The following is a 115,343-nucleotide window of genomic DNA, read 5'->3' on the forward strand; positions in this document are numbered from 1 at the left end:
GGACTCGGGACTCGGGACTCGGGACTCGGGACTCGGGACTCGGGACTCGGGACTCGGGACTCGGGACTCGGGACTCGGGACTCGGGACTCGGGACTCGGGACTCGGGACTCAAGTAGGGTGCGCCGTGCGCACCACCGGGGTCAACGGTGCGCACGGCGCACCCTACAACTCGGAGCTCGGGAAAATCGTAGGGTGGATAAGCGCTAAGCGCATCCACCAACTCAAAACGGCGGATGCGCCCGGCGTGGACTCACGTGGCGCTTATCCGCCCTGCGGACTCAAACAATCCATGAACAAAGCAATACGCCGTACCCTGATCCTACTCACGGCAATCGCCACCGCCAGCTGCGGCTGGCACCTGCGCGGCGCACCGAAAAACTTCCCGCCGGGCAGCCAGCTGTATATCTCCGCAGAGGATCCGCGCAGCGATATCGCCGAAGAGCTGACCCGGCTGCTGCAGAATGCCGGCCTGCCGATGGCCGAATCCCCGCTGGAGGCGGACTACGCCCTGACCATCCACGAGGAAACCGAACGCAAGCGCACCGTATCCGTGGACGCCAGGGGCCGCGCCTCGGAATACGAGCTGATCACCAGCGCCCTCTACAGCGTCCGCGACAGCGGCGGCCGCATCCTGCTCAACAACGCCGTGGCGGATGTCTACCGCACCCTCGAGTGGGACGACAACGAAGTGGTCAGCAAGGGTGAGGAAGAGCTGCTGCTGCGCGAGGAGATGCGCCGCGAACTGATCAGCCGCATCATCGACCGCCTGCGCCGCATCGATATCGACGCACCCGCAGAAGACAGAAGTTACTGATGCGCATCAATCCGCGGCAATTATCACAGAGCCTGAACAAGGGCCTGATGCCGGTCTACGTCATCACCGGTGACGAACCGCTGATCGTGCAGGAATGCAGCGACAGCATCCGCACCGCCGCCAAAAGAAGCGGCTTCAGGGAGCGCGAACTGCTGCACGCCGAGCACAATTTCGACTGGGGCCAGCTGCTCGCCTCCGCGGGCAGCATGTCGCTGTTCGCGGAAAAGAAAATCGTTGAACTGCGCCTGCCCGGCGGCAAACCCGGCGACAAGGGCAGCAAGGCCCTGCAGGAATTCGCTGCCCTCGCCGGTGACGACCTGCTGCTATTGCTGGTGCTCCCCAAGCTGGACAGGTCCCAGCTGAACAGCAAGTGGATCAAGGCCCTGGACCAGAAGGGCGTGCTGATCCAGGTGTGGCCGGTGGAGGCCGGGGAAATGCCGCGCTGGATCCACCAGCGCCTGCGCGCCGCGGGTCTGGACGCGGAGCCGGAGGCGATCCAGATCCTCGCCGAGCGGGTCGAGGGCAACCTGCTCGCCGCCAGCCAGGAAATCGAGAAACTCAGGCTGCTGAGCGCGGACAACCTGATCACCGCCGAGATGATGAACGACGCCGTGGCCAGTTCCGCCCGCTACGACGTCTTCGGGTTGATCGACAGGGCCCTGGCCGGCGACGCCGAGGGCGCCATCAAGACCCTGCACGGCCTGCGCGCCGAGGGCGTCGAGGCGCCGGTGGTGCTCTGGGCCCTGGCGCGGGAAATCCGCAGCCTGCTGGAAATCGGCGAAAAGCTGGACCAGGGCCAGCCGATGGCGCGCCTGGTGCGCATCCAGAAGCGCCAGCCGCTGATCCAGTCCGCCCTCGCCCGCCTGCGCCCGCGCCAACTGGAAAGCCTGCTGCTGCGCGCCCGCGCGGTGGATACGGCCATCAAGGGCGGCAAGGACCAGGATCCCTGGACCGGGCTGCTGGAACTCACGCTGAACCTGTCCGGCAAGCGCAGTATCTGACGGGACTCGGGACTCGGGACTCGGGACTCGGGACTCGGGACTCGGGACTCGGGACTCGGGACTCGGGACTCGGGACTCGGGACTCGGGACTCGGGACTCGGGACTCGGGACTCGGGCGATCGTGACCTGTAGGAGCTTGCCTTGCAAGCGAACAGCTACGGAGCTCCGCCCCCATCGCCTGCAAGCAGACTCCTACAAAAGCTGTTTGCCGAGCCTGGTCGCGTAAATCGATTCCCCTCCCGCCGCTATCTCCCGAAACTTCCTGCGATCGCTGCCATATCCATCATTTTCAAAACACGCCAAACCATTGCACCCGCGCCGCTGGGCGGCGTGGCATATAACACCGTCACAAATGGGCAAGACCGCCGGCCGGAATGGAACTAGGATAGTCGGCAAAACCGGAGTTGCGAACTAACCTTTCCCACACCGGAGCCGCGCGATGATGTCGGAGACAATATCAATGAGTAAAACACCCTCCCCGTCCAGATTGTCCAGTACCCACGAGGTCTTCAACCAGACGCCGCCCCTGGCCGGCCACAACCTCTACGCCGGCGACGCGGCGCTGCGCGAGGCGGTGCAGCACAACGGCGGCCACTGGGCCGAGGACGACCTGCAGCGCTACGGCGAGGTCTGCGGCCGCCCGGAGATGATCCAGCGCGGCTTCGACGCCAATGAGTTCAAACCCATCTTCGAGCCCCATGATCGCGTCGGCAATCGCGTCGACCTGGTGCGCTATCACCCTGCCTATCACCAGCTGATGCAGCTGGCACTCTCCGAAGGGCTGCACAGCGCGCCCTGGACCGATCCCAAGCCCGGCGCGCATGTGGTACGGGCCGCCAAATACTACCTGCACTGCCAGTTGGAGGCCGGCCACGGCTGCCCGGTGACCATGACCTTTGCGTCGGTGCCCTCCATCCGCCTCACGCCGGAACTGGCGCAGGAGTGGCTGCCGAAGGTCACCGCGCGTGGCTACGATCCCAGCAACCGCCCGCACACGGAAAAAAACCACCTGACCATCGGCATGGGCATGACCGAGAAACAGGGCGGCTCCGACGTGCGCGCCAACACCACCACCGCCACACCGCTCGGCGACGGCACTTACGAGCTGGTGGGCCACAAGTGGTTTACCTCGGCCCCCATGTGCGACGCCTTCCTGATGCTGGCACAGACCGATGCCGGCCTCTCCTGCTTCCTGGTACCCCGCTGGCGTCCCGACCGCAGCAAGAACCCGATCCAGGTACAACGCCTGAAGAACAAGTCCGGCAACGTCTCCAATGCCTCCTCCGAGATCGAACTGCGCGGCGCACTCGGCTGGCTGGTTGGCGAAGAGGGCCGTGGCGTCAACGCGATTATCGAGATGGTTTCCACCACCCGTTTCGACTGCATGATCGGCTCCGCCGGCGGCCAGCGCCAGGCGGTGGTGCAGGCCATCTACCACGCTGCCAATCGCAGCGCCTTCGGCAAGACCCTGATCGACCAGCCGCTGATGCAGAATGTGCTCGCCGACCTGCAGTTGGAGGTGGAAGGCTCCGTCGCCATGACCATGCGTATGGCGCGCGCCTTCGACCATCTGGAAAAAGAGCACGAGAAAATGCTGATGCGCCTCGGCACCGCGGTGGGCAAGTACTGGATCTGCAAGCGCACCCCGCACCACGCCTACGAGGCCATGGAGTGCCTGGGCGGCAACGGCGTGATCGAGAATTTCATCACCGCGCGCCTCTACCGCGACGCGCCCATCAATGCGATCTGGGAGGGCTCCGGCAATATCCAGGCGCTGGACGTGCTGCGCGCGATCACCAAGACGCCGGCGGTGATCAACCACTGGTTCGACGAACTGGCTGACAGCGCCGGCGCCGATCCACTGCTGGACAAGACGGTTGTCAGCCTCAAGAAGCAGCTGGCGGATATGGACCAGATCGAGTACCGCGCCCGCCACCTGGTAGACCAGATGGCGCTGGCAATGCAGGCGCACCTGCTGGTACAGGGCGGCAACAGCGCGGTGGCCGAGGCCTTTATCGCCTCGCGTCTCGGCAGCAGCGGCGCGCACAACACCGGCTGTCTCCCCACCGGACTGGATGTGAAAACCCTGATCGAGCGTGGCAATCCGCTGGCTGTTTAGCCTTGCCGATCGTTTGTAGAGACAGGCGCGTAGGGTGCAATGGGCTCAGCGCATTGCACCTTACTCCGGCAAATCAGACCGGCTTCAGCACCGCCATCAATACCACTCCCCCCACCAGGCACAGGGCCAGCAACCCGTAAAGCATACGGTGAGTGGCATCGGCCGCTTTCATCGCGCCGATGCCGGCGCAGATGTAACCGACAATCAGAAACAGCTTGATCATCAGCCAGGGCGCCTGCAGCGGTGACAGCCGGTAGAGGGCGGCGAGACTGATGCCCGACAGCAGCAGCAGTGTGTCTATCAGGTGCGGCGCCGTCTTAATCCATTTGGTCCCGATAAACCCCGCCTCCACCTGCCGACCCAGGAAGCGCACAACAAAAAAACTGATGGAAATCGCCACCAGGGTGACGTGCAGTTGTTTGAGCAGGAGAATGTTTACCATCCGTCAACCCTCAAGAGCCATCGGCCACCCTCAAGAGTCGCACCATGTGCTTCGCTTTTCCCTGCGGTAACAGGTCCGCCAGGGTGTATTGATCCAGCACCGTGAAAAAGGCTTCCAGCGCTTCGGCAAACATTTTCTTGAGTTCGCAGGCCGGAGTGATCACACACTTGTCTCCGCCACTGAAACATTCCACCAGCGCCATGTCCTGCTCGGTGTCCCGCACCAGGTGGCCGATATTGATGTCCCCGGGCGGGTCCGCCAGGCGCACGCCGCCGTTTTTGCCGCGTATGGCCGTAACGTACCCTTTGTTATTCAGGTCCTGCACCACCTTCATCAAGTGGTTCCTGGAAATATCGTAACTCTCGGCGATCTCGCGAATAGTGGCGAGCCCCTCGCCCTTGAGGGCCAGGTACATCAACACGCGTAGGGAGTAATCGGTATAGCGGGTGATATGCATGCTTCAATCAATCTCGTTATCCGGGGCGGCCATCCGCCCGCGGACGGCTCAATATCGGCCAGTAGAGCACCACAAACAGGCCAAAGGCCAGAATCCAGGCCTGCGCCGCCAGGGACAGCCCCGGGCGGAAATCGATGGCCTGCGCGGCCACCAGCAGGCGGAGCAGCGCGGCGGCGGTGATCGCCAGGTATATCCCCAGGCCGAAAGGGACCAGCCTGAGCGGGCGGCCGGTGTGCCCCACCGCCACGCGGGTCATGACGCCCAGCAGCAGCGTGCCGATGCCCCCCACCCCCAGGGAGTGCTGCCAGACGCTGTCCGGCAGGAACCCGGCGAGAATCGCCAGTGCCCGCAGTAACAGGCTCAACACTATCCAGGCATAGGCCAGGTGCAGAATCCACAACAGAGGCTCCCTGCGTACGCGCCAGCCCGCCCACTGCCACAGGCGCAGGCCGTTGCCCAGTGCCGCCGTCAGGGCAACCAGACCAATCAACGTCTCCGGCGCATCCAGCGCATCCAGCGGAATCAGCAGGGCAATCGAAACCAGCGCAACGCGGTCGGTCCACACCGAGCGGGTCACCCAATCCAGGGAACCGCCCTGCATGCGCAGCCAGCTGGCGGAGAAAGCCGGAACAATGCGCCCGGCAATCACCGCCATCAGCAGCAGGATCAGGTCAAAGCCCAGCTGTTCGCCGGTGTCGAGCAGGCCGGTACGACCGCTGGCAAAGCCCAGGTGCATCAGCAGGTTGCCGATAAAAAGCAGGGTGAGTACCGCCACCAGGACCAGGTTGCGGCGGTTATTGTGCCGAACCAGCACCCACAACAGGTAGAGCGCCAACACCGGCAGAAATGCCAGGTCCACCAACGCCACCAGCCAGGCCGGAATCCAGGAGGCCAGCCACATGAACACCCGCCCCGCCAGCCACAGCAGCACCAGCGCCAGCAGTCGCCGGCCCCTGAGGGGCGGCGCCCCCGTCCAGTTGGTGACGGCGGTCAGCAGAAAGCCGGCGATAGCGGCGGATACCAGCCCGTACAGCATCTCGTGGCTGTGCCACTTGAAGGGCGACCACCCCAGGGGCAGCGACCAGCCGCCAAAGAGGAACCCTATCCAGCCCAGTACCACTGCGACCGCGTAGATGCCGGTCAGCAGGAAAAAAGGCCGGAATCCGTAGGCCAGCAACACGGTGGGTTGGGCGCCTTGCATCGACGAACTTACCTGTACCTTAATGATGCATTTAATTTATATCTTTGCTTATGACTCTTCAAGGCGATTAACAAGGGAAAATTGATCCAGATCAAGAGCCCGCCCCTTTAAAGTGCAAACATAATGCATCTTAAAGGAGCGGCCGACGGCGCGCCCCTGTTATCGGACAGACCACATTCACCTGAAAAAATCGACGGACAAGGGGGACTCTGAACATGGGCCAGTATCGCAAACTCTGGTGGACGCTGATCGGCATTCTGGCCGTCACTTTCGCCCTGCTGGGATACGTCGGAGCGGAAGTGTACCGCAAGGCACCGCCCATCCCGGAGCAGGTAGTCACGGAAGCAGGTCAACTGTTGATGACCCGCGACAGCATCCTCGACGGCCAGACCGCCTGGCAGTCCGTGGGCGGCATGCAGCTGGGCTCCATCTGGGGCCACGGCGCCTACCAGGCGCCGGACTGGACCGCCGACTGGCTGCACCGGGAACTCACCGCCTGGCTCGACTTGGCCGCCCGGGATGAATACGGTGTGGGCTATGCGGAACTCGGCGGACAACAGCAGAACGCGCTCCGGTACGCGCTGAAAACCGCCTATCGCGCCAATGCCTATGACGCCCGGACCGGCACCCTGGTGCTCTCCGAGCGGCGCGCACAGGCAATCGCACAAACGGCGGACTACTACAGCCGGCTGTTCAGCGATGCCCCGGAGTTGCAGGGCACGCGGCAGAGCTATGCGATGAAGGAAAACACCCTGCCCGATGGCGGGCGGCGCGAGAAGATGACCCACTTTTTCTTCTGGACCACCTGGGCCGCAGCCACCGAGCGCACGCCCGGCGGTGCCACCTACACCAACAACTGGCCCCACGAGCCGCTGATCGACAACAAGCCGACCGCGGAAAACATCGTCTGGTCCATTGCCAGTGTGGTACTGCTGATCGCCGGGGTAGGCTTCCTGGTGTGGGGCTGGGCCTTCCTGCGCAGGCAGGACGAAGAGGAGATCGCCGCGCCCGCAAGAGATCCCATCACCACCTTGGCCCTCACCCCATCGCAAAAGGCGCTGGGCAAGTACCTGTTCGTGGTGGTGGCACTCTTTACCGTCCAGGTTTTTCTCGGTGGTTTCACCGCCCACTACACGGTGGAGGGTCAGAGTTTTTACGGAATCAACCTCTCCGAATGGTTCCCCTACAGTCTGGTGCGCACCTGGCACATTCAGGCGGCCCTGTTCTGGATCGCCACCGGTTTCCTGGCGGCGGGCCTGTTCCTCGCCCCCATTGTCAACGACGGCAGGGATCCCAGATTCCAGAAACTGGGTGTGGATATCCTGTTCTGGGCGCTGATCCTTGTGGTGGTGGGTTCCTTCGCCGGCAACTACCTGGCCATTGCCCAGATCATGCCGGCCGAGTGGAATTTCTGGTTGAGGCACCAGGGTTACGAATATGTTGACCTGGGCCGCCTGTGGCAGATCGGCAAATTCCTCGGCGTGGTCTTCTGGCTGGTATTGATGTTGCGCGGCATCGGGCCTGCGCTGCGCCGGCCGGGCGACAAAAACCTGCTCGCCCTGCTGACTGCGTCGGTGGTGGCCATCGGCCTCTTCTACGGCGCTGGGCTCTTCTACGGTGAGCGCACGCACATCTCCGTGATGGAATATTGGCGCTGGTGGGTGGTGCACCTGTGGGTGGAGGGTTTCTTCGAGGTCTTCGCCACCGCGGCCCTGGCCTTTATCTTCTGCAGCATGGGGCTGGTATCCCGCAGCATGGCGACCGCGGCGAGCCTGGCGTCGGCGTCGCTATTCATGTTGGGCGGCGTTCCCGGCACCTTCCACCACCTGTATTTTTCCGGCACCACCACACCGGTGATGGCCGTCGGCGCCAGCTTCAGTGCCCTGGAAGTGGTGCCCCTGGTGGTGCTCGGTTACGAAGCCTGGGAGAACTGGCGCCTCAGGCAGGCCGCGCCCTGGATGCAGGATATCAAGTGGCCTCTGCTCTTCTTTGTCGGGGTTGCCTTCTGGAACATGCTGGGCGCTGGCGTCCTCGGTTTCATGATCAACCCGCCCATCTCGCTCTACTATGTGCAGGGCCTGAACACCTCGGCGACCCACGCCCACGGTGCGCTCTTCGGGGTCTACGGCCTGCTGGCACTGGGTTTCACGCTGCTGGTGCTGCGCTATATTCGCCCGCAGCTGGTGTTCAGTGACAAACTCATGAGTACCGGCTTCTGGTGGCTGAACATCGGCCTGGCGACGATGCTGTTTTCCAGCCTACTGCCCGTCGGCATCATCCAGTTCCTGGCCAGCGCCTCCGAAGGCATGTGGTATGCGCGCAGTGAAGCCTTTATGCAGAGCGACCTGCTGCACACCCTGCGCTGGGTGCGCACCATCGGTGACCTGGTGTTTATCGTCGGCGCCCTGGCGGTGTGCTGGCAGGTGGTTAAAGGGCTTTTCTTACCGGGAGCGCCTGAAGGGACCAGAATTGAATCCGGCACTCTGGCTTACACGCCCGCCTACGCAGGATCTGATCAGGCGACCGAAGTCCAGAACGTTGATAGCGCCTGCTGCGGAAACTGCGGGGGCAATCACCAGGCGTAAAGCTTGAACGGATCGTTAATGCGGCAAGGGGCGGGTCGCCAGCCAGGTGCCCACGGCGGCAAACAGGAGGGCGAGCATCGCCAGCAGTTTCCAGCCGGCGCCGAGCCAGAACAGCATCAGCCAGCTGAACACCATCAACCCCAGCGCTGTTATCTTGGCCGAGAGAGGTACAGCCCCCTGGATGCGCCAGGCGTGCAGAAGCGGGCCGAAACGGGGGTGTTCCTCCAGCCACAGGGCCAACCGCGGGGAGCCTTTGGCCGCGGCCCAGGCCGACAGCAACAGGAATGGTGTGGTGGGCAACAGGGGCAAGACGGCACCGGCCACCGCCAGGCCCAGGGAAGACCAGGCCAGGACCAGCCAGCCGAGGCGTTGTAACGGGCGACTGCTCATAAAGCGCCCTTCTCCCGAGGCATGTTCAATTCAAAGCCCTATTCTGAGAGACTGCATTGCTGAACGCAATGAAAGCCCCGAGGAAACCAAAATGCCGAATAAGAATAAACGGCTCTCCCCCTCTGCTGCCGCCCTGGCCATCGGCGCCCTACTGTCACCCGTCTTTGCGCAGGCCGCAGAAACCGCGGAAGAAAAACGAATCCTGGTCTTTTCCAAAACCAACGGCTGGCGCCATGAGTCGATTATCGATGGCAAAAAGGCACTGCTGGAACTGGGGCAGGACGAAGGACTGGCGGTGGACATCTCGGAAAACGCGGCGCTCTTTGACAGCAACACGCTGGCTGGCTACGACGCGGTGGTGTTTCTGAATACCACCGGCAATATTTTCAATAACAGCCAGCGCAGGGCGTTCGAGCACTATATCCGTTCCGGCGGCGGCTTTGTGGGCATTCATTCCGCCACGGATACGGAGTACGAGTGGCCCTGGTACAACAAGCTGGTGGGAGCCTATTTTGCCGGCCATCCGCAACAGCAGGAGGCGGACAAGGTGGTAATGGATTTCGAGCACCCGGCCACCGGTTTTTTAAAGGCGGAACTGGACGGCAACCGCTGGCGGCGCTTTGACGAGTGGTACAACTTCAAATCCGTGAACCCGGATATCCGGGTACTGATGAAGCTCGACGAGTCCACCTATGAGGGCGGGGAGAACGGGGAGAATCACCCCATCGCCTGGTACCACGAGTACGACGGCGGGCGCGCTTTCTATACCGCCGGCGGACACACCGGCGAGAGCTACCGGGACCCGCTGTTTCTGCGCCATATCCTCGGCGGCATCCGCTACGCGATTGGAGAGCACGACGGCTCCGATAGCGAAAACTGAAACCTAGGTTGGACTGAGCCCAGCGACCGGGGCCTGTTGAGTTCGCCGCGCTCACCCCGACCGCCGATCTCCGCGAGCGGAGCTCCGGCTCCACTGGCTCGCCATCGCGGCCGGCTTCTCGTTACCCCCATCCCAGCCACCCACGACAACGGCTCGTCGGAGCCGTGGACTTCGCAGGCGACAGTGGTTGCACATATGCGACATATGTCGCATTATAATCCCACCCGTCACAAGGCAGACCGTCATGAAACAGCAACCCTCGGCGTCGGAGCTGGCCATCCTCAAGGCCCTCTGGCAGCAGTCGCCCCTCAGCGCCCGCGAGATCCACCAGCAGATTGCAGAGCAACTGGGCTGGTCCTACTCCTCCACCCGCAAGACCCTGGACCGCATGCAGGACAAGGGCCTGTTGCAGGCCTTCGAAGTGCATGGGCTCAAGGTGTTCGAGGCCGGGGCGGACAAAGTTGAGACCCTGGCCGCCTATGCCCGGGATTTCGCCGAGCGGGTGCTGGAGATCAAGGGGCCGGTGCCGGCCTCCTTCTTTGCCGGCAGTGAGCTGCTCAGCGAAAGCGAGCTGAAGGAACTGGAAACGCTGCTGGCCCGGGGAGGTGAAGGAAAGGAAGGCGAAGATGATTGAATGGCTCGCCCAACTGGCCCTGTCCAGCCTGATCTCCCTGGCCGTCGGTGCCACAAGCATGGGCATGCTGGTACTGCTGGCCCGTCGCCTGGACTGGCTGAACGGCTGGCGCGAGCCCTGGCTGGCCGCGGCCGTGCTGACCTTCGCCAGCTTTTGCCTGGGTTTCCTGCCCGCCGTGGAAAAAGCTCCGACCATAGAGCTGAGCCTGCCGGCGTTGACGCCGCCGCAGGCTGGCCTCCATGCCGTCAAACTCGCGGCGGATGCGGATGGCGCGGCCTTCTCCTGGCAATGGGGGCTCCTGGCCTGGGGCTTGGTCTGGGCCCTGGGCGCCGCCGTCGGTCTGGGCCGTCTGGTGTTGGGCCAATGGCGGCTGACCAGGCTGGTGAGGCGGGGCAAAACCCTGCCGGCAGAGGGCGAACTGGCCCGGCACCTGGGGGTACTCAATGCGCCGAAAGGACTGAGGCTGGTGCTGGTGGAGGAACGGATCTCCCCCTTTGTCACTGCCCTGCCAAGACCGACTCTGGTGCTCAGCCGGTGGGCGCTCGATAACCTCTCCCTCGAACAGATCCGCCTGGTGGTGCGCCACGAGCTGGAGCACCTGGCGCGGCGCGATCCCCTGGCGGTACTGGGCCTGCAGTGGATGGCGGCGCTGCTGTGGTTCAACTGGCCGCTGCAGGCGCTGGCGAAACGGGCGGTGGACGCCCTGGAGCAGGGCTGTGACGAAGAGGTACTCAGAAAGGAAAACCCGAATCGGCGAAGGGCCTACGCAGAGGCAATGCTGAAGACCCTTCGCCAAACCGCGACAGCTCACGGCAATGATCCTGTCGCGGCCTTCTCAACGCAAAACCAAAGGAGCTTTACCATGAGAATCCGCCATATTCTGAACGGCCAACAGCGCGCCCGCAAGGGCTCCAACAGGGCGCTGTGGTCCCTGACCCTGGCCGGCGGCGCCCTGATGCTGAGCCTGCAACCCCAGTTGGCCCAGGCCGAAAGGGTCGCGGAAGCCTTTATCAACCCGCTGCCCGAGGCCAGGATCACCTCCGCCTTCGGCATGAGGCCCTGGCCCATCAAGGACGCGGAGCACAAGAAGAAACGCCTGCACAAGGGCATAGACCTGGGTGCACCCAGGGGCACCCGGATCCAGGTGCCCAGGGCCGGAGTGGTCACTTTCTCCGGCTCCCAGGGAGCCAGTGGCGAGGTGGTGATCATCGACCACGGCCAGGGTGTGGAAACCCTCTACGCCCACCTGGACAAGCGCCTGGTGAACAAGGGCGACAGGGTCGAACAGGGCCAGATCCTCGGCCTGGTGGGCAGCACCGGCAAGGCCACGGGCCCGCATCTGCACTGGGAGTTGCACAAGGATGGCCAGGTGGTTGACCCGGCCAGCCAGGTGCCGGCGCTGGCGAAGCCCCAGGTACTGGTGCTGGCCAAGCAGTAGAGATGATCTGGATTTCGTAGGGGCGGCCGTTGGCCGCGATCGGTGTGGAAATAAACCACCATTGATCGCGGCCAACGGCGGATGGCCGCCCCGCTCCTACAGGGGCCGCGCAATAATTTATTTCGCCGCGGACTTCCTGCCCTGTTTCTTCTTGTCCTCCTTGACCACCCGCAGCAGCGGTTCGTCAGAGCGGAAGATCAGGCCGTGGATCTCGGTGGACGTCTGGCCCTGCAGCAGCTGCTGCAGATACTGCACTATCTGCGCGGAGATCTCCTGCCCCGGCACCAGCACCGGGATACCCGGCGGATAGGGCACTATCTCGTCGGCGCTGGTGCGGCCGATCAGGTTTGTCGTCGCCACTGCGCCGTTGTCCATCAGCGGCAGCTCTTCGGTGTCGGCGAAGTAGGCGTCCGCCGGCAGGCAGTTGAAGTGGGTGAATTCCGGCAGTTTCCGCGGCGAGGCCGCGTGGGCGCGCTTGCGGGTGTTGCGGGCCAGCTGTTTGAGGGCGTGGATCAGGCGCAACAGCTTGCTCTCGGTGCTGCCCAGGGTCACCAGTACGGTCACCGTGTTATAGGTGGTCTTCTCCACCTGGATACCGTACTGGTCGAACAGCTTGATCTGCATCTCCTTGCCGGAGTAGCCGCTGGCGGAAATATCGATGGTGACCTTGGTGGGATCCAGGCGGATATTGTCGTCGGCCAGCGGCTCGGCGATCAGGTCCTCGCGGGTCAGGGCGCGGAAGACGCCGGTCTCGTCCACGGCGCGGCGCAGTGTGTCCACCATCTGCAGGCACTGTTTCAGGCGGCCGTAGCCCTCCATCGCCATCTGCTTGCGCGCCACGTCGAGGCTCGCAATCATCGCGTACTGCGGGCTGGTGGAGGCGTGCATGTTGAGGTTTTCGCGGAAGCGGTGATCGTCGAAATCCGGGTCCTGCACGTGGATCATGCTGGCCTGGGAGAAGGCGGACAGCATCTTGTGGGTGCTCTGGGTCACATAGTCGGCGCCGCACTCAAGCGCCGTCGGGCGCAGGGCCGGGTGGAAGTAGCCGTGGGCATACCAGGCCTCGTCCACCAGCACCTTGACACCGCGCTCGTGGGCGTAGTCGATGATCGGCTTGAGGTCGTAGCGCAGGCCGTCGTAGGTGCAGGAGGTGATCACCAGCAGGCGCGCATCGCTGTGCTCGTCCAGGGCCGCCTCGATGTCGGCGCGCCTGACCGGGCCGTAGATGCCGAACTCCGGGTGCAGCACCGACTTCAGGTATACCGGCTCGCAGCGGTTCATGACTATCGCGTGGTGCACCGACTTGTGGCAGGCCTGGTCGACGATGATCTTGCCGCCACCGCCGAGTATCTGCTGTATCACCACCTTGTTGGCGGTGGAGGTGCCGTTGGTCAGGAAGAAGGTGTGGCGGGCGCCGAAGGCCTGGGCCGCCAGGTCCTGGGCCTCCTGGATCACCGAGTGCGGTTCCAGCAGGCTGTCGAGTACCTGTACCGATACGGACAGGTCAGTGTTGAACACATGCTCGCCCATGAAACGGTAGAAGTCGCCGACCCAGGGGCTGTTGCGCAGGCTGTCGCCACCGGAGTGGCCGGGGGTGTGCCAGGCGTCGCGGGCGCTGAAAACATACTCCTTCAGGGTGTCGGCGAAAGGCGTGGAGGCACGGCGGGCGATAAACGCCTGCACCAGGCGGAACATGTGGTTGAAGTTGCCCTCGCGGCGATCGAACAGCTCGTCGAAGCGCTGGCGCAGGTTGGCCAGCGACTGGGGGCTGGGGGACTCCGGATCGGTACCGGCGCCGGCGAAGGCGCCGTGGGCCACCAGGAAGATATTCAGCTGCGAGCGCAGGCGGTGCACCCTGTCCGCCACTTCATCCGCGGCCGCCAGGCCCTGGGCGTCGCTGCCGCCGTCTACGATCAGTGCCTGCAGGTTGTCCTCTTCCTGTACCAGCCGCTCCACCCCGGCGGGGGTGACCGCCTCGAAGCGCAGGCCGAAGGGATTCTCGTGTTGCGCGGCGGTGGCATTCAGCGCATTGACCCATTCGCCGGCCAACTGGCGGTCGGCGCTGATCAGGGCCACGCGGCACTCCAGCGGCTGTGCGCTCTCACTCAGGTTGCCCAGATCAGGCATCTTCAGTTCCAAACCCATAGTCTTATCCATCAGCATAGCCCGAATCTTCCCTCGGGCTGCTGTCTCGTCCCGTTAACTTTTTGATTTTATTTGCTTTTTCGGCCCGTTCCGGCAGCTGCGGCGGGGTCGGGGAAAGGTGACCCGCGAGCCAGGGGGCAAAGTCTAAAGGAGGCGACGGCGGAATTCCGCGAAGTCGTGGGATTTGGCGTTATTTGCCAAAAGACGACAGGCAGACCAGATCTAATGCCAGTGAAAAGAACAAACTTAGAACTTTGCGCTCCGCACCCGGCCATCGAACGCCAGGCAGTCCCGCACCCGCTGGCGCTGCACCAGGGAAAGCTCCTGGAGCGGGAAATAGGCCACCTCCGAGTGCTCGTCGGAGAGGGTGATTACCGCCGAGTCGGCGAAGTGGGCGCGGAAGATAAACACGTGGGAGCGGTAGACCCGGTGGTAGTAGACGCCACTCAGGTAGTCGATGCGCACGTCCCGCCCCAGCTCCTCGCGGCACTCCCGCAGCAGCGCCTCGTGGATGGTTTCGCCGGGATCCAGGGCACCGCCGGGCAGGCCCCAGTTGCGATCCGCGTAGGTCGCGCGCAGCTGCAGCACCTCACCCTTCTCGTTGGTGATTACGGCGTGGGCGCTGAGGCGGTAGGTATCTTCGAAGCTCATGTTTCGGGACCCGGTCAACTGTTGCCTAGGAGCTTGCTTGCAAGCGAATGCTACGGAGCGCCTTCCTTTTCGCCTGCAAGCAGGCTCCTACAAATCACTCATCGTTCCGTATTCAATCAGAACCCCTCGGCCAGCTCGAAGCCGATACCCAACGTCTGTACCGACTCATCGTAGTCGATCAGGCTCTCGCCGTAGCCGTTGAAATATTTCAGGTAGCCGCGCACCCGGTTGCCGATGGGGAAGCCCCAGGCCAATTCCACCGCACCGCGGTTGTCGGAGCGCAGGTTGTTGCGCAGCATCAGGGATAGGCTGTGGCCGCCGTTGCGGTAGCGGCCGGTCAGTTCGAAGTGCCCCATGTAATCGTCGATATCCGGGTTGTCGTCGTCTTCGCGCTCCTCGGGAATCCGGTACCAGGGCTTGAAGCTGACGGTATAGCAGTCGCGCTCGAAAATCAGGTTGGCGTAAATCCGGTTCCAGCTGCGGGACAGGGGCTCGCTGCGGCCATTGGACTGGTGGTTGACCGCCAGTTGGTTGGCCACATTCTGCCAGCCGAACAGGCTCCAGTCATTCAGCCAGGTCATGATCAGTTCCGGCTCGTGGTTGGTCTCTCGAAAGGGCGAGGAATCGTCGGAGTTGTAGGCCTGCCAGAAGCTGCGATTGGTGTAGGCGACGCTCATAAAAGAGGCCTGGCCAAGGAAGCCGCGCCACACCGGCACCTGTACCGACAGCTGGAACTGCACCTCGATGGGATCCAGGTCGACGAACTCGCCATCGGGCAGCTCAATATCCTCCAGTCCGGCCTCGTTCGGCGAGGGGTTGTAGACCACGGGCAGCAGGTAGTTGGTCTTGTGGGACGCCAGGGTAAAGGGATTGTTGGCGGCATCGCGGATCGCCTGGGCGCGCTCGCTGACAGTGGGCTCGTCGGTGGGCGGCTGCTCCGGCTCCGGCACGGTGGCAAATAACGGCTTCGGCACCTGCTCCTCCGGGGCGAGTCGCGCCTCTTCCGCACAGAAGCGGCGCATCTCCTCCAGGGTGATATCGGCGGGCGCCACCAGCAACTGTTCGCGCAGGCAGGCCTTCTCGCGCTGTTCCGGGGTCAGCTCCGGGGCAGGTTCCCCTGCCTCCTCGGCAACGGGAGGCGGTTCAACCTCCTGCGCAACCGCCGCAATCGGAAGGGTACAAAGCAGGAATAAGGTAAAGCGGTGAAATGGCCTGCAACGCGACAAAAGGTGATCTCCCCTGCAGTGATGGATCAGTTCGCCGCAAGCTTACACCGCTGACATTAATAATGCCTGTCAGAAATTAAACTTCTGGTATTTATTACCTTCTCTATAACTTTCCCTAAAAACCCTGCGCCAATTCAATTCCCACCCCGAATGACTGCTGGTGCCTGTCGTAATTCACCAGGTTCTCGCCATAGCCGTTGAAATATTTCAGGTAACCGCGAATCCTTTGTCCGACAGGGAAGGACCAGCGCAGTTCAACCGCGCCCCGGTTGTCCGAGCGCAGGTTATTGCGCAATAAAAACGAGGCGCCGTATCCGTCGGCGCGATAGCCTCCCTCCAGTTCGAAATTCCCCATATAGAATTCGATGTCCGGATTGTCGTCCCAGGTACCGTCGGGAATGCGGTACCAGGGTTTGAACGACAGGAAATAATCCTCCCGCTCGAAAATAAAGTTCGCGTAAACCCGGTTCCAGCCGCGCGACATCTGGTCTCCGCGGCCGTTGGACTGGTGGCTGACAGCCAGTTGGCTGGCCACACACTGGAATCCGAACAGCTTCCAGTCGCTGAGCCAGGTCGCAATAAGTTCGGGTTCGTGGCTGCTTTCGCGGAAGGGCGCAGAACTCGTGTACGACTGCCAAAAGCTGCGGTTGGTATAGGCGAGGCTGACGAATGAGGCCTCGCCGAATACACCGCTCCAGACGGGCACCTGCACCGAGAGCTGGAACTCCATTTCGAGTTCATTCCAATCCGCCGGCACGGCGCCGGGTTCTCCCCCCTCACCGCGGGTATCGCTATAGGATACCGGCAGTACGTAATTGGTCTTGTGTGAAGCCAATGAGAAGCGGTTATTCGAGGCCTCGCGGACCGCCTGGATCCGGTCGCTGACGTGAGCCTTTCCACCACTGTCGGATTGACCGGTCTCGGCGGGGCTGCCGGAAGAAATAGGGCCCCCCGGACCGGGAGGCACTGCCTCCTCCCGCAGTAAGTCGCGTCCGAAGCCAGGGTTGGACTGGAAGAGCAGGCAGAGCAGACAGATCAATCGTCCCAACTGATGTGCAGAGGGCATGGCTTTTACTCCCTGTTAAAGCCAACTACCCGAAAAGCTTAGACTCGCCGGACTCGATTTGTCTATTTTTTGATCAGATAAGACTGAGAAGCTGCGGCGACCACTCCAGGTCCCGCAATCGCACCTGCCACAGGCGACCGGTGCTGGAGGGCCAGTCGTAACCGACCAGCAGACCGCGCTCGTCCACATAGCAGTGAGCGTCGCGCTCTGCCTCGTCGCCCTGATAGATATAGCCGCAGACGTTGGCGCCGAGTTCCTGCGCCCCCTGGGTGGCGGCGTCGCCGGCCATGGGCCTGGCGCTGCGGTGGCTGACCCGCGGCGCCAGCAGTTTGCCCCGCTGGGACGGATCGACGATATCCGGGGTGACCACTTCCAGCCCCTCGCGGAACTGCTCCAGCTTCAGCAGCAACGGTCCCATAAAGATGCGCATCAGCGGGAACAGCAGCCGGCCCCTGCCTTCGACAAAGGCCTGCTGGGGACCATTGGGGCCGGTCCAGTTCGCCTCTATGGTGTCGCCCAGCCCCGGCGCATCGCCCTCTGCGTAGCAGAGCCGATAATGGGCGTTCACTTCGTCCACCTGATCCCGCCAGCTCACCTGGAAATCACTCACCAGCCCTTCGCTGAACAGGGCACTGACTTCCATACCGAAGCCCTGTTCACCGACCAGGCGCTGGCTGATCAGTACGCGGCGACCCGCGCCGTCTTCACCCAGTTGCCAGCTGTCCTGTACCGGCATTTCGCGGCCGTCGCAGCTGTAGTGATAACGCCCCTGAGCAAGGGTAGAACTCAATCGCATCGCAAACTTCCTCCCTGTTCGGCATGCGCACCAAACTGATGCATTTCCTGGTACACGCACCGAACTCATTGCTGCAGAAAGTATTGCACAGGGAAGCGCTCCGCGCCGTGGTTAGAGGTCGTGGAAGAGTGGAAAGTAACGCAACATCGGCCGCTGGACACTGACCACTAGCCACTGGTCACTGGCGCCTTCAGGCCACCGCAACCCGGGGCTCGCGCCGCGTTATCCACTGAATAAAATTGCCACTCTGGTCGGTATCGTAGACGATGCGGCCGGCGAGATCGTTCACCACCTGGGCGGCGCGCCAGGCCGACAGGCTGAGTTGCGGCTCGGCAATACCGTGGCTGTAACGGCCGGCGCCGAGAAAATACAGCCGGCGGCCGGAGGCGCCCTGCAACTGCGCTCCAAAGGCATCATCCAGCAGCAGCCGCCCGTCTGCATCACGCTGCAGTCGATCCTGCAGTGGCGCCAGGCAGGCCGGCAGTGCCTCGCGCAGGCCGGTGCAGAGGATGACCAGATCGGCGCTGTGGGATTCGGCCTCTCCCTGCAGGTGATTCTGCAAGTCCATTTCGTAGGCGCTGTGGCGAGTCAGGCCCCGCAGTTCCCGGTTGGGCAGCAGCGCAAGCCGCTCGCCCTCCCCCTCCAGGTGAGTCAGCCGGTAGAAGCGCTGGTAGAGTGCCTTCAGTGTGTCCGGGGATATGCCGTCGGACGCCAGTTTCTGCTCCCCGACGACCTCCACCCGGCGCCCCTTCGGCAGGCCGCGGAACACATCCACATAGGCCGGCGTGAACCAGTCGTTGGTGAAGGGGGTTTCGTCCAGGGGCAGGAAATTGCTGCGGCGGGACACCCACGACACCTGCTGCGGCCGACCCCAGTGATCGTCCAGCAGATTGAGGACCACCTCGGCGCCCGTCTGGCCGCCGCCGATCACAGCCACGCGCTTGCCGCGCACATCCGGGTTGCGCAGTGCGATTTCCAGCGCGTGGAAACAGCGCCCGGACAGCAGCGGCTCGCAGCAGTCCGGCACCTGGGGCTTTTTGCCTGCGGCCACGCACAGGTTTCTGGCCAGCACTTTCTCGCTGCCGTTTTTCCCACTGACTTCCAGCTCGAAATGGTCGCCGCGGTCCAGCACTGCCCGCACGCGGCAGCCCATCTGCAGCGCCCGGCATTCGGCCAGTTGCGCCGCCACCCACTGCAGGTAGTCGGAGAACTCGCGGCGGCTGATGGACGCCTGTTCCGCGTGCAGGAAATCGTAGAAACGCCGCCGGGCCACCAGGTAGGCGAGAAAACTGTAGGGGTTGGTCGGGTCCACCGGCGTGACCAGGTCCTTTAAATAGGAGGTCTGCAGCGCGGAGCCCGGCAACATCAGACCCGGGTGCCAGGCGTATTCCGCCTTGGCCTCGAAGAAGCGGTGGGAGAGCGGCTGCCGGTGCAGCAGCGCGGCGACGGCGAGATTGAATGGGCCGGCACCTATGCCGGCCAGGTCGAGTGGAGCAGTCATTGTGCGGCCTCGATCGGTGAGTCGGTTGGAGTTGAAAGGTTGGGGGCAAACTGGTCTCGCCGCTCCGCCTGGCAGAGCGGATTGCGCAGCTCGCCGCCAACGATGGGCACCGGCCTCTCGGCACTGTCGTCGTAGCCCTGGCGCAGGCGCACGCGGTTGATGCAGACCCGCTCTATGGTCGGGCGGAAGAGGTCGAAGAGCTCGAAGCGCGCGCGCAGCTGCGGCATTTCCCGCAGCGCCCCCTCTTGATAGGTGCGCAGTACGCGGCCCAGCACCCCGTAGAAGCGCAACTCTTCCAGACCGATTTCAGCCTGTAGCTGTGCGGACAGATAGCGCAGCACGGTAACGAAGTGGCCGGTGAACAGGTCGTGGATAATGTAGTTGGGCGGCAGCCGGCCGATCACCTCCGCGGCAGACGGCGGCAGGCCGGCGCGCTCGGGGAAGTCCCCTTCCGCCAGGCGCAGGTCGCCCTGGAAATCCTTCAGCAGTACGCGACTGACCCTATTGTCCCGCAGCACCAGGGTCAGGTTCTGCGAATGGGCCACCAAGCCGACGCCGTAACGACACAGCAGGTGGTAGAGGGGCACTGCGGTGGCATCGAACAGCCGCTCCAGCCAGGTCTCCGCATCCAGGCCGGACTTCCCGATCAGGGCGGCCGCCACCGAACTGCCGGCGGCGTCCGTCTGCAGCAGAGATGCCATCAACAGGTGGCGCTCGCCCCCGGCGCACTTGGCCGCCGGGCTCTGCCGCCATGTAGCCCCGAGCATTTCCCGGTAGCGGTAGGGCGTGCCCTCTATCTGCTCGTGATGCAGGTGCGGCACATGCAGGCCGGCCACTTCCTGCAACACATCGGTGCCGCGTTGGCGCAGTTGGCTGTCGCTGTCGCACAACCGCTGCATCCAGGCGGAGAGATCCGGGCCGCAGCGCATATACTGGCCGGGAATACCGCGATAGCAGGAGGTGTTCAGCACCGTCAGCGGCAGCTTGATATGCAGCGCCTGCGGGCGCCCGAGATTGGACAGGGTGCGCAGGGAGACCTGCGGCAGGTATTCATCGCCGAATTCGCCCAGCAGAACGATCTTTCCGCGGACAATCTCATTCGCGAAGTGGTGGCGGATATGCCGCTGCCACTGCCAGGGATGCACCGGCAGGGGCAGGTAATCATTCCAGTTCAGCTTCCGCTGCCTACAGACTTCATCGAACTGCGCCAGATGTTCGCCGTCGAGACTCTCGCCGAGCAGTTTTTCCCAGGGCCAGTCCGCGCTGTTGCCGCTGACGGTCAGGTTGCGCTTCACCGCCAGCCACAGCAGGCGCACGCCGCGGGCGGACTCGGTGCCGTAACTGGCGAACTCCTCCGCGCCCCAACCGATGCGGCCCTTGTTGACCATAGCCTTGGGGTGGCCGTCCAGCAGGCACTGCAGCTGTTCGTCGGGCAGCTGCGCCAGCACCAGCGCATCCAGCCCCTGCCGCTTTTCCAGCAGGACCATATCCGCAGCCAGGGTATTGGCGGTTTCGTGCAGCAGGTTGCCGAGGGTGCCGGGATTCACTTCCAGGTCGGCGGCAGCGTCGATATAAAACTGCGCCGCGTCTTCCGCCGGCGCGCGCAGGCCGAGATGTTCGCGCTCGACACTGCCCGCGTCTATATGCAGCCAGTCCCAGACGGTGAGGCGCGCGCGGAAGCGATAGCGCACACCGTTCTGCAGGGAAACGCTGAACATCTCCGCGGATTCAGCGTCGGCGCGCAGTGCCTGCTCGTAGCAGAGTTCAGCCAGGGACTTGGCGATCAGCGCGCGGTTGGCGCGGCCCCAGTATTCGCTTTGCCGGCTCATAGCGCCCCCAGGCCGCGAAAAAATTCATCCCGCTCACACAGCACAAGCGCGGCGCGCTTGTGCGGGAAATCAAATTCCTTCACCTTGCGCCAGCCGGGCATGCGCTGGATATATTTGAGGATCGCGGCATTGTCGGCGCGGGGCTCGCCGGCCAGGCGCAGGGTGCGACAGTCGTCGAGGAACATAAAGTGACAGACGCATGTCAACCAGGCGTGGGCGAAGCGGCTGCCGAGAAATTCCGTCTCCCCCACCAGCAGATGCAGGCCGCGGTCGTAGGGCTGGGCATCGTAGTAGGGACCGAGGCGGTCCTCCAGGGCCCAGTAGAGTTCGAAATAGGCGAAGGGCCTATCGTCGAAACAGGCGATCAGCGGATCCTTGTGCGGATCATTCAATACGCCCTCGATATAGTTGCGCTGCTTTTCCCTGTCTCCCTGCTCCTCCCAGAATTCCGCCACCCGCGGCTGGTTCATCCAGTCGGTAAAGCGTTCCAGGTCCAGCTCGGGATCCAGGCGCCGCAGGCTGAAGTCCATCCCCAGATCAAAGATGTGCCGCCGGTAGACCTCGCCCGCCGGCACCTCCGGCCGCAGCGGATGGCGCAGGCCCTGCTCCGTCTCCACCCAGTTAAGCGGAAAACTGCCGGCATTACCGCCGCTATACCAGGGGGTGGTGCGCTGGTAGAAGTCGGCGCGCGCTAGCGCGGAGTCGTCGGGCAGAATTATCCTGTTCAGCGACAGATTCTGCTGGAATAGCCGGTCCAGATGGAGGATTTCCGGCCGACCGGAGCTGAATCGGACAGAATTGCGGCCGGGGAGAAACTCGAATTGCGGGGTGTTTTCCACTTCCGCTTCGGCCAGGGCTGCGGGGCTGGTCATAATCACTCCTGATATGAAATAAAAAATACGGAAACGAACGGGGTTACGAATTGACGAGCAGCGGGTTCGGCATGCGGTGATAGATCGACAGCGGGTCGTCACTGGTAGTCTCGTTCATGCCGATCACCGCGCAGTGGAAGTTGCCCTTGGCCCAGAGTTCCTCCGCCTGCAGCAGGTATTCCAGGCAGCTGCGATCCCGGCGCGACCCGTCGTAGAGTTGCTGCAGACGCTCGCGCAACTGCGCGAGCAGTTCCCGCTCCGGCAGCAGGCCCGCCGCACCCAGGGCGCCGATCAGGCCGAAGCCGCTGTTGACGATCAGGTAGTAGGCGAAGAGCCTGTTGGCCATCACGTCCTCGATCACGTTTTCGCTGGCCGCGGCCAGGTCCGGCAGATAGGGTTTCAACAGCGATTCCCCCAGGCGGCTGTAACCGCTGCCCTGGCAGTCGCGGAAGTAACCGGCTGCAGGCATCTCATCGTCGAAGGCCAGGATCAGGTTCTGCTGGTGGGCGCCGAACAACAGGCCGTAGTCGGCCTGGGCAATCAGCAGCGGCTCTATCACCGCGTCGAGGAAGCGGGCAAACCACTGGCGCGTCGCGTCGGCAGTGGAAATTCCACGACGCTCCGCGTGGCGGAGGATCAGCTGCGCAGCGCGGCAGGGCTCGCCGGCCGGGTGGTCCTGGGTCAGGGTGGCGAGCAGGCAAGTGTTTTCCGCGGCGCGGCCGAGGAAAGGATTTTCCCGGAACATCACCAGGCTCTCGGTGATCTGTTCGCCGCGGCTGTCCGCCAGCAGCAGGTAGGCGGGTTCCGCCAGCAAGCGGAAATCCGGGTAGCGCCGGGCAAACTCCCTGCCCACCGGCGTATTGCGCACACGGGGCACCTCCAGGCCACGGGCCATTTCCTTCGGCAGCAGCGTGCGCAGGGAATTGGTCAGCTTCAGGCTGAGGGAGAATTTCAGCATATAGGGGCTGTGCGCACCGTAGACCGCGCGTAGTGACGAGGTGGCACGCCAGGGGCTGCCCCCCTGCCCCAGCTCGACAATGTCACCGCGCTGCAACAGCTCCGCCACGCGCGCGTCGCCGCGCAGGAAATTCCACTGCCAGGGATGTGCCGGCACCGGCAGGTAGCCCCTGGGCAGTTTGCCGCGCACACAGTCGCTGCTCCACAACAGACGCGCATACTCCTCCGCCGAGACCTCGCTGCCGCTGGCACCGCGCAACTGCTTCGGTGAAACCGCCAACCACATCAGTTCGAAGGTGTTGCCGAACTCGGGCGCGTAGCGCCGTGCATCTCCGTCGGTAAAGGGCTCGCGGCTCTTCGGGGTCGGGTGGATGGAGTGGCCGCAGAAGAGCGCCTGCTCCGCCTGGGCGAAGTCCAGCGATTCGCCGAACAGCCGTCCGTAATCACCGTCGCGGGCGGCCAGCGCCTGGGCCATATTGCGAACGCTGGCCCGGACGCGCGCGGCAAACTGCCGGCGCTGCTCCGCCCCGGCCTCGGGAAAGAAGACCGGCTCCTCCGCCACCAGCAGCGCCGCTCCCGCCAGGTCGATCGCACTCGTGCGGCCATCGTCGCGCCGGTAGACGATCGGCAGCGAAAACTGGTGTCGTCCGCACTGGCTGCGGTAACTCACCGGCAGCAGCAGCTGGGCGCCGCTCCCCGGCAGCGCTATGCGCACCACCGGCGCACTGATACCGCCGGGCAGTGCGCCGGGCCCCTCCAGCCACTCGCCAGCTTCTGTCTCCCGCAGCAGCGCGTTGAAAAAACAGTTGGCCGACAGTCGCTCGGCGGCAATGCGCGCAGCCCGCTCGCGGGAGCAGGTTTCGGCTGCCGGCAATCCGTCGCCTTCCGTACCCATGCCTGTTTCCTCCCCCACTACTGCCTCCGCTGCTGTCGCCGCCGCAACTTCTGGTAATGCTTCCATAGTGCTCAAATTTTCTCGATTAATTTAAATGCGAATCATTTGCATTATTAAAAGCATGAAGGTATTTTGGTCGCCGATCAAGGGGTTGGGTGAAAAAAACATCCGGCGCGATGCAGAGCACAGAATCGATGCCGCGAATTTTCCGGTTTCGACTTGTTTTTTCAGGGTGCGGGGGGGGTTGGATGCAACAGGTGGTTTATCTTCGGCGGATCAATCTGGTGGTCGCATCCCAGGGCGCGGCCCAGGTTGTGCTGCTGACACAGGTTCCACTGATCGGCGAGCGCTGCGGCCTCGACCTGGCGAGCATCGGCAGCCTGGTGGCGCTGGGCACCCTGTGCCTGATGTTGGCGGGGCCCCTGTGGGGGGCGTTCGGCGATCGATTCGGCCGCAAGCCGGTGCTGTTGGCCGGCCTGGCGGGCGCGCTATTGGCCCAGGGGCTCTTCGTCGCGCTGCTACTGCTGATGGCTGGGGGACTGCTGGAATCCACCGCGGCGCTGGTACTGCTGGGACTGAGCCGGGTGATCTACGGCCTCAGCGCGGCGGGTATCTATCCCGGCTGCCAGGCCTGGGCGACAGAAATGAGTCCCCCGGAGCGGCGCCTGGCGACCCTGTCCGGGCTCAGCGCGGCAGCCAACCTGGGGCGCGGGTTGGGACCGCTGCTGGTCCTGCCGGCGCTCGCCGCAGGGGGACTCTGGCCGCTGGCCTGGCTGGTGCTGCTGCCGCTGGCGAGCCTGGCGCTGGTGCCGGGAATTCCCGCCGCCGGCGCCAGTGCCGGAGAAAAGTCGCCCGGGCCGGCGTTGAATCTGCGCCTCTGCGCCCTCTTCGCGACGGCCCTGCTGGGCACCGCCACCATAGGCCAACTGCAGGTGGCAATGGGCCCGGTGCTGACGGACCTCTACGGGATGAGCGCGGTGCACGCCTCGAGCACCACGGCGCTGCTGCTGGCGGCAGTGGCGATCTGCGGCTTCCTGGTGCAGTGGGGACTGGTGCGCAGGCTGCGGGCGCCGCGCCTCGGCCTGGCGATCGGGGCTCTGCTGTTCAGCGGTGGAACCGCGCTATTGTCGCTGGCCCTGGGCGGCGCCACCGCGCTGCTGGGATTGCTGGTATTTGTCGCGGGTGTGGCTTTCCTGGTGCCGGGCTACAGCGCGCTGCTCAGCGGGGAAATCGGGCGGCGGGGGCGCCTGTTCGGGCTGCTGTCGCTGATGCATACCGGGGGCTACACCCTCGGCTTTGCGCTGGGGGGCTGGATCTACACATTGACGCCGGCGCAACCGCTATCGGGGATGCTGGTTTGTGCGGGGCTGGTCGCCGCCTGTGCGCTTGTGGCGCTGGGGCGGCAGTTGGGCGAAAAAAGCGCGCAGATGGCTAGCGATCAAGCCTGAGGGTATCTGTTCCCGCTCAAGTATTTAACGGTTCGTCATACCGGCGCAGGCCGGTATCCAGTTCAGCGGCACCTGGTTTCCGGCCTCTACCGGAATGACGACAACACCAGATCTCCAGCCCGCATTTCTCCCAAATCTAGAGATATCTCTGCCAGAACTCCGCCTGCCCCATCTCCTCGTCCAGCGCATAGGGTTTGAAACCGCACTTGCGGTAGGCCATCTGCGCCGGCAGGTTTTTCTCCAGCACCTCCAGGGTCAGCTTGCAGCAGCCGCGGCTTTTCGCCTCGCGCGCCACCAGGTCCAGCATCTCGGTACAGACACCGGCACCGCGGGCCTTTTTGCTGACGACCACGTCGTGGATATTGACCAGCGGCTTGCAGACAAAGGTGGAGAATCCCATAAAGCAGTTGACCAGCCCCAGGGCTTCCCCGTCGCGGTAGGCCAGCACGCTGAAGGCGCCGGGGAATTCCGCCAGTTTCTGCAGCAGCTGCTCGCGGCAAAAATCGGACAGGGGCTCGCCGCCGCCGAAGGGATCCCGCGCGTATTCGTCCATCAGCGCCAGGATATCCCGGGCCTGTTGCGGATCGCGGTAATCGGCGATCAAGGTAGTCACTGTGGTAGCTGTTTCGTTCATGGTCACATCCATTTACTGCAAATTTTTTACTGTCCTTCTTCGGCGTGGGCAAAGCGGCGCAGGTAGTCGTGCAAGCGGGTACGCTGCGCCAGCAGCCAGCGCACCCGCTTGCGGTGCCGGCACAGGGAGCTGGCGCGGTAGGAGTTTCGCCACTGCCTGCGGGATACCCGCCCTCTTCTTTTTGCCATGATCTGCGTTCCCTTGCATTTAGGCCCTGGATTCTGCAGCAGCCTAACAGATAGTGACGCATTCCGCTTGGCCGCCACCGGCAAAGCCGCTATGCTGCAAGCCTAATGGACAAACAGTCACATTAGGAATCCCCATTGCGCCCGCTCAAGCATCTACTCCAGAACAACAAACAGTGGTCCCGCTCCACCCGCGAGGAGAAGCCGGACTTTTTCCTCAAACTCTCCGAACAGCAGTCCCCCGAATACCTGTGGATCGGCTGCGCCGACAGCCGCGTGCCCGCCAACGAAATCGTCGGCCTTCTGCCGGGCGAATTATTCGTGCACCGCAACGTGGCCAACGTGGTGGTGCATACGGACCTGAACTGCCTGTCGGTACTGCAGTATGCGGTGGAGATCCTCAAAGTGAAGCACATCATCGTCTGTGGCCACTACGGCTGCGGCGGCGTACAGGCGGCACTTCAGAACCAGCAGTTGGGCCTGATCGACAACTGGCTGCGCCATATCCAGGATGTGCGCGACAAGCACCACACACTGATCGACCTCTTCCAGCAGCAGGAACGCACCGACCTGCTGTGCGAGCTGAACGTGCTGGAACAGGTGATCCATGTGTGCCAGACCACCATCGTCAGGGACGCCTGGCGCCGCGGCCAGTCGCTGTCGGTGAACGGCTGGGTCTACGGCCTCAAGGACGGCCTGGTGCACGACCTGGGTATCTCCATCACCCACCCCGGGGAGATCGCCGAGATCTACCACAGCGCGCTGACCAACATCGCCCAGCGGGATACCGAGTAGCGACTTCCTCGATTTTTTTCCTTAATATTCCCCGTCCAGTAATTCCATGAACCCGGCCGCCGCCGGGTTTTCTGTAGATGACCGGGGGAACAATGGCCGAATACCGTGTTTGGGAATGTCAGATCTGTGGCTGGATTTACGATGAAGCCAAGGGCTGGCCGGAGGACGGTATAGCCCCGGGCACCCGCTGGGACGACATCCCCGACGACTGGTGCTGCCCCGAGTGCGGCGCGGCCAAGGAGGATTTCGCCATGGTCGAGGTGGCGGCCGCACCGCAGCCGCAGGAACAAGCCCCGGTCGCACCCGCCCCATCTGTGAGCGCCGCACCCACCGCATCCGCCAAACCGGCCGCCTATCGCATCTGGGAATGCATGGTGTGCGGCTGGACCTACGACGAGTCCAGGGGCTGGCCGGAGGACGGTATAGCCCCCGGCACCCGCTGGGAGGATATCCCCGAGGACTGGTGCTGCCCCCAGTGCGGTGTGGGCAAGGATGAATTCGATATGGTGCTGGTGGCCGAGGTGGAAGCCGAGCCGGCTCCCGCCGCGGCCATCGATAGCGGCGCCCTCGAGCAGGATAAAGAGCCGCTGGTGATCGTCGGCACCGGCCTCGCCGGCTACAACCTGGCCCGCGAATTCCGCAAGCTGGACCAGTCCACCCCACTGGTGCTGATCACCGGCGACGACGGCACCTTCTACTCCAAGCCGCTGTTGTCCGCCTCCCTGGCCCACGGCAGGACGCCCCAGCAGCTGGCCAGTGCCTCCGCCGAGGAGATGGCGCGGGAGCTGAAGGCGGAGATGCTGGTGCACACCCAGGTCACCGATATCGACGCCCGCACCAGGACCCTGACCCTGGTGCCGGACAGCGGCAGCCACAGCGCCGAACTGCGCTACGGCAAGCTGGTACTGGCCACCGGCGCTGGCTGCCGCGCCCTGCCGGCCGTCGACGGCGACGGCCAAGCGCGCCTGTTCCGCATTAACAGCCTCGGCGACTACCACCGCTTCCGCACCGCCCTCGCAGGAAATGGGGCCGACCGCAAGCGCGTGCTGCTGCTCGGCGCCGGCCTGATCGGCTGCGAGTTCGCCAACGACCTGATCCAGAGTGGCTATGGGGTGGAGATGGTGGACCCGCTGGATTGGCCCCTGGCCACACTGCTGCCGGAGGCCGCTGGCCGCGACCTGCAGCGCACGCTCGAATCCAAGGGGGTGCGCTTCCACGGCAACACCAAAGTGACCCGCCTCGACCGCAGTGGCGGCGGCATCCGGGCCCAGCTGGACAACGGCGAACACCTTGAGGCGGATGTCGCCCTGGCCGCCCTGGGCCTGCAGGCCAACACCGGCCTGGCGGAAGCCGCCGGCCTGCGGGTTGCGCGGGGCATAGAAGTGGACCGCCAGCTGCAGACCAGCGACGCCAACATCTTCGCCCTCGGCGACTGCGCCGAGGTGGACGGCCACCTGCTCTACTTCGTCGCCCCGCTGATGGCCTGCGCCCGCGCCCTGGCCAGGACCCTGGCCGGCACGCCGACGCCGGTGCACTACGGCGCCATCCCGGTGGCGGTCAAGACCACCCTGCGCCCCACCACCGTCTGCCCGCCGCGCCCCGGCGCCGAGGGCAGCTGGCATATCGACAGCAGCGAGAGCGGCGTGCAGGCGGAATTCCGCTCCGCCGACGGCCGCCTGCTCGGCTTCGCCCTGACCGGTTCCGCCATAGCTGCGCGGGACAGGCTGGCGGCGGAGTGCGAACCCCTGATGGCCGACTGACCCGCGATTCGGACTGTCTGTAGAAGCGGCCCATGGCCGCGATCGATGTTCCGGGATAAACCCCTGGGCCGCTCCTACATGGGGAATCAGCCGCGGGGGGGAGGGGGTGAGCCCCACACCGAGGCAAAACGCGCAATAGGAGCACTTTTGCCGTAGAATGGCCGCCACTACAGACATTGCACAAAAATTAACCGACGGTATGAGCACAGAAAGTCCCAAAGCCCTGTCCCACGCAGACAAGCAGAACCGCGCCCTGCGCGACACCCTGGGCCAGTTCGCCACCGGTGTCACCGTGGTCACCACCCGGGACGCGGCGGGCCAGCCCGTGGGCATGACCGTCAACAGCTTCAACTCCGTGTCCCTGGATCCGGCGCTGGTACTCTGGAGCATCGACAAGCAGTCCCTCGGCTACGACGCCTTCACCCGCCAGGAGCACTTCGCGGTGCACGTGCTGAAGGCCGACCAGCAGCATGTCTCCAACCTCTTCGCCGGCCGCGGCGCCGACAAGTTCGGCCAGGTGCACTGGCACCCGGGCCCCGACGGGGTGCCACAACTGGACGACTGCGCCGCCCATTTCCACTGCCGTCTGGCCCAGTGCATCGACGGCGGCGACCACACGATACTGCTGGGCGAGGTGCTGGAGTTCACTGCCAGCGGCGGCGAACCCCTGGTTTTCCACGGCGGCTGCTACCGCGCCCTGGCCGGCGACTGATACCACCGTTATGAGCTGCGCCCATTTCAGCGCCAGATCGTCTAAAAACATCCTTCGGGATTGGTAGCGCCGTAACCGCGGCGTCATACTTCATAGGCAGGCTGATGCTGGCATTCTTTCGAGGTCAGTGATTAATGCAGACACCCGGTACCCTCTTCTGCTTCTCCCACCGCGGCTACCGCCAGCGGGCCACCGAGAACACCCTCCAGGCCATAGCGCACGCGCTGGAATTCGATGTCGACGGTATCGAGGTGGATATCTGGAATGTCGGCGGCCAGCTGCTGATCAAGCACGACCGCCGCCTCGGCCGCCTGATCGCCGGCAGCGAACTGCTCACCGACATGTGCCCGGAAGCCCTGCGCGAAAAGCTGCTGCCCTGCGGCGGCCGGGTGCCCACCCTGCGCGAGGTGCTGGAAGTGGTGGGCAACAACGCCCAACTGAACATCGAGATGAAGGGCCCCAACTGCGCCGCGCTGGTGGCGCAGGAGCTGGAATCCTACGTCTGCGACAGCGGTGCCTCCTTCGAGCAGTACCTGGTCTCCTCCTTCGACCACCGCCAGGTCTACGAGAGCCTGCAACTGCTGCCGGAAGTGCGCCGTGGCGTGCTGCTGGACGGCGTGCCCCTGGACCTGGCCGCCTGCGCCGAACCGCTGAAGGCCTACTCCATGCACCTGAGCCTGGACTTCGCCGACCCGGATCTGATCGCCGATGCCAGGCGGCGCGGCCTGAAGAACTATGTGTACACCGTCAACAACCCCGACGACCTGGCCCTGGTCGCGGCCATGGGCGCGGACGGCGTCTTTACCGACGAGCCGCAGATGGTGATGGACTACAACGCGCGGGTAACGGCGGAGATGCTGTTGCAGCAGCAGATGCTGACGGGCGACGGGGATATGCCGCAGGTGCCTTAACGAGGCCAGCGGTAGGAGCCTGCAGGCAAACGAGCAAGGCCGGCACAGATGTGCCGGCCTTTTTCGTAGATAAAGACTGCTAAAAATTTTAGAAATCCGCACTCGCGCGCAGGTACCAGAAGCCTCCGTTAAAGCCAAACGGCGAAGTAAGGGCCTGGCGCACCCCCAGGAACTGCAGGGTGGGGTCGGCCTCGTCGTCCGGCTGCACATCGAAGATATTTTCACCGCCCAGGGCCAGCTTATAATTCTCCCGGAAGGTGAAAGTCGCCTCCAGGTCCACCAAAACCTCGCCGCTGTAGCTGGATGCATCGGAGGCATCACCAGGACCGAACAGACCGAAGGTGGACTTCCAATCGCTGTAGCGGTTGAAACGCAGGTAGCTGCTGAACATCTCCCCGGTATCGAAATCGAAAGTCAGGGTAGTGCGGTCACTGGGCACCTGGTTTTCCAGGTCGAACACCCGCGACTGGTTGATGGTATTGGCGGCCACCTTGCTCACTTCCTGCTGGTTGTGATTGTGCCGCAGGTCCACGGTCAGCAGGTTGCCGGCGATTTCGAAGTCGCTGGTGATCGCCAGGTCGATACCGGACACTTCCGAATCGTAGGCATTGACGAAGAAGTTCGCATTGCTGCCTTCCAGCAACGCCGCGTTTTCGATTCCGGCATTCTCCAGCAGCGTCACTTCCGCTGCACCGATGGTGTTGTTGCGCAGCGCCAGGCGGTCCTCGATGTCGATGTTGTAGTAATCGATGGTCACGCTGGTGTTATCGAACGGAGAGATCACCGCACCTATGGTAAAACTGGTGGACTCCTCCGGCGTCAGCGGAATGGCCCCCAGAGCCTCGGCAACCGGGTGGTTGACCGGATAGGTGCCGTTGGGAATCAGGTTGCCGCTGGAGTCAGAGGTGGTAGTCACGTTCAGGGTATTGACCTGGCCGGGTGTCGGTGCGCGGAAACCGGTGTTGGCGGTGGCGCGCAGGGCGAACTTCTCGGTGAAGTCATAGCGCGCCGACAGCTTCCAGTCAGAGGTCGAGCCAAACAGATCGTAGTCTTCGTAGCGCAGCGCAGCGCCAAGGGTCAGGCTGTCGGTAATGTCCGCTTCCAGGTCCACATAGGCCGCCATACTCTCGCTGCTATAGCTGCCTTCCGCTTCGGTCGGGAAACCCTGGAAGCCGTCGGAACCCACACCGAATACCGCCGCAGTGGGCCCCGAGATACGCGAGGCCTCATCACCGGCGCCGATGGAGTAGGTCTCCTCGCGCCACTCGGCGCCGAACGCCAGGTTCAGCGGCGATGCAAATACGCCCGTCTCGATCGGCCTGACGAAGTCGGCGTTCAGGCTGCTCTCTTCCTGGGTAAGGGTACCCGGCTTGAAGCTGGTCGGGGACAGGGAACCCAGGCTCGGGTTGATGGAATCCTTGAGTACATAGGCCACCTCGTTCTCGGCGGTGCGCGCACGCAGATCCCAGCCCAGACCGTTATCCAGCTCGCCGCGGGCTCCAAATACCACGGAAATATCCTCGATCTCGGCGCCGAACTGCGGGTTGTAGCCGCCCGGGAACAGGGAGTAGATGGGGTTGCGCAGCACGTAGCCGCTGGGACTGGAGCTGTCCGCCACCAAGTAGTCAGACGGGGTGAGACCCTGTGCCACAATGCTGTCGATCAGCGACTGGGGCGCCGGATCCGGCATAAAGTCACCATCGGCATCCTTTTGCAGCGTATCGCGTGCGGTGAATTCATGCTCCGGATCGAGCACCGGACCGCGGTAGAAGAAGTCGGAAATAGTCTCGTTGCTGGAGTAGCCGAAGTTGCCATACAGTTCGGCGCTGTCGCTGATATCGAAGCCGGCATTCACGAATAGCTTGGTGGTCTCCACCTCCGGGTCGCCCCAGCGCTGCCCCAGGCCGTCCAGCGGTACTTGGTCCACACCGACTACACTGCCGACGAACTCCGCGTCCGGACGCGCCTCGCCGCGCCAGGTCTTGTCGGCAGTGGAGTGTTCAATAGTGGCATTTACAAACCCATTGTCACCCAGACCGAAACCGGCATTGGCGGCCAGGCTGGTGCGGGTGCCGTCACCCTCGAAGTATTCGCCGGTCTGCGCGGCCAGGCTGACGCCCTCAGCGTCGTCCTTCAGGACCACGTTGACCACGCCGGCAATCGCATCAGAACCGTACTGGGCCGAGGCGCCGTCGCGCAGCACTTCCACCCGCTCGATGGCCATGGACGGAATAGCCGCAAAGTCCACCGCCTGGGCGCCCTGGTTGACCGTACCCAGCGGGGCCAGCTGCAGGTTCACCAGCGCGGAACGGTGACGGCGGGTGCCGTTGACCAGCACCAGGGTCTGGTCCGGGGACAGATTGCGCAGGGTCACCGGGCGGATAAAGGCAGTGCCGTCGGCGATCGGGAAGCGCTGGGTGTTGAACGACGGCGCTATCTTTGCCAGCGATTCGGTCAGGTCGAAGCTGGCCTGGTCCGCCAGGTCGGCACCGCCGACCAGGTCCACCGGCGATAGGGTCTCTGTAGGAGAAACACCTTCCTTACGGGTGCCGATGGTGACAACTTCCTCTATTGCACCATGATCTGTGGAAGGAGTTTGCTCGGTTTGCGCAAAGGCACTCGATACCGGCAGTGTCAGTGCGGCGGCGATGGCCAGAGACAGAGGCTTTTTAAATGAATAGGAATGCATAATATACCCGTCCTCTCTCGTTATTGTTATGTGAAACAATGCCCGTCACCCGGGCGGTTTATTGTTATGAGCTTGTCGCTTTCTTATTGCAGCTGCATAAAAGCACCCGGTCAGAATATTGGAACCATCGGGACGCTTCAATCGATTAATGCAAAGTTGAATTAAGTGCCAATAATGTCAGAAACACAAGTGTAAAAAAGTCATTTAAGTCTCAACTAGGCAATGAAAAAGGCGACCCGAAGGCCGCCTTTGGATCGATCTTTTCTTTAACTCTTAGCCGCAGAATCCTCCTCCACTTTCTCCTCCGCCGTCCGCTCCGGCTCTCCCTTTTCCTGCAGTACCAACTTCTCGTTGCGCAGATCGGCGATGCGCTCGTAATCGTAGCGGCTCAATTCGAACAGCTGCTCGCGATCGCCGCGGCGCACGAAGAAGCGGTCGTCCGCCTGCATAAACTCGTAGGCGAGTTCGCCGCTGTCGGTCGTGACCACAAGCTCAACCGCTTCCACCTCGGGCGCCTCTTCGGCCGGTTTGGTGATCCGCAGGTTTTCCAGGGCACCCGCCAGCTGGCTGGCCCTGTTTTCATCCAGCGGGCTTTCGCCGTCGGCGAAGTGCCACTTGCCGTCGCGTTTGACGAGCTTGTAGTCGGGGCCGGTGATGGCCTCCACCTCGCCCGCGGCCAGCAGTTTCCTGTCCAGCCAGCTGTCGGCCTCGGCGGGCAGCTCGTAGCTGTTCAGTGCCACCGCGTAGATGGCGTCGTCGTCCGCACGGCGCAAATGCACCCTGCGGAAGCCGGGGGAGCTGCCGATAAACAGCTCCGCGGCCGCCTCGCCGTCACCGGTGAACAGGCGCAGCCGCTTCTGGAACCTGTCCTCCGCCACCTCGAAACGCTCGCGGGCGGAACCACTGGTTGCCACAGGCCAGCCGGTTTGCAGTTCCTCCAGTTTCGCGAGCAGGGACTCGAGTTTGGTGCTGTCCACCGGCAGGTCCTGCAGCCCGGGCAGCTGCCACTGGTCGCCGTCTTTCTGCAGGGTGACGGTGTCGTCACCCGCGCTGATTTCCAGGCGCTGCAACTGCTCAGGCTCCACAGCCAGCAGCGGCTCGCGCTGTTGCTGAATATCCTGCTGGTACTGCTCGCGCCAGAAGAGGCCGGCGGCCAGCACCAGTTGCAGGGCGAGAAAGCCGCTCAGGTAAAATTGCAGTCTTTTCATATTACATTCCTCCCTTAACCCGCGAGCAGTTCGCGGTATCTGCGCTGCCGCGCGCGCTTGCGCAGCTGCTGCACCAGGGCCACCAGCCCCAGAGCCAGCAGGGCGCAGATATAGTTCAGGTATTCCCAGAACAGCTGGGCGCCGTGCTCCATCGGCGGCAGTGTGCGGTTGAAGTGGCCGCGGGAGCGGATCGACAGCAGGCCCGCGTCCTCCAGCGCCCAGTCCACACTGTTGGCCAGCAGCTGCAGCGTGTTCAGGTATTCGCTGCCGGCGGCGGAGCCGCTCATGCGCAGCACCTGGTCGCGCAGGAAGTCGTTGGAGGAGAAGAGAATGATGCGCGCGGATTCCGGCGAGCGGCTGATCTGCGCCGGCAGCGACTCCAGTTCAGCCGTGCTCTCGCTTTCGGCATCCCCCTCTTCTTCCGCAGCTTTTTCCTTCTCCGCCAGTTGCTCAGCCAGCAGCGGTGACTGCCTGTCGGCGAAATAGGAATCGAAGCGGCCGGCGCTGATCACGCCGAGCAGCCGCGCGCCCCTCTCGCCCTCCGGCGTGAAGGCACTGAGGTTGCCGTCCACCAGCCGCGGCATCACATTGGTGGAGGAAGACAGCCAGGCGCCCGCGGAACTCTTCAGCAGCTCGGTGATCTGCCGCTCCGCGGACTTATCCCTGTCGACCGCAATCGGCGAAGCCCAGCTCAGGGTCGCCTGGGGCAGGTTGGCGGTGATGGGGTTGTCGCCGTTCAGGCCGTCGCCGCGCAGGTCGACGAAATAGGGGTAGTCGAGCATGCGCAGTTCCTGCAGCTGGAAGCCGCCGATATTGCGCGTGACCGGCACCGGGAAGGCGCTGTTCTGCGGGTCCAGTACCAGCTTGTCCTCTATCTTCAGGCCCATATGCTCGAGCCATTCGTCGAGGCCGCTGTCCACGCTTGCCAGACTCAGGTTGCGGTTATTGAGGCTGGCGCTGTAGGGGGAGGTGGCCGCGATCACGGTGCCGCCCTGCATCAGGAACTGGTCCACCGCGTAGAGCTGCTTCTGGTCCAGGTTGCGCGGCGACAGCAGCAGCAGGATATCCGCGTTGCCGGACACACGGCCGTCGCCCAGGTCCTCGCGCTCGATATTCAGCTCTGCGCCGAGCAGGCTCTCCAGTTGCGAGAAGCGCGCACCGCCGCCGTGGGCGAAGTCCGGCTCCGGCGTCACCAGTGCCACCGTCTTGGTAAAGCCGCTGGCGAAGCGCTTGATGCCGGCCTCGAAATTGCGCTCCAGGCTTTCCTTCTGCAGGTCGTCGAGCGGAATCTGCACCACCTGATCGCCCTTGGCCAGGGTCAGGTAGAAATAGAAGGGCTCGCCGAAGAGGCCGGCGGCCATCGGCTGGAAACCGTAGTCGGCGGCGATCTGTTTGGCCACCGCGCCGCCGTTGGCGTCGGGATCGATGAACTCCACCGACAGGCGCTCGCCGGCTTCCTTCTGCAGTTCCCCGGCCACTTCGCGCACCGACTGCTTGAAGTCCAGCAGTTGCTGCGGCAGGCGCTGGTCCGCGGACACATAGGCGGTAAAGGCCAGTTCGCCCTTGACGGTGTCGAACAGGTTGCCGCCGGCCCGGTAGCTCTGCAGCACCTTCCTGACGGCGCGGGTCAGGTCGTGCTCCGGGTTGCGCAGCTGCACGTCCACATCCGTCTCGCTGCCGGCCTTGATCTCGATCAGGTCGCGGAAGCCGAGCACCTGGTGCTCGTCGCCGTACTGCACCAGCACGTCGAAATAGGAGCTGACGATGGAGGCCTGGTAGCGGTCCGCCACCTGGAAGGGCACCGGCGCTATGCCGTATTTCTGGTTGGCCTCCTCCTCCAGCTCCGGCTCCCTGGCCGGGTCCACGAACTCGACGCGCACGCGGCCGTCGCCGGCCACTTCGTATTCGCGCAGCAGGTCGCGCAGTTGCGGTACCAGCGGCGCCAGCAGCGGGTGCGTCTTGGAACTGAAGTAGCCGCGGATCAGCAGCGGCTCCTCCAACTGCGCCAGGTAGCCGCGGGTGGCCGGGGAGATGGAGTAGAGCCGGCCCTCGGTGACGTCCAGGCGCAGGCTGTGGATCTGTCCCAGCCACAGGTTCGCGCCCAGGGCGTTGGCCACCAGCAGTGCGGTCACCGCGCGCCAGCGGCTGCGGTTGGCACCGTCGCCGCCACTGGCCCAGCGCTCCCGCTCCAGCACCAGGGTGTTCAGGGCCAGGAAGACGGCCACCAGGCTCAGGTAGTAGTAGAGATCGCGCAGGTCGATCACGCCGCGGGCAACGGCGTCGAAGCGCGAGCCGGTGCCGAGCGCGCGCAGCCACTCGGCGACGCCGCTGCCGAACAGGTCCGTCAGCACCGGCGCGCCGAGCAGGTAGAAGAAGCCGCACAGGGCGCTGGCGACGATCAGGCTCACTATCTGGTTGTTCGCCTGCGCCGACACGAACAGGCCGATGCTCAGGTAGGCGGCGCCGAGCAGAAAGGTGGCCAGGTAGCCGGCCAGCACCGGGCCCCAGTCCAGCTCGCCGATGATCGCCACCGTCACCGGCAGCGGCAGGGTGATCGCCAGCGCAATGGCCAGCAGCGCCAGGCAGGCGAGGAACTTGCCGGCGACGAAGTGCCACAGGGGCGCGGGCATGGTCAGCACATGCTCCAGGGTGCCGCTGCGGCGCTCCTCGCTCCACAGGCGCATGGTCAGGGTGCTGCACAGGAAGATCAGCAGCAGCGGCATCCACTCGAACAGCGGGCGCACGTCGGCGATATTGCGGGCGAAGAAGGATTCGCCCCAGAAGAAGACGAACAGGCTCACCGCCGCGAAGCAGGCCAGGAACAGGTAGGCCACCGGCGAGGCGAAAAACAGCGTGATCTCCTTGCCGGCGACGCGCCCGACCAGGCTCTTGTTGGATGTGTTGGTGTCAGGCTGCATGGCTCAGTTCCTCCTTCGCGGTTGCCGCGGATTCGCTCACCCCGCGGAACAGGCTCTCCAGGTCCCGCTGCTCCGGCTGCAGCCGGTAGAGCTGGTCGCCGCCCTCGATCACGGCTTTGGCCGCGGCCGCGCTCACCGAGCGCAGGTCGGCGCCCTCCTCCAGTGTCAGGCGGTAGCCGCCCTCCAGGCGCTCCGCGGACGCTATGCCGTCGAGGGACTGCAGCCTGTTGGCGGCGTCCGCGCCGGAGGTCTCAAGCCACAGGGCGTTGCTGGAGCGCAGCCGGTCCAGCTTCTCGTCCACCGCCAGGCGGCCGGAATTGATGATCAGCACCCGGTCGCACAGCGCATCCACCTCCTGCAGGATATGGGTGGAGAGGATCACCGTGGCCTCCCGGGATATCTCGCGGATCAGTTCACGCATCTGCTGGGTCTGGGTCGGGTCCAGGCCGTTGGTGGGTTCGTCCAGGATCAGCAGCCTGGGCCGGCCGAGGATCGCCTGGGCCACACCCACCCGCTGCTTGAAGCCGCGGGACAGGGTGTTGATGGGCGCATCCAGTTTCGCCCCCAGCTCGGTGGCGCGCACCGCGCGGCGTATCTCGTCGCGTTTGTCGGTACCGGCCAATCCCTTGAGTTCGGCGGCGTAGTCCAGGTAATCCGCCACCGTCATCTCCCCGTAAAGGGGCAGGTTCTCCGGCAGGTAGCCCAGGCCGCGCTGTATCTCCTTCGCGTGCCGGGCCAGGTCCAGGCCGCCGATGCGCACAGTGCCCGCATCCGGCTCCAGGTAGCCCGACAGCATTTTCATGATGGTGGTCTTGCCGGCCCCGTTGTGACCCAGCAGGCCGACGATCTCGCCTTTACCGATGGCGAAGCAGACGTTGTCTACGGCTTTGAAAGTGCCATAGCAACGGCTCAGATGGCTGACTTCCAGCACCTTTTCCTCCTTATTTTTCAGGTTTTCTGAGGGTGTTTTACAAACGGAAATCGGGATGCGGCGGCGGGCGCGCCGTCGGGGTGCGCTGGCACCGGTGGGAATGGCGTTCGGAAATAAAGCCGAGGCCCGCCGGCGGGGTGCGGCGGGCCGGGCCAGTCCAACTGGCCTTATGCGGAAAACGGTCGGGGGCGCCCGTGAGCCGGCGCCTATCAGTCGAAAAAATCATTGTTCGCGGAGAACAGACAGGGGAATGCCCGTTTAAACAAGGTTCAGACGATTGATCGACGGTTAGATAGGGGCGGAGGGGAAAAGTTCAAGGATTGATGGCCAAACTGTACAAGCCCGATCGGAAATGGAGCATGGCGAAAAAATAGACAGTCACGTTGGTAAGCCTCTGGCCGCCCCATTGGCGATCAGCGAGGTGGGGGAAATACCGCTATCCCCACCGGGTCTATGCTAAGCCCACTTAAACGGGGCCGGACCCTGATAGACGAACCTCGGCTGTAAATTTCTGCCCGGATTTTTACCAAACTCGTCGGTGTACACCTCCACATTCGGATTGTTGCGGACAAAGATATCAATGGTGTATTTCATGCAAGTCTTGCAGCAATCTATTTCAGAGATAACCAGGGCCGTCTTGACATTCTCAATATAACCGGGCGACGCGTAGAGGAAATTGATCAGGCGAGGCTCTGTATGGTACTGCCCCATGCCGCCGCACGCATACACCCTCAAGGACTGGGCCACATCGGGGACAAGGGGAAAGCCCGCATTCTCGAGACTCGCGAGCTCCGAGTTGGATAGGGACTTTGCACTGGAGTAGCCGTACAGAAACAGTTCCGTATTATCGTGCCTGGTGATATTCAGCACACAGGCGTTGCGGCCATCGGGTTTCTTGCCCACACCGATATGAGCATTCAGGGCATTCCGGAAGGCCCGGATACAGAATTCAGACTGCTGTTCGCTTAACACGATTGCCTCTCCTTAGCATACTGTTATCCCCCTGACCGCTGGCTGAATGTATCGCGACCAGACACGGCCAATCCGGCGCATGTAAGCAACTTCCCGAAATACAGTCAAGCAAAAAACTGTTCCTGGATCAGTATTCTAATTTAATCGAACTACTGCATATTCCGCCATGTGTGCCGTACTTTCCTGTACGGGTGGTACGAGAGCGTACCGGGTGTTGGTCGACTGATGAAATACAGTCCCTCTCTCCGAGTAATGGGCGCCTGCGACGGTCCCCTCTCCCAACCCCAGTGAACCGTTGTTCGCCTGCAAGCAGGCTCCTACGGCACAAGGTTCCGTAGGGTGCGCCGTGCGCACCGCATCAAAGCTGGCAACCTGCGGAGCCTTTCGGTGCGCACGGCACACCCTACGTGGACTGCAGGGCGGGCTCCCACAGCGCAGTTCCTTAAAAGTTCACTGCGGAACACCTTAACTTAGTGCCATTCGAGTCTGCCCCCATTGATTAACCCCATTGATTACGCAGTGTCAGGCTCGACGCGGCCTCGGACCCCGGGGAGTAGCCGCATCACTCCCTCATCGCGATGCCGCTTGTTACCTGCCGGAGGGTCAAACCCGTCGGCACTCTCCAAGAAATAATTTTCGGGACTCTACACCTTCAGGGTCGGCTTCACCCGTTACCTTTGCACCTCGCCTGCTTTCGTGCCTACGCAACAACCAATCCGTTACCGCATTGGCTGCAAGGCTCGATACCAGGCCCGTGGCTAGCGGTTACCCGGGCGGGATTTCCACCCGCTAAAATGTGCGGCCTTGCCAGGCCGCTGCTGACCCTATTGATTATCATGGCCCTATTGATTACAGAATTTTGAACACCCTCTTGACGTTCATTGACGATTGATCGACCCCATTGATCCTTTGATCATGGACCAGTGAGGCAGTGTTCACTCAAATTCTGATTTCAGCCAAACAATGCCGTTCTTTGAAAAACATGCCATATCTATATAGGATTTCGCAGCAACCAGAACCGCCTTCAAATCAGGACCAACACTATAGGAAATAGGGGCCTCAACATAATAATTAAAATCCGTATCCAATTCATACAGCCTGGAAATTGAATTCCTAATATATATTTCCTCCCCGGGAAACAAGGAAAACACCGATTTCATTGGTGAAATTTGGTGAGAACCATTACCACCTCTGTACCTAGCCTTTTTCTTATAATTCTTCTTCCCGATGGGGTACTCCGGAAAAAGTGCAAATCTATCTTCTGGGTAGATTCCAAGACCTAATTCAGAGCGACTAAAATTAACCACTTCTTCTCCAAGATTGCGAAACCTTAAAATAACATCCAATTGCTCCGTTGCATGATCACAATCCACTCCCATCACTACCTCAACCTGATATTTATCAAATTTCATGTCACCCTCAGATGCGCACCCATATGAAGAAAACAGGATGATTAAACAGGCAGAATACAATTTCTCTTTAAAACAGATCATTTTACCACTCTTCCAATATCCCCTGATATGCATATGGATTGAGTAAATTTTCAGACCTGCCACTTGTAACCCTAGCATGAGCCACCCCTCCAACCGCGTTAACATTATTTTTCTGCAAATTGTACGCGAGATGATCATATTGAGGTGCAGCATAATGAATTATCTCATGTAGTAATGAATAATCGGATTTTCCTGACATAATGTTATCAAAGACAGTCTTCGAAAGACGTATGAAGATGAATCATGGATGAATCATGGACACCCATGGATGAATCATGGACACCTGAATCATGGACACCCACAAAATGAAAAGTAACAAGCGCCAACCGTGAATCATGGACGTGAATCATGGACACCCACAAAATGAAAAGTAACAAGCGCCAACACCATTGCAATCCGCACATACGTCTGCAAAATACTGGCTATCCATACAGCCATATAAGTAGCCAGCGATGGGACTGCCGCGCAAAGCCCTGATATCTCCCGACACAACACCCTACTACCACTGCGTCTCCCGTTGCGTGCGCCGCGCCTTTCTGTGCGGGCGGGACGAGCGTACCGGACAGTCTTTTGAACACCGCCGCCAGTGGATCGAAGACCGCCTGTTGATGCTGGGCGAGGTCTTCGCGCTGGATATCTGTGGCTATGCGGTGATGAGCAACCACTATCATGTGGTGCTCCATATCAACCGGGATCAGGCGAGCCGCTGGGATACCTTGGAGGTGGTAGAACGCTGGCACCAGCTGTTCAAAGGCTCGACCCTGTCCCAGCGCTTCGAGCGCGGTGAGCGGCTGGACCGGTCAGAATTGGCGCGATTGACGGAGGTGGTGGAGTGCTGGCGCGAGCGGCTGGTGGATATCAGCTGGTTTATGCGCTATCTGAATGAATCTATCGCCCGCGAGGCCAACCGGGAAGACAACTGCAATGGCCGCTTCTGGGAGTCTCGCTACAAGTCTCAGGCGCTGCTCGACGAACAGGCACTGGCCGCCTGCCTGGCCTATGTGGATCTGAATCCGATCCGCGCGAAGATGGCGGCGACACCGGAAGCATCGGAACACACCTCCATCCAGCAGCGCATTGCAGCAGCGAAAGAAGGCAAGCAGCCGGCCCGGCTCTTGCCTTTTACCGGAAATCCGCGGCAATCCATGCCTGAAGGGCTACCCTTCCGCCTGCAGGATTACCTGGAGCTGGTGGACTGGAGCGGGCGCTGCCTGCGCGAAGACAAACGCGGGGCCATTCACGAAAAGCTGCCACCGATCCTGGAGCGACTGCAAATCGATCCCCGGCACTGGCTCCATCTCAACCGAAACTTCGAAAGCCGCTTCAAGTCTCTGGTTGGAGCCGCCCATTCTGTGCGCGCAGCCTGTGAGCAACTCGGCAAACGCTGGAGCCACGGCATCCACGACTGCGAGCGCTACCTCTCGCCACCCGCAGCCTCCTAATCTTTTACTGCCACCTCTTAAAAAACGTCATCGCAGGCTTGCTGCGATAAATTGACTCACCTCAAGAATACAGTGTGGCGTCGTTATACACAGCTCTCCCAGCTCATTTAGCCAGCCACTGTGCTCGCACCCTCTTCAGACTGATCCGGCAGCCATTTCCAGTCAGCCTTCTGATTGGTGGGTGTCCTGATTTTGTGCTGATTTTGTGCTGCTGTGGCCACGCCTGCTAAAAGCCGCCTTCCCCAACATGCCCCGGCGTCTGCGCACCCGGCAGAACCTCTCTCGACGCTTCCAGCGCATCCGCCATCTGAGGAACCGGATTTTTCATCACGAACCTATCTGGCATTGGAAAGACCTGGCTCGGCAACACCGCGACACCCTGGAGGCCATCGCCTGGATTGCGCCGGCGGCGCGGGAGCTGGTGGCTGCCGTGGATCGGTTCCCCGCTGTACATGAGGCTGGGCTGGCGGAGATTGGCCGGCAGCTCAGGCGGTTTTGCTGAACGCTATAATGGCAAAGCCCCGGTAAGTTTCCTTGCCGGGGCTTATTACTCTGTTAAAAATCGATGATTAATCACTATCAACAGAGCCAAAGCCGCTTCCATCAAAGGCTGCGTACCCACTATCAGCAGCACTGAAGTTCGCATTTCCGAGAAAGAACTTGTCTGCGACTTCCTGCTTCAATTCTTCGTAGGCAGCAATATCAGCTTCATTCTGGTATGCCGCCACGAAGCGCTCCTTTTCCACAAAGATCGCGCACGCATAGGCTAGATATCGCCGATTTAGACCATAGCGCTCAATGGTCTTTGTGACTTGCCCGGCCGTATAGGGACCAACACCACCATAGTCCTTCCGGAGAAGTCCCGGCAGTTTGGAGATATAGGATTTCAACGCTCGCTTTTTTCTGAGTTCACTAAACATTACTTACTCTAAAGCTACAGAATGCATCTAACCTGACCTGGAACTACGTCCTTGAATTCATCCTTCCAAGAGATGCTTATTATCTCCGCATATCGAACAAACCTGATCCTTGCGCGCAAGAGATCGCTGGGCCCAACTACTTTTATTGATGAGATGGCCTCCCACGGAATCAAGCATACGCATATGCCGGCACTGTATATAAAAACTCCTTCACTAGAAACATCCACTGCAGCCGTAAACAAATGACCAGAAAAATACACATATCCTTTGGTCAATTGCGTACTTTCGGTAATCTCTGCTTCTCTAGCAACAGAAGCCAAGAATTTCTTTAACTTACGCCCCTTATAAATTTCACCAACATTGACAATAAGAACCCAAAGCACTAGCAAAAAAATTCCTGACAAACCTACAGCAAGCCACGACTCTGTAAACTCAGCCACGAGAAACAATACAAATACATATATCGAGAACCATGCAACTATACGTACCAAAGACCTCCAGTATATAACCATGATTAGTATATTGGCTGACTATATTCTTGCGTCGGACGCGGTGGAACCGATGGAATTCTCGGTTTAGGGTATCCGCTGGCACTTGGTAACTCTGCCCCTAGAACCTCTTCAGCCCCCCAGCTTATAGCCCTACGAAGAGTTTCTGCTGCCATCAATTTCCTGGCAGGAGGCCATGCAGCCATAGCTCTCATTCCGTAAGAAGCCCCACCAGTAACTCCGGTTACACTCCCCACCCACTTAGCATAGGTAACCACTTCATGTTGCGAGCGGATGAAGTGATGCCGCATTGCTCCATTGACAACATCTCTTGAAGTAATTGTCGCTGCCGCCAATTGTGCACGGGTGTAATGAAAGCCAAGCTCTGTTCCCGCTATGGCAAGTGAAGCCTGGTCGACAGATACATCGCCCACAAGTGAAGCCAAATGATCATCAACCAGTTGATAGTCCGCCTCGGTTTCTAACTGACTGTAATCAACTTCCACGCCACCCTCGGTAAATCCAGGGCGATTTCCACTTCCGGAAGCTGCTGCCTGTACTGCCATCGAGAACGCAGCGGTAGCCGCCCCATTTGCAAACTTTCCACCAGTAGCCTTGGAGATAGTTCCCCCAACCACTGCTCGAGTAATTAGTTGCCCGCCAAACTCTAACCCTTGGAACCAATTTGAGCCAGCAACAGCGCCCCCTAGAACAGCTCCTATTCCAGCACTTACAAAGCCATGTCCAAATTTTCCGCCTTGCAAGACTGAGGTAATACCACCAACAACACCCATCTGGAGGCCATAAACCAACAGCTCACCAAACTCCGCGCCAAGTCCTGGAAATAAGGCACCTCCTGCATAGGTTAGCGCAAATGCAGAAACCCCCGCGATAAGCGCATCACCAAGGTTACCCCCATTGATTAGTACTTCAACCCCTGCACCAATACCTGCACCAATAGCGGCGCCTTTTATAGCACAAGCTGGACCACAAGCAAAAAACCCTATAACTCCACCGATCACCCCACCCAGGAAACTACCCAGATAACCAGTCGGGTCGACAGTATTTAGGGGGTTATTGTGGACATAGCTATAGCGATTGAATCCCTGTGTAGACGTTACTCCGTCGATCAATATATCGGCCTGCAGGAACCGCCCCAACCGCGCATCGTAGATACGCCCATTCATATGGATCAGCCCTACCTGATCCAGCATCTCATGCCCGGTATAGCCGCGCGTAGTTAACCCGGTATCAAAGCCGGTCAGCTCGGTACCGATCAGAGCCTCCCAACTCTGCGCATTCCGCCGCTGGCCCCAGGCATCAAAGGACATGGCCTGCACCACGGAGCCGCTGGCATCAGTTATGACATCCACAGAGCCCAGGTGATCCTTGTGCATGTAGCGGCTGGTGCGCTGGGTCGAACCGTCGGATTCTGTGGCCAGCGTCACTACAGCACCGCCGGGAAGGTAGCGCTTGATCTCCCTTGTGCCGTCGGAGCTAGAGATCTTCTCCACATTGCCGATGTAGCGGGTCTCGGTGCGCTTGCCGCTGCTATCGATATCGACACGCAGGTAGCGGCTTCGATCCGGCCCATATTTGAAGGCGGTGGTGTGGCCATCCTTTTCGATCAGCAGCGGCTTGTCGAAGGTGCTGTACTGCAGGCTGCGGCCGCCGCTGTCGCTGGTCATATTGCCGTTGGCGTCATACTGGTATGTGACGCCATCGGAGGTGGCGCAGACCGCGTGGGGACCCGCCACCTCTTTACAATCATCCCCCGCATAGTAGTAGTCACCCACATCGGACTTGTACTCGATATTGCCGAGGCCATCGTAGTCCAACGTCTGTGCCGCGCGGCCGCTGACCTGGGCGCTCTTTAGGCGGTTCAGTCCGTCGTAATCGAATTCCTCGAACAGATCCTTGTCTCCGCTGCGGTCGCGGCGGTTGTCCAGGTTGCCGAGGTTGTCCCACTGGTAGGTGAGGTCCTGAACCTGCTTGATGCCGAGTACCGAGGCGGTCTGGTGTTCGAGGCGGCCGGTGGCGGGATCATATTCCCGCACGGTGACGACGCCATTGCCCTGGCGGAACTCGGTGACGTTGCCGCGCTCGTCCATGGCCATCACCGTGTAGTAGTTCTCGGCGCTGGCCTGGTTGATGTTTTCGCCGTCCAGCACGGCTTCCAAGTAACCGTATTGGTTGTAGATATTTTGGGTGGCGCTGGAGCGCCAGGTGCCATCACCGGCAGCATCGAACTGCTGGAAGACGCGGCCGTACTCGTCGTAGGTGGTCCTGGTCCAGTGGTCGTCGCCCTCGGCCAGGCTGGTGAGCTGGCTGGCCGGGCGGCCGAAGCGATCATAGCTGGGCACCTGGGCGTAGCCGCTCTCGATATCGATCACACCGGAGAGCGCGCCCGGAGGTACATCCTCATCCCACTCGGCGCTGTTGTTGTAGTTCCAGATGGTATCGCCTTCGATATTGCTGTCGGCATTCAACTCGTCCGGGTCCTCGATATCGCCATTGCGATAGTCGGTGCGGCGCACTTGGCGGCCGAGGCGGTCGTATTCATTGACCACCATCTGTCGCTTGGCATCTATCTGCCATTTCAGCTCGCCAAAGCCGTTGTAGCCGTAGTGCCACTCGCCCTTGTCCGGGTCCTTCATATACTCCTTGCGCCCGAGCTTGTCGTACTGCATATCGGTGACGGTGCTCAGTGCTCCATCGTCGCCGGTTCGAGTGACAAAGCGCAGATTGCCCTGAGCGTCATAGCGGTATTCCAGCTTACCGCCGAGGTTGTCGACCACCATAACCAGTTCGCCACGGGCGTTCTTGGTCTCGGTCTTGGTGTGGCCCTCGGGGTTGGTGGTAACTGTTTGGTAGCCGTTGTATTCGACGTGCACGTCATGGGCCAGGCCGTCTTCGCCCTGGTAGCCATTGTTGTTGACGGTGCCGGGCAGATCTGTGCCGGTGACGCGGCCGAGAATGTCATAGTCCATCTGCGTCCAGTAATGGGCACTTCCCGGACTGCCGCTGTAGGGCTCGGACTTGCGGCTGACGCGGCCCAGCTCATCGTACTCGGTGTCCGCATAGACCCAGCCACCATCGAAGCCACGGGTGGCACTGCGGGTTTCGCGGGCGAGAACGTCGAAGCAGGTCAGGGACTCGGCGCCGCCGGCCTGCCGCACCGTCTGCTGGTAGACACTGCCGTCCGGGCAGTGGCTGCCGGCGGCGGCGAGCAGGGTGATGCTGTGGGCGCCGGTCTGACTGTATTCGAGTACCCTGCGACCGAAGGCGTCGTACTCGAAGAAGGCGGAGACGCCGGCCATGTCCTTGACTTCCAGCGGCAAGCCCAGGTGGTTGCGCTCGATCACCTGTCGGACAACCTGCTCTTCGGCATTTTTCTCCAACTCCAGGTAGCGGCCCTGATTGTTTTTGTAGTACCACTGGCTGGAGCGGGGCTCTTCGCCGGCGGCCGTCTGGGTGGCCTTCACCTTGTTGCCAAACTCGTCATAGTCGTAGCGGGTGGTGAGCTTCAGCTGCGCCTCATCCGCTGTGGCATCCGGCTCGATGGTTTCTGTTTCCAACAGGCCCGTCTTGGCAGTGCCATCGTTGTAATAGGTGAAGGCGCTGGTGCGCGTCTCCTCATCGTATTCGCCGCTTTCGGTACGGCTGTGTATCACCGTTGTTTTGGTCAGGCGGCCCAGCTGCGGGTAGCTGGACAGCACGCGCTCCGTGCCGGCAAAGGAGAGGCGCTTGCCTTCGCCGTATTCGTTAGTGGTGTCGGTGATGAAGGTGTCGCCGTTCTCCGCCACGGTGGTGACCACTATGCGCGTGGGGTTGCCGTGGCTGTCGTACTTGTTGGCGGTGGTGACGGTCTTTAGGGGATCGTCTTCCGAACTGCCGTTCAGATCCCAACTTTCCTCGACACTCTGCGCCAGCCAGGGCTGAAGCGGACCCAGCTGGGCGCTGCCGTCGTTCTTCGCGGTCTGCGGCCAGTCATTATTCCAGTCCTGGCCCTTGGTGTTTTTCAGCTTCCAGGTGTTGACCGACCTGCTGAGCAGCTTGCCGTCCGCCGTCTTGACCTCGGTGCTCTGCGGGTAGCCGAGGAAGGGGAAGTCCTGGCGGTAGAAGGTGGTGGTCTCCACGCCGGTCTGTTCGTCCACGGTGCGCAGTTGCTCGAAGCCGAGCATGCCGCGGCCGCCGGCCTGGATCTTGGCCTGGGCGTAGTGGTAGCTGACTGCGCTTTTTGCACCGATATCGGTGGCAGTGGGTGCGCTGCCGTCCACACGGGTGACCACGTACATGGGGCCCATCAGTTCCAGGGTCGGGGACAATTTGCCCAGGCGGTCGTCGCCTTCCCAGCTGTTGTTCAGGGCGCCGTAGAAAGCCTTCGCATCCGCTACCTGATACTGACCGCACCACTCCAGATCCACTTCCGGTTCGTAGTGACAGCGCCGCTCCGGATTGGTGGTGACTTCTATGCGGGCGTAGTGGCCGCTGTTGGCCAGGGAGCCGTAGCTGATGTCAGTTTCCGCACCCAGGCCGTTGGTGATTTTATCTATCACGTTGACCGGCACCCGGAAATCTGTGGCCGGGTAAAGGTAGGCCTTGTCGTCTTCGACGCGCACATAGTCGGCGACGCCGTCGCCGTTCATATCGGCGAACAAGTGCAGGGCGTCGTCGTCTCCACTGGTTGTGCGGAAGGAATCGGCCCCGCCAAACTCGTTATCCAGACTGCGCCAGCGCCTGACCTTGAGGCGGCTGGCCTCGGGGTCGTGCCAAACCAGGTCGAGATGGCCGTCGTTGTCGTAATCGAACCACTGCAGTTGGGATTTTTCCGGCAGGATGCCGAGATCGACCGCATCCTTGAATCCCTGGCCGGTGCTCAACTGATAATGGTAGCGGGCATTCTCTTCCGAAACGCCCTCCGCTAAGCCGTCCTGCACTATCAAGTCGGTGAGGCCGTCACCGTTGATATCCGCCACGTGGAGCTTTTGCTTCAGGTCGCCGTGGCGGTCGAGGGGAGAGGCTCCATCCGTTATAGGACCACTGTTCCAGTGGAGATAGTATGCTCCTTCGCGGTTTCTCTTTTTGAAGTCCTTGGCTTTCTGCACGAAATCCAGCAATTTTTCTCGGCTGACGAGCTTCATCCCCCCCTGTTCATCTTCCTCAACCGAGACTCGGTACGCCCGGCTATGCTGCTCTACCAAGGTGGTAGTGACAGCGGACGTATCGTAAGGATCATAGTGAGGATTCTCGGTTGTTACCTTGGTGTCAAAAAGGATGAGATCGACACTGCCATCTCCATTGAAATCTCCCGCAGCTCCGGGAGCCAGGTAAGTCTCCACAAACTGGCGCTGGTACCTGGTGTCTATGTCACCATCTCCCCATGCATCCAGCCCTTCCACCGCCATCGGCTTCTTGGTGGCGAAGTGGTAGTAATGACTGGACGTGGTGGGCTCGGTGGGATCGGGCTCAAGGGGCCAGTAGCCATCGCTGCTGACCGCGTCCACCATGCCGTCGCCATTGATGTCGATAAAGCGCATGTCCTCATCGTCCAGGTTTTCCGCCACCAGGTAGGGCCCGGTGAGCGCCCAATTGCCGTTTCCTTGCGGGCGGGACAGGACGATGCGCCACTCCTTGGCTTTTTTCGCGTAATAGGCCAGGTCGGCGCGGCCGTCGCCGTTGTAGTCGATCATTTCCCAGCGGTAGGGGTTTCTTACATTGGCCCCATCGCGCAGGGCTTGTCTCTCGATGCCGAAGCCGTTTTCCGTGGCGAGCACGTACTTGAAGCTCTGGAACGCAATTTTCCCCGAACCGTCTTCGTACCAGTCCGGCTCCAGCCAGACCAGGTCCATGCGGCCGTCGCCGTTGATATCCGCCGGGCGGGTGCCTATGGCGGCGCGGTCGCGCTGGGTGCTGAGGGTGACGCTGTTGCTGTGACTGCTGGCAAAGCTGCCCGGCACCGGCAGGCGCCAGTCGAATACCGTGTCCGGCTTGCAGAGGGATCCGACGCACTGGCGCATGCGCTCCAGGCGGCTGAGGTTGTCCGCCGGGTAGTCCAGGTATTCGAGTTCGTAGCGACGCGCTTCGCTGTTGTCGTTGTAGACATGCACGGCTTCGAGGCGCTTTCTGGTTTCCAGCAATTCTCCTGCCAGGTAGCCGCTGATATGGTCGCTGCGGTCCCCGTACTCGAAGCTCACTCTGGCTCCCGGACTGCTGCTGGCGCCGGTGTAGGCGTAGCGAATTTCGCTGATGCGATGGCTGTATTTCTGCTTCGGGTTGTCCTTATCCGCATCGACAGCGTAGGAGAACTCAATCGGGTTGCCGGCGCTGTCCTCGAAGCGGCTGATGGCCCAGGTCAGGGTGTTACCGGACACGGTTTCCTGTTTGGCGTTGTTGCCATCGCCGTAGTAGCTGATGGAGCCGTCCTTGCGCTCCACGGTGAAATAGGCCGGGTGGCCAGCTTTGCCGCCGTGGGCTTTAACCAGCGCGAAGCTGTCAATCTCGGTGCGGTAGCGGCTGCCCGACGCACCATACTTGCCTTCAACCACCAGCAGGCGCTGGCCGTCCAGGCAAAAGCGGTCCTCCGCCGTCCAGGCGATGGCCTTGACTTGGCCGTCCTGTCCCAGGGTCTGGCGGCAGCGGGAAATCGCCGAGAGGCCGCCGATGGTCCAGCCGTGGCCGACCAGGCCGTTGCTGCCCTGGCTGGTGTAATTGAGGGAGATCTCCGGGGCCACGCCGGCGGTGCCGGCGGGCAGGCTGAGTGGAATGCTGTAGCTGGCCGCACCGGATTCGTTGACGCGGAACTGACCGGGCAGGCTGCCAATCTCGGCGGAGATGGCGAGCTGGCCGGGATCAACTGTCGGCATGGGCGCGGGAGCCGGCGCCTGGGTGGTGACGCCGTAGCTGCACAGGTTGGCGCAGGGATCGAGATTGGCGAGGAAGGCGTCACGGTTGCTGAGACCATCGCCGTCCGCGTCCGAATCGCCGCTCTCGATGTCGTCGCTGCCGAAGAAGAGGATTTCCCAGTAGTCTGGCAGGCCATCGCTGTCGCAGTCACGGGTGTACTCGTCACCCTCATCGCAGCTGAATACCGCCCAGCTGTAGTCCTGGGTATAGAAATAATCGAAGCTGCGGCGCAGGACCTCGTTGGTGGCGGCGGTGTACTCGATCGACTGGGCGAAGAGTGCGGCCACCTGGGCGCGGGTCGCGCCGCCGGCCATAGCGTCCAGCAGGCTGTTGCGGGTAAAGGTCTGGCCCGCGTAGGTAAACGCCGGCTGTTGCTGAGCAGGGAAGGCGCGGGCGTAGAGAGCGTCCACAAAGGCAGCGTTGCTCTGGGTGGACGGGAAGTTGGCCTTGCCGGTATCGGATTTCAGGAAGGCACTCGCCACTTCTTCCACGCTGGCGCCGTTGACCAGCGCATAGGTCCAGAAGGTGAGCACGTCGCGGCTCAGGTTCAGCGGCGGTTGCAGCAGCAGCCTATACAGGCGCGCAGCCGTCTGGTACTCGGGCAGCTGGCTCTCCGCCGGTTGCCAGTTGAGGTCTTCCAGTTGCTCCTTCAGCAGCGAGTCGTCACTGCTCTCCCAGACCAGCTGATCAGGGCCCAGGATACCGCGGCCCAGGGCGTAGACCTGGCTGCTGCCGACGGTGGTGAAGTACAGGGTGCCGTTGCCGGCCAGTACCGGCGTCTCGGCAATGCCGGCGCCGGCGGGATAGGTCCACTGGATTGCGCCGTTCTGTGCCTGCACCGCGTAGAGCACACCGTCCATCGAGCCCTGGTAGAGGATGCGGTTTTCATCCAACACCGCGGAGGCCACCAGGTCGCCGCCGGTCTGCAGGCGCCACTGTTCCAGGCCCAGGGGCGTCAGCGCGTAGAGATTGTCGTCCAGGGAGCCGACGTAGATATTGCCGTTGACGGAATCGACCGTGGGCGTGGCCTTGACCAGGTCCCCGGTGGCATAGGGCCAGCCGGACACAACCGAACCATCCTCGGGATTGAGGGCGTAGACCTTGTTGCCGGAGCCCACGTAGATAGTGCCGTCGGCGCCCACCGTGGGTGCCGAGTCTATCTGGCTCAGGCGCTCGATGGCCTTGTCGCCATAGGCATTGATGCCGGCGCGCTCACCATTGGAGTTTTCCACGGAAACGCGCAGGCCCTTTTTCTCCTGGTTGAAGAGTACCGAGCGCATCGCATCGCTCAGCGCCAGCTGCGCATAGGTCGCAGGGTCCTCTTCGGTGGGCGATGTCCAGGTGACCGCGCTCTGGCTCAGCACCTGCTGGGCGCCGCTCTCGCGGTCGGTCAGCGTAAATGTGGAATCCGGGTCCAGGCCGCTGCCGCTGAGCAACAGGCAATTACCGTCACAGCCGGGCTCGGCTGTTAGCAGGGTCGGTGGCAATACATCGAGGGTCACGATTTCGCTGTCGGGGCTGCAGTCATAGGCGTTGCAAGCCTTGACGCGGTAGCTGTAGGTTCCGGATGACTTGTTAGTGATTTCGACTTTCGCGACCGAACTGCCGAGCTTCACTGTCAGCCCTTCACTCGTCGAATCGGCGCTGCCCTCTATTTCCTCGAATTGGTAGTAGTCGGGCTTGGGTTCGCTGGTCACCAGCGGCCAGTTCAGCGAATAGGTGCCGGTAAGATCGTACTCACCGTGCTTTTTCACCAGCGCCAGGCTGGCGGGCGCCTGCGGTGCAGAGAGCACGACATCCAGAGTTATCTCGCCGCTGAAGTCTCCGCAGCCGGCTGCGTTACAGGCAGCTACGCGATAGCGGTAACTGCCCTGGGTCTGGTTGGGCAGATAGGCGGACAGGGCCCCGTCCACAACGGGAACTTCCTTGAATTTGTCGTCGACCCCCACCATCAGCTGCTGCAGCAGGTAGCCGTGAGTGGCGCCGGCCATCTCATTCCAGGAGACGGTGTAATAGCCGGTTATATTGTCCGGTATCGGCGCCAGTAGGTCGTCAACCTTGATTTGAGTCGGAGGCTGGGGTGGCTCCAGTGCATCGAAGTGGACGTCGTGGTAAGTCTCGGCCGGTGCGCCATCGTTGTCGGTGGCGCGGGCGCCAAGGCGGTAGTCGCCCGCAGAGGGGACCGTCCATGGATATTCGTAGATGTCCCAGCCGGATTCGGTGCGGGCATAAGTTCCAGAACCGACGACGGCGCCGCCAACGAGGAACTCGACTGAGGTGATACTGCCATCGGTATCCCGCGCCTTGGCAATCAGGGTGATGTCCTGGCCGGCAACTATCTCCTCCGGCAGCGCATCCAGATCAAAACTTACCTGCGGGTCCGCATTGGTGCTGACGGAGACAGAAATAGTGGCCTGCCCCTTCTTTTCTGCGTCATTTGTGGCCACCGCGATAAGCTGTGTGGTACCGGCCGTTACTGACGGCCAGTTTGCGAAATAACAGCCGCTGCACTGGTTATCGAGATCTACGGGATAGTCGAGCAGGTTAGTGGACTCTACCGAATTGCGGTAGAACTTGACCGAAGCTATATCCCTACCGTCAGTGACCTGGACTCTGAGCGTCTGAAAATCACCAGCTTTTAGCGAGTCGCCGGCGATTGGGTCCAGCCAGGTAACCTTGGGCGCGGGGATTGGCTGGACATTGACGGTTTTGACGGCACTCGGGTCGCCGCACTCCAGGGCATTGCAGGCGAATACGCGGTAGCGATAGGAGCCGTCCGTTCGGTTGCTGACAGAGTAACTGCGCGGGGAAGAGACGGCGCTCTTTTTCGAATAGCAGATTCCGTGCTCTTTTTTCTTTGTGTTGTAGGGATTGTTGTCGGCGCACCAGTCGGGACCGCCCTCTTTCTTTTCTTGGACCAGGTAATAGTCGAAATCGCCGGTTGTTGGGGCTTGCCAGCCTATGCTGTAGGTGCCATCTTCGGCTTCCAGTGGGTCTGGCAACGAGTTTATTGTTGGTTTTCCTGGCTTATCAGGGACATCGACGACTATTGTTATGACTCCAGTTTCAACTTTCTCAGTCTCACAGCAGTAACTACCAGGATACCAAACACGGTTAATGGTTGCCTTATAAGAATAAACTCCATCACCTCGGCTTAGAGGTATAGAAACGCTCGCGTTATGACTGTTTTCTTGAGAATATATCGAGCCTTGATTAACCCCGCCTTTACTTTCAATTATTGAGAAAGAAAAGTTATTAAAATTACATCGGCTCGTACATGGACGATTGGTGTCTAGATATACCGTGTACTCGCCATCAGCGCTTTCATTTCCATCATCAATATAAAATATGGGCACCCACTCCGATTCCGCTTGCGCGAAAGATGATCCAATACTGAAAAGTGCTCCCATTAAACAGATTTTCAGTAAACTCAACCAATTGATGGAGTTAATTCCGTCATTCATTTGAACGGTGCCTTTTAATTCCTATCTGGCGTAGCACGCCAGTTCATAGTATTTGTTTTCACTTGAAACGGCCATGGCCGCTCTTTCGTCGCGCCTGAGCCCCTTTCCCGAGCTGAAGCCCGGCGTTCCCAAGGTTATTCGAGGTCTCTACTCCATAGGATACGCTCGCCTGTAGTCTGGACGTCTACATCCAAGGCAAAGATCTTTTTCTCTTCCGTATGCAGTATCAGCTTCTGCCCCGCCAGCGCCGGGCTGGCAGCAATTGTCTGTCCATCCGGCAATTGGAAGTACCACAGCTGTTCGCCGGTTTCGGTTTCCAGTGCATAGATACGTCCGCTATAGGTGGCGATATAAGCGGTGTTCTTATTGGCATTCAGCAGAGGTCCGGCAACCACGGCGCCCTGCGTATCGAAACTCCATAGCAGGGATTTTTCTGAGTTAAGGGCGTAGACGCGACCGGCATTTTCCAGACGGCCGCTGCCGCTGACATTGGCGCCGACGATAATGCGATTATCGGCAATAGCGGCCTTGCCCATCACCAAGCCGGTATTTTCCAGAGTCCACTCCACCTGGCCACTGGCATTCACCTTGTAGAAGTTGCCATCGAAGGCACCCACGTAGGCACTGCCGTCGTCGGCCACGGCCAGGGAGGTAGCTATCTGCTCCTGCACCGGAATGTTCGGCGCCGTCCATAGGTCCGGCGGGGGCGGCAGGTCCAGTTTTACCGTGAGGCTCTGGCTGATTTCGCCGGCGGGGCCTGTTGCGGTCAGGGTGTAGTTGGTGGTGATCTGCGGATTGACGGCGAGTGTGCCCTGGCTTGCCAAGCTCTCTGCGGCCTGCTCACCGCCGTCGCTGTTGAGGACAATTTCCCGGGCACCTTTTACCTTCCAGCGCAGCTCCACCTGCTGGCCTTTGCTGTCGATGGCCGACGGAGAGGCGACGAAGGTTTCGATCAATACGGGCGGGAAGCTGTTGGCATCTTCCGGGTCACTGCCCGCGGCGATTTCCTCGGCGTCATTGACGCCGTCGTTGTCGCTGTCCAGCTGAGAAGGTGCACAGCCGTCGGCATTGGCAGTCTGAGCGCTAGCGGTATTGGCGCACTGGTCGGCGTAATCCGCCACTGAGTCGCCATCGGCGTCGATAGCGGTGGTGACTGTCGTTTCACCGATATTGCCGGCGAAGTCGCGAACCGATGCGCTCAGCACGATTTCGGCATCGGCGGAAAGCGGTTGCGGGAGTATGCAGCTGGCGATATTGCTGCTGATTTCGCAGCCGGCTATGACACTGCCGGCCACGGTAATTGCCAGACTGTCAGTATCCAAGGCCAGGTTGTCCGACAGCAGCAGGCGCAACTCCGGTTGCGGCTCCCGCAGCAGGGAGCCATCCGCGGGGGATACGAAGCTGATTTCCGGCGGAGTCTGGTCCAGATTGACGGTGACGCCGGCGCCGGCGCTGTTGCCGGCCAAGTCCACGGCGCTGCCGTTTACAATTTGATCCGCGCCGTCGCCGGCCAGTGTCTGCGGCTGCGGGCAACTGGCGATACCACTCAAACTGTCGCTGCACTGGTAGCTGACGGTGACCGGCGCACTGTGCCAGCCGGCGGCATTGGCAGGCGCGGAGAGCTGGGTCTGGATCGCCGGCGGCGTGGTGTCGATATTGAGCTGCGCGCTGCTGCTGGCACTGTTGCCGGCAATATCCATGGCGGTGACCGGAATTTCACGGTTGCCGCCCTCTGCGGATTCGACCTGTGCCTCGGGACAGTCGGCGATGCCGCTCAGGTTGTCGCTGCATTGATAGCTCAGGGTCACGGTGGCGTTGTGCCAGCCGGCGCTATTGGCCGGCGGAGTGACAGTGGTGGTGATTTCCGGCGGCGTCAGGTCCAGGCTCACCGCATTCTGGATTTGCGCGCTGTTGCCGGCGATATCCACGGCGCCGGCAGCGGCCAGCTGACCGGCACCCTCCGTGTCTATTTGTTGTTGCTCGGGACAAGTGGCCACGCCACTGAGGGTGTCGTGGCACTGGTAGCTGACGGCGACGGGCGCATTGTGCCAGCCGGCGGCATTGGCGGGCGCGGACAGCTGGGCCTGAATCGCCGGCGGCGTGGTGTCGATACTGAGCTGCGTGATACTGCCGGCGCTGTTGCCGGCGATATCCGTGACGGTGACCGGGATTTCGCGGCTGCTGCCCTCCTCGGATTCGATCCGCTCTGCGGGGCAGTCGGCTACACCGCTCAGGTTGTCGTTACACTGATAGCTGAGTGTCACGGCCGAGTTGTGCCAGCCGGCGGCGTTGGCCGCGGGACTGATGCTGGTCGCAACTTCCGGCGGTGTCAGGTCCAGATTAATTGTGTTCTGTATTTCTGCGCTGTTGCCGGCGATATCTTCTGCAATGGCGCTGACCCGCTGATCGGCGCCCTCTTCGCTCACCTGCCGCGAATCCGGGCAGCTGGTGACACCGCTGAGGGTGTCTTCGCACTGGTAGCTGATGGTAGCGGTTTGCCGGTGCCAGCCGGCGCTGTTGGCGGGCGGCGCAATTTCGGCGGCCAGTTGCGGCGCCGTCTTGTCCAGGCTAACCGAAACCTGGGTTTCGGCACTGTTGCCGGCCCTGTCCACGGCAGTGCCGCTAATCCGCTGGTCGGCGCCCTCCCCGTTCACCAGCGCCGGTTCGCTGCAGCTTTCGATACCGCTGAGGTCATCGCTGCAGGTGAAAGTCACTGTGGCGTCGACTTTGTGCCAACCGGCGGCATTGGCGTCCGGGTCTATGGCCGCGTTTATAGTGGGATCCTGGTTGTCGATACCAATGACTTCGGCGCGCAGGCCGCTGCCGGGTTTGCCGGCCAGCTGCACGGTCAGGGCGTTCTGTAATTGGAGGGAGACGGGGACCTCGAGAAAACTGACTTTCTTCTTGAAATCCTTGGGGGAGAAGATCTCGGTGCCGTTTAGTGCAATAGTGGCCGAGGTCACCGATGCATTTGCACCCTCGCCGTTGTAGATGCGCAGCAGGTAATAGTCTCCGGCGACGGGCGCGGTGAAATCGAGAGTCTGGGAGCTCGGCTTGCCGCTGTTGCGAATGAAGTCGCGGCTGCCGGAAACAGGGAATTCACCGGCGTAGGTCGCAACGGAAAACGAACCAGTAAAACCCAACACGCACAAAGCCAGCGCCTGCGCGCGGAAAGACCGTCGCAACTGCATAGTTCCCCCAAACCCAAAAAGGTCAAAATTTATTCATCGACGGCCGGCTTTTAGTATTTCGGTTATCCGGCCTAACACTTTGGCGGGGAATAAAACCACAGATTGGGTCAATTTTTCAAAGCCGAGGTCGATAAAAAGATGAAATTTACGCCACACTTTTTTGCCACAGCGGTAACCAACTAGAGACTTTGTAATGGCGTGTAATGAGTTGACGGCATAACAAACGAAGTGCGCATTATTTCGGCAGGCAATAGATTGACAAGTTAATACAGCACCTTAGTACGTCGCTGGGAGGACAGGCCCTCTCTTCCACTCCCAGTGATGAGCGTCATCCCTAGCGCTCACCCGCTACGCGTGTGCCTGCGGCGGTCCCCTCTCCCCCAACCCTTCTCCCGCAAGCGGGAGAAGGGAGCTGTTCAGTGGCAGCCGAAACTGATGTGGGCGTAATCAGTATCTGTCTCGCCCGGGAGTATCGCTCTCTCCGCCCTTCACCGGCGACGAATCCGAGTTATTGTTTTCCAGTTTGTTCATATCCCGCTCCAACAGCTTCTCGCGGGTCTCCTCCAACTCCCGCAGCCGCTTCTGCACCCGCCCGTTGAACGACTCCTCCGGATACTCGCCCTTCTCGTCCGCAGCCCCCGCCTCGAGCCCGGTAAGCAGCGCCAGGGCCAGGTCCACATCCGCCACCGCATAGACGGCAAACTCTTTCGCCCGCACCGCCTCCACCACTTCGTCCTTCAGCATCAGGTGCTGCACATTGGCCGCCGGGATAATCACGCCCTGTTTTCCGTCCAGGCCGCGGGCCTTGCAGAGTTCGAAGAAGCCCTCGATCTTTTCGTTGACGCCGCCCACCGCCTGCACCTGACCCAGTTGGTTGACGGAACCGGTCACGGCTGTGCTCTGGCGCAGCGGCACCCCGGCCACGGCGGAGAGGAGTGCGCAGAGTTCCGCCAGGGAGGCGCTGTCGCCGTCGACGGGGCCGTAGGACTGTTCGAATACCAGGCTCGCGGATAAAGACAGCGGTTGCGAGGATGCGTAGCGGTTGGCGAGGAAGGACTGCAGGATCAGCACACCCTTGGAGTGCAGCGGCCCACCCAGTTCCGTCTCCCGCTCTATGTCCACCATCTTGCCGCTGCCGAGGCGCGCGGTGGCGGTGATGCGCGAGGGGCGGCCGAAGGCGGTGTCGCCGAGCAGTATCACCGAGAGGCCGTTGACCTGGGCCACCCGCTCGCCGGCGGTGTCGATCATCAGGATATCCCGCTCCACCGCCTCCTGCAGCCGCTCCTGGATCTGACGCTGGCGGTACACGCGCTGATCTATGGCCTTCTGCACATGCTCCCTGCTCACCCAGTCGGCTTTCTCGCGGCGGCACCAGTAATCCGCCTCGCGCAGCAGGTCGGCCAGGCGCTCGCCGTGCAGGGAGAGTTTTTGCGCATCGTCGGCCAGGCGCGCGGCCTGTTCCACCACCCGCGCCACGGCTTTCTTCGACAGCGGCTGCAGACTCTCGCTGTGGGCCAGGGCGTGGACGCGCCGGGCATAGGCGGCCACACTTTCGCGCTCCCGCGCTATGTCCTCGGAGAAATCGGCGTAGACCTTGAACAGCTGCGACGCCTCGGGATCGTAGGTCATCAGCAGATGGTGGAGCCAGCGCTCGCCGATCAGCACCACGTTGACGTTCAGCGGTATCGGCTCCGGCTCCAGAGTGGTGGTGGACAGCAGCCCCAGTTGCAGTTCCAGTGGCTGGATTTTCATCTCCCGCGAGCGCAGGGCGCGTTTCAGGGTTTCCCAGGCGAAGGGCGTTATCAGCACGCGCTGCGCGTCCAGAATCAGGCAGCCGCCGTTGGCCCTGTGCAGGGCGCCGGCCTTGATCAGCTTGAAATTGGTGGTCAGGGCGCCCATCTGCGATTCGTGCTCTATGCGCCCGAGCAGGTTCGCGTAGGTGGGATTGTCCTCGTAAACCACCGGCGCGCCATCGGCATCACCGTTGTCGACGAGGACATTGACGCGAAAGCGGGTGAATTCCCGCGAGCGGATCAGTTTACCGGTGGCGACGCCCTCCTTCTCGCCCTGCTCGCCGGCAGCGCGGAAGTCGTCGGCGTTTTCGATGACGTCGCGCTTGATCTGCTCGATAAAGCCCTGCACCGGCTCCAACCCCTGGTAGCGCCGGCGCAGCCAGTCGATGCGTTCATCCAGGGTCAGGTGCAGGTATTCACGGTTCAGGCGCTTCAGTTTTTTGGCCAGTTCCTCGTGCCAGCGCAGCCCGCGGCCCAGGGTCTCCTTGAGGTCGGCATTGACCTTTTCGATATTTTCCTTGAGGCGTTCCTGCTCCTCTTCCGGCAGCTCGGAGAATTTTTTCGGACTGATAAATTCCCCGTCCACCAGCGGCCCTATGGTGTAGCCGGACGGTGTGCGCATCACGCCGATCCCCAGCGCCTTGGCGCGCTCCACCAGTTCGGCGAAGGTCTCCTCCTCGCGATCCTCCACCTGCTGCTTGAGTTCATCGCGGCGCGCGCGGTATTCGTCGCTGCGGAAGATATCGGGAATGGCGGTGAGCAGATGTTCGAGCAGGTCGTCGGTGTCGCGTCGCAGCTGGCGCGCGGTGCCAGCGGGGAGCACCAGGGCCCTGGGCCTGTGCTCGGCGTCGAAATTGTGGATATAGCAGAGGTCGGACGCCGGCTCCTGCTTTTTCGCCCAGGCGTCTATGCGCTTGTTTACCAGCTCGTGTTTGCCCAGCCCGACGGACCCGGCCACGTAGAGGTTGTAGCCCCTGCCGGCCATATCCAGCGCAAATTCCAGCGCCTCCATGGCGCGGTCCTGGCCGAAGGCCTGGTCCTCGGCGGCCTTGTCCGCCTCTCCTCCCAGCTCCAGCCACTCCAGCGGGCAGTGCTGATACAGCTGTTCCGGCGATAGGGGGTCTAAACTCATGCGCACCAGACCGGGGCTTTGAAAAAAATCGGTTCCCGAATTTCCAGTTTAGACCCTCGCCACCGCCCATTTCCCCGCCTACCGGGTCTACTGGGGTCGCACGGCGCGCTGATAGGCGCCCGATGCATCGGCATCGCCGAAGTCCGCCCGCTCGAACGCGGGGCTGTCCGGCAGTATCAGATTGAGCCCGCGGCTCTCGTCCACCGAGACCTGTAGTGCCGGGCTGCGCAGGTCCAATACGTGACCGCCGAGCCGTCGCTCCCTGTCGACGAAGTGCATATGGTAGCCGCTGCCGCTGGTGCCGCTGAGATAGGCGGGCAGGCGGAGGGCGACGATGGTGCCGGAAATGCCGCTGTGCTCGAACACTGCCTGCTTCTTTACCACCTGGTCTATCGGCGGATAGGGCGGCGTCTGCCGGGGCACACTGCGCAGTTTCAGGTAGTCGAAGGTCCCGTCGATACGCAGGGCGTAAACCAGGTTCGGGGTCGGCAGCCGCCGGTCCAGTTCCCGGGTCAGTTCGCCCAGGCTGGCCGCCGGCAGGCGCATGCGGCGGTCTTCGCGGAAGCGCTTGATATAGGCGAAAGGCGTTTTCTCCCCATCCCCCACTCGCCGCAGCTGGCCGTCCCGGTGACGCGCCTGGTAGACGGTGCCGTCGAGAATGATGATCTCGCCATCGATGGGATTGATACCGCCGAGGCCGAAGTCCCCGAACTGCAGCAGTTCGCCGAAGCGGGTAGGACCCTCGTAGAGTCCCCGGGCCAGCACCGCGGTCGGGGCCAGTTGGTAGAGGGCGTCGTCGACGCGGTAGCCGCTCTCCGCCTCCTGTGCCCTGGCAGCCTGCACGGTGAACAGGAGCGCGGCAGCCACACTCGCGCGAAAACAGTTCAACATGGATATCTCCTGTAACTTGTTGCCGTCTTCAGAATTTTCTTTTTGCCGCAATATCCAGGTGGTGCACGCCGTGGGGCATCGGGATGCGGCCCAGGTTCTGCAGGCCGGTCTCCGTCACCCGGAACACCTCCATACCGCCCCCGCCTGTATCCCGGTACTCAAACACGCTGGCCAGGAAGTAGTTTCCGGACGGGTCGAAGGCACCCCCTTCCGGTAGCACGCCGGCGAAGGGGGTATCGGCGATTTTTTCCAGCGCACCGCTGCCGGCATCGAAGCGGAACAGGGAGACGGAGGCGCGGCGGTGGTGGCGGGGGCTGTCTGCGGGAAAGGGGGTACCGCGCATATTGACCGTGGCGACAAAGCGGCCGTCGCGGCTGATCGCCAGCCCCTCGGCGGAAATATCCGACGTGGCCCTGTGCACCACCTCGTGCCGGGGTTCCACGGAATCCGGATCGGCGAGACGCACCACGCTCAGTTGCGAGGCCTCCGTGGGCAGCCGGCCGGCCAGGCTGGTGGCACCGAAATCCCGCCCCCAGTCCGAGCTGATAAAGTGCCGCCCGTCCGGCGCAAAGCGGCCCACGAAGGGATCCCGCCCGACTGTTACCGGGCTGCCCCAGGGGCGCAGTGAAAACCTTCCACCCTCACCCCGCTCCAGGGCGACGAAGAGTATCCGGTCACTGGTGTTGAGGTTGAACGCGAGAAAGCGGCCCGAGGGGTGCCAGGCCACGTTGCTCGCGTATGTCTGCCCTCCATCATCCAGCAGGGAACCCAGATCGGAACGCTGCGCGGCGCCGAAACGATTCCCGCCAAAGGGCACCAGGTGCAGCAGGCTTTGGCCGCCGCTGTTGGACACGACGGCGACTGTGCGCCCGTCCGGGCTGACGTCCAGGGCCTCGGGAAAATCATCCAGTTCGATGGCGTCCGCCAGTTTCGCCGGCGCCCCTCCCGGCAGCGCCACCGCAAACAGTCGCCGCCCCGGCGCCAGCTCGGCGATGCGGGTGGCGCCGGGAGTCCGCCGGGCCAGCCGCTCTGTCACAAAGGCGCTCTTCCCGTCCGCGGCCAGGCGCAAAACTTCCGGCGGCGCGGTTACCGAGTTGGAAATCGGCAGCGATTCCCGCCGCCAGCCGTCGCCCGAGCGGCGCAACAGCACCAGGCTGTCGCGGTAGCCCGCGGAGAGAGGCGCCAGTTCGCCGCTGGCATAGCTCCCGGTGACAAAATCGCCGTCGGCGACTGCGGCAATCACATCTGCGTCAATCTGCGCCAGCACACTGTCGGGCGATTCCGCCGCCGTGGCGGCGCCCGGCGGAATGCCCACAGACAAGAGGTAATAGAGAATTGCGTGCCCCGATTTCAATCCCGCCTCCCGCGCGCCAACCGTTTGCGTCCGGACACAGAATCTAGCGGCAGCAGCGGGCGCGAAAAACCGGGCCGCTGTCACGGGTTTGATGCGCGCGGATCACGAATGAAGGCAATTTGTTCAGGCCTGGACCTCAAAGCCGGGCACCCTGCCGGCCAGCGCCGAGTCCCACGCCGGCACGCCGTCGAAGGCGGTCGCGAGGAAATCCACGGTGGCGCGCACCTTGCGGGACAGCTGCCGGGTGGAGGGGTAGATGGCGTGAATCGCGGTCGGCTCGAACTCGTAGTCCGGCAGCACCCGCACCAGTTCGCCGGACAGCAGGGCCCGGGAAACGGAAAAGGTGGCCCCCAGCGCAATGCCGAGCCCGTCCTTGGCGGCCCCGGTCAGTACCTCGCCGTTGTTGCACACCAGCGGCCCCGCGGCGGCGACCGTCACCGGCCCCTCGGGGCCTACGAGGCGCCACTGGTGCGGCCTGTCCAGGCCGGTGAATACCAGGCAATCGTGATCGTCCAGGTCCGCCGCCGTCTGCGGTGTGCCGCGGCGCTTCAGGTAGTCCGGGCTGGCCACCAGCAGGCGGCGGTTGGCGCACAGGCGCCGCGCGATCAGGCGCGAGTCCGCCAGGGCGCCGATACGTATCGCGAGATCCACCCCCTCCTCGATCAGGTCGATAAAGCGGTCACTGAGGGATAGCTCTATCGACATCTCGGGATATTTCTCCCGGAGCGGCCGCAGCAGCGGCACTATATGCTGGCGGCCGAACACCACCGGAACATTCAGCCGCAGCAGGCCACGGGGCTGCAGGCTGGCGGCCGAGGCCTCCACCTCCGCCTCGTCCAGGTCCCGCAGTATCTGCAGCGCCCGCTGGTGGAAGACAGATCCGGTTTCCGTCAGCGACAGCCGGCGCGTGGAGCGCTGCAGCAGCCGCACGCCCAGGCGTTCTTCGAGCCGCGAAATCACCCGGCTGACGCCGGAGGGCGTCATGGCGTGCTCCTCCGCCGCGCGCGCAAAGCTGGAGTGCTTTACCACGCTGGCGAATACGGCGATCGAGGAAGTCTCCAATGGCATGGCCTTTCCCTTGGGTCGATTTCGGCGAGACGCTCCAGCCTATCACGGCGCATACCACAATTGTTGACTGGAAATCATGAATATCGTGTAGCGCGACGGATTTATCCCCGCCCGGAAACTGCTGCAGAGTGATCGCCAATATGTCCGGGCAAGCTTACGGGAGAAAACCATGGGCAACAGAAGACGCGATTTCCTGAAAGTAGGTGCGGCCGGTCTGGGTGCGGCCAGCCTAGGTGCAGCGGCGGCACAGAGTGGTTCCACCGGCGCAAATGGCAAACGCTTTGCCGGCAAGGTGGTCGCGATTACCGGCGCCACTTCCGGCATCGGCGCCGCGGCGGCGCGGCTGTTTGCCGCCGAGGGCGCCAGGGTGACCTTCTGCGGCCGCCGGGAACAGCTGGGCAACCAGGTGGCGGAGGAAATCCGCCGGACCGGCGGCGAGGCGCGCTATATCCGCGCGGACGTCACGGTCCCGGAGCAGGTAAAGATGTTCGTGGAGGAGACGGTCGATACCTACGGCCGGCTGGATATCGGCTTCAACAATGCCGGTGAGGTAATTTTCAAACCACTGCACCGGCTCAGCCTGGAAGAGTGGGAATGGATACACAACACCAACCTGCGCGGCGTCTTCCTGGCGATGAAATACCAGATCCCGCAAATCCTGAAAGCCGGCGGCGGCAGCATCGTGATCACCGCCTCCCAGCACGCCTACGCCACCCGCCCCGGCGGCGCCGCCTACGCCAGCAGCAAGCGGGCCCTGGAGGCACTGGCACAGAGCGCCAGCCAGGATTACGCCGAGCGGGGGCTGCGCGTCAACCTGGTCGCCCCCGGCATCACCGACACCCCCATGTTCCGCCGCGCCACCGGCCGCGACGAGGCGGCGGTGCAAAGGGCCAACAGCATTGTGCGGGGCGTGAAGCGGGTGGCGCAGCCGGAGGAGATAGCCCGGGTGGCGCTGTGGCTGGCCTCGGAGGAGGCCTCCTATATGACCGGGACTACGGTGCTGGCCGATGGGGGGCTGTTGAGCGGTTTTGCCTGATCCCTGTCCGGCTCAACGCCCACCTAGGTCAGTTCGGTTTTCCAGCGGCGGCCGTGTTACAGGTTCTGGCCCGCCTTCCCCTAGTGACGTACAGGTTCCACAGATCGTTAGGGACACTGCCCCTTTTCGTAGAACCCCTCAGAAGTCTCCTTGACGTAGGTGTAGCTACCGGAGAGGCTGCCGAGCCCATCGTCGCCGCCCGCGGTGTAATAACTGCCGTCGTAGTAGGCCCGGCCATGGTACTCGTGCCAACCGTTGGTGTCATACCAGTCCTGGCAGATAAAACCGCCGCCGTTGTCACCGGTGCTGCGGCATTCGCTGGGTTGTGCGGTGAACCACTCGCCGGGCTGCCCCTCGTACAGGGTGACGTCGGACCAGGTGTCGAAGTAGTAACCTATGCGCTTGTCGTCGCCGGTGGCCAGTGCATAGAGGCCGAAACCACCGCCCTTGACCGCCCGGCCGTTGTCGATATGGGCACCCGGCGCGGAGGTTGCCTCGGTGCAGCTCGCGTCCGGTTCATTCGGATCGATCACCGTCACCGTGCGTGTGGCACTGGCCACGTTGCCCGACGAATCTTCGGCCGTGTAGGTACAGTAGTATTCCCCGGCCATGGAAGTGTCGACGTCACAGCTCGCCGTCACCGCCAGGCTGCCGTCTTCGGGATCGATGGCACTGGCGCCCGGATCCGTGAAGGTCTCGTTGAGGTTTACTGCGATGGGGTTATCGCCGTTCAAGGTAATGGCCGGCGTGCCGTTTTCGACCGCTCCACCGCTGCCATCCCGGGCGTGACGACTGAAGAAGTCCCACACCAGATCCGGATAGCTCGGTCCGGTGCGGCGATTGTAGTCCGCCTCCTGGCCGCGCTCGCCGGCAACCCAGTAGTGCCCGTAGTCGCTGTCACCGGTCGACGCCGTCTCCAGCGGGCCGTCGAAGAAAACCGTCTCCACCACCGAGCGACTGCCCGGGACACCGTCAACGGTATAGTAAGTGTGCCGGCAGCCGTAGCTGTTCTGGTAATCGTACTCGCAGGCGCTTTCATCCGCCCTGGAGCCGCCAAACACACGCAGGTGGGCATCGCGCAGGTTGCGCCCGGCGGGCTGCTGGACCACACAGTCCTCGTTGTTGGCGAGTACCAGCAGGGGAATGGCGTAGTCGTCGTCCAGCTCCCGCTCCATGTCGCTGGCGGAGGTCGCGACCGACTCCATGGTGGGGGAGCCGTAGCAACCGGCCAGAGACACCGAGCTGGAGGTCTCGCCATAGGCCAGCCCCGCGGCCGGCGCGGCCGCCGCCCAGTACTCGTTGTGCGTGGTGGCCGCCACCGCGGTCATCGCACCGCCCGAAGAAAAGCCGGTAATATAGCGGCGCAGGTGGTCGATGGCGAAGTTTGACTCCACCTCCAGCGCGATCTGGTGCAGGTCTTCCGGCTCACCGCTCCCCTCGTGGGTATGCTGGTCGAACCAGAAGCCCCAGCAGTTTTCACTGCGCATGCCGTCGTAGCTGGTTATGAAGGGCATGACCAGGATAAAGCCGTAGTCGTCGGCCGCTTCCTTCAAGCCCCAGTTGTCGTAGACGTCCAGGTGGTCCTGCACACAGCCGTGCAGGGCCATAACCATAGGGGCGGGGGATGGCGCGCCGTCGGGAACATAAACGCGATACTGACGGTCCCGGGATCCGGCGTAGCTTTTGGCGGTCATGGTGTAGTCGTGGACAGTCCCGGCCACGGCATTCACGTTCAGTGCGGCCAGTGTAATAAAGGTACAGGCAGCCAGCAGACGTTTCAGTTCTGCAGACGGGTTCCGCCGTCGACCGGTAGAGTTTGGTGTTTGCATGGCGTCTCTCTTCGCTCTCAATTGGGATTCGCTTTTACGCGGTCTCTCGTTATTTTCCGCATGCCCTGGAAGACTTCCCCGCAATCGATCACCCTACGGCTTCCAGTCATCGACTGTATGCCTGTACGGGAAGCCTGTCCTTCATCCGTTGGTATGATGGGGGCGGGCTGGGAGTAGAGGAGGCGGCCGCGGAGGCGCGGGCCTACGGCCTGCAGACGCTGGAGCCGGCGCGGACTGCGCTCGGCAAAAAAACCGGGACGACGCGGGAGGGGGAGAGGCAATTCCGGGGACCGTATGCTTAATTATCCGCTGGCGGCTCTCGTTCAAAATCCAATCAAGTGTACTGTCCCCGGAATTTGCACCGGAATTTGCACGGCCGCCGAGAAAGTGTTGCCTGCGTCGGTGGTTTGGCCCGCGTATTTCATGAAGCGTTCGAGATCCGGGCAATCCCGGATCCCGAACCCTCCACGGGAAACCTGCTCTTCCCAAACTACTTGATGAATGACTCTCCGAATTCGGGCACGTTTTCGTCATCCAGCGCCGGTCCGACTACGGCTTTTCCGTCCTGCACCGCCCAGGGCGGTACGTTGCGGGCGGCGCCGCCTCTCAGCCTAACCTGAGCCGCGTTGCCGGAACTGTCCTCGGCCTCCACCGTCAGCTCATAGCCGCCCCCGGGCGCGCACCGTGGAAAGACGAGGCCACTGAAACCGAAGTCGCGCACTATGATGCTGTGGGGTTGGCCGTTTCCACAGGGTATATCGACAACCTGGGGACACGAAAACCCGCACTGGGGCGTGTAGGTGCAGGCGAACTCATCGTCGCCCAGGGCAAGAAGACCGCCCTGGCCGTCGACGACCAGGAGCACCGGATCGATGCCGGACCGGCCGAGGTCGGTGTCGTCCTTCGTATCCACTCGCGCCGTAACCGTCCCTCCCGGCGGACACTGAAAGGTCCACATGTCGCCGAGCGGCTGCTCTCCCGGCTGAATGAAACCCACATTGGGCACCCAGTTGCTGACATGGGCCGGCGTCGGCGTAGGATCGGGTTGCGGGACGTTAGACAGCCCACAAACGACGGTTGCCTCCGTTATCTCGACGCGCAGGCCCGTTGGTGATGTGCCGGCGTTGTTCACGACGAACTCCAGAGTGTTGTCCCCGGCCACGAAACCGGCGCTGATTACAAAGTCGGTGGGATTCCGGAAATCATTGCCAGGCCTGTTATTAGGGGTAGGGTTGTCGTTGATCCTGATGGTCACCCCGCTGTTGTCGGTGAGCCAGCGTCCCCTGATAAACGCCGTGGCCGGAAAGCAGTTGACACCGGAATCGTCGAGATTGAACGTGGTTTGATACACGTATTGGCCAGGACTGTTTCGTCTACCGGCTTCCGCAGCGGGGTTGAATCGGGGACTTATCCAGTTCGAATTCGGACCATTGGGCAACCACGCGTTCGGGAACAGATTGGTGGTCGGATTCGCCGAATTGACCACAAAGGCGGTAGGTCCGGGAAAGTCGGAATCGGCGCTTTGAATAAGATCGTAGTGCGGATCCTCAGTGCCGTTCGGGTCGTCATCGTCTAAAAGATTACCGTCGTCGTCCACACCGGTGTTGAAAAGCCCCATGATGGGGCTGGGGCTGATTTGCGCAGTGGCCGCGCAGGGCAGTAGCAGCAGCGCCACCGATATCGCGAAAGTCCTTGTGCAATTGCGTACAGACATGGAGATCCTCCCTGGAAGCAGTCCGACCGAAACACTGCGAAACTCTGACTTCGGGTGTGCAATTTTCAGGCACCTCCCAATTCAAACTGTAGCCCCACCCCATATCGCCAATTTGCGCCCCCCGAAGTTTGACGCTCAATTTCCCAAGTTGACCAAGTGTATTTGGCAAGCGAATACAAGTAGGCCGGAACCCGTGATGCGGAGATGACGAGGGAACCAGGGGCGAACCAGGCCCCTGCAGACTCAGCCGAAATCCTGCCGCTCCATCCACGGAATAATCCGCTCGAAGGCCCGCTCGATTTTGTCGATGGAGGTGGCGTAGCTGATGCGCAGTGCGTTGCGGCAGGACTCGCCGAAGGTGTCGCCGGCGATGGTGCAGACGCCGGTCTCGCGCAGCAGGCGCAGGGCGACATTGTTGCCGTTGACACCCTCGGGCAGGGATGGAAAAAGGTAAAAGGCCCCCTCCGGCATATAGCCCTCGAGATAGGGCGTATTTTCCACCAGCTGCACCAGGCGATCGCGCCTTTTCCTGTAGGTCTCGATGATGCCGTCGATAAAACTGCGGTCGCCCTTCAACGCAGCGACGCCGGCCCACTGACAGGGGGTGTTGGCGACGGTGGTGGTGAACATATGGTAGCGGCGCAGTTTCTTGATGGCGCCCTGACTGGCGATCATCCAGCCGATGCGCATGCCGGCCATGCTGAAGGTCTTGGAGAAGCTGCTGATCACCATCACGTGGTCCAGGTCGGAGCAGCAGGAGAGCACGCTGGCGTATTCCCGGTTGTCGTAGACCAGGTGATCGTAGACCTCGTCGCTGATCACGTAGATGCCGCGGTAGGCGGCCTCCTGCACTATCGTCTCTATGGTCTCGCGGGGGTAGACGGTGCCGGTGGGATTGCTGGGGCTGTTCAGCACTATCGCGTGGGTGTTCTTGTCGATCGCGTCTATGACTTCCTGCGGATCCAGTTGGTGGTTGTTCTCGGCCCTGGTCGGCACATAGCGCACCTCGCCGCCATTCATGCGGATCAGCGGCGCGTAGAGCATGAAGGATGGGTCCGGCACGATAAATTCCCGCCCCGGCGCGGACACGGCGGTCAGCGCCAGGTAGATGGCCTCGGTGGCGCCGGTGGTGACGAGGATATTTTCCGGCGTGAGTTCGCGGCCGTAGCGCGCGCCGTTGTACTCCGCCAGGGCGTCGAGCAGTTCCGGCAGGCCGGCGTCCATGGTGTAGCCGGTCTGTCCCGCCTCCAGGGCATCCACCGCGGCCTGGATCACATGGGGCGGCGCCGGCGCGTCCGGCTGGCCGATGGACAGGTGGATCACATCGTCCATGGTCGCCGCCAGGTTGACCATCTTGCGGATGCCCGGCACCGGTATCGTCAGCAGCGCCGGGTTCCAGACCGGATCCTCGGATTCGTAGAAATCGAAATCCAGCCGGCTCACGCCTCCTGCCCCCTCGCCTTCTCTCCCCTGGCCGCATCGGCGAAAAACAGCTGCGGGCGCCTGTCGGTCAGCGGCGCGGCCAACTGGTAGGCCTGACCGGCGCGCAGCACTGTGGCATCCTCGAAGCGCCGCCCCACTATCTGCAGCCCGATCGGCAGGCCGTCGGAGGAGAAACCGCAGGGCACCGACAGCGCAGGCTGGCCGGTGAGGTTGAACGGATAGGTGTAGGGGGTCCAGGATGGCCAGCGGGTGCTGGGCCAGTCCTCGGGCACCTCGCGCCCGGCCTTGAAGGCGGTGATCGGCAGTGTCGGTGTCAGCAGCAGGTCGTACTTGCGATGGAAATTCGCCATCCGCTCGGACAGTGCGGTGCGCTCGTTGATCGCGGCCAGGTAATCGAGCATGGACAATTGTGCCGCCCTGTCCGCCACCGCCACCAACTGTGGGTCCATCAGCGCCCGCTGGCGCTTGCCGAGCCCGCGCAGCGCGTTGGCGGCGCCGCCGTAGAAGAGATGGCCGAAGGCGGCCAGGGGATCATCGAAGCCCGGCGCCACTTCGGTGATCTCGGCGCCGAGGGACTGCAGCAGCTGCACCGCCCCGCGCACGGTTTCCTCCACCTCCGCCTGTACCTGCACATAGCCGAGGGTAGCGCTGTAGGCGATGCGCAGCCCTTTCAGCAGCTGCTCCGGCTCCCCCTGGATCTCACCGAAATAGTCGATGTTGCGCCGCGGTATCGCCTGGGTATCGCGCTGATCGGCCTCTGTCAGCACATTCATCATCAGGGCACAGTCCGCCACCGTCCAGGTCATGGGCCCGGCGTGGGCCAGGGTCCCGAAGGGGCTCGGCGGCCAGTGGGGCACCTCGCCGAAGCTGGGCTTGAGGCCGACGATGCCGCAGAAGCCGGCGGGAATGCGGATGGAACCACCGGCGTCGGTGCCCAGCGCCAGCGGGCCCATGCCCAGGGGCACCGCCGCGGCGCTGCCGCCACTGGAGCCGCCGGCGGTCTTGTCGGTGTTCCAGGGATTGCGGGTGACGCCGTCGATGGGGTTGTCGGTGACACCCTTCCAGCCGAACTCCGGCGTAGTGGTCTTGCCCAGGGGCACATAACCGTTGCGGGCCAGGGCCGCGACGCAGGGGGCCGCCTTGCCCAGGGTGGATTCGGGATCGATGGTCCTGGAGCCCTTCAGCGTCGGCCACATGGGGGTCAGGAACACATCCTTGATCGCCACCGGTACGCCATCCAGTAAACCCTTTGGCGCGCCGCTCCGATAGCGCTGCTCCGACTCCCGCGCGAAGTCGAGACTGGTCTCCCCGTCCACCAGGCAGTAGGCGTTGACCGCCGGGTTGCAGCGCTCTATCTGCGCGAGCAGCGCCCTGATGACTTCGACCGGAGAAAATGCCTTGTCCCTGTATCCGGCCAGCAATTCCACCGCGGTCATGCGGACAAAATCACTCATCGGTTATCCCTCTTCCTTTTTGGTTTATTCCCCCATCCTAGTACGAAATGGCGCCCCTTTTGCGGGATCCACGTGGACTCAACCGCCCCGTTGGTCGCGTACGGAGTGAGACTCGCGTCACACTTTCCGTGATTGCTTCAGGCTACAGACAGCCTCGATGCGATAAATTGCCCCCGACGACACCTGTGACGGGAAGCAACAGTGAACCTGAAAAGCAAGAAAATCCCGCTCGTGCCCCTGGCGATAGCGATGCCGTTGCTGGCCAGCGGCTGCGCCACCATGAGCGAAGAGGAGTGCCTGACCGCCGACTGGCACGCGATCGGCTATGAGGACGGCGCCGCCGGCCTGCAGATAGCGCAGCTGGGCAAGCGCCGCGAGGCCTGCGCCGATCACGGCGTGCGGCCGGATACGGCGGCCTACCGCGCCGGCCGCGACGAGGGGCTGGAACTCTACTGCACCGAGCATCGCGGCTTCCGCCTGGGCAACGCCGGCGGCAGCTACAACGGCGCCTGCCCGGCGGACCTGGAGGGCCTCTTCCTGCGCGGGCACCAGGCCGGCCGCGAACTCTACCTGGCCCGCAGCGCGGTGAACCAGGTGGCCAATGCCATCGGCGATCGGGCGCAGGAGCGCGAGCATATCCTCGATGACATCACCGACATGAGCGCGCGCCTGGTCAGCGACGAGGCCACCAAGGAGGAACGCGTCACCCTGCTGGCCGATATAGCCCGGCTCAAGGGACGCCACACGGAACTGGGCATGGAGATAGAGGATCTGGAGCACGAACTGGCGCTGCGCGAGGCGGAGTACCAGGAGGTGCGGGCGCATTCGCCTTATCAATAGGGAATGACTCGGGCCCGGGGACGTGGCGAGCTGTGTGGCTTATCAGGGTTATGTCGAAAGCATGAATTGTTCCGGGTCGCCCAGAATCGTCTTTAGCCGATGCACGAACTCCACGGCGTCTGCGCCGTCATTGAGGCGGTGGTCGTAGGCCAGATCTATGGGAAGCATCAAACGGGGCAGGATATCGTAATCGTCCAGCGTGCCCTGTACCGTTGGCTGTAGTTGCGCCTTGCCCAGCCCCAGGATGGCGGCTTCCGGGTAGTTGATGATGGGATCGAATCCCGTGCCGCCGAGGGGCCCCGGGTTGGTCAGGGTAAAGGTGCTGCCATTCAGGTCGTCTTGGGAGACGTCCCCCGCTCGGGTCCGTTCCGCCAGCTCGGTCAGTGTGACGGCGATCTCGGCCAGGCTCTTGCGTTCCGCGTCCCGCACCACCGGCACCAACAGGCCGCGGTCGGTCTGCACGGCGACGCCGATGTGGTAGTAGTCTTTGAGTATGATCTCGTCGCGCTCGGTATCCAGGCTGGCATTGAATCGGGGAAACTCCCGCAGTAACGCTGCGACCGCCTTGATGACCATGGATGTCAGGGTGAGCTTGCCGCCCCGCTTCTCCACCGCACCCTTGTGCTGCTGGCGGAACTGTTCCAGCTCCGTAATATCGGCCACGTCATGATGGGAGGCGTGGGGAATCTGCGCCCAGGCCCGCGTCACCTGACGTGCCGTGGCACGCCGTATTGAACGCAGTTTTTCACGCCGAACCGGTCCCCATTGTTCGAAGTCGGGCAGCTCCGGAGCCTCGCGGCGCGCGGCCGTCCCGGTCTCCTTACTCCCGGCGAACGCCTGGACGTCTTCGGTGGTGATCCGCCCCCTGGGTCCACTGGCTTTCACCTGGCGCAGGTCCACATCCAGTTCCCGGGCGGCGCGACGTGCAGCCGGGGAAGCGGGCACGGGGCGCTCATATAGCGACTCGGCTGCTGTTTTCTCAGGCTGCGATTCCTTTTCCACAGGTTTTGCTGCTGCCTCTTCTTTTTCCTCCTCTTTTTCCTCCTCTTTTTCCTCCTCTTTTTCCTCCTCTTTTTCCTCCTCTTTTTCCTCCTCTTTTTCCTCCTCTTTTTTCTCCTCTTTTTTCTCCTCTTTTTCCTCCTCTTTTTTCTCCTCTTCCTTCTCCTCTTCCTTCTTCTCTTCCTTCTTCTCTTCCTCTTTCGCCTCCTGTTTCTCCTCCTTCTCTGATTCTTCCTTCTCAGCTTCCGGTTCCGCTTTATCCGGCTCGGATTCGCCGCCTGCAGGCTTGGGTGTTTCTTCCGATTTGCTTTCGCCCTGCTCGCGATAGGTCAGGAGCACGTCGCCGACCCGCACCGTATCACCTTCCTCGACGCGGATATCTTCGATGGTGCCGTCGAAGGGAGCCGGGACATCAATCGTTGCCTTATCGCTCTCCACGGCCACAAGGTCGTCACCGTCCTCAACCGTATCGCCGGAGGCCACGTATAGTTTGATGATCTCTACTTCGTGAATGCCCTCTCCCGGGTCCTGCAATCGAAACTCTTGAGCCATAAGAATATGCTCCTTTCCGTGTATTCATTGCGCTAAGTGTTCAGCGCGCGGCGGCATCCCTTGAGGATGCGCTCAACACTGGGTAAATAGGCTTGCTCTCGCGCAAAGTAGGGTACGTGGACATCGTATCCGGTTATCCGCTCTACCGGCGCCTCGAGGTAGTAGAAAGACTTCTCCACCAGGCGGGCGATGATCTCGGCGGCAGGACCAAAGCTGCGGTGGGCCTCATGTACCACCACCACTCGGCCGGTACGCCGGACCGACTCGGTGAAGCGGCTGTCGTCGAGTGGTGAGAGGCTTATCAGGTCGATGACTTCAGCCTCCGCACCGTCTTCTTCCGCCAGCTTTTTCGCGGTTTCCAGAGCCCGATGCAACATGGCGCCGTAGGCCACCAAGGTCAGGTCCTTGCCTTCCCGGACGATGCGGGACTCGCCGATGGGCAGTGTTTCTTCCTCTTCGGGGACTTCCTCGCGAAACGCCCGGTATAACGCCTTGTGTTCGAAGAAGATGACCGGATCCGGATCGCGGATAGCACTGATCAGCAGTGCGCGGGCATTGCGCGGTCCGGAGGGAATGACCATCTTCAGGCCCGGCTGGTGGGCATAGAAGATTTCCTTGCTTTCGGAGTGATGTTCCAACGCATGTACACCCGCGCCAAACGGCATGCGCAATACCATTGGCACATGGAAGCGTCCGCGGGAGCGCCAACGTAGTCGCGAGGCGTGGGCTTCGATCTGGTTGAAGGCCAGGTAACTGAAACCTGAAAACTGCATCTCGCAGACCGGTTTGAGCCCGCATATGGCCATGCCGATTGACATCCCGGCGATGCCCGCTTCGGCCACCGGAGTATCGAGCACGCGCCTTTCGCCGAAGCGATCCAGCAACCCTTCGGTAATGCGGAACACGCCGCCGTTCACTCCCACGTCTTCGCCGAGCACGACAATGTCGTCGTCCCCTTCCATGGCCTGTCGCAGGGCAAGGTTCAGTGCTTCGCTCATCGTCAGTTCAGCCATTATCCTTCCCCCTGACGAATCCCTCGCGCTGCTCTTCCAGATAGGGTGGCTGCTCGGCGTAGAGATGATCAAAGATGGCGGAAGCATCGCTCAACTTTTCCATCTGCTCTTCCGCGTCCTTCCAGGCCTGTCGCACGGTCTGCTCGATCTCTTTCTCCTCCTGTTCTATGTCCTCGTCCGTCAGCAGTTTTTTGCGTTTCAGGTATTTCTGCAGACGCTCGATGGGATCCCGCCTGGCCCACTTCTCCACTTCTTCCTCGTCCCGGTAACGGCCTGGATCGTCGGCCGTGGTATGTACCTCCATGCGATAGGTCACACACTCGATCAGCGTGGGCCCCTCACCTTTCCTGGCCCGCTGCACGGCCTCCCGCGCGGCGCAATAGACAGCCAGGATGTCGTTGCCGTCCACCTGGATTCCCGGCATGCCGTAGGCGATGGCTTTCTGTGCGATGGTTTCAGATCGTGTTTGGCGTTCGCGGGGAACCGAAATTGCCCAGTGATTGTTCTGGCACACGAATATAGTGGGCGTGTCGAACAGCGCCGCCAGGTTCAGGGCCTCGTGGAAGGCCCCTTCGGAGGTAGCGCCGTCACCAAAGAAAGTGAGCGCCACCCGTTTGCTGTCGCGATAGCGACAGCCATAGGCGATGCCCACCGCGTGGGGAATCTGTGAGCCGACGGGAATCGCAATGGGCAGGTCGTTCTGGTCGTCCGGTATCCGGCCACCCTCGTTGTAACCCGCATTGTAGAGAAGCAGGCCGCTCAACGGAGCGCCGCGCCATATGGCAGCCGCGGTTTCGCGGAACGCCGGCACCATCCAGTCGTCCTTGTCGGCAGCCGCAACAGCCCCGATCTGGGAAGCTTCCTGGCCTTTGACCGGCGCAAAGGTTCCAATCCGCCCCTGGCGTTGCAGCTTGAGCATGTACTCGTCGAAGCGACGGCTGAGAAGCATTTTACGATGGAAGTCGAGCAGCTGCTCCCTGGAGAGATCCGGGTCCAGTCCCGCATCGGCCTCGCCGGATTCGTCCAGAATGGAGAGGTATTCGAGGCGATACTTCAGACCAATCTTTACACGGGGCATGAAAGTCTCCTTTGCTGGCGGCTCTTGTTGTGGTGACGCAAAAAGGGACTGCGGAAACGCGCCGTAGGTATCTAAATACTAATAAAGAAAAGTGCAGTGTGCCGGGTGGCTGCACGGGGAGGGGCGGGCCAGTGGCACCAGAATATGGATGTGAAGACTTGGAGCACGAGCTGGCGTTGCGCGAGGTGGAGTACCAGGGGTGCAGGCGCGTTTGCCCTACCAGTAGGAAGAGACTCGGGACTCGAAATGATTGTACATCGTAGGATGGGCAAAGCGCAGCGTGCCCATCAACAGGTGATGGGCAAAGCGCAGCGTGCCCATCAACAGGTGATGGGCACGTCGCTGCGCTCCTTTGCCCATCCTACCGGCTACACAGGCTATTTAAGGATTCCGTTGGCTACCGCGCCCTGCAGTCTCTCTTCTATCACTCGCCACAGTTCGTGACTGCCGTCGTCGATACGGCAATTGACCGCGAAGACTTGCTCTTTCGAAATTTTGTTTTCCTGCCACGCGTGCCCTCCGCCATGCAGGTTGTGCAGCAGCGGCGGCACCCGGTCTATGGCGCGGGCATAGCGGGATTCCGCCGTCTCGCCGGCCTCGAATTCGCACCAGAGATCGAAAAATTCCTCGCCCCTGCCTCCCGGCAGCATCGCGAGTACCCGCTTCACGCCCGCCGCCTCCGCTTCTTTCTGCGCCGCGGTTTCACTGGCGTAGACGATCCTGTCGCCGGCATCTATCTCGCCCAGGTCGTGGATCAGCAGCATGCGGATAACGCGATCAACGTCCACCGGCTCGTTCGCGTAATCCTTCAGCATCAGCGCCGCCAGGCATACATGCCAGCTGTGCTCGGCGGAGTTCTCGCGCCGCTCAAGACCTACCGGCCTTGTCTTGCGCAACACCGATTTCAGCTTCTCGACCTCGACGATAAATTGCAGTATCTGCTCGATTTCTTTCATCATTCCCATTTCTTTACCGATTACCCCAGTGCCAGACCCTAGGGGCGAACCGTGTGCTCGCCCTGGCCGCTATCGGCATCACTCCGACTGAGGCTGCGGTACGGCGACATCGAGCTTTTCCGCCCAGGGCTTCAGGTCCTGCATAATCGTCGGATACAGCTCGACGCCCTCGCGCAACTGCTTTGCGCGCGATGCCCAGGCGCGCTGGCCCGGTACCCGCACAGGCCCATCACCGTCACTGCGGCTGTTTTCCCACAGGCCGCACAGCGCCGCCGTCTGGCGCAGGAAGTCCGCGCGCGGACCGAAGGCCTGCGGATCGATAATCTGCAGGAAAACCGAATTGGCTTCGTCGTCAGTCTTCGCCGCTGCATCGGCGCGGCCATAGCCGCTCAGTGCCATGGACAGTACTTCCAGCATCGCGGACAGGGCCGCGCCCTTGTAGCCGTGCTCGGCACCGCCCACCGGCAGGATGCTGCCACCCTTCTCGAACGCGGCTGGGTCGTCGGAGAGGTTGCCGTCACTGTCCTTCAGGCATTTTGTCGGCATTTTTTTGCCCTCGCGCTGCGCCCTCGTCACATACCCGCCGGCGGTCACCGACATGCTGATATCGAAGAGCAGCGGGTAGTCGCCGGCGGGGGCGGCGAAGGCGAGCGGATTGGCGGAGAAGAGCGGATCCCGGCTGCCCTGGGGCGATACAGTGTTTTCCGCCGGCGTGGAGCAGGTCAGTATCGCCACATAGCCGGCCTCGACAATCGGCGGCAGGTAGGCGGCCAGGCAGGCGATATGCTGGCTGCGGCGTATCGTGGCGGTGACGACGCCCTGCTCCGGAAGCCGCTGCAGCGCTTCCTCTATCGCCCGGGTCAGCACCCAGGGGCCGGGCAGGAAATCCGCATCCCAGTTGAAGCAGTTGCCGCGATCCGCCAGTACCACAGGCTCGCCGTCGCGGCGGGATTCGCCATCCAGCAGCCAGCGCAGGTTGCTCGCCACCCGGTTCATGCCGTGGGTGGTAAAGCCCAGCAGGTCTGCCTGCAGAAAGACCTTCGCCATTACCCCGGCTCTCTCCGCAGCCAGGCCGGCGCGTTGGAACAGTTCGCCGGCAAAAATCTGCAGTTCGGTTGCGTTGTAGCGCACAGACATAAAAGCTCCTGTTGGCTGTCTCTACCAATAAACTATGGCCGTAGGGTGCGCCGTGGCAGAAAATGCAGGAGCATTTTCTGCCACGGCGCACCCTACGGCTATTTGGGCGAACACAAGGTTCGCCCCCTACACATCAACTATCTACCGCTACTCGCGCACCTTGCCGCGCAGCGACTTCACCTGTCCTCGGTGTGTCTTGCTTTTCAGGCGCCGCTCCCTGGCCACCTTGCCGGGCTTGGTGGGAATGCGCTTCTTTTGCCGCCTGGTGGCCTTTTCCAGCAGCGCGGCCAGGCGCTGCAGCGCATCCTCGCGATTCTTCTCCCGGGTGCGGAAACGCTGCGCCTTGATCACCACGACACCCTCGCCGGAGATGCGGCTGTCGCGCAATTTCAGCAGGCGCTGCTTGATGTCATCAGGCAGCGAGGAGGCGCGGATATCAAAACGCAGGTGAATCGCGCTGGACACCTTGTTGACATTCTGGCCACCGGCCCCCTGGGCGCGCACTGCGGTCATTTCGATTTCCGCCAGCGGAATCGCCAGGCTCTTAGAAATTTTCAGCATGAACAGCTGCCTCGTTATTTGTCAACTGCCTATACAATGGCTTTTACTATGCTGAATCCGACGGGCGCACATTTTAACCTGCGTCGACCCGATACTGGTTGGAAACTCCGCGATGAACACCCACAACGACAAAGGCCACTTCAATCCCCCGGTATTCTACACGGCGACCGGGGCACTGCTGTTGCTGGTGGCCTATGCGGTGTTCTTCCCCGACGATGCCACCGCGCGCTTCAAGGCGCTGCAGTCGGGCATCGTCACCAATATGAGCTGGTACTACGTGCTGGTGGTGGCGATCATCCTGATCAGCGTAGTCGTTATCGGTGTCTCGCGATTCGGCGAAATCAAGCTGGGGCCCGAACACGCCGAACCCGATTACGACTACGGCTCCTGGTTCGCGATGCTGTTTTCCGCCGGCATGGGCATAGGCCTGCTGTTTTTCGGCGTCGCCGAGCCGGTGATGCACTACCTGAACCCACCGGTGGGCGAAACGGGGACAGTGGCCGCGGCGCGCCAGGCGATGGTGCTGACCTTTTTCCACTGGGGCCTGCACGCCTGGGCCATCTATGCGATAGTCGCGCTGATCCTGGCCTATTTCAGCTACCGCCACAAGCTGCCGCTGACCCTGCGCTCGGCCCTCTACCCGATGATCGGCGAGCGCATCTACGGCCCTATCGGTCACGCGGTGGATGTCTTCGCGATAGTCGGCACCGTCTGCGGGGTGGCCACGACCCTGGGCTACGGCGTGCTGCAGATCAACTCCGGCCTCAATCACCTGTTCGGATTGCCGGTGGGCCAGGGCGTGCAGGTGGTGCTGATCGTCGTGACCACGATTCTCGCCACCATTTCCGTGGTCATGGGCCTGGATGTGGGCATCAAGCGGCTGTCGCAGCTGAATATGGGCCTGGCGGGGCTGCTGATGTTGATGGTGCTGCTGTTCGGCAGCACCGTCTACCTGCTGCAGGCGTTTGTGCAGAACTTCGGCAGCTACCTGTCGGTGCTGGTCAGCAAGACCTTCAACCTCTACGCCTATGAGCCCACCGACTGGCTGGGTGGCTGGACCATTCTCTACTGGGGCTGGTGGATGTCCTGGTCGCCGTTTGTGGGCCTGTTTATCGCGCGCATCTCCCGCGGGCGCACCATTCGCGAATTCGTCGTCGGCGCCATGCTGGTGCCCGCAGGCGTGACCCTGCTGTGGATGACTTTTTTCGGCAACTCCGCGATTCACATGATCCTGAACGAGGGGCTCACCTCCCTGGGCGAAGTGGTGAGCGAAGACCAGTCACTGGCGCTGTTCCAGTTCCTTGAGCAATTCCCGCTGTCGGGCCTCTTCTCGTTTATTGCCGTGGTCATGGTGGTGGTCTTCTTCGTGACCTCGGCGGATTCCGGGGCCCTGGTGGTGAACATGCTCGCCTCCCACGGCCGCGACGACACGCCCCGGTGGCAGCAGGTCTTCTGGTGCACACTGATCGGCGTGGTGGCCATATCGCTGCTGCTGGCCGGCGGCCTGGCCTCGCTGCAGACGGCGGTGATCGCCAGCGCCCTGCCCTTCTCGCTGATACTGCTCACCGCCATCTATGGGCTCATCTCGGCCCTGCGCACCGATACCGTCAAGCGGGAGGCGCAGACTGCGCCGGTAGCGCCGATCACTGCGCGCAATCCGGTAAGCTGGCAGCGGCGGCTCAAAAACCTGATCCAGCTGCCGTCGCTGGAGGAGGTGCGGGAATATATCCGCGATATAGGTGAGCCCGCACTCAGGGAGTTCGCCGGGGAAATGGAGAAAAACGGCTACTCGGTAAAGATCTCCCACGGCGAGAACAGTTACGTTTACCTGCAGGTTTTCCAGGGTGACGAGGTGGACTTCCTCTACGGCATTCACCCCAAGGCACACCTGAAGCCCAGTGCCCTGAGGCCGGAGCATATGAACCTGTCCGAGCAGGAACTGGATGACACTACAGACGACGGCTCAGAGGACAAGTACTTCCGCGCGGAAGTGCACCTGCAGGAGGGCGGCCAGGACTACGACGTGATGGGCTGGACCAGTGACCAGCTGCTGACGGATATCCTCGCCCAGTACGAGCGACACCTGCAGTTTCTGCATACGCTGCGCTGACAGGTCGCCATCACACCGGCAGAATAGCGCTTTTCCAAAAAGGACTCTGCCATGGCCCTGTTACAGACCCCGCGACTGACCCTGAGCGAATTCACCGAGGAAGATGCCCCGCTGATAGTCGCGGTGCTGACCGATCCCGACTTCTTGAGCAACGTGGGCGACCGCGGCGTGCGCACCGAGGACGACGCCCGCCGCTACATCGTCGACGGTCCCATGGCCATGTACCGCCAGCACAAATTCGGCCTCTACAAGGTGGAACTGAAGGACGGCACCCCCATAGGCACCTGCGGCCTGATCAGGCGCGACGGCTTGGACGATGTGGATATCGGCTTCACCCTGCTGCCGGACTACCGCAACCAGGGTTACGCGCTGGAAGCAGCGCAGGCGGTGATGCAATACGGCCGCGAGGAAATAGGCCTGAAACGCATAGTCGCCATAGCCCTGCCGGACAACACGCCCTCGGTACGCCTGCTGGAGAAGCTCGGCATGCGGGCGGAGAGGACAATCAATCTACCGGGAGATGACGACGAGCTGCTGCTGATGGCCTGGGAGGCCGCCAACTGACGCGGGCTCCAGCAAAGCCCCGAAGCGGATAAAAAGAAAAAAGGCGAGCACTCCTGAGGGAACCCGAGTGTCTCGCCAAGGTTGGTGGGGTGTTTTCAGTCAGCGGTCAGTGCGCGCTGGCCTCGCCGGCCCCTTTCGGGAAGCGGATATGGGCCACCATCTCCTGCACATCTTTCGGTGCTTCGGAGGTGAAGCGCGCTACTCCTATCGCCACGGCGAAATTCAGCAGCATACCCAGGGTGCCGATACCCTCCGGTGAGATACCGAACCACCAGTTGTCCGGAGTGTTCGCGGCCGGGTCGATGAACTTGAAGTAGATGATATAGGCCGCGGTGAAGGTGATGCCGGAAACCATGCCCGCAATCGCCCCCTCCTTGTTCATGCGCTTGCTGAAGATGCCGAGGATGATGGCCGGGAAGAAGGACGACGCGGCCAGCCCGAAGGCAAAGGCCACCACCTGGGCGACAAAACCCGGTGGGTTGATACCCAGATAGCCGGCGATACAGATGGCCACCGCCGAGGCTATGCGCGCGTAGCGCAGTTCCTGCCTGTCGGTGATCTGCGGCATCAGGTTGCGTTTCAGCAGATCGTGGGAAATGGAGGTCGAGATCACCAGCAGCAAGCCCGCCGAGGTGGACAGGGCCGCGGCGATACCGCCGGCCGCCACCAGCGCGATCACCCAGGCCGGCAGGTCGGCGATTTCCGGGTTCGCCAGCACCATGATGTCGCGGTCGATACTCATCTCGTTGCGCTCGTCGCCGGCGTAGAACATCCTGCCGTCGCCGTTCTTGTCCTCCCAGGAGATCAGGCCGGTGCTCTCCCAGTTGTCTATCCAGCTGGGCGCCTCTTCGCGGAGGGTACCCTGGGCATCCGGACCGTTGATGGTGTCGATCATGTTCACCCGCGCAAAAGTCGCGATGGCCGGTGCGGTGGTATAGAGCAGTGCGATAAACAGCAGTGCCCAACCGGCGGACTTGCGCGCATCCCGCACCCTGGGCACGGTGAAGAAGCGCACTATCACGTGCGGCAGGCCAGCGGTGCCCACCATCAGCGCGGCAGTGATAAAGAAGACGTCGATGGTGCTCTTGGTGCCCGAGGTGTACTCGGCGAAGCCGAGTTCCGTGGAGAGGCCATCGAGCTTGTCCAGCAGGTAGGTACCGGAGCCGTCGTTCAGCTCAGAACCGAAGCCGATCTGCGGAATCACATGGCCGGTCATCATGATGGAAATAAAGATGGCCGGCACCAGGTAGGCGCAGATGAGCACGCAGTACTGGGCCACCTGGGTATAAGTGATACCCTTCATGCCGCCGAGCACCGCGTAGAAGAAGACGATCGCCATACCGATGATCACGCCGGTGGTGATGTCCACCTCCAGGAAACGCGAGAAGACCACGCCGACACCGCGCATCTGCCCCGCCACATAGGTAAAGCAGACAAACACCGCGCAGATCACCGCCACGGTGCGCGCGGTATTCGAGTAGTAGCGGTCGCCGATAAAGGCCGGTACCGTGAACTTGCCGAACTTGCGCAGGTAGGGCGCCAGGCAAAGCGCCAGCAGCACATAGCCGCCGGTCCAGCCCATCAGGTAGACGGCGCCGTCGTAGCCCATAAAGGAAATCAGTCCGGCCATGGAGATAAAGGAGGCCGCCGACATCCAGTCCGCCGCCGTGGCCATGCCGTTGGCCACCGGGTTGACGCCGCCGCCGGCGACATAGAAATCGTGGGTGGATCCGGCCCGGGCCCAGATGGCGATACCGATATAGAGCGCAAAGGTGGCTCCGACAATCAGGAATGTGAGGGTTTGGATATCCATGGTCTGCTCCTACTGGCCGAACTCTTCTTCGAGTGCTTCTTCAAACTCTTCCGGTTCTTCGTGGTCTTCGTGTACATCATATTTGCGGTCCAGCTGATTCATCTTGTGCACATAAACGACGATCAGTGCCAGGAACACATAGATGGAGCCCTGCTGGGCAAACCAGAAACCGAGCTTGAAACCGCCGAGGCGGATCGTGTTCAGCTCGTCGACCAGAAGGACGCCGCAGCCGAAGGAAACCGCGAACCATATGACCAGCAGGCTGAGCATCAGGCGCAGGTTCTCCTTCCAGTAAGCATCCGCGTGTTGTTCACTTTCAAAACTCATCTTTTTCTCCCAAGTTATTATCAAGAGTTATTGTCAATTTACCGGAAACTATTTTCTCCTTGTAGGAACGGCGGGGCGACCGTCCGCCGTTCCTACAAGGGAGGGCATCATCAGAAAACATACTTTACCGAAAACTGCAGCCGCTGCAGCTCTCCCTCATCGTCGGCAAGCGTACCGCTGCCATTCTCTACCTCCTTGCTGGCGAGAATATACTCGCCACCCAGGGTCATTTTCGGAATCGGCGAGTAGAGCAGGTTCAGATGCAGGCTCCGATAGGCGGAAGGGGTGGTATCGGAAACCGACTCCGGGTTGTCGGCCTCGGAAGCCGAAAGCACCAGGTTGCTGCGCCACTCGTCGTTCCAGAAGTGGCGCAGGGCAACATAGCCCCCGGTCTGGTCGATCAACTCAATACCACCGTCCGCCTCGATAATACCGGCACGGAAGCCGTTGAGGCCCATATAGCGGCCCAGCGCGTTGCCGGAACTCAGCATAAAGCGGATATCGTCGCGGCCGAACTGGTATTTTCCCGATACACTGATCGCGTGGCCGCGCATAGACTCGTTACCAGTGCCGCTGTCGTAGGCCAACTCACGGCTCATCGACGCCACCGAATAACTGAAATCGCCGGCGCTGTTGTTGTAGCGCAGCACCAGGTCCGGCGCACTGCTGTCGTCATAGGGGTTTTCCGAGCCGTTATAGAGTGTCGTGGCAGGGTTTTCCGCGGCCAGCTGCAGGCTGCCGCCGCCGATCCTGCGCGTATAGCGCAGCTGCGGCTGGCGCTCGAAAATGGTGCCCACCGGGCCGACGAAATCCATACCCTCCGGCAGTGCGCCCACATTGAAGAAGGTTGACCAGGTCTGGCCGGCAAGCAGGCTGTTGCGCTCGTCCATCTGCCAGTCCACATAGGCGTGGCGCAGGCGCTGGGCGTAGGAGTTGCTGATGCGCTCGTCGCCCTGGCCGCTGGCCATGGCATCGATTTCCAGGTGGGTGTTCACCTGGCCGCCGGCGACCGCGGCGCGGCTCTTGATCCACAACCGCGACGACTTGGCGTGGGAGTGGAATCTGGTATCGCCACCCTCACCGCCGACGGGTATCGTGGAGGCCACCAGGAAGTCCTCGCCGATCCCGGCGGTGGCCGAGCTGCCGTCGGAGTAGCCGCTGAACTGGCTGTCGAGCTTCATGAAGCCGCCGATCTCTATCTGCGTGCCCTGCGGTTGCCGGGGCGGCTCCGGATTCTCCACCTCGGTACGGCGCTGCTGCTCCGCCTCGGCGGCGAGCCTGTCGACCTGCGCCTGCAGCTCTTCAATGCGCAGTTGAAGCTTTTCGGTGCTGGTCTGCGCGGCGGCGACCAGTGGAACCAGGTTGATCATCATCGCTGAAACGAGGCCCGCCGTGATGCGGGCAGGTTTTATTTTTATGAACGACATAAGCTCCCTCCGAGCGCAGTTTGTCGAATTACTGCCTTGTCGCCGACGATGAAAACGCTTTGCCCCCCGTTTGGGTATTAACCATTGGTCTAAACCGGCCCCGGTTTCGACCAAAGTCCAAGCCCCTTCCCTCTTTCCCTCTTTCCCTCTTTCCCTCTTTCCCTCTTTCCCTCTATCCCTCTATCCCTCCATCCCCCGCTTTCGACTTATGTCTAATACGCGGCGCTGCGGCGGGCATGCAGAATGGGGGAAACAGAAAACAGCCAAGATGATGAGGTCCACCGTGTCCGAGGAAACTGTTTATCCCGTCCCCCAGGCCTATGCGGAAAAGTCACTGCTGGACGGAGCCGGGTATTTGGAACGCTACAACCGCTCCATCGAAGACAGCGAGGGCTTCTGGCGCGAACAGGGCCAGCGGCTCGACTGGATAAAGCCCTACAGCCAGGTGAAGGACGTCTCATTCGCGAAAGACGACCTGCACATCCGCTGGTATGCCGACGGCACCCTCAACGTCGCCGCCAACTGCCTCGACCGCCACCTGGCCGAGCACGGCGACAGCACCGCCATCCTGCGGGTAGGCGACGAGCCCGGTGTGTCCCGCGAGATCAGCTACTGCGAACTGCACGCGGATGTCTGCCGCTTCGCCAACGGCCTCAAGTCCCTCGGCGTGCGGAAAGGCGATGTGGTCACCATCTACATGCCTATGATCCCGGAAGCGGCCGTGGCCATGCTGGCCTGTGCGCGCATCGGTGCCGTGCACTCGGTGGTCTTCGCCGGTTTCTCGCCGGAGGCGCTGGCGGGGCGTATGGACGACGGCAGGTCCCGCATCGTGGTCACCGCCAACACCGGCGTGCGCGGGGGCAAACCAGTGGTGCTGAAAGAGAACGTCGACAAGGCGGTGGCGCTGTGTCGCGAGACCACTGTGGACAAGGTGGTGGTGGTCGATTACACCAGCGACAAGGTGCCCTGGAACCCGCAGCGCGACTGCGACTACAGCGAGCTGGTGGCCGGGCAGAGCGGCGACTGCCCGGCGGAGGAAATGAACGCGGAGGACCCGCTGTTCATCCTCTACACCTCCGGCTCCACCGGCAAACCCAAGGGCGTACTGCACACCGGCGGCGGCTACCTGACCTACGCCTCCCTGACCCACGAGTACGTGTTCGACTACCGGCGCGGCGAGCGCTACTGGTGTGCGGCGGATATCGGCTGGGTTACCGGTCACTCCTATATCATCTACGGCCCGCTGGCGAATGGCGCCACCACGGTGATGTACGAGGGGGTGCCCAACTACCCGGACGTGACCCGCGTGGCCCAGATTATCGACGACCACCGGATCAATATCCTCTACATAGCACCGACGGCCATCCGCGCACTGATGGCCGAGGGCGGCAGGCCGGTGGCCGGCGCAGACCTCTCCAGCCTGCGCCTGCTCGGCACCGTGGGCGAACCGATCAACCCCGAGGCGTGGAAGTGGTACCACCGCACCTTCGGCCGCAGCCAGTGCCCCATCGTCGACACTTGGTGGCAGACCGAAACCGGGGCCGCCATGCTGACGCCGCTGCCCGGCGCCACCGACCTGAAACCCGGCTCCGCCACCCGCCCCTTCTTCGGCGTGCGGCCGGCGCTGGTGGACAACGAGGGAAAGATCCTCGAGGGCACTGCGGAGGGCAACCTGGTCATCCTCGACAGCTGGCCCGGCCAGGCACGCACGATATTCGGCGACCACCAGCGCTTTATCGACACCTACTTCAGCACCTTCAACGACATGTACTTCAGCGGTGACGGCGCGCGCCGCGATGCAGACGGCTACTACTGGATCACCGGGCGCGTGGATGACGTACTCAATGTTTCCGGCCACCGCATGGGCACCGCCGAGCTGGAGAGCGCGCTGGTGGCCCACGAAGCGGTGGCCGAGGCGGCCGTGGTCGGCTACCCGCACGACCTGAAGGGCCAGGGAATTTATATCTACGTGACCCTGAACAGCGGTGTCGAGCCCAGCGAGGAGATACGCCTGCAGCTCCGTAACTGGCTGCGCACCGAGATAGGCCCCATCGCCACCCCGGATGTGATCCAGTGGGCGCCAGGCCTGCCGAAGACCCGCTCCGGCAAGATCATGCGGCGCATACTGCGCAAGATCGCCGCCGACGAGTGCGACCAGTTGGGGGATATCTCCACCCTGGCGGACCCGTCGGTGGTGCAGCAGTTGATCGATGGGCGCGCGGCGCTGGCCGAAACGACATAACCGGGACTCGGGACTCGGGACTGGAATATTACTCCTGTAGGAGCGGCCCATGGCCGCGATCGGAGTCCGGTGTAACCGGCGAGATCGATCGCGGCCATGGGCCGCTCCTACAACAACAGAAGACGATAGTTATAAATAATAAGAAAGCGACGATTCCTGAACGTACACTTAGAAAAACATAATCCGTGTACGCACCTGCCCTTCCCGAAGGGCCTATTGATGATGAGGGAGCGATGGGTATGCACTCGAATACCAATAATGCAGTGCAAAAATTCATTATCGCCGACGACCACCCCCTGTTCCGCAGCGCCCTGCGCCAGTCCATTGTGCAGGCATTTCCCGACGCCGAGCTGTACGAGGCGGAGGATATGGAAAGCCTGCAGCGCTCTGCGGCCGAACACGGCGACTGCGACCTCCTGCTGCTGGACCTGCATATGCCCGGCGCACGCGGTTTCAGCGGCCTGATTTTCCTCAGCGGCCAGTACCCGGAACTGCCGGTGATGGTGGTATCCGCCAACGAGAAGCCGGAGGTCATGTGCCGCGCCATCGACTACGGCGCCTGCGGTTTCCTGCCCAAATCGGCGCCGGTGGAGACGATCGGGGAGGCGCTGCAGCGGGCACTGGCGGGAGAGATCTGGCTGCCCGAGGGCGCGGCCGCCCGGTGCGCGGCGGAATCCTCCGAGATGGCGGTGGCCGATGTGGTGGCCTCGCTGACGCCGCAGCAGTTCCGCGTCGCCACCATGCTCGCCGAGGGGCTGCTGAACAAGCAGATCGCCTACGAGATGAATGTCACCGAGGCCACGGTCAAGGCACATCTGACGGCGCTATTCCGCAAACTGGATGTCAATTCCCGCACCCAGGCGGTGCTGGCCCTGGCCAGCCTGGATGTGGAGCCGCCGGGACAGTTCACCCCGCCGCCGAAGCACTCGCCAGCCATGGCTTGATGGGATATTGCCTGTAGGATGGGGACTCTCGCAGGGTGCGCCGTGCGCACCGCTCGGCCAATGGTGCGCACGGCGCACCTTACACTGACCGCCAGCCACTAACCACTCTCCCCCACCGGCTGCCGCCTGGCCAGGCGCCGCACCAGGTTGCGCAGCGCCGCCGGTTTTACCGGCTTGGAGAGATAGAAATAACCACGGCTGGCGGCGGCGTCGCGCACCTGTTCGGAGATATCCGCGCTTACCAGTATGCCCGGCAGCGGCTGCCCCCAGTGCTCACCCAGTCCATCCAGCGCGCCTATGCCCGTCTCGTTGCGATCCAGGTGGTAGTCGACGATGACCAGCTGTGGCGGCTGTGCGCCGGGCCAGTCGGCCAGCGCCTGTTGCAGCGAGCGCACCGCGGTCACCCGGCAGCCCCAGCCGGAGAGCAGGCTCAGCATGCCGCGCAGTATCGATTCCTCGTTGTCGATACACAGCACCCGGGTGCCGGACAGGTCGGCGCCGGCGACCTGCGGCTGCGGCGCCGCCGGCCGCGCCGGTTCCGCCACCCCCAGAGGTGCGCGGATGGAGAACAGGGCACCGCGGCCCGGCACCGACTGCACCCCTATCGGGTGCTGGAGCAGGTCCGCGCTGCGCTTGGCGATCGCCAGCCCCAGCCCCAGCCCCTTGTCCGCGGGCCTGTCCGCGGAGGAAGAGCCCTCAGCGAAACAGCGTCCAGCGGGAGATAGACGCACGAACTCCTCGAATATCCGCGCCTGGGCCTCGGGCGCTATGCCGGGACCCGTATCCCACACCTGGATTTCCAGCTCGCGCCCGCGCCGGCGCGCGCCGACCAGCACCCTTCCGCGGGCGGTGTAGTGCAGCGCATTGCTGAGGAAATTCTGCAGTATGCGCCGCAGCAGGTGCCTGTCGCTGTAGACCCAGGCGGACGAGCGCGCGTAGCGCAGCTGCAGGCCGCGGCTGGCGGCAATGGCCTGGCACTCGACGGTGAGACCGTCGAGCAGCTCGCCGATTGGGAAGTGCTCGCGCCGCGGGGTCAGGTTGCCGGCATCCAGGCGGCTGATCTCGCGCAGGGCGCCGATCAGCTGCTCGGCGGAATTCAGCGCGCTGTCGATATGGCCGATATCCTCCACCGTTTCCTCCCAGGCGCTGCGCTCCGCCTTCTGCTGCGCCGAGGCGATAAACAGGCGCGCGGCATTGATCGGCTGCAGCAGGTCGTGGCTGGTATGGGCGAGGAAGCGGGTCTTGGCCGCGTGCAGTTCGCGCATCTGCGCCTCCACCTCGGCGCGGCGGCGGTTCTCCGCCTGCAGGGCCTCGTTGCTGGCCCGCAGTTCCGCGGTGCGCTGCTCCACCCGCTGTTCCAGGGTGCGCCGGTTCTCCTCCAGTGCGTCCACCGCGGCGCGGTAGTCGCTGATGTCGGTAAAGGTGGTCACGAAACCGCCGCCGGGCATGGGCGTGCCGCGCACTTCGACGATGGTGCCGTTCGGCAGGCGGCGCTCGAAGCGATGGGCGCTGCCGTGGCGCAGCAGTTGCAGGCGTCGCTCTATCTCCGCCTCTATATCCACGCCCTCGCCGTAGAGGCCCCGCTCGGCGTTGTGGCGGTAGAGTTTCTCCACCGGGCAGCCGATATACAGCAGCCGCTCCGGGTAGTCGAACAGCTCGATATAGTGCCGGTTCCAGGCCACCAGGCGCAGGTCCGCGTCCACCACGCTGATGCCCTGGCCAACCGTCTCCACCGTGGTCTGCAGCAGCTCTTGGGAAAAGCGCAGCTTCTGCGAGGTGCCGTCCACCAGCCGCGCTATATCCTCCAACTGGAAGGGGCGGTTGGCCCGCAGAAGGTCCATCACCTGGTGGGCGGTGGCGGAGCCGACGATGCCGGCGAGAATGCTCTCCGCCTCGGCCACCGCAAAGCGCGGCGCCCCGTCGTCCGCCAGCAGTCGCTGGCCGCTGCGCTGTTCGAAGCCGCTCCAGATCTGTTGCAGGCGTTTACGGCCGACGAAAGGCTGCATCAGGCTCTTCAACTGGCCCACGCCGATGGCCGTCTGCTCCAGGTCGGCGCCGTTGTCGGTTTCGCTCAGCTCGACGAAGGCGTCCGCCTGGCGGAGGTCGCGCTCCCGCGGGCGGCACAGCAGGGACACGGTCGCAAACAGCAGCACGTTGGCCAGCAGGCTCCAGAAGACACCGTGGCTGAGCGGGTCCAGGGCGCTGAGGCCGAACAGCTGCTCAGGCCGCAGCCACTGCAACCCGAACGGCCCCTCGGCGAGCAGCCGGTGCTCCGGGTAGACCGCCGGCAGCACCAGGCAATAGAACCAGAGGCCGTAGCCGGCCACCAGCCCCGCCAGTACCCCCAGACGGTGGGCGCGGCGCCAGTAGAGGGCGCCGATCAGCGCCGGCGCCAGCTGCGCGGCGGCGGCGAAGGACAGGAGGCCGATGGAGGCCAGCGGCGCCACGCCGGTGATGGCCCTGTGCATGCCCCAGCTCAGCAGCAGTAACAACAGGATACTGAGGCGGCGAATGAGCCGCAGGTGGTTGCCCAGGGAGGCCGCCGACAGGGGCGTAAAGCGGCTCAGGAAGAGCCACAGCGGCGCCACCAGTTCGTTGGAAATCATCACCGCCAGGGTCACCGCGGCCACTATCACCATGCCGGTGGCCGCGGAGAAGCCGCCGATATAGGCGAGCAGGGTCAGCGCGTCGCTGCCGCTGGCCATCGGCAGCGTCAGCATCAGGCTGTCCGGATCCAGCAGCCCCCGGGCCAGCAGCGGCTGCCCGGCCAGGGCGATCGGCAGTATCAGCAGGGAGAAGAGCCCCAGGTAGAGCGGCAGCAGCCAGCGCGCCGCGCGCAGGTCGCGCTGGTCCTGGAATTCCACCACCGCCATATGGAACTGGCGTGGCAGGCAGATGATGGCCACCGTGGCCAGCAGCGTCTGGGTCAGGAAGTTGGCGTCGGGTAGCAGCGGATCCAGCTGCAGGTCGATATCCCCGTAGCGCCCGCCGCTCGCCAGCAGCCAGGTGGCCAGCGCGGCCACCGCGGCGAAGGCCAGCAGCTTGACCACCGACTCCAGCGCAATCGCCGCCACCACCCCGCGGTTGCGCTCGCGCCCCTCCAGGTGGCGGGTGCCGAACAGCATCGCGAAGACGCCCATCAGGAGGGCCGTGGCGAAGGCGGTATCGAGATCAAAGAAGCCGCCGGATTCCGGCCCCGCGCCTGTGGTGTCCCAGGCCATGGCCACGGCGCGCAGCTGCAGGGCGATATAGGGCAGGCTGCCGACAATCGCCAACAGAGTCACCAGCGCCGACAGTCCCTGACTCTTGCCGTAGCGGGAGCCGATGAAGTCGGCGATGGAGGTCACCTTCTGCCGCTCGCTCACCAGCATCAGCTTGCGCAGGAAGGCGCCGCCAAACAGGAACAGCAGCATGGGCCCCAGGTAGATGGGCAGGTAACTCCAGGTGTTACTGACCGCCTGGCCCACGGCGCCGAAGAAGGTCCAGGAGCTGCAGTAGACGGCCAGCGTCAGCGCGTAGACCAGCGGGCGGTAGCGCAGCAGCCACTGCTTGCGCCGCTCGGCGCGCCAGGCCACCGCAAACAGCAGCGCCACATACAGTAGGGCAAAAACGAGCAGGTAGGACTTGCCGATCATTCGTCACTCCGCGCATTTATTATCTTGACGCGCCAATGATCTTTATACCCGACGAAGGGGACCGACCGCCATTAGCGGATGGTCGCTATCGCCGGCGCATTGACAGCAGGGCAACCTGGACTAGGCTCGATCGTGAAAGATCCCCACTACCCGAGAGAGTCCCGCCATGATCATTGCGACCGATATGCCCGAAGTTGCCAAGTGTGTTATCAGCGAATGCGCTTACAACGCCGACGACGGCTGCCACGCGCGCGCCATCACCATCGGCGAGGGCTCGGACCCCGACTGCGACACCTACTTCGATAGCGACAGGCACACCCGCAGCAGCCGCACCGCCGGAGTGGGCGCCTGCAAGATGGACGACTGCGCCCACAACCGGGATTTCGAGTGTACCGCCGACAGCATCCAGGTTGGCTCCCGGGGCGACTCGGCGAACTGCCTGACCTATACAAAACATTAAAGCGCGCACTTTCTTCCCACCTTCAGTCATCACTATGAGCAGGCGGTCCCGCGCCGACGGGCGGGACCGCCTGCCTACCGGCGGCGCCTCAATTGACAATCACCTGCGCTGAACTATGCTCATAAATAGCCGGAAAGTTTAGCGAGCCTCCCTATGATCATCGCCACCGACATGCCGGAAGTCGCCCGGTGCACCGTCTCCAGGTGCGCCTACAACACCGACAACAACTGCCACGCCCGCGCCATTACCATCGGCGACGGCGACAACCCCGGCTGCGATACCTACTTCGACAACAGCACCCATACCCGCAGCCGCCGCTCCGCAGGTGTCGGCGCCTGCAAGGTGGAAGCCTGCGACTTCAATGACGACCTCGAATGTTCGGCGGATCGCATCGATGTGGGCAGGGAAGGCAGGTCGGCCCAGTGCCTGACCTGTACCTGCCATTAGTTCACCCACACCGCAGTCAATGAAAAAGGCCGGGGCAATTTGCACCCGGCCTTTTAATTTCTCAAGTTTCGGAGTTCACCGGAATTGGCGGTGTCGAAGTGAGGCAGCTTCGAGCGGCCCTGCTGGTGGTGGTTACCTGGCAAAAAACCTGATCGGTAAATATTTGCCAGGTAACCACCACCAGCAGGGCCGCGCGCAGTGCCACCGAGAGCCTCTCAGACCTCGATGTGAACTCCGAAGCTTGAGTTAATTTCAGCACCTCTCCGGACGCATCGCTACTCCACTTCGTAAGCCGAAACCGGCGCGCAGGAACACACCAGGTTCTTGTCCCCGTGCACATTGTCCACCCGCCCCACCGGCGGCCAGTACTTGCGCCCGCGCAACTGGTCCAGCGGGAATACCGCCTCGGCGCGGCTGTAGGGGTGCGCCCAGTCGTCCGCGGCCAGCACGGACGCCGTGTGCGGCGCATTGACCAGCGGGTTGTCGGCCGGCGGCCAGTCGCCACTCTCCACCCGGGCTATTTCCGCGCGAATGCGGATCATCGCATCGCAGAAGCGATCCAGCTCCGCCAGGGACTCGCTCTCGGTGGGCTCGATCATCAGGGTCCCCGCCACCGGGAAGGACATGGTGGGCGCGTGGAATCCGTAGTCGATCAACCGCTTGGCCACGTCGTCGACGGAGATGCCGCTGGACTCTTTCAGCGGGCGCAGGTCGACGATGCACTCGTGGGCCACCCGGCCGCTGCTGCCGCGATACAGGATCGGATAGTGATTTTGCAGGCGCGCGGCTATGTAGTTGGCGTTGAGGATCGCCACTTGTGTGGCCGAGCGCAGGCCCCCGCGGCCCATCATGCGGATATACATCCAGGTGATCGGCAGTATGCTGGCACTGCCGGCACTGGCCGCGGACACCGGCGCACCGCGGCGCCCGCCGGCTCCTGCACCGCCGCCGATAGCGCCGGGAAGGAATTCCGCCAGGTGTGAACGCACCGCCACCGGGCCGACACCGGGGCCGCCACCGCCGTGGGGAATGCAGAAGGTCTTGTGCAGGTTCAGGTGCGAGACGTCGCCGCCGAATCTGCCCGGCTGGCACAGGCCCACCATCGCATTGAGGTTGGCGCCGTCGATATACACCTGGCCGCCGTGCCGGTGCACTATTTCGCAGAGTTCGCCGATACCCTCCTCGAAGACGCCGTGGGTGGACGGATAGGTGACCATGATCGCCGCCAGCCGCCCGCTGTGCTCGGCGGCCTTCTCGCGCAGGTCGTCAAGGCAGACATTGCCCCGCTCGTCGCACTTGACCACCACCACCCGCATACCGCACATCTGCGCCGAGGCGGGGTTGGTGCCGTGGGCGGAGCTGGGGATCAGGCAGATATCCCGCCCGCCCTCGCCACGGCTGGCGTGATAGGCGCGGATCGCCAGCAGGCCGGCGTACTCGCCCTGGGAGCCGGCGTTGGGCTGCAGGGAGATGGCGTCGTAGCCGGTGATCTCGCACAGCATGGCCTCGAGGCTCTCGATCAGCTCGACATAGCCCTGCACCTGTTCTGCCGGTGCCAGGGGGTGCACATTGGCGAATTCCGGCCAGGTCACCGGGATCATCTCCGCGGTGGCATTCAGCTTCATGGTGCAGGAGCCCAGCGGGATCATCGCGCGATCGAGGGCGATATCGCGGTCGGCCAGGCTGCGCAGGTAGCGCAGCATCTCCGTCTCTGAGTGGTAGCGGTTGAACACCTCCTGGCTGAGCAGCGCATTGTCATCGCGCAGCAGTTCGCCCGGCAGCACCGGCGATACCTGCGATTCGATTTCGCCGAAATCCAGTTTCCCGCCGAAGATTTCCCAGAGAATCTCCACATCCTGTTGCGTCGCGGTTTCGTCGAGGGAAATACCAACATGGTCTGCGTCGATCGCGCGCAGGTTGATGCCCCGTTCCGCCGCCTTTTGGTGAATTTCTGCTGCGTTTTCGACTCTGACGGTCAGGGTATCGAACCAGCTGTCGTTCTGCGGCTGTGCACCCAGCTGCTTGAGGCCAAGCGCCAGCAGGCCGGTCAGGTGGTGCACCCGCGTGGCTATGCGGCGCAGGCCCTGCGGGCCGTGATAGACCGCATACATCGACGCCATGACCGCCAGCAGCACCTGCGCGGTGCAGATATTGGAGGTGGCCTTCTCACGGCGGATATGCTGCTCGCGGGTCTGCAGTGCCAAGCGGTAGGCGGGGTTGTCTCTGCTGTCGATGGACTGGCCCACCAGGCGACCCGGCAGCGAGCGCTTGTAGGATTCGCGGGTGGCCATATAGGCGGCGTGGGGACCGCCGAATCCCATGGGCACGCCGAAGCGCTGGGTGGAGCCGACCGCGACATCGGCGCCCAACTGGCCCGGTGGTGTCAGCAGCACCAGGCTCAGAATATCCGCCGCCATCACCACCAGGCCGCGCTGGGCGTGCACTGCCTCAATAACATTTCGATAGTCTTTTACCGCGCCGCTGGCGCCCGGGTACTGCAGCAGCACACCGAACACTTCGCGGCCTTCCAGATCCGCCAGCGGATCGCCGACGACAATGTCGATACCCAGCGGCTCGGCGCGGGTTTTCAGCACCTCGATGGTCTGCGGCAGGCAGTCGCGGTCGACGAAGAAACTGCGGGCCTTGGATTTGCTCATGCGTTGGCACAGGGTCATCGCCTCGGCCGCGGCGGTGGCCTCGTCGAGCATGGAGGCATTGGCCAGGTCCATGCCGGTCAGTTCGCTGACCAGCGTCTGGAAGTTGAACAGCGCCTCCAGGCGGCCCTGGGAAATCTCCGGCTGATAGGGGGTGTAGGCGGTGTACCAGGCCGGGTTCTCGAGGATATTGCGCAGCACCACATTGGGCGTGCGGGTGCCGTAATAGCCCTGGCCGATAAAGGACCTGAAGGCCTTGTTCTTCGCCCCCAGCGCGCGCATCTCCGCCAGTGCCTCGTGCTCCGGCACTCCCTCCGCCAGCGCCAGCGCGCCGGGCATTCGGATGCCGCCGGGCACGACTTCGCTAATAAACTCCTCGAGACTGCTGTGCCCGAGCAGCTGCAGCATGCGACCGATATCGTCCGCGGACGGACCAATATGGCGGCGGGAAAATTCCGCCCGGTCTTCCAGGTCGCGGATGCTGTGTTTGGCTTGCAACATAGTTTTTCTCCGCGTCCCTCAACCCGCCTGCGCGGCGTATTCATCGGCGCTCAGCAGCTTGTCCAGCGCCGCCGGATCGGCGAGCCTGATACGCATAAACCAGCCCTCGCCCATGGGATCGCGGTTGACCAGTTCCGGATCCTCCTCCAGCGCGCCGTTCACCTCGAGCACTGTGGCGTCGAACGGCAGGGAGATATCCCCGGCCGCCTTTACCGACTCGATCACCGCCACCTCGTCGCCGGCGCTCACCTCAGTGTCCACTTCCGGCAATTCGACAAACACCACGTCGCCCAGCTGCGACTGGGCGTAATCGGTGATGCCGACGGTGACTATATCGCCGTCGGCGGAGAACCACTCGTGGGATTCGGTGTATTTGATGTTGCTCATCTCTAGGTCCATTCAAAAGTTCATTATTCCGTAGGGTGCGCCGTGCGCACCATCTGGCCCGCACCTGCTTCCGGTGGTGCACACGGCGCACCCTACGCCGCTAATCAGCCCGGTAGGTTGGGCTGAGTGCAGCGAAGCCCAACGGGTGCCCCGGGCAATGTTGGGGTTCGCAAAGCTCACCCCAACCTACACACGCCCCGAGTCCCGAGTCCCGAGTCCCCAGTCCCGAGGGGTGAGTAGTTACCTATTTTGTAGGCTGCGCCCTACGCACCATCGGGACTAGCCGCGGTAATAGCGCTGCGGCACAAACGGCATCTTTGCCACGGTGATCGCCACCGCCTTGCCGCGCACCAGCGCCTGCAGGCCTGTACCGATTTTGTCGTAGCCGCGGTCCACATAGCCCATGGCGATGGCGGCGCCCAGGGTCGGGCCGTAGCCGCCGCTGGTAACCCTGCCCACGACATTGCCGGCCTCGTCGATAATGTCCGCGCCGGCGCGCACCGGCAGCCTGCCCTCGACCGTGAAGCCGACGCGCTTCTTGTTTGCGCCGCTGGTGATCTGCTCCAGCACTCTATCCGCACCGAGGAAACCGCCGGCCCTGGCGCCGTCGACGCGGCGGGATTTCGCGATGCTCCACAGCAGGCTCGCCTCCACCGGAGTGGTGCTGCGGTCCATATCATTGCCATAGAGGCACAGGCCCGCCTCCAGGCGCAGCGTGTCCCGCGCGCCGAGACCGATCATCTGCGCGCGCTCATCTTTCAGCAGTGCGCGGACAAAGGCTTCGACTTCACCCGCGGCGATGGAAATCTCGAAACCGTCCTCGCCGGTGTAACCGGAGCGGGTGATATAGCAGTCGCAGCCGAGGATTTCGCCGCGCATGCCGCGCATAAAGGTCAGCCGCTGGGTGGCGGGCAACAGCTCCGCCAGCAGGTCCTTCGCCTGGGGGCCCTGCACCGCCAGCAGCGCCCGCTGACTCAATATTTCTATTTCGCAACCGCGCAGGTGCTTGTGCAGATGCGCTATATCGCCAGCCGCGGTAGCCGCGTTGACGACCAGGAAGAACTTGTCCTCCGCCCAGCGGGTGACAATCAGATCGTCGAGGATGCCGCCCTCTTCCGAGGTGAGTACTGCATAGCACTGCTGGTCGATTTCCAGCGCGGCCACGTCTATCGGCAGCAGCTTTTCCAGTTCGGCAACCGCATTGGCGCCGCTGATGGTCAGCTGGCCCATATGGGAGACGTCGAAGATGCCGATCTTTTCGCGCGTGTGCTGGTGCTCGCGCACTATTCCTGCGCTGTACTGCACCGGCATCACATAACCGGCGAAGGACACCATCTTGCCGCCCTGTTCCAGGTGCAGGTCGTAGAGTGGGGTTTTCAGTGAATCCTGTTTCATGGTCTTTTTCCGATTAGCATTCGATGATATTGACCGGCAGATCGATCACATTGACCGCCAGGCCGCCGCGCGCGGTTTCCTTGTATTTGTCCTGCATGTCGCGACCGGTGTCGCGCATGGTGCGGATCACCTTGTCCAGCGATACCAGGTGTTCGCCGTCGCCGCGCAGGGCCATGCGCGCGGCGCTGATCGCCTTTATCGACGCCACCGCATTGCGCTCGATGCAGGGTACCTGCACCAGTCCGCCGACCGGGTCGCAGGTCAGGCCCAGGTTGTGCTCCATGGCGATTTCCGCCGCATTTTCCACCTGCCGGGGCGTTCCGCCGAGCACCTCGGCGAGACCGGCCGCGGCCATGGAGCAAGCGGAACCCACCTCCCCCTGGCAGCCCACTTCGGCGCCGCTGATGGAGGCGTTTTTCTTGAACAATATGCCCACCGCCGCCGCGGTGAGCAGGAAGCGCACCACATCCTCGTCGGTGGGATTTTTTGAAAAGCGCATGTAGTAGTGGAGTACGGCGGGGATAATGCCGGCGGCGCCGTTGGTGGGCGCGGTGACGATACGACCGCCGGCTGCGTTTTCCTCGTTTACCGCCAGCGCGTAGAGGGTGACCCAGTCCAGCGCCGACAGCGGGTCCGACAGGCAGGCCTCGGGGCGGCTCAGCAGCTGGCGATTCAGGTTGGCCGCGCGGCGCTTGACCTTGAGGCCGCCGGGCAGGATTCCCTCGCTGCGGATGCCGTTGGCGACGCACTCCTGCATCACCTGCCAGATCTTCATCAGGCCCGCGCGGGTCTCGGCCTCGCTGCGCCAGGACGCCTCGTTGGCCAGCATCACATCGCTGATGCGCAAGTCCTCGCGCGCGCAGATCGCCAGCAGCTCCTCCGCCGACTCAAAATCGAAGCGCACCGCGCGCGCCTGTTCCGGCACGCGATCCGCCTGCGCCTCGCGCTCGGTCACCACAAAGCCGCCGCCGACGGAGTAGTAGACCTCCTCCGTCAGCAGCTTTGCGGATTCGTCGAAGGCACTGAAGCGCATACCGTTGGCGTGCAGGGGCAGTTCCTCCTCGCCGAGCAACAGCAGGTCCCGCTCGGGACTGAATGCGATGGGCCGCTCGCCGCCCAGGTTCAGGCGGCGCCTGCTCTCGATGGCTTCCACCCGCGCGTCCACACTGGCGGTGTCCACCAGTTCCGGCTGCTCGCCCTCGAGGCCCAGCATCACTGCCTTTGTCGTTCCGTGGCCGACGCCGGTGGCGCCGAGGGAACCGAACATATGCGCACTCACCCGCGCGGTCTGTGCGAACACATTCTTGTCACGCAACAGCTGCAGGAACTGGCCCGCCGCCTTCATGGGCCCGACGGTGTGGGAGCTGGACGGACCTATGCCGATCTTGAACAGGTCGAAAACACTCAGGGACATAAAATCAGGCCCCGGCGTAAACGGGGAAGGCCGCGCAGAGTTCCGCGACCTTTGCCCGCACCCGCTCCTGCTCCGCTTCCAGTGCCTGCGGGTCCTCGAGCTTCTCGAGGAGGTCGCAGATCCAGCCCGCCAGCTGTTCCGCCTCGGCGGTGCCCATGCCGCGGCTGGTGATCGCCGGCGTGCCGATGCGCACGCCACTGGTCACGAAGGGCGACTGCGGATCGTTGGGCACTGTGTTCTTGTTGACGGTGATATTGGCGGCGCCCAGGGCCGCGTCGGCGGCTTTGCCGGTGACGCCGCGCTTGCTCAGGTCGATCAGCAGCAGGTGGTTCTCGGTACCGCCGGACACTATGTCGAAGTCCCGCGCGAGGAAAATTGCGGCCATGGCCCTGGCATTGTCGATGACCTTCTGCTGGTACCTGGCAAACTCCGGTGCCAGCGCCTCCCTGAAGGCCACCGCCTTGGCCGCAATCACGTGTATCAGCGGCCCGCCCTGGATACCGGGGAAAATCAGCGAGTTGAACTTTTTGCCCAGGCCCTCGGCATCGCGGGCCAGTATCAGGCCGCCGCGGGGCCCGCGCAGTGTCTTGTGGGTGGTGCTGGTGACCACATCGGCGAAGGGCACCGGGTTCGGGTAGAGGCCGGCGGCCACCAGTCCGGCCACATGGGCCATATCCACGAACAGGTAGGCACCCACCTTGTCGGCGATCTCGCGGAAACGCTTCCAGTCCATCACCCGGGAATAGGCGGAAAAGCCGGCCACGATCATCTTCGGCCTGTGCTCCAGGGCCAGGCGCTCGACCTGGTCGTAGTCCACCAGCCCCGTCTGCGGGTCCAGGCCGTACTGCACTGCATTGTAGAGACGACCGGAGAAGTTCGGCCTGGCGCCGTGGGTCAGGTGGCCGCCGCAATCCAGGGACAGGCCGAGGAAGGTGTCCCCCGGCTGCAGCAGGGCCATATACACGGCCGCATTGGCCTGGGAGCCGGAATGGGGCTGCACGTTGGCGTAGTCGGCGCCGAACAGCTGTTTTGCGCGCTCTATCGCCAGCTGCTCGACCGTATCCACATGCTCACAGCCACCGTAGTAGCGCTTGCCCGGATAGCCCTCGGCGTACTTGTTGGTGAGCACCGAGCCCTGGGCGGCCATAACCGCCGGGCTGGTGTAGTTCTCGGACGCGATCAGTTCGATATGCTCTTCCTGGCGCCGGCGCTCGGCTTCGATGGCCGCATACAGCTCGGCATCCAGGGGCTGAAGGTGGCTTCTCAACGGGTCCATGGGGATCTCCTCAATTGTATTTATTGAGCGATCCTAGTCTCCCTGATAAGATTTTTTAAATTTATACTTCCAATTTTTCCATTAGAAATCCTTATGCAACCAGGACACAGGAATATCCCCACCGAGTGGCTGCGCACCCTGGTGACCGTGATCGATGCGGGCGGCTTCACCCTGGCCGGGGAACTGCTGGCGCGCTCGCAGCCGGCGATCAGCCTGCAGATGAAACAGCTGGAGGAGCGCCTCGGCCGCCAACTGCTGTTGAGAGCGGGCCGCTCCCTGAGCCTCACCGAGAGCGGCCTGCGCGTCTACGAACAGGCGAGGAAGATACTCGCACTGAACGACGAACTGGTGCTGGAGTTCAGCGGCAATTCGGTGACCGGCAAACTGCACCTGGGCATCCCCAGCGAGTTTGCCTCCACCCTGTTGCCGCGGATTATCGGCAGCTTTTCCCAGAGCTACCCGGATGTCGCCCTGGAGGTGACCAGCGACCTGAGCCGCAACCTGCTGGCCAAGGGAAGGCGGGAGAACTTCGACCTGATCCTGGCCCTGCAGGAGGACGAGGCCAACCCGGACGGCCAGGTGGTGATCCGCGATGACCTGGTGTGGGTGGCGAGCCAGAAACACTCGGCGCAGCTGCTGAAGCCCCTGCCGCTGGTGCTGGCCCCGGAGGGCTGCATGTATCGCAAGCGGGCCGAGAGGGTACTACGGGCCGCGGGTATCGAATCGCGCAACGTGTTCACCATTCCCGACCTGAACGGCATCCAGTCAGCCCTGGAGGCGGGGCTGGGTATCACCGCGCTGACCCGCAGCACGGTGCCGGAAAGCCTGCGCATTCTGCGCAACTCGCGCCAGCTGCCGAAACTGGGGGAGATCTGCATCGGCCTGCACTTCAAGAGCCGGCGGCCCAGCGAGGCGGCGATACGCCTCGCCGAGCATTTGCAGAGTGGGTTGAATATCGCCTGAGTGACAGTCGCGTCAGTTGGGCAGTTCCGCTAAGCCCGTATTGAACAGGGTAAAGCCGTAGGTCCCCTGCCGCCGGTAAAAATCAAATGTTCGCAGGCCGGCCGGGATCACAACCGGTCGGCGACGCGGGCGCAGGCCATAGTTTTACTGCCTCGATGCCGGCGCTGTCGATGCAGACTTCCACAGCTCCGGGGTCGCCGACCACGAGGCCATGTCAGTCATACAATTTCCACTTAAAAAAAGACGCCCGAAGACGCCCAGTGCAACATCGCACAGTCAAGGTGAATAGAAGGCGGCCCCGGCTGAGCCGGGAGAGGATTTCCAGGACGGATTCGCACCGCCGAACACCGCATTGATTGCATCGGCATAAGACGCGGCCCCGGGCGAATTATCGAAGTCATCGTAGAGCCACATAAACCCGCCCTCTATGCCGCACGACTCTGTCCAATTCCGCAGGCGGCTTTGCGCTTCCGCCGGCAAAACTTCCCGCGACCAGAGCCCGGCAACCAGCGGCAGGCCCAGGCCCCAGTTGCAGGGGTTATTGGCGGAACCGCCGTCGTAAACCTGCAGGTAGCTCAGATCCACCGTGCCGCTGTGAACCGAATTAACTCCATCGACAAAGGATCGCCAGAAGTCTTTATTCTGATAGGGAGCTATCGCGGTTTGAAAACCGATATCGGACAACATCACATGGAATGCCACCGCGGAGTCGACATCGTAAGTACCCTCGTCATCGTTATTCAGAGCATCCACCGCGGGAAATGCCTCTTTCAACGCGCGAAAATTCCGGTACAGGATGCTGTCCTTTCCTGTGCCACAGTGGCTCTCTTCACAGGCCAGTAAATCTCTCACATTGTCATAAGTGCCAGAGCCCCAGCCGCTGAGTCCAAACTCGACCCGGGTGATGGATGTATCACCCGTTTTCAGCGAGGAGATATCCTTTCTGAAAAGGGGGTAAGACTGGTCACCAATATAAATTCCATCCTTTACCAATGGAAACTCGGCGTTGAACCCTAGGCTACCGTCCGCTTCGATATGGATGGTCCAGACGATGACATGGGTGAATCCGGACGATTTCAGCTCGCCAATGGCGTAATCCCGTTTCTGATAGACGGGCCCGCCGGCATAGACACCGGAAATGGCGAGGGACGCCAGGGGCGATACCAGCGCCAGGCACAAACCGATCAGAGAAAGGCTATTTGATTTTTTCATTTTTTTCTCCTGGAGCATCTCGATATCAACCCAGCCATCGAGATGCATTTGCATATTCCCAATCAAGTTTTACGTTGCACTCATCCGGCAACTGCGTATGCTCCTGAGCATCTCTCTGATCAGCTTTACGTCGGCAATCCCCCCCGAGTGCAGTCCGGAGTGGCTGTGCAGCGACAAGGAGGTATCCGCCGGGGACAATCTTTCGAGCAGCGGCAGAATATTCGCGCAGCTGATGCCGCCCCCCACAACAACTTCAATACGCCCCCGCGCGCAGCTTAGTGTGTGACTGACGGTGTCCACTGCGTCCAGTGCGGAGATACGCTCGACCAGCGGCGCGCCGGCGGTCAGCACCCGCTCCACGCCCCTCTCGACCAGCTGCTCTATGGCCAGCTCCCTATCCGCCAGCTCATCGAAGGCCCGGTGAAAGGTCGCACTGAGCTGGTGCCGGCGGATAACCGGCAGCAGCTGATCCAGCGCTTCCAGGTCCAGCTGCCGGCCCTGCAGCGCACCCAGGACCACACCGCCGGCGCCGGCATCGGCCGCCATCGCAATCTGTTCGGCCATCCGCTCGATTTCGCCTGGCCGGTAGCAGAAGTCGCCGGTGCGCGGGCGTATCATCGCCAACACACCGGCGCGGCGGCCGAAAATATCCCGCGCTGCGCGAATCTGTTCCGCCGTCGGTGTCAGGCCGTCGAGCGCGATGGCACTGCACAGCTCTATGCGCCCGGCGCCACCGGTCAGCGCATTGGCCACCGAGCGGCGCAGCCTGTCCATGTCGTCGCAGTCGAGACAGATTTCCAGCGGTATGGTCACAGCTTACTCCCCGCGTCGATCATCCTGGCACCGCGCCGGTCGCGGACTGCGAAGTTGAACCCCGGGTGAATGCAGTGGGCGCCGTAGTTGCCGGCCTTGTCCAGGGCCAGGAATCCCACCTGGAACCGGCGGTAGTCGGGCAGCTTGCGCGCTATGCGCTCCACCGCCTCGCGACAGGCTTCCTCCGGCGAATAACCGTGGCGCATCAGTTCGACCACCTGGTGGCAGCCGACGGTCTTGATCATCAGCTCGCCCATGCCGGTGGCCGTGGCCGCGCCCACCTCGTTGTCGACGTAGAGACCGGCGCCGATAATCGGCGAATCTCCCACCCGCCCGTGCATCTTGAAGGCGGCGCCGCTGGTGGTGCAGGCACCGGACAGGTTGCCGGCGCTGTCCAGGGCCAGTATGCCGATAGTGTCGTGGTTCTCGATGTTGATCACCGGCTGGTAGCGCGCTTCCAGCAACCAGTCCCGCCAAGCGGCCTCGGCCCTGGGTGTCAGCAGGTTTTCCGGCCGGAAGCCCTGCTCCAGGGCGAAGCGCCGGGCGCCCTCGCCCACCAGCATCACATGGGGCGTCTCCTCCATGACCTTGCGCGCGACGGACACCGGATGGCGGATATCCTGCAGGAAGGCCACGGAACCGCAGTTCTGCTTCTCATCCATAATGCAGGCGTCCAGGGTCACCTTGCCCTCCCGGTCCGGGAAACCGCCGTTGCCGACGCTGGTTACCTCCGGGTCCGCCTCGGGCACCCGCGCCCCGGCCTCCACCGCATCCAGTGCGCGGCCGCCGCGGGACAGCAGCTCCCAAGCGGCCTCGTTGGCGGGGCCGCCGTGGTTCCAGGTGGAGATGACGATGGGTTTGTTGGCCCTGGCCCCGCGCCGGCCCGTGGCCCGCACCGGCGCCGCGGCCTGCGCGAGCAGGCTGGCCAGTAGGGAAAATTTCAGGAATTGTCTCTTGCTGTTCACAGTGAAGTACCTGTTTCCGGAATGGGGGTCGGCGCAGGAGCCATGCCCTCCCTGGTCAGGTAAATGGCCCCCACTTCCGCCGGCGCCCTGGCCGGCACCAGCCGGGCGGCGATATCAGGCGCCAGCCAGGGCACAATCCGCTCGCCGATACCGCCCACCAGGGACAGGCGCGGCGGTTTCCTTTCCAGCAGGCGTGCCACCACCCGGTCGATAAAGGCGGCGGCCTGCCGCAGTATCCGCCCGGCCACCGCATCGCCATGCTGCGCCGCCTCGAAAACTACCGGGGCCAGGGCCGCATAGCGGTCGGCGGTGGCGCCGGCCAGGGCATTGGCGAGCACCAGGCCCTCGCCGCCCAGCTCCCGCGCCAGCAGCTTCACGAGCAGGGTCTCCTCGCCCAGCCGGTCGTAGGCCAGCAGCGCGGCGTTCACGGCGGCGAAGCCTATATGCGCGCCGCTGCAGGCCTCCCCCATCATGAAGCCGTGGGCGCCAATGGTGTGCGTCGCGCCGCCGACCACCGCCAGCGCACTGAAGCCGGTGCCGACGATAATCACCGCACCGTCCCCGCCGCCGTGGGCGCCGAGGCAGGCGATATGGAGATCGTCCGTCAACACCAGTTGCGCGAAGGGGTGCGGCGCACTGCCCATGGCGTCCCGGTAGCGCGGCAGGTGCAGGCCGGCGACGCCGGCACCCACCCGCAGCCGGCCCAGCAATTCAGGGGCCAGGCCCGCGTCGGCCAGGGCCGCGACCGCAGCCTTTTCAATGGAGCGCATGGCCAGGTCCAGCCCGTAACAGGGGTTGGCGGGACCGCCGAAGCCGCGCCCCAGCAGGCTGCCGTCAGCGGATTCCAGCCGCGCGCGGCAGCGGCTGCCGCCCGCATCTATGCCGAGAAAATACCGGTCGTTCGCCACTTTTCTCTCCTCCGATCAGTCAGTAGGTCCGGCCGGCGGCCCTGAAACCGCGGGCGGAGAACAGCATGGCCAGGCCGAACAGCAGTTCGACGAGCGTGAGACTGCCACCCGAGCCCTTTTGGGGACTGGACGTCTCCTCCTGCGGTTCGGGCTCCGGCTCGGGAATAGCGCTGCCATCGAAATAGGATTTGGCCAGGGCGTAGGCCGCCAGCCCGACCTTCTCGCCGACGCGGCGCCCGGGCACATCGTCCACCGGCGGGTGGATGCCGCCCCAGATGCGCGACAGGCTGGTCTGGTCGGACGCGTCCCTGTAGGTGGCCCACTGCAGTACCAGGTCCACGCTGGGCCCCTCCTCGAACACCAGGAACTCGTTTTTCCTGGCCACGAACTCCCCCATGCCGCCGGGGAAGTATTCGTTGCCGGTCAGCAGCGTCAGTGTCTCGGCGGCGGCGCGGGAAAAGGTGGAATGCCCGGAGATGTAGCCGGCGAAGGGCGGCGTGACGAAGGTGGGGCGCTGGTAGGGCCACCAGTTCTCCGCCAGTATCCAGCCGACGCCGGCCATGTCGGTGGCCGGGTCCGCGATATGGTCGGGCCCGCGCCAGGCGTAGAGCTTGATTTTTCCCAGGTGCTCGCCGTCCGCACCCGCCAGGGAGTCCCCCGCCTCCACCACTTCCACCAGGCCCTCGTAGAGCGGCAGGCCATTGTGGTGGTAGCTGGGCAGCGCCGGGTCTGAGCTCTGTCCCAGGGAGGCCATATAGCGGATGGCGGACAGCGGGCGTACATAGTCGTACCAGCCCTTGATGCCCCAGGCGGCGATGGCCGCGTCGTGCACCGCCCCGCCCAGGGCGAAGTAGGCTTTGACATCCCACTCCAGATCGTCGAGGGACGCCCCCGCCCCCTCGAACTGTTTCCTGAATTGCGGGTGGTCGCTGACGGCCTCGTTGAGGATGGTGAACCAGTGGCCGGGCGGGGTTTCCGAGTCCGGGCCGTCGGCCCAGAACTCCGCCAGCACCCGGGTGTAGTCCCCGCGGGGCACCATCTGCGGCTCGTAGGGAAGGCCTGTGGCCGGGTTCAGGTCCCGCCCCCGGTCCGTGGAGCCGCCGTCGACAGTGCGGTAGAAATCCCGCAGGCCGGGAAGGTCCAGCGGCAGGGCCGTGGTATTGCCCACCGACGCCGGGGAGATATCGATCATCACCCCGTCGGCGGGGTCCAGGTGGGACGACCAGAGGGCCACCAGGGTGTGATTCCAGCGATACTCGTCCGGCAGTGCCCCGTCCCCCTGCAGCAGGGCCGGCGCGCCGGGATCGTGGTAGACATGGTAAGTCTGGCCGTCCCGTTCGTAGACGCTGCGGTCCCCGTCAGTGAGGGCGAAGGGCATCACCCTGCCCCACTCGGCGCCCAGGAAGGGCGGCGTGTTGGTTTCGTTGCCCGCCTGGTCGACGAAGATATCCAGCTCCAGGGGCTGCCAGCGGTCGGGGTCCGACATGCCCGGTGTGCCCGGCTGTGCCGGGTTCAGGGGTTGGTTGACCGGCTGGTAGTGGCTGTTGGCGTAGCCGCCGGCCTCGTTGGCGCCGTCCTGCAGGCCGTACTCGATCACGCAATTGGCCAGGTAGTTGCCCAGGGCCGCGGCACTGCCCGACGAGAGGTCCCGGCTGTCGAAGTCCCGGTCCACGCCCAGGGCGTCGGCCATGTTGTTGAAACGCAGCCGCGACACGGCCGCGCCCGGGGAATCGGCGAAGCGGTGCCTGAGCAGGGCGTACATGCCATAGCTGATGGCCTGGGCGCGGGCGCCTTGGATATCCCCGGCGCCGTCCCGCAGCGCCTGCTTCTGCACCTCGTCCAGGGCGCAGTCGAAACCGTGCACCCGGTTGCCGAGGAAATAGGTATCCGCCGTATCCGAGTAGACCGCCCAGGCGTCGTACATCAGCGCCGAAGAGTGAAACAGGTTGCGCGCGTGCACCGTCGGCCGCGCGTAGTCCACGCGGATCGCCGCCAGCAGCGCCTCGTTCCAGTTGCGCGCCGCCGAGTGCGCGGGGTTATACAGCTGGGTTTCATCCTCGGACAGGGCCGGGGCGGCCTGTGCCAGGCAGACCGCGGCGATCAGGCCGGCGATAAAGTCTCTCATAGCGATTTTCCTCTTTTTATCGTTTTTATGGCGAGCATTTGTCGTCTTCGTCACTGGCGGTACTCCACCAGCGCGCCCGCGGGCACGGCCTCGTGCACCTCTTCGCGATCGTCCGGCCAGGTGATCTGCACCCTGTCCGCCTGGCTGGCGCTGCCCAGGCCGAAGATCTGCCGCGTCGGATTCTGGGAGGTGAAGTTGGTGCCAATAGTGATCTCGCGGGTCTGGGTCACCGCGCCGACGGTCACGGCGATGCGCGCGCCGGCGGCTTCGGTGTTGGGCGCACTGCCGTGCAGGCGGATGCTCAGGGTGTTCTGGCCGGCGGAATCGTTGCGGTAGAAGGACGCTGAGTTGTCCAGGTTACGGTGGGTGACGAAGACGTCCACGTCGCCATCGTTGTCGAAATCCGCGCAGACCACACCGCGTCCCTGCTCATAGTCAACAATGCCGCTGCTGCCCGCCCGGTCGGAGAAGCTGCCGTCGCCGTTGGCGATATACAGCCGGCTGGGGTCCTTGTCGAACACTGTGCCGGTGGTCAGGTTGTCCCAGCCGTTGGTGTGGTAGAGGTCCAGGTGGCCGTCACCATTGAAGTCCGCGGTGCAGGCGCCCCAGCCCCAGCCGCCGTCCATCACGCCGGCGGCTTCGGTCACGTCGGCAAAGCGGCCGCTGCCGTCGTTGCGGTAGAGGCGGTTGCCGTGATCGGGGTTCCCGGCCGCCTCGTCGTAGATCGCGGTGACAAACCAGTCGAGATCGCCGTCGTTATCGTAGTCGGCCACCGCAGAGCCCATGGCGCTGTAGACGCGGAGATCGCTGTCGCCGGTGGCATTGCGGAAAGTGCCGTCGGCGTTGTTGACATAGATCAGGCTGGTGCCGAAATCGTTGGCCATCAACAGGTCCGGGTGGCGGTCGCCATTGATATCCGCAAAGGTGGGCGAAAACGAATAGTCGTAGACGCCGTCGAGCACGGCATTTTCGATGGGCGGGAATATGGCCGTGTCCGAGATGCCGGCCTCGACGCTCACGTCGGTGAAGCGGATGCCCGAGGCGTCGCTGTCGTTGCGCCACAGGTGCTCGGTGGAACCGTGGTTTTCGCTGTCGGCGTAGCCGACACCCCAGTGACTCAGCGCCATGTCCAGGTCGCCGTCCAGGTCGTAATCGCCGAAGGCTGCCGAAGAGGTGTTCCCGGCCTGCATCCGGTCTATGCCGGACTCCTCGGTGACATCGCTGAAGCTGCCGTCGCCGTTGTTGGCGAAAATAAACGAGGGCGAGCTGTAAAAGCCACCGATAAACAGGTCCAGGTCGCCGTCGCCGTCCATGTCGGCAAAGGTGGGCCCGCTGAGGCGGTGATTGCCATTGCCGTTTTTCGTGTAGGCGAGCCCCGCCTCCTGCGCCACATCGATAAAGACGTTGTTGCCCTCGTTGCGGTACAGCTTGTTCGGGCCTATATCGCCGCGCACAAGGAAGAGGTCCACATCGCCGTCCCTGTCGTAATCACCGGCGGCGACACCGCCGCTGAAGGCTTCGGGATCGCCGCCCTGCGGGTTCAGGTAGCCGTGGATATAGTGGATGCCGGTAGCGTCGGTGGCGTCGACGAAGGTGACCGCAGGCGGGCCCCCGATCGGGTCGGAACCACCGCTGTCCATATCGCTGCTGCCGCTGTCACCCCCGCCACCGGAACCGCCGCAGCCGGCCAGGGCGCCACAGATGGTGGCCAGCAGCAGGCGCGCCTGGATCCGGCTGCGCACACATTTGTATAGTTGGCTCACGCCATTCCCTCCCTTCCGGTGCAAACCCGCATCGCGCCAGCGCGGCTGACGCCGGCGCGATGCGCCCGCCGTTACTAGAACTTGTAATTGAGCCCCATGTAGAAACGGCGGCCGGTGTAGAAGCGGTTGTACAGCCGGTCCTCGGAGCCCCAGTAGCGCTCACCCACTTCCTTGGTCAGGTTGATCGCCGAGACATTCAGCACCAGCGCGTCGGTGAAGTAGTAGGAGCCGTTGACGTCCACCTGGCCGTAGCCGTCGGTGTACACCGTCTGGCCGTTGGACTGCTCGCCGGCGTAGTCGTCCCGGTAGTTGTACGACGCCCGCACACTGAATTTGTCGGTTTCGTAGTAGGCCGACAGGTTGTACTGGTGCTCGGAGGTGCCCGGCAGCGGAATCTCCTTCTTCGAGCCGTCGACCTCCAGGGTCGCCAGGGAGGTGTCCGTGTAGGTGTAATTGGCAATCACCCCGCCGCCGAAGTCGAAGGCGTGCTGGTAGAAGAGTTCCAGCCCCGTGGATGTGGCGTCGGTGCCGTTGACCGGCAGGGAGAAGATCACATCCACCGGCTCGGTGCGGTTGGGCACTTCGCGCTTCTCTGTGGTCTGGGCCATGGTGACAAAGGAATCGATCTCCTTGTGGAAAACCGCCGCGCCCAGTACCGAGGCACTGCGGAAATACCACTCGGCGCCCAGGTCGAACTGGGTGGAGTCGTAGGGTTCGAGATCCGGGTTACCGCGGGAGCCGGTGGTCATGTTCGAACCCTCCGGCGGCGCGTTGAAGCCCTCGGAGGCACCCAGGCTGCTGTAGCCGACCCGGGCGACCACCCGCGACGCGGCGGCGCGCACGATGAGATCCTCGTAGGCCTCCCACTTCAGGTTGAAGCTGGGCAGAACGTCGGTGTAACTCCCGGTATTGACATCCAGCTCGTCATCGCGGATGCCCAGGGGGGCATCAAAGGTCTCCGCCCGCTGCTCCGTCCGCACCAGGCGCAGGCCCAGGTTGCCGCTCAGGGCGCCGGTGTCAAAATTGCCCTGCAGGTAGGCCGCGGTGATTTCCTCGTTGATGTTGAAGAAATTGTTGGGGTCGTCCCGGCGGCTGCGAATAAAGTTGTCGTCGAGCCAGGCCGTGTAGGCATCCCAGTCCACGGACAGGAAGGAGGTTTCCGTTCCCGCTTCACCGGTCAGGCCGTCGACCCGGTGAATAAAGCTGGCGATTTCCGCCGCGGACGGCAGGTTGGAGTCTGTGTGCCAGTACTCGTAGCCCAGTCCACAGCAACCACCCCAGAGGGTGGCATTATCCGGGTCGCCGTCGTCCCAGACCAGGTTTTCGAAGCGCCGCCCGATCTTGTGGTCGCGATACTTGGCGCCGACGTCGAAGGACTCAAAAATGCCCCACTCGGTTTCCAGGCTGAAATCCACCTGGGCGTAGAACTCTTCGTCCGACGAGGTGCCGGCATCGGTGGAGCGCCAGCCAAAGCCGTTGAAGTCCGCCGGTTCGGCGTCGTAGTGCAGTATGGTGTCGGCGTGCAGATCCCAACCGTAGGACTGGGTAGCGCCGCCAACGCCGTAGAAGCGCTGCAGGTTATTGAAGCTGGTTCCGCCGCTGGACTCCGTGTGGCCGACGTTCGCGGATGCGGTGTACCAGTCGCCGTCGTAGACCACTTCCAGATCATAGGTATCGGACTTGGATTCCGACAGGGAGCGGCGGGAACCTATGGCCGGCGCCTGCAGGTCGACGCCGTGGTCCGACAGGTCCGCGTCCGCCAGGTCCATGGCGACAATGGTGTCGCCGTCGTAGCGGACGCTGCCCGGTACTATCGCCGGGTCGCGGTAATCCCATTCCGCCGCCAGGATCAGGTTCTGGTCGTTGTTCTGCTCAAGCCTGGCACCTATGTAGTTGAAGGTGGTGGATATCCGATCGGTGGGCTCCCACTGCAGGGTCACCTGGTAGCCCTGGCGGTCCCGCGCCTCCTTGGACTGGGACTGGACCACGGCGAAGGGCGCATAGCCGGTGATTTTATTGCCGGCGGTATCCTCCAGCGATGCCTGGGCAAAATCTTCATCGGCGCGTGCGTCGTCAAACAGGGTCCAGTTCTCCAGGGAGATCTGCTCGCCGATGCTGGTGCGCTCCTGCGAGGTGTAGGAAACCAGCACGCCGAAGTTTTCCGCTTCGTTCTTCCAGGAATAGAGCCCGCTGTACTGCGGCTCCATCTCGCCGGTCACGTCCGCGTAGGTCTCCTCGAAATTGAGAAAACCGGTACCAGATTCCATATTCAGCGGGCGGCGGGTGTGGACTATGATGGTGCCACCCAGGCCGCCTTCGTCGATTTTGGCTTCCGGTGTCTTATAGACTTCCGTGCGCTCTAGCAGGTTGGCCGGCAACAGGGCGAAGTTGAAGGAGCGCTGCGGGTCCCTGGAAGTAGAGGCAGTTGCGATATAGTTGCCATTGAGCTGGGTCAGCGTCAGCGCCGAGCTGGTACCGCGGATGCTCACATACTGGCCCTCGCCGCCGCTGCGGGTGATGGATATACCGGGCACGCGCTGCAGGGCGTCGGCGACATTCTTGTCAGGAAACTTGCCCACGTCCTCGGCGGTGATGGCGTCCACGAAAGAGGCCGCGTCGCGCTTGATGTCCAGATTCCGCTCCAACGTGGAACGAATACCGACCACCTCTATCTCCTCCATGGCCTCGCCTTGCGCAGCGCTCTCCTCTGCCGCTTCGGTCTGTGCCTGGGTCGCGCCTATAGCACTGAAGAGGACCAGCGCACTGGCGGAAGTCCGCAGGACTCCCGAGTAGTAGTTGGTTCCGGGAAGTTCTCTCTTCTTCATTATCCTTATCTCCACTTTTCTTTTTTGTTTCGGCTTTCCGTACACCCTTAACCTCTGACCCGACCGGAAATCGCCGCGTAATTGCTGTTGTTTACCGCTTCACTGGTTACCCGGCAGTTTTTTACCGCCGGATTGATGGCTCGCACTGTCACATGGCTCACCTCCTTATCGGCGCCAATTGAAGAAATAAACCCGCCCGACTCATCCCTCCAGACCGAGTCGCGCCAGAACTTCCGGCGGCGGACCGGGGAACTCCGCCATGGGTTTGTTGCCCACATAGCCGATATCCGCCATGCCCGCTTCGGTGGTGTAGAAGGCGGTGGCGGTCAGGTTGCGCACCTTGGCAAAGAAGCGGGCCCCTGCCTTGAATTCGGCCTTGGCAGTTTTTTCCCACTTGATGTCGTCGCAGATGGCGGACTTCTGTGAGTCGTCGAGCTCGGTAAAGGGCCGCTGGAAGCGCCGGTTGGATTCGCTGTCTAGCCAGACAAGGCCGCCGCGCACGGTGATCAGGTCCGCCTTGTTGTTGTCATAGGGTGCGCTCACATATTCGTTGATATAGTGATGGGCACCCACCGCTGAGGCGCTCGGCGATATTTCGTCTGCGGGAATGATCACGTCGCACAGGGCCGCCAGGGTCACCAGTTCCCCTTCATCCAGTACGAAATCCCAGTGTATGGTGGGGTTCAACAAGTCCGGATCCGTGGGCGAGCGCAGTGGGGTTTTCTTTGCCGACTCGGGATTGCGTGGAGCCTCCACCGGGGCGGGTTTAGCCGCTTTTTCCACCGTCTTCTCCGCCATCTTTTCCGCGCAGCCGATCACTGGCACCGAGGCGGCGGTGGTGGCAATGATGCGCAGGGCGTTGCGGCGGCTCAGGTTCAGTTTTTTGTCGCTCACGTCAGATACTCCTCTGCTTCAGCTGGTCCACGATGTAGTCGCAGGTGCGCCAGGCGAGTGCCATGATCGTCAGGGTCGGGTTTTTATCTGCGTTGGAGACAAAGGGCGCACCATCGGTGATAAACAGGTTGGGCACCTCCCAGGCCTGGCAGTAGGGATTGAGCACCGAGTCCTTGGGGCTCGCGCCCATGCGCGCCGTGCCCACCTCGTGAATAATCGCCCCGCCGTTGATGATTGCCTTGGCCCCGTCGCTGTGTACCGGCGAAGTCGTCTTACCGCCCATGGCCTCGATAATCTCGGCAAAGGTCTTGTGCATGTGCGCGGCCTGGTTCAGTTCCTGCTCGCTCCACTTCCAGTGGAACTTCAATACCGGTATGCCCCACTGGTCGACTTTGTCCTTGTCGATTTCGCAGTAGGAATCCTCGTTGGGGATCATTTCCCCGCGGCCGTCGAACCACACAAAGGAGCCATAGTAGCGGCGGCAGGCCTCCTTGAAATCCCTGCCGTAGGCACCGCCGGTAAAGTCGCCCATGCCGCCGAAGGCGCCGGCGCCGGGCATGCTGCGGCCGCCGCCGAACTCGATGTGGTAGCCGCGCGCAAAATTCAGCTCGCCGCGTAACTGCTCCCTGTACTTCCACCAGGGCATATACATGTGCATGGCCGAAGCGCCGTCTTCGTTGTGCGGCGGCAGGTTCTCCAGCGCCGGAATCTGGCCGCTGACGCCGGCGCCCACGGTATCCATCAGGTACTTGCCCACGACACCGCTGCCGTTGGCCAGGCCGTCGGGGAAGAGCGGGCTCTTGGAATTCAGCAGGATGCGCGACGTCTCCGCGGCGCTGGCCGCCACCACCACGACCCGCGCACTGGCGTATTCCTCGCGGCGGCTGTTCTTGTCGATGTAGAGGACTCCGCTCGCACGGCCCTTCTTGTCCACCGTGACCTCGCGCACCATGGCATCGGTGATGATGTCCAGGTTGCCGGTGGCCAGAGCGGGCGGCAGCAGCACGGTGGTCGACTGGAAATTGGCCTTGATGGAGCAGCCGCGCCCGCAGTGGGTGGCCCAGAAGCAGGCCGCGCGGGACTGCATCGACTGGCGGGTGACTTCCTGCGCGAGCTTATTGTCCGGAAATAGCTTCTGCGGAATATCCTCGTGATCCAGGCGCTCGCTGAGGATCGCCAGGTGAGAGGGAATCACCGGAATACCGAGTTTCTCGCAGGCTTTTTTCGCCAACAGCTCGTAGGCGCGCGGCTTGGGCGGTGGTAGCAGTATCCCCTCCGGCGAGTCGGGGGTGTTTTCCAATCCCTCGTTGGTGCCGTAGACGCCGATCAGCATTTCCGTCTTGTCGTAGTAAGGCGCCAGGTCTTCGTAGCCGATCGGCCAGTCGAAACCCAGCCCGTCGCGGGAATAGGGCTTGAAATCGTATTCGCCCATGCGCAGGGAGATACGCCCCCAGTGGTTGGTGCGCCCGCCGAGCATGCGTGCGCGCCACCAGTCGAACTTCCGCCCCGGTTCTGTCGAGCCCTGGGTATAGGGTTCGCCTGGAACCTGCCAGCCGCCGTCGACTGTGGCATCGTAGAAACCGAAGGGCTTGTCCGGCGTGCTGCCACCGCGCAGGGGTGCGTCTTTGGGCAGATTGAACATCGGCGTCTCCTTAACCGGGTCATAGGAGCGCCCCGCCTCCAGCATCAGCACCTTAAGGCCGGCCGTGGCCAGCACATAGGCGGCCATACCACCGCCGGCACCGGAGCCGACCACCAGCGCGTCGTACTCTTTTTTGTTGTTGAACCGTTCACTCGACATCACATTTCTCCCGTTACGCTGATTCTTTATTTTTTTGCAACCTAGCCCGCGCATAGGCCAGGCTCTCTGTAACCGGTTACATCTTTCGGTAATTTTTTATAGCGTCTACAGTGCACCGATAAGGGTTTGGAAAAATCCGCTCATACCAAAAGCCGCTCCGCTTTCAGCAGCAGTTTCTTCGTCGCCATAACACCCAGGTCCTCGTCGCCCTCACCTTCGAACTCTATGCCAATATGCCCCTGATAACCGGCATCGCGAATTATCCGCAACATACGCACAAAATCCGTATTTATCTCGCTGCCATCCGCATCGAAGTCAAAACTCTTGGCACTGATACCGCGGGCGTAGGGCATCAACTGGCGCACGCCCAGGTAGCGGTCGTAGTCACCGAAATTACCGAAGTCCGGTAGGCTGCCGCAGTTCGGTAGGTCCACTGCGGCCAGTACCTGCGCCAGCCAAAGGCCGTCGGAGGAGTAGCCGCCGTGGTTTTCGACGATAATATTGATATCATAATCACGCGCGAACTGCGCAAGTCGGCACAGGCCGTCCACCGAGGCCGCCTGCACCTCTTCCCGGCTGCCGCGCCCCGAGGCATTTACACGGATCGAGTGGCAGCCCAGGTATTCCGCCGCCGTTACCCATTTGTAGTGATTTTCCACCGCCCGCTGCCTGCGCGCGCCATCCGGGTCTCCCAGGTCTCCCTCGGCATCCACCATGATCAGCAGGCTCTGCACACCGTGGTCCGAGGCCCGGGTTTTCATCTCGCCCAGGAAGTGGCGGTCCTCGGCTCGATCCATAAAGAACTGATTGACGTACTCCACCGCCCCTATATCGAACGCCTTGTGCGTCTTGACCGGGAAATCCAGCACCTTGAGTTCGCCGCTTTTCAACTGGCGGTGCAGGGACCACTGGGCCAGGGATAGTTCGAACAGCTTTTTGTCACTCCCGCCCGGCTGGGACAGGCAGCCCGGCGACAGGGAGGACATCAGGGCCACGGACGTGAAGCCCCCACTTTTGATCAGAAACTGCCGCCTGTTCATGCGCCCTCCCCTTTTTCAAGCGTTCCGCCTTCGGCAGTCGGCGCTTCCTCGGCGCCGCGCAACGATTTGCGGAAACCACTGATGGCACCGCCGATATCCTCTCCGAGGCTGCGAATCCTGCCGCTCCCGAAAAGCGTCAGTGCGATCAGGAGCACTATCAGCAGTTGCCAGATACTGATTCCGGAAATTCCCATAAGGTCACAACTCCCGGATCTTGATGTTGCGGTACCAGACCTTGTCGCCGTGATCCTGCAGGGCAATATGGCCGCGATCGGTTCGCGCGAACTGCGGGTAACCGGAAAACTTGCTGTCGGCGAGGCGCGCCCGCCAGTCTTCGGACCAGAGTTGGTAGCTGACGATCCTGCGGCCGTTCAGCCAGTGCTCCACGCGGCCGTCCTCGACCCGGATTATGGTGCTGTTGAATTCCCCCGCGGGCCGCACCGCGGCTTCGCTCGGCGCATAGAGGTCGAACAGGGCTCCCGCGCTGTGGCTGGGCTTTTCCAGTTCCGGGTAGGCGGCGTTGTCGAGTACCTGGTACTCCATGCCGCTCATCCACACTGGGGCGTCTTCGTCGGCCACGCGATAGATGATGCCGCTGTTACCCCGCTCGGATATTTTCCA

General features: G+C 62.7%; 81 protein-coding genes (1 of these 81 running past the window's edge). 22 read left to right on the forward strand and 59 right to left on the reverse strand.

Annotated elements, in window-relative coordinates:
- Positions 1-290 precede the first annotated feature (290 nt).
- The 3 genes from AC6R19_RS04165 (at position 291) to AC6R19_RS04175 (ending at position 3,935) form a co-directional block, all read left to right on the forward strand.
- Positions 291-815 carry an LPS-assembly lipoprotein LptE gene (locus tag AC6R19_RS04165; protein ID WP_500578346.1) on the forward strand — a complete coding sequence of 175 codons (525 nt, stop codon included), beginning with the start codon at positions 291-293 and terminating at the stop codon, positions 813-815.
- Entirely contained in the window at positions 812-1,816 is a 1,005-nt protein-coding gene (gene holA, locus AC6R19_RS04170) for a DNA polymerase III subunit delta (protein ID WP_500578593.1), read from the forward strand. Before AC6R19_RS04165 ends, holA begins: the two co-directional genes overlap by 4 nt.
- Before the next feature lie 460 nt (positions 1,817-2,276).
- Positions 2,277-3,935, forward strand: a complete 1,659-nt coding sequence (locus AC6R19_RS04175; protein WP_500578347.1) for an acyl-CoA dehydrogenase family protein — start codon at positions 2,277-2,279, stop codon at positions 3,933-3,935.
- Positions 3,936-4,008: 73 nt separating this feature from the next.
- On the opposite strand, the gene AC6R19_RS04180 is transcribed toward AC6R19_RS04175, so the two are convergent.
- The 3 genes from AC6R19_RS04180 to AC6R19_RS04190 are packed head-to-tail and all read right to left on the reverse strand — an operon-like array spanning position 4,009 to position 6,035.
- A complete protein-coding gene (locus tag AC6R19_RS04180; protein ID WP_500578348.1) occupies positions 4,009-4,377 on the reverse strand; it encodes a SirB2 family protein in 369 nt (122 codons plus the stop codon).
- Positions 4,378-4,387: 10 nt separating this feature from the next.
- Positions 4,388-4,834: an RrF2 family transcriptional regulator gene (locus AC6R19_RS04185; RefSeq protein ID WP_500578350.1), complete on the reverse strand. Its 447-nt coding sequence runs from the start codon at positions 4,832-4,834 to the stop codon at positions 4,388-4,390.
- 16 nt (positions 4,835-4,850) lie between these two features.
- Positions 4,851-6,035 carry an NnrS family protein gene (locus AC6R19_RS04190; protein WP_500578352.1) on the reverse strand — a complete coding sequence of 395 codons (1,185 nt, stop codon included), beginning with the start codon at positions 6,033-6,035 and terminating at the stop codon, positions 4,851-4,853.
- 215 nt (positions 6,036-6,250) lie between these two features.
- Between AC6R19_RS04190 and AC6R19_RS04195 the strand changes: the two genes are divergently transcribed.
- Entirely contained in the window at positions 6,251-8,620 is a 2,370-nt protein-coding gene (locus AC6R19_RS04195) for a nitric-oxide reductase large subunit (RefSeq protein WP_500578353.1), read from the forward strand.
- Positions 8,621-8,635: 15 nt separating this feature from the next.
- On the opposite strand, the gene AC6R19_RS04200 is transcribed toward AC6R19_RS04195, so the two are convergent.
- Positions 8,636-9,010 carry a YbaN family protein gene (locus AC6R19_RS04200; protein WP_500578355.1) on the reverse strand — a complete coding sequence of 125 codons (375 nt, stop codon included), beginning with the start codon at positions 9,008-9,010 and terminating at the stop codon, positions 8,636-8,638.
- Positions 9,011-9,101: 91 nt separating this feature from the next.
- Between AC6R19_RS04200 and AC6R19_RS04205 the strand changes: the two genes are divergently transcribed.
- The 3 genes from AC6R19_RS04205 (at position 9,102) to AC6R19_RS04215 (ending at position 11,962) form a co-directional block, all read left to right on the forward strand.
- On the forward strand, positions 9,102-9,890 hold the full coding sequence (locus tag AC6R19_RS04205) for a ThuA domain-containing protein (protein ID WP_500578357.1): 789 nt from the start codon (positions 9,102-9,104) through the stop codon (positions 9,888-9,890).
- Positions 9,891-10,134: 244 nt separating this feature from the next.
- Positions 10,135-10,524, forward strand: coding sequence for a BlaI/MecI/CopY family transcriptional regulator (locus AC6R19_RS04210; RefSeq protein ID WP_500578359.1), 390 nt, complete (start codon positions 10,135-10,137; stop codon positions 10,522-10,524).
- Positions 10,517-11,962, forward strand: a complete 1,446-nt coding sequence (locus AC6R19_RS04215; RefSeq protein WP_500578361.1) for a peptidoglycan DD-metalloendopeptidase family protein — start codon at positions 10,517-10,519, stop codon at positions 11,960-11,962. Before AC6R19_RS04210 ends, AC6R19_RS04215 begins: the two co-directional genes overlap by 8 nt.
- 117 nt (positions 11,963-12,079) lie before the next feature.
- Here AC6R19_RS04215 and AC6R19_RS04220 read toward each other — a convergent pair whose 3' ends face one another.
- From AC6R19_RS04220 to AC6R19_RS04260, 9 genes are all read right to left on the reverse strand, one after another.
- Positions 12,080-14,107 carry an aminotransferase class I/II-fold pyridoxal phosphate-dependent enzyme gene (locus AC6R19_RS04220; protein ID WP_500578362.1) on the reverse strand — a complete coding sequence of 676 codons (2,028 nt, stop codon included), beginning with the start codon at positions 14,105-14,107 and terminating at the stop codon, positions 12,080-12,082.
- 246 nt (positions 14,108-14,353) lie between these two features.
- Entirely contained in the window at positions 14,354-14,758 is a 405-nt protein-coding gene (locus AC6R19_RS04225) for an NUDIX hydrolase (protein ID WP_500578363.1), read from the reverse strand.
- Positions 14,759-14,874: 116 nt separating this feature from the next.
- A complete protein-coding gene (locus tag AC6R19_RS04230; protein WP_500578365.1) occupies positions 14,875-15,984 on the reverse strand; it encodes a phospholipase A in 1,110 nt (369 codons plus the stop codon).
- A 115-nt stretch (positions 15,985-16,099) separates the two neighbouring features.
- On the reverse strand, positions 16,100-17,050 hold the full coding sequence (locus AC6R19_RS04235) for a phospholipase A (protein ID WP_500578366.1): 951 nt from the start codon (positions 17,048-17,050) through the stop codon (positions 16,100-16,102).
- A gap of 73 nt (positions 17,051-17,123) precedes the next feature.
- Positions 17,124-17,846: a hypothetical protein gene (locus tag AC6R19_RS04240; RefSeq protein ID WP_500578368.1), complete on the reverse strand. Its 723-nt coding sequence runs from the start codon at positions 17,844-17,846 to the stop codon at positions 17,124-17,126.
- Between the two features lie 190 nt (positions 17,847-18,036).
- Positions 18,037-19,347 (reverse strand): lysine N(6)-hydroxylase/L-ornithine N(5)-oxygenase family protein, encoded by a 1,311-nt coding sequence (locus tag AC6R19_RS04245; protein WP_500578369.1) that lies wholly within the window; start codon positions 19,345-19,347, stop codon positions 18,037-18,039.
- Positions 19,344-21,176, reverse strand: coding sequence for an IucA/IucC family protein (locus AC6R19_RS04250; RefSeq protein WP_500578370.1), 1,833 nt, complete (start codon positions 21,174-21,176; stop codon positions 19,344-19,346). The genes AC6R19_RS04245 and AC6R19_RS04250 overlap by 4 nt, the downstream gene beginning before the upstream one ends.
- Entirely contained in the window at positions 21,173-22,048 is an 876-nt protein-coding gene (locus AC6R19_RS04255; protein ID WP_500578372.1) for a GNAT family N-acetyltransferase, read from the reverse strand. Before AC6R19_RS04255 ends, AC6R19_RS04250 begins: the two co-directional genes overlap by 4 nt.
- A 43-nt stretch (positions 22,049-22,091) precedes the next feature.
- Entirely contained in the window at positions 22,092-23,900 is a 1,809-nt protein-coding gene (locus AC6R19_RS04260) for an IucA/IucC family protein (RefSeq protein ID WP_500578373.1), read from the reverse strand.
- 248 nt (positions 23,901-24,148) lie between these two features.
- Between AC6R19_RS04260 and AC6R19_RS04265 the strand changes: the two genes are divergently transcribed.
- Positions 24,149-25,348 (forward strand): MFS transporter, encoded by a 1,200-nt coding sequence (locus AC6R19_RS04265; protein ID WP_500578374.1) that lies wholly within the window; start codon positions 24,149-24,151, stop codon positions 25,346-25,348.
- Positions 25,349-25,484: 136 nt separating this feature from the next.
- On the opposite strand, the gene AC6R19_RS04270 is transcribed toward AC6R19_RS04265, so the two are convergent.
- Together AC6R19_RS04270 and AC6R19_RS04275 are read right to left on the reverse strand one after the other, a co-directional pair.
- Positions 25,485-25,982: a GNAT family N-acetyltransferase gene (locus AC6R19_RS04270; protein WP_500578375.1), complete on the reverse strand. Its 498-nt coding sequence runs from the start codon at positions 25,980-25,982 to the stop codon at positions 25,485-25,487.
- 26 nt (positions 25,983-26,008) lie between these two features.
- Positions 26,009-26,170: a hypothetical protein gene (locus AC6R19_RS04275; protein ID WP_500578376.1), complete on the reverse strand. Its 162-nt coding sequence runs from the start codon at positions 26,168-26,170 to the stop codon at positions 26,009-26,011.
- Positions 26,171-26,305: 135 nt separating this feature from the next.
- Here AC6R19_RS04275 and can point away from each other — a divergent pair, with 135 nt between their 5' ends.
- The 4 genes from can to AC6R19_RS04295 all read left to right on the forward strand — a co-directional run bounded on the left by can (position 26,306) and on the right by AC6R19_RS04295 (position 30,345).
- The gene (gene can, locus AC6R19_RS04280; RefSeq protein ID WP_500578377.1) at positions 26,306-26,962 is read left to right on the forward strand and encodes a carbonate dehydratase; all 657 of its coding nucleotides are present in this window, start codon (positions 26,306-26,308) and stop codon (positions 26,960-26,962) included.
- 92 nt (positions 26,963-27,054) lie between these two features.
- Positions 27,055-28,722, forward strand: a complete 1,668-nt coding sequence (locus AC6R19_RS04285) for an FAD-dependent oxidoreductase (RefSeq protein WP_500578378.1) — start codon at positions 27,055-27,057, stop codon at positions 28,720-28,722.
- Positions 28,723-28,921: 199 nt separating this feature from the next.
- The gene (locus AC6R19_RS04290) at positions 28,922-29,434 is read left to right on the forward strand and encodes a flavin reductase family protein (protein ID WP_500578380.1); all 513 of its coding nucleotides are present in this window, start codon (positions 28,922-28,924) and stop codon (positions 29,432-29,434) included.
- A 134-nt stretch (positions 29,435-29,568) separates the two neighbouring features.
- Positions 29,569-30,345 carry a glycerophosphodiester phosphodiesterase gene (locus AC6R19_RS04295; RefSeq protein ID WP_500578381.1) on the forward strand — a complete coding sequence of 259 codons (777 nt, stop codon included), beginning with the start codon at positions 29,569-29,571 and terminating at the stop codon, positions 30,343-30,345.
- 88 nt (positions 30,346-30,433) lie between these two features.
- On the opposite strand, the gene AC6R19_RS04300 is transcribed toward AC6R19_RS04295, so the two are convergent.
- The 6 genes from AC6R19_RS04300 to AC6R19_RS04325 all read right to left on the reverse strand — a co-directional run bounded on the left by AC6R19_RS04300 (position 30,434) and on the right by AC6R19_RS04325 (position 40,475).
- Positions 30,434-33,034, reverse strand: coding sequence for a TonB-dependent receptor plug domain-containing protein (locus tag AC6R19_RS04300; protein WP_500578383.1), 2,601 nt, complete (start codon positions 33,032-33,034; stop codon positions 30,434-30,436).
- A gap of 266 nt (positions 33,035-33,300) precedes the next feature.
- Positions 33,301-34,242 carry a DUF4340 domain-containing protein gene (locus AC6R19_RS04305; protein WP_500578385.1) on the reverse strand — a complete coding sequence of 314 codons (942 nt, stop codon included), beginning with the start codon at positions 34,240-34,242 and terminating at the stop codon, positions 33,301-33,303.
- 14 nt (positions 34,243-34,256) lie between these two features.
- Positions 34,257-37,160, reverse strand: a complete 2,904-nt coding sequence (locus AC6R19_RS04310) for a Gldg family protein (protein WP_500578387.1) — start codon at positions 37,158-37,160, stop codon at positions 34,257-34,259.
- The gene (locus AC6R19_RS04315) at positions 37,150-38,091 is read right to left on the reverse strand and encodes an ABC transporter ATP-binding protein (protein WP_500578388.1); all 942 of its coding nucleotides are present in this window, start codon (positions 38,089-38,091) and stop codon (positions 37,150-37,152) included. Before AC6R19_RS04315 ends, AC6R19_RS04310 begins: the two co-directional genes overlap by 11 nt.
- Positions 38,092-38,547: 456 nt before the next feature.
- A complete protein-coding gene (locus AC6R19_RS04320) occupies positions 38,548-39,063 on the reverse strand; it encodes a hypothetical protein (RefSeq protein WP_500578390.1) in 516 nt (171 codons plus the stop codon).
- A gap of 935 nt (positions 39,064-39,998) precedes the next feature.
- Positions 39,999-40,475 carry a hypothetical protein gene (locus AC6R19_RS04325; protein ID WP_500578392.1) on the reverse strand — a complete coding sequence of 159 codons (477 nt, stop codon included), beginning with the start codon at positions 40,473-40,475 and terminating at the stop codon, positions 39,999-40,001.
- Positions 40,476-41,008: 533 nt separating this feature from the next.
- Between AC6R19_RS04325 and AC6R19_RS04330 the strand changes: the two genes are divergently transcribed.
- Positions 41,009-41,998, forward strand: coding sequence for a transposase (locus AC6R19_RS04330; RefSeq protein ID WP_500578393.1), 990 nt, complete (start codon positions 41,009-41,011; stop codon positions 41,996-41,998).
- Between the two features lie 569 nt (positions 41,999-42,567).
- Here AC6R19_RS04330 and AC6R19_RS04335 read toward each other — a convergent pair.
- From AC6R19_RS04335 to AC6R19_RS04365, 7 genes are all read right to left on the reverse strand, one after another.
- Positions 42,568-42,918 carry a DUF6559 family protein gene (locus AC6R19_RS04335; RefSeq protein WP_500578394.1) on the reverse strand — a complete coding sequence of 117 codons (351 nt, stop codon included), beginning with the start codon at positions 42,916-42,918 and terminating at the stop codon, positions 42,568-42,570.
- A 514-nt stretch (positions 42,919-43,432) separates the two neighbouring features.
- Positions 43,433-53,314: an FG-GAP-like repeat-containing protein gene (locus AC6R19_RS04340; RefSeq protein ID WP_500578395.1), complete on the reverse strand. Its 9,882-nt coding sequence runs from the start codon at positions 53,312-53,314 to the stop codon at positions 43,433-43,435.
- Positions 53,315-53,910: 596 nt separating this feature from the next.
- Positions 53,911-56,961, reverse strand: coding sequence for an outer membrane protein assembly factor BamB family protein (locus AC6R19_RS04345; protein WP_500578397.1), 3,051 nt, complete (start codon positions 56,959-56,961; stop codon positions 53,911-53,913).
- A 453-nt stretch (positions 56,962-57,414) separates the two neighbouring features.
- Positions 57,415-59,892 (reverse strand): Lon protease family protein, encoded by a 2,478-nt coding sequence (locus AC6R19_RS04350; protein WP_500578398.1) that lies wholly within the window; start codon positions 59,890-59,892, stop codon positions 57,415-57,417.
- 87 nt (positions 59,893-59,979) lie between these two features.
- Entirely contained in the window at positions 59,980-60,783 is an 804-nt protein-coding gene (budA, locus tag AC6R19_RS04355) for an acetolactate decarboxylase (RefSeq protein WP_500578400.1), read from the reverse strand.
- Between the two features lie 28 nt (positions 60,784-60,811).
- Positions 60,812-62,137 carry a lactonase family protein gene (locus AC6R19_RS04360; RefSeq protein WP_500578402.1) on the reverse strand — a complete coding sequence of 442 codons (1,326 nt, stop codon included), beginning with the start codon at positions 62,135-62,137 and terminating at the stop codon, positions 60,812-60,814.
- A gap of 123 nt (positions 62,138-62,260) precedes the next feature.
- The gene (locus AC6R19_RS04365) at positions 62,261-63,205 is read right to left on the reverse strand and encodes a LysR family transcriptional regulator (protein WP_500578404.1); all 945 of its coding nucleotides are present in this window, start codon (positions 63,203-63,205) and stop codon (positions 62,261-62,263) included.
- A 169-nt stretch (positions 63,206-63,374) separates the two neighbouring features.
- Here AC6R19_RS04365 and AC6R19_RS04370 point away from each other — a divergent pair, with 169 nt between their 5' ends.
- Complete coding sequence (locus AC6R19_RS04370; RefSeq protein ID WP_500578405.1) at positions 63,375-64,241, forward strand: SDR family NAD(P)-dependent oxidoreductase; 867 nt, start codon at positions 63,375-63,377, stop codon at positions 64,239-64,241.
- A gap of 107 nt (positions 64,242-64,348) precedes the next feature.
- Here the strand turns inward: AC6R19_RS04370 and AC6R19_RS04375 are convergent, their stop codons facing one another.
- From AC6R19_RS04375 to AC6R19_RS04390, 4 genes are all read right to left on the reverse strand, one after another.
- Positions 64,349-66,070, reverse strand: a complete 1,722-nt coding sequence (locus AC6R19_RS04375) for an extracellular catalytic domain type 1 short-chain-length polyhydroxyalkanoate depolymerase (protein ID WP_500578407.1) — start codon at positions 66,068-66,070, stop codon at positions 64,349-64,351.
- Positions 66,071-66,560: 490 nt separating this feature from the next.
- Positions 66,561-67,784, reverse strand: a complete 1,224-nt coding sequence (locus AC6R19_RS04380) for a hypothetical protein (protein ID WP_500578408.1) — start codon at positions 67,782-67,784, stop codon at positions 66,561-66,563.
- Positions 67,785-68,027: 243 nt separating this feature from the next.
- Complete coding sequence (locus tag AC6R19_RS04385; RefSeq protein ID WP_500578410.1) at positions 68,028-69,227, reverse strand: pyridoxal phosphate-dependent aminotransferase; 1,200 nt, start codon at positions 69,225-69,227, stop codon at positions 68,028-68,030.
- The gene (locus AC6R19_RS04390) at positions 69,224-70,681 is read right to left on the reverse strand and encodes an amidase (RefSeq protein ID WP_500578412.1); all 1,458 of its coding nucleotides are present in this window, start codon (positions 70,679-70,681) and stop codon (positions 69,224-69,226) included. Before AC6R19_RS04390 ends, AC6R19_RS04385 begins: the two co-directional genes overlap by 4 nt.
- Before the next feature lie 201 nt (positions 70,682-70,882).
- Here AC6R19_RS04390 and AC6R19_RS04395 point away from each other — a divergent pair, with 201 nt between their 5' ends.
- A complete protein-coding gene (locus AC6R19_RS04395) occupies positions 70,883-71,521 on the forward strand; it encodes a DUF2799 domain-containing protein (protein WP_500578413.1) in 639 nt (212 codons plus the stop codon).
- 48 nt (positions 71,522-71,569) lie between these two features.
- Here the strand turns inward: AC6R19_RS04395 and AC6R19_RS04400 are convergent, their stop codons facing one another.
- The 6 genes from AC6R19_RS04400 to arfB all read right to left on the reverse strand — a co-directional run bounded on the left by AC6R19_RS04400 (position 71,570) and on the right by arfB (position 77,817).
- Positions 71,570-73,054, reverse strand: coding sequence for a dihydrolipoamide acetyltransferase family protein (locus AC6R19_RS04400; RefSeq protein WP_500578414.1), 1,485 nt, complete (start codon positions 73,052-73,054; stop codon positions 71,570-71,572).
- Positions 73,055-73,104: 50 nt separating this feature from the next.
- A complete protein-coding gene (locus AC6R19_RS04405; protein ID WP_500578415.1) occupies positions 73,105-74,085 on the reverse strand; it encodes an alpha-ketoacid dehydrogenase subunit beta in 981 nt (326 codons plus the stop codon).
- Positions 74,078-75,163, reverse strand: a complete 1,086-nt coding sequence (gene pdhA / locus AC6R19_RS04410; RefSeq protein WP_500578417.1) for a pyruvate dehydrogenase (acetyl-transferring) E1 component subunit alpha — start codon at positions 75,161-75,163, stop codon at positions 74,078-74,080. Before pdhA ends, AC6R19_RS04405 begins: the two co-directional genes overlap by 8 nt.
- Before the next feature lie 377 nt (positions 75,164-75,540).
- Positions 75,541-76,122, reverse strand: a complete 582-nt coding sequence (locus AC6R19_RS04415; protein WP_500578419.1) for an HD domain-containing protein — start codon at positions 76,120-76,122, stop codon at positions 75,541-75,543.
- A 75-nt stretch (positions 76,123-76,197) separates the two neighbouring features.
- Positions 76,198-77,256 carry an Ldh family oxidoreductase gene (locus AC6R19_RS04420; RefSeq protein ID WP_500578421.1) on the reverse strand — a complete coding sequence of 353 codons (1,059 nt, stop codon included), beginning with the start codon at positions 77,254-77,256 and terminating at the stop codon, positions 76,198-76,200.
- Positions 77,257-77,403: 147 nt separating this feature from the next.
- Positions 77,404-77,817, reverse strand: a complete 414-nt coding sequence (arfB, locus tag AC6R19_RS04425) for an alternative ribosome rescue aminoacyl-tRNA hydrolase ArfB (RefSeq protein ID WP_500578422.1) — start codon at positions 77,815-77,817, stop codon at positions 77,404-77,406.
- Between the two features lie 112 nt (positions 77,818-77,929).
- On the opposite strand from arfB, the gene AC6R19_RS04430 reads away from it, so the two are divergent.
- On the forward strand, positions 77,930-79,927 hold the full coding sequence (locus AC6R19_RS04430; RefSeq protein WP_500578423.1) for a BCCT family transporter: 1,998 nt from the start codon (positions 77,930-77,932) through the stop codon (positions 79,925-79,927).
- Between the two features lie 51 nt (positions 79,928-79,978).
- Positions 79,979-80,491 (forward strand): GNAT family N-acetyltransferase, encoded by a 513-nt coding sequence (locus AC6R19_RS04435; protein ID WP_500578424.1) that lies wholly within the window; start codon positions 79,979-79,981, stop codon positions 80,489-80,491.
- Between the two features lie 106 nt (positions 80,492-80,597).
- Here the strand turns inward: AC6R19_RS04435 and AC6R19_RS04440 are convergent, their stop codons facing one another.
- The 3 genes from AC6R19_RS04440 to AC6R19_RS04450 all read right to left on the reverse strand — a co-directional run bounded on the left by AC6R19_RS04440 (position 80,598) and on the right by AC6R19_RS04450 (position 84,058).
- Positions 80,598-82,304, reverse strand: coding sequence for a sodium:solute symporter family protein (locus AC6R19_RS04440; RefSeq protein WP_500578425.1), 1,707 nt, complete (start codon positions 82,302-82,304; stop codon positions 80,598-80,600).
- A gap of 9 nt (positions 82,305-82,313) precedes the next feature.
- On the reverse strand, positions 82,314-82,631 hold the full coding sequence (locus tag AC6R19_RS04445) for a DUF4212 domain-containing protein (RefSeq protein ID WP_500578427.1): 318 nt from the start codon (positions 82,629-82,631) through the stop codon (positions 82,314-82,316).
- Positions 82,632-82,741: 110 nt separating this feature from the next.
- Entirely contained in the window at positions 82,742-84,058 is a 1,317-nt protein-coding gene (locus tag AC6R19_RS04450; protein ID WP_500578429.1) for a DcaP family trimeric outer membrane transporter, read from the reverse strand.
- Positions 84,059-84,341: 283 nt separating this feature from the next.
- Here AC6R19_RS04450 and acs point away from each other — a divergent pair, with 283 nt between their 5' ends.
- Together acs and AC6R19_RS04460 are read left to right on the forward strand one after the other, a co-directional pair.
- Positions 84,342-86,300: an acetate--CoA ligase gene (gene acs, locus AC6R19_RS04455; RefSeq protein ID WP_500578595.1), complete on the forward strand. Its 1,959-nt coding sequence runs from the start codon at positions 84,342-84,344 to the stop codon at positions 86,298-86,300.
- A gap of 239 nt (positions 86,301-86,539) precedes the next feature.
- Positions 86,540-87,244 (forward strand): LuxR C-terminal-related transcriptional regulator, encoded by a 705-nt coding sequence (locus tag AC6R19_RS04460; protein ID WP_500578431.1) that lies wholly within the window; start codon positions 86,540-86,542, stop codon positions 87,242-87,244.
- 98 nt (positions 87,245-87,342) lie between these two features.
- Here the strand turns inward: AC6R19_RS04460 and AC6R19_RS04465 are convergent, their stop codons facing one another.
- A complete protein-coding gene (locus AC6R19_RS04465; RefSeq protein ID WP_500578433.1) occupies positions 87,343-90,879 on the reverse strand; it encodes a PAS domain-containing hybrid sensor histidine kinase/response regulator in 3,537 nt (1,178 codons plus the stop codon).
- A gap of 166 nt (positions 90,880-91,045) precedes the next feature.
- Between AC6R19_RS04465 and AC6R19_RS04470 the strand changes: the two genes are divergently transcribed.
- Both AC6R19_RS04470 and AC6R19_RS04475 read left to right on the forward strand, forming a co-directional pair.
- Positions 91,046-91,339, forward strand: coding sequence for a DUF1540 domain-containing protein (locus tag AC6R19_RS04470; protein WP_500578435.1), 294 nt, complete (start codon positions 91,046-91,048; stop codon positions 91,337-91,339).
- Positions 91,340-91,492: 153 nt separating this feature from the next.
- Positions 91,493-91,786, forward strand: a complete 294-nt coding sequence (locus AC6R19_RS04475) for a DUF1540 domain-containing protein (protein WP_500578436.1) — start codon at positions 91,493-91,495, stop codon at positions 91,784-91,786.
- A gap of 275 nt (positions 91,787-92,061) precedes the next feature.
- On the opposite strand, the gene gcvP is transcribed toward AC6R19_RS04475, so the two are convergent.
- The 5 genes from gcvP to glyA all read right to left on the reverse strand — a co-directional run bounded on the left by gcvP (position 92,062) and on the right by glyA (position 99,413).
- The gene (gcvP, locus tag AC6R19_RS04480; protein ID WP_500578437.1) at positions 92,062-94,941 is read right to left on the reverse strand and encodes an aminomethyl-transferring glycine dehydrogenase; all 2,880 of its coding nucleotides are present in this window, start codon (positions 94,939-94,941) and stop codon (positions 92,062-92,064) included.
- An 18-nt stretch (positions 94,942-94,959) separates the two neighbouring features.
- Entirely contained in the window at positions 94,960-95,328 is a 369-nt protein-coding gene (gene gcvH, locus AC6R19_RS04485) for a glycine cleavage system protein GcvH (protein WP_500578438.1), read from the reverse strand.
- A 279-nt stretch (positions 95,329-95,607) separates the two neighbouring features.
- Complete coding sequence (gcvT, locus tag AC6R19_RS04490) at positions 95,608-96,723, reverse strand: glycine cleavage system aminomethyltransferase GcvT (protein WP_500578439.1); 1,116 nt, start codon at positions 96,721-96,723, stop codon at positions 95,608-95,610.
- A gap of 13 nt (positions 96,724-96,736) precedes the next feature.
- Complete coding sequence (locus AC6R19_RS04495; RefSeq protein ID WP_500578440.1) at positions 96,737-98,137, reverse strand: L-serine ammonia-lyase; 1,401 nt, start codon at positions 98,135-98,137, stop codon at positions 96,737-96,739.
- Between the two features lie 4 nt (positions 98,138-98,141).
- Entirely contained in the window at positions 98,142-99,413 is a 1,272-nt protein-coding gene (glyA, locus tag AC6R19_RS04500) for a serine hydroxymethyltransferase (protein ID WP_500578441.1), read from the reverse strand.
- Between the two features lie 93 nt (positions 99,414-99,506).
- On the opposite strand from glyA, the gene AC6R19_RS04505 reads away from it, so the two are divergent.
- Complete coding sequence (locus AC6R19_RS04505) at positions 99,507-100,376, forward strand: LysR family transcriptional regulator (protein ID WP_500578442.1); 870 nt, start codon at positions 99,507-99,509, stop codon at positions 100,374-100,376.
- A 276-nt stretch (positions 100,377-100,652) separates the two neighbouring features.
- On the opposite strand, the gene AC6R19_RS04510 is transcribed toward AC6R19_RS04505, so the two are convergent.
- The 12 genes from AC6R19_RS04510 to AC6R19_RS04565 form a co-directional block, all read right to left on the reverse strand.
- Entirely contained in the window at positions 100,653-101,636 is a 984-nt protein-coding gene (locus AC6R19_RS04510) for a hypothetical protein (RefSeq protein WP_500578443.1), read from the reverse strand.
- A 21-nt stretch (positions 101,637-101,657) separates the two neighbouring features.
- Positions 101,658-102,401 (reverse strand): copper homeostasis protein CutC, encoded by a 744-nt coding sequence (locus AC6R19_RS04515; protein WP_500578445.1) that lies wholly within the window; start codon positions 102,399-102,401, stop codon positions 101,658-101,660.
- Positions 102,398-103,366, reverse strand: a complete 969-nt coding sequence (locus AC6R19_RS04520; RefSeq protein ID WP_500578446.1) for a glycosylasparaginase — start codon at positions 103,364-103,366, stop codon at positions 102,398-102,400. Before AC6R19_RS04520 ends, AC6R19_RS04515 begins: the two co-directional genes overlap by 4 nt.
- Positions 103,363-104,274 carry a glucosamine kinase nucleotide-binding domain-containing protein gene (locus tag AC6R19_RS04525; protein ID WP_500578447.1) on the reverse strand — a complete coding sequence of 304 codons (912 nt, stop codon included), beginning with the start codon at positions 104,272-104,274 and terminating at the stop codon, positions 103,363-103,365. Before AC6R19_RS04525 ends, AC6R19_RS04520 begins: the two co-directional genes overlap by 4 nt.
- Before the next feature lie 19 nt (positions 104,275-104,293).
- Positions 104,294-106,399, reverse strand: a complete 2,106-nt coding sequence (locus AC6R19_RS04530; RefSeq protein WP_500578448.1) for a vanadium-dependent haloperoxidase — start codon at positions 106,397-106,399, stop codon at positions 104,294-104,296.
- A 50-nt stretch (positions 106,400-106,449) separates the two neighbouring features.
- Positions 106,450-108,162, reverse strand: coding sequence for a CRTAC1 family protein (locus AC6R19_RS04535; RefSeq protein WP_500578450.1), 1,713 nt, complete (start codon positions 108,160-108,162; stop codon positions 106,450-106,452).
- A gap of 74 nt (positions 108,163-108,236) precedes the next feature.
- Entirely contained in the window at positions 108,237-110,987 is a 2,751-nt protein-coding gene (locus tag AC6R19_RS04540) for a TonB-dependent receptor (RefSeq protein ID WP_500578452.1), read from the reverse strand.
- A gap of 201 nt (positions 110,988-111,188) precedes the next feature.
- Complete coding sequence (locus AC6R19_RS04545; protein WP_500578453.1) at positions 111,189-111,881, reverse strand: gluconate 2-dehydrogenase subunit 3 family protein; 693 nt, start codon at positions 111,879-111,881, stop codon at positions 111,189-111,191.
- 1 nt (position 111,882) lies between these two features.
- On the reverse strand, positions 111,883-113,682 hold the full coding sequence (locus AC6R19_RS04550; RefSeq protein WP_500578454.1) for a GMC oxidoreductase: 1,800 nt from the start codon (positions 113,680-113,682) through the stop codon (positions 111,883-111,885).
- A gap of 140 nt (positions 113,683-113,822) precedes the next feature.
- Positions 113,823-114,722, reverse strand: a complete 900-nt coding sequence (locus AC6R19_RS04555) for a sugar phosphate isomerase/epimerase family protein (protein ID WP_500578455.1) — start codon at positions 114,720-114,722, stop codon at positions 113,823-113,825.
- A complete protein-coding gene (gene tatA / locus AC6R19_RS04560; protein WP_500578456.1) occupies positions 114,719-114,916 on the reverse strand; it encodes a twin-arginine translocase TatA/TatE family subunit in 198 nt (65 codons plus the stop codon). Before tatA ends, AC6R19_RS04555 begins: the two co-directional genes overlap by 4 nt.
- Before the next feature lie 4 nt (positions 114,917-114,920).
- A protein-coding gene (locus tag AC6R19_RS04565; RefSeq protein ID WP_500578458.1) for a 3-keto-disaccharide hydrolase crosses the window boundary here: on the reverse strand, positions 114,921-115,343 show its 3' portion. It continues 279 nt past the right edge of the window; the window shows 423 of its 702 coding nt (coding positions 280-702); its start codon lies off the right edge, out of view; the stop codon is at positions 114,921-114,923.

It is taken from the genome of Microbulbifer sp. SE14 (genome assembly GCF_059834885.1).

Bases quoted from the DNA above. Each gene is read 5' to 3' on its own strand.
- AC6R19_RS04165 (WP_500578346.1), top strand. From the start codon at position 291: ATGAACAAAGCAATACGCCGTACCCTGATCCTACTCACGGCAATCGCC.
- AC6R19_RS04175 (WP_500578347.1), top strand. From the start codon at position 2,277: ATGAGTAAAACACCCTCCCCGTCCAGATTGTCCAGTACCCACGAGGTC.
- AC6R19_RS04180 (WP_500578348.1), bottom strand. From the start codon at position 4,377: ATGGTAAACATTCTCCTGCTCAAACAACTGCACGTCACCCTGGTGGCG.
- AC6R19_RS04185 (WP_500578350.1), bottom strand. From the start codon at position 4,834: ATGCATATCACCCGCTATACCGATTACTCCCTACGCGTGTTGATGTAC.
- AC6R19_RS04190 (WP_500578352.1), bottom strand. From the start codon at position 6,035: ATGCAAGGCGCCCAACCCACCGTGTTGCTGGCCTACGGATTCCGGCCT.
- AC6R19_RS04195 (WP_500578353.1), top strand. From the start codon at position 6,251: ATGGGCCAGTATCGCAAACTCTGGTGGACGCTGATCGGCATTCTGGCC.
- AC6R19_RS04200 (WP_500578355.1), bottom strand. From the start codon at position 9,010: ATGAGCAGTCGCCCGTTACAACGCCTCGGCTGGCTGGTCCTGGCCTGG.
- AC6R19_RS04205 (WP_500578357.1), top strand. From the start codon at position 9,102: ATGCCGAATAAGAATAAACGGCTCTCCCCCTCTGCTGCCGCCCTGGCC.
- AC6R19_RS04210 (WP_500578359.1), top strand. From the start codon at position 10,135: ATGAAACAGCAACCCTCGGCGTCGGAGCTGGCCATCCTCAAGGCCCTC.
- AC6R19_RS04215 (WP_500578361.1), top strand. From the start codon at position 10,517: ATGATTGAATGGCTCGCCCAACTGGCCCTGTCCAGCCTGATCTCCCTG.
- AC6R19_RS04220 (WP_500578362.1), bottom strand. From the start codon at position 14,107: ATGGGTTTGGAACTGAAGATGCCTGATCTGGGCAACCTGAGTGAGAGC.
- AC6R19_RS04225 (WP_500578363.1), bottom strand. From the start codon at position 14,758: ATGAGCTTCGAAGATACCTACCGCCTCAGCGCCCACGCCGTAATCACC.
- AC6R19_RS04235 (WP_500578366.1), bottom strand. From the start codon at position 17,050: ATGCCCTCTGCACATCAGTTGGGACGATTGATCTGTCTGCTCTGCCTG.
- AC6R19_RS04240 (WP_500578368.1), bottom strand. From the start codon at position 17,846: ATGCGATTGAGTTCTACCCTTGCTCAGGGGCGTTATCACTACAGCTGC.
- AC6R19_RS04245 (WP_500578369.1), bottom strand. From the start codon at position 19,347: ATGACTGCTCCACTCGACCTGGCCGGCATAGGTGCCGGCCCATTCAAT.
- AC6R19_RS04250 (WP_500578370.1), bottom strand. From the start codon at position 21,176: ATGAGCCGGCAAAGCGAATACTGGGGCCGCGCCAACCGCGCGCTGATC.
- AC6R19_RS04255 (WP_500578372.1), bottom strand. From the start codon at position 22,048: ATGACCAGCCCCGCAGCCCTGGCCGAAGCGGAAGTGGAAAACACCCCG.
- AC6R19_RS04260 (WP_500578373.1), bottom strand. From the start codon at position 23,900: ATGGGTACGGAAGGCGACGGATTGCCGGCAGCCGAAACCTGCTCCCGC.
- AC6R19_RS04265 (WP_500578374.1), top strand. From the start codon at position 24,149: ATGCAACAGGTGGTTTATCTTCGGCGGATCAATCTGGTGGTCGCATCC.
- AC6R19_RS04270 (WP_500578375.1), bottom strand. From the start codon at position 25,982: ATGAACGAAACAGCTACCACAGTGACTACCTTGATCGCCGATTACCGC.
- AC6R19_RS04275 (WP_500578376.1), bottom strand. From the start codon at position 26,170: ATGGCAAAAAGAAGAGGGCGGGTATCCCGCAGGCAGTGGCGAAACTCC.
- AC6R19_RS04285 (WP_500578378.1), top strand. From the start codon at position 27,055: ATGGCCGAATACCGTGTTTGGGAATGTCAGATCTGTGGCTGGATTTAC.
- AC6R19_RS04290 (WP_500578380.1), top strand. From the start codon at position 28,922: ATGAGCACAGAAAGTCCCAAAGCCCTGTCCCACGCAGACAAGCAGAAC.
- AC6R19_RS04295 (WP_500578381.1), top strand. From the start codon at position 29,569: ATGCAGACACCCGGTACCCTCTTCTGCTTCTCCCACCGCGGCTACCGC.
- AC6R19_RS04300 (WP_500578383.1), bottom strand. From the start codon at position 33,034: ATGCATTCCTATTCATTTAAAAAGCCTCTGTCTCTGGCCATCGCCGCC.
- AC6R19_RS04305 (WP_500578385.1), bottom strand. From the start codon at position 34,242: ATGAAAAGACTGCAATTTTACCTGAGCGGCTTTCTCGCCCTGCAACTG.
- AC6R19_RS04310 (WP_500578387.1), bottom strand. From the start codon at position 37,160: ATGCAGCCTGACACCAACACATCCAACAAGAGCCTGGTCGGGCGCGTC.
- AC6R19_RS04325 (WP_500578392.1), bottom strand. From the start codon at position 40,475: ATGAAATTTGATAAATATCAGGTTGAGGTAGTGATGGGAGTGGATTGT.
- AC6R19_RS04330 (WP_500578393.1), top strand. From the start codon at position 41,009: ATGGGACTGCCGCGCAAAGCCCTGATATCTCCCGACACAACACCCTAC.
- AC6R19_RS04335 (WP_500578394.1), bottom strand. From the start codon at position 42,918: ATGTTTAGTGAACTCAGAAAAAAGCGAGCGTTGAAATCCTATATCTCC.
- AC6R19_RS04350 (WP_500578398.1), bottom strand. From the start codon at position 59,892: ATGAGTTTAGACCCCCTATCGCCGGAACAGCTGTATCAGCACTGCCCG.
- budA (WP_500578400.1), bottom strand. From the start codon at position 60,783: ATGTTGAACTGTTTTCGCGCGAGTGTGGCTGCCGCGCTCCTGTTCACC.
- AC6R19_RS04365 (WP_500578404.1), bottom strand. From the start codon at position 63,205: ATGCCATTGGAGACTTCCTCGATCGCCGTATTCGCCAGCGTGGTAAAG.
- AC6R19_RS04370 (WP_500578405.1), top strand. From the start codon at position 63,375: ATGGGCAACAGAAGACGCGATTTCCTGAAAGTAGGTGCGGCCGGTCTG.
- AC6R19_RS04375 (WP_500578407.1), bottom strand. From the start codon at position 66,070: ATGCAAACACCAAACTCTACCGGTCGACGGCGGAACCCGTCTGCAGAA.
- AC6R19_RS04380 (WP_500578408.1), bottom strand. From the start codon at position 67,784: ATGTCTGTACGCAATTGCACAAGGACTTTCGCGATATCGGTGGCGCTG.
- AC6R19_RS04390 (WP_500578412.1), bottom strand. From the start codon at position 70,681: ATGAGTGATTTTGTCCGCATGACCGCGGTGGAATTGCTGGCCGGATAC.
- AC6R19_RS04405 (WP_500578415.1), bottom strand. From the start codon at position 74,085: ATGGCTGAACTGACGATGAGCGAAGCACTGAACCTTGCCCTGCGACAG.
- pdhA (WP_500578417.1), bottom strand. From the start codon at position 75,163: ATGCCCCGTGTAAAGATTGGTCTGAAGTATCGCCTCGAATACCTCTCC.
- AC6R19_RS04415 (WP_500578419.1), bottom strand. From the start codon at position 76,122: ATGATGAAAGAAATCGAGCAGATACTGCAATTTATCGTCGAGGTCGAG.
- AC6R19_RS04420 (WP_500578421.1), bottom strand. From the start codon at position 77,256: ATGTCTGTGCGCTACAACGCAACCGAACTGCAGATTTTTGCCGGCGAA.
- arfB (WP_500578422.1), bottom strand. From the start codon at position 77,817: ATGCTGAAAATTTCTAAGAGCCTGGCGATTCCGCTGGCGGAAATCGAA.
- AC6R19_RS04430 (WP_500578423.1), top strand. From the start codon at position 77,930: ATGAACACCCACAACGACAAAGGCCACTTCAATCCCCCGGTATTCTAC.
- AC6R19_RS04435 (WP_500578424.1), top strand. From the start codon at position 79,979: ATGGCCCTGTTACAGACCCCGCGACTGACCCTGAGCGAATTCACCGAG.
- AC6R19_RS04440 (WP_500578425.1), bottom strand. From the start codon at position 82,304: ATGGATATCCAAACCCTCACATTCCTGATTGTCGGAGCCACCTTTGCG.
- AC6R19_RS04445 (WP_500578427.1), bottom strand. From the start codon at position 82,631: ATGAGTTTTGAAAGTGAACAACACGCGGATGCTTACTGGAAGGAGAAC.
- AC6R19_RS04450 (WP_500578429.1), bottom strand. From the start codon at position 84,058: ATGTCGTTCATAAAAATAAAACCTGCCCGCATCACGGCGGGCCTCGTT.
- AC6R19_RS04460 (WP_500578431.1), top strand. From the start codon at position 86,540: ATGCACTCGAATACCAATAATGCAGTGCAAAAATTCATTATCGCCGAC.
- AC6R19_RS04465 (WP_500578433.1), bottom strand. From the start codon at position 90,879: ATGATCGGCAAGTCCTACCTGCTCGTTTTTGCCCTACTGTATGTGGCG.
- AC6R19_RS04470 (WP_500578435.1), top strand. From the start codon at position 91,046: ATGATCATTGCGACCGATATGCCCGAAGTTGCCAAGTGTGTTATCAGC.
- AC6R19_RS04475 (WP_500578436.1), top strand. From the start codon at position 91,493: ATGATCATCGCCACCGACATGCCGGAAGTCGCCCGGTGCACCGTCTCC.
- gcvP (WP_500578437.1), bottom strand. From the start codon at position 94,941: ATGTTGCAAGCCAAACACAGCATCCGCGACCTGGAAGACCGGGCGGAA.
- gcvH (WP_500578438.1), bottom strand. From the start codon at position 95,328: ATGAGCAACATCAAATACACCGAATCCCACGAGTGGTTCTCCGCCGAC.
- gcvT (WP_500578439.1), bottom strand. From the start codon at position 96,723: ATGAAACAGGATTCACTGAAAACCCCACTCTACGACCTGCACCTGGAA.
- AC6R19_RS04495 (WP_500578440.1), bottom strand. From the start codon at position 98,137: ATGTCCCTGAGTGTTTTCGACCTGTTCAAGATCGGCATAGGTCCGTCC.
- glyA (WP_500578441.1), bottom strand. From the start codon at position 99,413: ATGGACCCGTTGAGAAGCCACCTTCAGCCCCTGGATGCCGAGCTGTAT.
- AC6R19_RS04505 (WP_500578442.1), top strand. From the start codon at position 99,507: ATGCAACCAGGACACAGGAATATCCCCACCGAGTGGCTGCGCACCCTG.
- AC6R19_RS04510 (WP_500578443.1), bottom strand. From the start codon at position 101,636: ATGCATCTCGATGGCTGGGTTGATATCGAGATGCTCCAGGAGAAAAAA.
- AC6R19_RS04530 (WP_500578448.1), bottom strand. From the start codon at position 106,399: ATGAGAGACTTTATCGCCGGCCTGATCGCCGCGGTCTGCCTGGCACAG.
- AC6R19_RS04540 (WP_500578452.1), bottom strand. From the start codon at position 110,987: ATGAAGAAGAGAGAACTTCCCGGAACCAACTACTACTCGGGAGTCCTG.
- AC6R19_RS04550 (WP_500578454.1), bottom strand. From the start codon at position 113,682: ATGTCGAGTGAACGGTTCAACAACAAAAAAGAGTACGACGCGCTGGTG.
- AC6R19_RS04555 (WP_500578455.1), bottom strand. From the start codon at position 114,722: ATGAACAGGCGGCAGTTTCTGATCAAAAGTGGGGGCTTCACGTCCGTG.
- tatA (WP_500578456.1), bottom strand. From the start codon at position 114,916: ATGGGAATTTCCGGAATCAGTATCTGGCAACTGCTGATAGTGCTCCTG.